At 66.6% G+C, this 115,343-nt stretch carries 108 protein-coding genes, 5 tRNA genes and 1 pseudogene (2 of these 114 cut by a window edge); 49 read left to right on the plus strand and 65 right to left on the minus strand.

What is annotated here, in order from left to right; translation table 11 throughout:
* The 3 genes from C8258_RS08355 to C8258_RS08365 form a co-directional block, all read left to right on the plus strand.
* A protein-coding gene (locus tag C8258_RS08355; protein ID WP_106954667.1) for an NAD(P)/FAD-dependent oxidoreductase crosses the window boundary here: on the plus strand, nt 1-45 show its final stretch. The gene continues 1,176 nt to the left of window position 1, outside the view; 45 of the gene's 1,221 nt are visible here — the last part of the coding sequence; its start codon lies off the left edge, out of view; the stop codon is at nt 43-45.
* A 97-nt stretch (nt 46-142) separates the two neighbouring features.
* Entirely contained in the window at nt 143-544 is a 402-nt protein-coding gene (locus C8258_RS08360) for a YciI family protein (RefSeq protein ID WP_199195629.1), read from the plus strand.
* Between the two features lie 11 nt (nt 545-555).
* Nucleotides 556-1,842, plus strand: coding sequence for an RNA polymerase sigma factor (locus C8258_RS08365; protein WP_106954668.1), 1,287 nt, complete (start codon nt 556-558; stop codon nt 1,840-1,842).
* 70 nt (nt 1,843-1,912) lie between these two features.
* On the opposite strand, the gene C8258_RS08370 is transcribed toward C8258_RS08365, so the two are convergent.
* Complete coding sequence (locus tag C8258_RS08370) at nt 1,913-2,737, minus strand: phosphoribosylaminoimidazolesuccinocarboxamide synthase (protein WP_106954669.1); 825 nt, start codon at nt 2,735-2,737, stop codon at nt 1,913-1,915.
* A gap of 222 nt (nt 2,738-2,959) precedes the next feature.
* On the opposite strand from C8258_RS08370, the gene pepN reads away from it, so the two are divergent.
* The gene (pepN, locus tag C8258_RS08375; RefSeq protein WP_106954885.1) at nt 2,960-5,554 is read left to right on the plus strand and encodes an aminopeptidase N; all 2,595 of its coding nucleotides are present in this window, start codon (nt 2,960-2,962) and stop codon (nt 5,552-5,554) included.
* A gap of 62 nt (nt 5,555-5,616) precedes the next feature.
* On the opposite strand, the gene C8258_RS08380 is transcribed toward pepN, so the two are convergent.
* On the minus strand, nt 5,617-6,060 hold the full coding sequence (locus tag C8258_RS08380) for an SgcJ/EcaC family oxidoreductase (protein ID WP_199195630.1): 444 nt from the start codon (nt 6,058-6,060) through the stop codon (nt 5,617-5,619).
* Between the two features lie 116 nt (nt 6,061-6,176).
* On the opposite strand from C8258_RS08380, the gene C8258_RS08385 reads away from it, so the two are divergent.
* Both C8258_RS08385 and C8258_RS08390 read left to right on the plus strand, forming a co-directional pair.
* Nucleotides 6,177-6,794 carry a ClpP family protease gene (locus C8258_RS08385; protein ID WP_106954670.1) on the plus strand — a complete coding sequence of 206 codons (618 nt, stop codon included), beginning with the start codon at nt 6,177-6,179 and terminating at the stop codon, nt 6,792-6,794.
* A 10-nt stretch (nt 6,795-6,804) separates the two neighbouring features.
* The gene (locus C8258_RS08390) at nt 6,805-7,395 is read left to right on the plus strand and encodes a ClpP family protease (RefSeq protein WP_106954671.1); all 591 of its coding nucleotides are present in this window, start codon (nt 6,805-6,807) and stop codon (nt 7,393-7,395) included.
* 86 nt (nt 7,396-7,481) lie between these two features.
* Here the strand turns inward: C8258_RS08390 and C8258_RS08395 are convergent, their stop codons facing one another.
* The 5 genes from C8258_RS08395 to C8258_RS08415 all read right to left on the minus strand — a co-directional run bounded on the left by C8258_RS08395 (nt 7,482) and on the right by C8258_RS08415 (nt 11,060).
* Complete coding sequence (locus C8258_RS08395; RefSeq protein WP_106954672.1) at nt 7,482-7,973, minus strand: helix-turn-helix domain-containing protein; 492 nt, start codon at nt 7,971-7,973, stop codon at nt 7,482-7,484.
* Between the two features lie 160 nt (nt 7,974-8,133).
* Nucleotides 8,134-8,580: a DUF5130 family protein gene (locus C8258_RS08400; protein ID WP_106954887.1), complete on the minus strand. Its 447-nt coding sequence runs from the start codon at nt 8,578-8,580 to the stop codon at nt 8,134-8,136.
* A 10-nt stretch (nt 8,581-8,590) separates the two neighbouring features.
* Nucleotides 8,591-8,869 carry a hypothetical protein gene (locus C8258_RS08405; protein WP_106954673.1) on the minus strand — a complete coding sequence of 93 codons (279 nt, stop codon included), beginning with the start codon at nt 8,867-8,869 and terminating at the stop codon, nt 8,591-8,593.
* A 51-nt stretch (nt 8,870-8,920) separates the two neighbouring features.
* Nucleotides 8,921-10,597, minus strand: coding sequence for a glycoside hydrolase family 13 protein (locus C8258_RS08410; RefSeq protein WP_106954674.1), 1,677 nt, complete (start codon nt 10,595-10,597; stop codon nt 8,921-8,923).
* A 58-nt stretch (nt 10,598-10,655) separates the two neighbouring features.
* The gene (locus C8258_RS08415) at nt 10,656-11,060 is read right to left on the minus strand and encodes a globin (protein ID WP_030512691.1); all 405 of its coding nucleotides are present in this window, start codon (nt 11,058-11,060) and stop codon (nt 10,656-10,658) included.
* A gap of 344 nt (nt 11,061-11,404) precedes the next feature.
* Here C8258_RS08415 and C8258_RS08420 point away from each other — a divergent pair, with 344 nt between their 5' ends.
* Complete coding sequence (locus C8258_RS08420) at nt 11,405-12,124, plus strand: HNH endonuclease (protein ID WP_199195631.1); 720 nt, start codon at nt 11,405-11,407, stop codon at nt 12,122-12,124.
* A gap of 117 nt (nt 12,125-12,241) precedes the next feature.
* Nucleotides 12,242-13,183 carry an NAD-dependent epimerase/dehydratase family protein gene (locus tag C8258_RS08425; protein ID WP_106954675.1) on the plus strand — a complete coding sequence of 314 codons (942 nt, stop codon included), beginning with the start codon at nt 12,242-12,244 and terminating at the stop codon, nt 13,181-13,183.
* Between the two features lie 15 nt (nt 13,184-13,198).
* Here C8258_RS08425 and C8258_RS08430 read toward each other — a convergent pair whose 3' ends face one another.
* The 7 genes from C8258_RS08430 to C8258_RS08460 form a co-directional block, all read right to left on the minus strand.
* A complete protein-coding gene (locus tag C8258_RS08430; RefSeq protein WP_106954676.1) occupies nt 13,199-13,852 on the minus strand; it encodes a hypothetical protein in 654 nt (217 codons plus the stop codon).
* A 32-nt stretch (nt 13,853-13,884) separates the two neighbouring features.
* Nucleotides 13,885-14,259 carry a thioesterase family protein gene (locus C8258_RS08435; protein WP_051042145.1) on the minus strand — a complete coding sequence of 125 codons (375 nt, stop codon included), beginning with the start codon at nt 14,257-14,259 and terminating at the stop codon, nt 13,885-13,887.
* Nucleotides 14,260-14,501: 242 nt separating this feature from the next.
* Nucleotides 14,502-19,403 carry an NAD-glutamate dehydrogenase gene (locus tag C8258_RS08440; protein WP_106954678.1) on the minus strand — a complete coding sequence of 1,634 codons (4,902 nt, stop codon included), beginning with the start codon at nt 19,401-19,403 and terminating at the stop codon, nt 14,502-14,504.
* Nucleotides 19,404-19,650: 247 nt separating this feature from the next.
* Nucleotides 19,651-21,327, minus strand: coding sequence for an energy-dependent translational throttle protein EttA (gene ettA, locus C8258_RS08445; RefSeq protein ID WP_036499326.1), 1,677 nt, complete (start codon nt 21,325-21,327; stop codon nt 19,651-19,653).
* A 75-nt stretch (nt 21,328-21,402) separates the two neighbouring features.
* Entirely contained in the window at nt 21,403-21,912 is a 510-nt protein-coding gene (locus tag C8258_RS08450; RefSeq protein WP_106954679.1) for a single-stranded DNA-binding protein, read from the minus strand.
* A gap of 160 nt (nt 21,913-22,072) precedes the next feature.
* A complete protein-coding gene (locus tag C8258_RS08455; protein WP_036499322.1) occupies nt 22,073-23,023 on the minus strand; it encodes a threonine/serine dehydratase in 951 nt (316 codons plus the stop codon).
* Nucleotides 23,020-25,056 (minus strand): cytochrome c oxidase assembly protein, encoded by a 2,037-nt coding sequence (locus C8258_RS08460; protein ID WP_106954680.1) that lies wholly within the window; start codon nt 25,054-25,056, stop codon nt 23,020-23,022. Before C8258_RS08460 ends, C8258_RS08455 begins: the two co-directional genes overlap by 4 nt.
* Before the next feature lie 181 nt (nt 25,057-25,237).
* Between C8258_RS08460 and C8258_RS08465 the strand changes: the two genes are divergently transcribed.
* A tRNA-Arg gene (locus C8258_RS08465) sits at nt 25,238-25,311 on the plus strand.
* A 316-nt stretch (nt 25,312-25,627) separates the two neighbouring features.
* Entirely contained in the window at nt 25,628-27,451 is a 1,824-nt protein-coding gene (locus C8258_RS08470) for a glycoside hydrolase family 15 protein (protein ID WP_106954681.1), read from the plus strand.
* A gap of 355 nt (nt 27,452-27,806) precedes the next feature.
* Here C8258_RS08470 and C8258_RS08480 read toward each other — a convergent pair whose 3' ends face one another.
* On the minus strand, nt 27,807-28,226 hold the full coding sequence (locus C8258_RS08480) for a PPOX class F420-dependent oxidoreductase (RefSeq protein WP_106954682.1): 420 nt from the start codon (nt 28,224-28,226) through the stop codon (nt 27,807-27,809).
* Nucleotides 28,227-28,275: 49 nt separating this feature from the next.
* Nucleotides 28,276-28,836 carry a DUF2165 domain-containing protein gene (locus C8258_RS08485; protein ID WP_106954683.1) on the minus strand — a complete coding sequence of 187 codons (561 nt, stop codon included), beginning with the start codon at nt 28,834-28,836 and terminating at the stop codon, nt 28,276-28,278.
* A gap of 240 nt (nt 28,837-29,076) precedes the next feature.
* Between C8258_RS08485 and C8258_RS08490 the strand changes: the two genes are divergently transcribed.
* The 6 genes from C8258_RS08490 to C8258_RS08515 all read left to right on the plus strand — a co-directional run bounded on the left by C8258_RS08490 (nt 29,077) and on the right by C8258_RS08515 (nt 34,035).
* Nucleotides 29,077-30,462, plus strand: a complete 1,386-nt coding sequence (locus tag C8258_RS08490; RefSeq protein WP_106954684.1) for an NAD(P)/FAD-dependent oxidoreductase — start codon at nt 29,077-29,079, stop codon at nt 30,460-30,462.
* A 57-nt stretch (nt 30,463-30,519) separates the two neighbouring features.
* Nucleotides 30,520-30,861, plus strand: coding sequence for an MmcQ/YjbR family DNA-binding protein (locus C8258_RS08495; protein WP_106954685.1), 342 nt, complete (start codon nt 30,520-30,522; stop codon nt 30,859-30,861).
* 38 nt (nt 30,862-30,899) lie between these two features.
* Nucleotides 30,900-31,343 (plus strand): nuclear transport factor 2 family protein, encoded by a 444-nt coding sequence (locus C8258_RS08500; protein ID WP_106954686.1) that lies wholly within the window; start codon nt 30,900-30,902, stop codon nt 31,341-31,343.
* Between the two features lie 111 nt (nt 31,344-31,454).
* On the plus strand, nt 31,455-32,669 hold the full coding sequence (locus tag C8258_RS08505; RefSeq protein ID WP_039778125.1) for a DUF445 domain-containing protein: 1,215 nt from the start codon (nt 31,455-31,457) through the stop codon (nt 32,667-32,669).
* 86 nt (nt 32,670-32,755) lie between these two features.
* Nucleotides 32,756-32,831: transfer RNA gene (locus C8258_RS08510), tRNA-Gly, on the plus strand.
* A gap of 283 nt (nt 32,832-33,114) precedes the next feature.
* Nucleotides 33,115-34,035: an aromatic prenyltransferase gene (locus tag C8258_RS08515; protein ID WP_106954687.1), complete on the plus strand. Its 921-nt coding sequence runs from the start codon at nt 33,115-33,117 to the stop codon at nt 34,033-34,035.
* A gap of 118 nt (nt 34,036-34,153) precedes the next feature.
* Here the strand turns inward: C8258_RS08515 and ectB are convergent, their stop codons facing one another.
* Nucleotides 34,154-35,407 carry a diaminobutyrate--2-oxoglutarate transaminase gene (gene ectB / locus C8258_RS08520; RefSeq protein ID WP_106954688.1) on the minus strand — a complete coding sequence of 418 codons (1,254 nt, stop codon included), beginning with the start codon at nt 35,405-35,407 and terminating at the stop codon, nt 34,154-34,156.
* Between the two features lie 208 nt (nt 35,408-35,615).
* Between ectB and C8258_RS08525 the strand changes: the two genes are divergently transcribed.
* Genes C8258_RS08525 through C8258_RS08535 form a run of 3 tightly spaced genes read left to right on the plus strand, consistent with a single transcriptional unit; the run spans nt 35,616 to nt 38,402 of the window.
* Nucleotides 35,616-36,422, plus strand: coding sequence for an ABC-2 family transporter protein (locus tag C8258_RS08525; RefSeq protein ID WP_233224955.1), 807 nt, complete (start codon nt 35,616-35,618; stop codon nt 36,420-36,422).
* Nucleotides 36,415-37,236 carry an ABC transporter permease gene (locus tag C8258_RS08530; protein ID WP_369974730.1) on the plus strand — a complete coding sequence of 274 codons (822 nt, stop codon included), beginning with the start codon at nt 36,415-36,417 and terminating at the stop codon, nt 37,234-37,236. The genes C8258_RS08525 and C8258_RS08530 overlap by 8 nt, the downstream gene beginning before the upstream one ends.
* Entirely contained in the window at nt 37,233-38,402 is a 1,170-nt protein-coding gene (locus C8258_RS08535; protein WP_233224956.1) for an ATP-binding cassette domain-containing protein, read from the plus strand. Before C8258_RS08530 ends, C8258_RS08535 begins: the two co-directional genes overlap by 4 nt.
* 157 nt (nt 38,403-38,559) lie before the next feature.
* On the opposite strand, the gene C8258_RS08540 is transcribed toward C8258_RS08535, so the two are convergent.
* Nucleotides 38,560-38,892: a hypothetical protein gene (locus C8258_RS08540; RefSeq protein ID WP_036499097.1), complete on the minus strand. Its 333-nt coding sequence runs from the start codon at nt 38,890-38,892 to the stop codon at nt 38,560-38,562.
* Nucleotides 38,893-39,250: 358 nt separating this feature from the next.
* Between C8258_RS08540 and C8258_RS08545 the strand changes: the two genes are divergently transcribed.
* Nucleotides 39,251-39,793 carry a DUF4254 domain-containing protein gene (locus C8258_RS08545; protein ID WP_106954689.1) on the plus strand — a complete coding sequence of 181 codons (543 nt, stop codon included), beginning with the start codon at nt 39,251-39,253 and terminating at the stop codon, nt 39,791-39,793.
* Between the two features lie 6 nt (nt 39,794-39,799).
* Here C8258_RS08545 and C8258_RS08550 read toward each other — a convergent pair whose 3' ends face one another.
* From C8258_RS08550 to C8258_RS08560, 3 genes are read right to left on the minus strand one after another with little or no spacing between them, the layout of a single operon-like run.
* Complete coding sequence (locus C8258_RS08550; protein ID WP_036499091.1) at nt 39,800-40,120, minus strand: hypothetical protein; 321 nt, start codon at nt 40,118-40,120, stop codon at nt 39,800-39,802.
* Nucleotides 40,121-41,275, minus strand: a complete 1,155-nt coding sequence (locus C8258_RS08555) for an acyl-CoA desaturase (protein WP_063066483.1) — start codon at nt 41,273-41,275, stop codon at nt 40,121-40,123. It lies immediately after the preceding gene.
* A 32-nt stretch (nt 41,276-41,307) separates the two neighbouring features.
* Nucleotides 41,308-42,417, minus strand: a complete 1,110-nt coding sequence (locus tag C8258_RS08560; RefSeq protein ID WP_106954690.1) for a ferredoxin reductase — start codon at nt 42,415-42,417, stop codon at nt 41,308-41,310.
* Nucleotides 42,418-42,586: 169 nt separating this feature from the next.
* Here C8258_RS08560 and C8258_RS08565 point away from each other — a divergent pair, with 169 nt between their 5' ends.
* Nucleotides 42,587-43,204, plus strand: coding sequence for a TetR family transcriptional regulator (locus C8258_RS08565; protein WP_083870643.1), 618 nt, complete (start codon nt 42,587-42,589; stop codon nt 43,202-43,204).
* Here C8258_RS08565 and C8258_RS08570 read toward each other — a convergent pair whose 3' ends face one another.
* Nucleotides 43,205-44,119, minus strand: a complete 915-nt coding sequence (locus C8258_RS08570) for a helix-turn-helix transcriptional regulator (RefSeq protein ID WP_106954691.1) — start codon at nt 44,117-44,119, stop codon at nt 43,205-43,207. It lies immediately after the preceding gene.
* Between the two features lie 102 nt (nt 44,120-44,221).
* On the opposite strand from C8258_RS08570, the gene C8258_RS08575 reads away from it, so the two are divergent.
* From C8258_RS08575 to lysA, 6 genes are all read left to right on the plus strand, one after another.
* Nucleotides 44,222-45,640, plus strand: a complete 1,419-nt coding sequence (locus C8258_RS08575; RefSeq protein ID WP_106954890.1) for an MFS transporter — start codon at nt 44,222-44,224, stop codon at nt 45,638-45,640.
* Between the two features lie 201 nt (nt 45,641-45,841).
* Nucleotides 45,842-46,444, plus strand: a complete 603-nt coding sequence (locus C8258_RS08580) for a PadR family transcriptional regulator (protein WP_106954692.1) — start codon at nt 45,842-45,844, stop codon at nt 46,442-46,444.
* Between the two features lie 4 nt (nt 46,445-46,448).
* Nucleotides 46,449-48,500 carry an NADPH-dependent 2,4-dienoyl-CoA reductase gene (locus C8258_RS08585; protein ID WP_106954693.1) on the plus strand — a complete coding sequence of 684 codons (2,052 nt, stop codon included), beginning with the start codon at nt 46,449-46,451 and terminating at the stop codon, nt 48,498-48,500.
* Nucleotides 48,500-49,102, plus strand: a complete 603-nt coding sequence (locus tag C8258_RS08590) for a VOC family protein (RefSeq protein WP_106954694.1) — start codon at nt 48,500-48,502, stop codon at nt 49,100-49,102. Before C8258_RS08585 ends, C8258_RS08590 begins: the two co-directional genes overlap by 1 nt.
* A gap of 11 nt (nt 49,103-49,113) precedes the next feature.
* Entirely contained in the window at nt 49,114-49,905 is a 792-nt protein-coding gene (gene cmrA, locus C8258_RS08595) for a mycolate reductase (RefSeq protein WP_106954695.1), read from the plus strand.
* A gap of 145 nt (nt 49,906-50,050) precedes the next feature.
* A complete protein-coding gene (gene lysA / locus C8258_RS08600) occupies nt 50,051-51,394 on the plus strand; it encodes a diaminopimelate decarboxylase (RefSeq protein ID WP_106954696.1) in 1,344 nt (447 codons plus the stop codon).
* Between the two features lie 50 nt (nt 51,395-51,444).
* Here lysA and C8258_RS08605 read toward each other — a convergent pair whose 3' ends face one another.
* On the minus strand, nt 51,445-53,169 hold the full coding sequence (locus C8258_RS08605; RefSeq protein ID WP_106954891.1) for a helicase HerA-like domain-containing protein: 1,725 nt from the start codon (nt 53,167-53,169) through the stop codon (nt 51,445-51,447).
* A gap of 170 nt (nt 53,170-53,339) precedes the next feature.
* Between C8258_RS08605 and orn the strand changes: the two genes are divergently transcribed.
* Together orn and C8258_RS08615 are read left to right on the plus strand one after the other, a co-directional pair.
* Nucleotides 53,340-53,978: an oligoribonuclease gene (gene orn, locus C8258_RS08610; protein WP_106954697.1), complete on the plus strand. Its 639-nt coding sequence runs from the start codon at nt 53,340-53,342 to the stop codon at nt 53,976-53,978.
* A gap of 54 nt (nt 53,979-54,032) precedes the next feature.
* Nucleotides 54,033-54,105, plus strand: a tRNA-His gene (locus tag C8258_RS08615).
* 90 nt (nt 54,106-54,195) lie between these two features.
* Here the strand turns inward: C8258_RS08615 and C8258_RS08620 are convergent.
* A complete protein-coding gene (locus tag C8258_RS08620; RefSeq protein WP_199195633.1) occupies nt 54,196-55,695 on the minus strand; it encodes an alpha/beta fold hydrolase in 1,500 nt (499 codons plus the stop codon).
* A 276-nt stretch (nt 55,696-55,971) separates the two neighbouring features.
* Entirely contained in the window at nt 55,972-57,156 is a 1,185-nt protein-coding gene (locus C8258_RS08625) for an Ig-like domain-containing protein (RefSeq protein ID WP_106954698.1), read from the minus strand.
* 349 nt (nt 57,157-57,505) lie between these two features.
* Here C8258_RS08625 and C8258_RS08630 point away from each other — a divergent pair.
* A tRNA-Lys gene (locus tag C8258_RS08630) sits at nt 57,506-57,578 on the plus strand.
* Nucleotides 57,579-58,203: 625 nt separating this feature from the next.
* Nucleotides 58,204-59,391 carry an NAD(P)/FAD-dependent oxidoreductase gene (locus C8258_RS08635; RefSeq protein ID WP_106954893.1) on the plus strand — a complete coding sequence of 396 codons (1,188 nt, stop codon included), beginning with the start codon at nt 58,204-58,206 and terminating at the stop codon, nt 59,389-59,391.
* A gap of 147 nt (nt 59,392-59,538) precedes the next feature.
* On the opposite strand, the gene C8258_RS08640 is transcribed toward C8258_RS08635, so the two are convergent.
* The 4 genes from C8258_RS08640 to C8258_RS08660 form a co-directional block, all read right to left on the minus strand.
* On the minus strand, nt 59,539-60,351 hold the full coding sequence (locus C8258_RS08640) for a class I SAM-dependent methyltransferase (RefSeq protein WP_106954699.1): 813 nt from the start codon (nt 60,349-60,351) through the stop codon (nt 59,539-59,541).
* 9 nt (nt 60,352-60,360) lie between these two features.
* Entirely contained in the window at nt 60,361-60,816 is a 456-nt protein-coding gene (locus C8258_RS08645) for a GbsR/MarR family transcriptional regulator (RefSeq protein WP_106954700.1), read from the minus strand.
* 37 nt (nt 60,817-60,853) lie between these two features.
* On the minus strand, nt 60,854-61,795 hold the full coding sequence (locus C8258_RS08650) for an alpha/beta hydrolase (RefSeq protein WP_106954894.1): 942 nt from the start codon (nt 61,793-61,795) through the stop codon (nt 60,854-60,856).
* A gap of 331 nt (nt 61,796-62,126) precedes the next feature.
* The gene (locus tag C8258_RS08660; protein WP_106954701.1) at nt 62,127-62,945 is read right to left on the minus strand and encodes an MBL fold metallo-hydrolase; all 819 of its coding nucleotides are present in this window, start codon (nt 62,943-62,945) and stop codon (nt 62,127-62,129) included.
* Nucleotides 62,946-63,044: 99 nt separating this feature from the next.
* Here C8258_RS08660 and C8258_RS08665 point away from each other — a divergent pair, with 99 nt between their 5' ends.
* The 4 genes from C8258_RS08665 to C8258_RS08680 are packed head-to-tail and all read left to right on the plus strand — an operon-like array spanning nt 63,045 to nt 65,536.
* Nucleotides 63,045-63,653 carry an XRE family transcriptional regulator gene (locus C8258_RS08665; protein ID WP_106954702.1) on the plus strand — a complete coding sequence of 203 codons (609 nt, stop codon included), beginning with the start codon at nt 63,045-63,047 and terminating at the stop codon, nt 63,651-63,653.
* Nucleotides 63,654-63,701: 48 nt separating this feature from the next.
* A complete protein-coding gene (locus C8258_RS08670) occupies nt 63,702-64,037 on the plus strand; it encodes a DUF6221 family protein (RefSeq protein WP_106954703.1) in 336 nt (111 codons plus the stop codon).
* A gap of 59 nt (nt 64,038-64,096) precedes the next feature.
* Entirely contained in the window at nt 64,097-64,435 is a 339-nt protein-coding gene (locus tag C8258_RS08675; RefSeq protein WP_106954704.1) for a hypothetical protein, read from the plus strand.
* A gap of 60 nt (nt 64,436-64,495) precedes the next feature.
* Nucleotides 64,496-65,536: a crotonase/enoyl-CoA hydratase family protein gene (locus tag C8258_RS08680; RefSeq protein WP_106954705.1), complete on the plus strand. Its 1,041-nt coding sequence runs from the start codon at nt 64,496-64,498 to the stop codon at nt 65,534-65,536.
* A gap of 16 nt (nt 65,537-65,552) precedes the next feature.
* On the opposite strand, the gene C8258_RS08685 is transcribed toward C8258_RS08680, so the two are convergent.
* Nucleotides 65,553-66,044 (minus strand): MarR family winged helix-turn-helix transcriptional regulator, encoded by a 492-nt coding sequence (locus C8258_RS08685; RefSeq protein WP_106954706.1) that lies wholly within the window; start codon nt 66,042-66,044, stop codon nt 65,553-65,555.
* A gap of 59 nt (nt 66,045-66,103) precedes the next feature.
* Here C8258_RS08685 and C8258_RS08690 point away from each other — a divergent pair, with 59 nt between their 5' ends.
* Together C8258_RS08690 and C8258_RS08695 are read left to right on the plus strand one after the other, a co-directional pair.
* Nucleotides 66,104-67,081, plus strand: coding sequence for a pirin family protein (locus C8258_RS08690; RefSeq protein WP_106954707.1), 978 nt, complete (start codon nt 66,104-66,106; stop codon nt 67,079-67,081).
* A gap of 128 nt (nt 67,082-67,209) precedes the next feature.
* Nucleotides 67,210-67,524, plus strand: a complete 315-nt coding sequence (locus tag C8258_RS08695) for an excalibur calcium-binding domain-containing protein (RefSeq protein ID WP_036498971.1) — start codon at nt 67,210-67,212, stop codon at nt 67,522-67,524.
* Between the two features lie 76 nt (nt 67,525-67,600).
* Here C8258_RS08695 and C8258_RS08700 read toward each other — a convergent pair whose 3' ends face one another.
* Complete coding sequence (locus C8258_RS08700) at nt 67,601-67,825, minus strand: DUF3618 domain-containing protein (protein ID WP_036498967.1); 225 nt, start codon at nt 67,823-67,825, stop codon at nt 67,601-67,603.
* Between the two features lie 100 nt (nt 67,826-67,925).
* Between C8258_RS08700 and bcp the strand changes: the two genes are divergently transcribed.
* On the plus strand, nt 67,926-68,399 hold the full coding sequence (bcp, locus tag C8258_RS08705) for a thioredoxin-dependent thiol peroxidase (RefSeq protein WP_106954708.1): 474 nt from the start codon (nt 67,926-67,928) through the stop codon (nt 68,397-68,399).
* A gap of 71 nt (nt 68,400-68,470) precedes the next feature.
* Here the strand turns inward: bcp and C8258_RS08710 are convergent, their stop codons facing one another.
* Nucleotides 68,471-69,748 (minus strand): hypothetical protein, encoded by a 1,278-nt coding sequence (locus C8258_RS08710; protein WP_146161183.1) that lies wholly within the window; start codon nt 69,746-69,748, stop codon nt 68,471-68,473.
* Nucleotides 69,749-70,076: 328 nt separating this feature from the next.
* On the opposite strand from C8258_RS08710, the gene C8258_RS08715 reads away from it, so the two are divergent.
* Complete coding sequence (locus C8258_RS08715; RefSeq protein ID WP_228533674.1) at nt 70,077-70,706, plus strand: TetR/AcrR family transcriptional regulator; 630 nt, start codon at nt 70,077-70,079, stop codon at nt 70,704-70,706.
* A gap of 144 nt (nt 70,707-70,850) precedes the next feature.
* Here C8258_RS08715 and C8258_RS08720 read toward each other — a convergent pair whose 3' ends face one another.
* Together C8258_RS08720 and C8258_RS08725 are read right to left on the minus strand one after the other, a co-directional pair.
* A complete protein-coding gene (locus C8258_RS08720) occupies nt 70,851-71,276 on the minus strand; it encodes a holo-ACP synthase (protein ID WP_030517926.1) in 426 nt (141 codons plus the stop codon).
* Nucleotides 71,277-71,362: 86 nt separating this feature from the next.
* A complete protein-coding gene (locus C8258_RS08725; protein WP_106954710.1) occupies nt 71,363-80,713 on the minus strand; it encodes a type I polyketide synthase in 9,351 nt (3,116 codons plus the stop codon).
* 383 nt (nt 80,714-81,096) lie between these two features.
* Here C8258_RS08725 and C8258_RS08730 point away from each other — a divergent pair.
* The 8 genes and pseudogenes from C8258_RS08730 to C8258_RS08770 all read left to right on the plus strand — a co-directional run bounded on the left by C8258_RS08730 (nt 81,097) and on the right by C8258_RS08770 (nt 86,340).
* Nucleotides 81,097-81,178, plus strand: a tRNA-Leu gene (locus C8258_RS08730).
* 132 nt (nt 81,179-81,310) lie between these two features.
* Nucleotides 81,311-81,508: pseudogene (locus tag C8258_RS08735) on the plus strand (ATP-binding protein); the annotation flags it as partial.
* 504 nt (nt 81,509-82,012) lie between these two features.
* Nucleotides 82,013-83,011 carry an alpha/beta fold hydrolase gene (locus C8258_RS08745; RefSeq protein ID WP_106954712.1) on the plus strand — a complete coding sequence of 333 codons (999 nt, stop codon included), beginning with the start codon at nt 82,013-82,015 and terminating at the stop codon, nt 83,009-83,011.
* A 135-nt stretch (nt 83,012-83,146) separates the two neighbouring features.
* Nucleotides 83,147-83,632, plus strand: coding sequence for a GNAT family N-acetyltransferase (locus tag C8258_RS08750; protein WP_158271232.1), 486 nt, complete (start codon nt 83,147-83,149; stop codon nt 83,630-83,632).
* Nucleotides 83,633-83,735: 103 nt separating this feature from the next.
* Nucleotides 83,736-83,975, plus strand: a complete 240-nt coding sequence (locus C8258_RS08755; RefSeq protein WP_106954714.1) for an amphi-Trp domain-containing protein — start codon at nt 83,736-83,738, stop codon at nt 83,973-83,975.
* 9 nt (nt 83,976-83,984) lie between these two features.
* Nucleotides 83,985-84,860: a slipin family protein gene (locus C8258_RS08760; protein ID WP_106954715.1), complete on the plus strand. Its 876-nt coding sequence runs from the start codon at nt 83,985-83,987 to the stop codon at nt 84,858-84,860.
* 117 nt (nt 84,861-84,977) lie between these two features.
* Entirely contained in the window at nt 84,978-85,400 is a 423-nt protein-coding gene (locus C8258_RS08765; RefSeq protein WP_063018014.1) for an Hsp20/alpha crystallin family protein, read from the plus strand.
* Between the two features lie 40 nt (nt 85,401-85,440).
* A complete protein-coding gene (locus C8258_RS08770) occupies nt 85,441-86,340 on the plus strand; it encodes a universal stress protein (RefSeq protein WP_106954716.1) in 900 nt (299 codons plus the stop codon).
* Nucleotides 86,341-86,361: 21 nt separating this feature from the next.
* Here C8258_RS08770 and C8258_RS08775 read toward each other — a convergent pair whose 3' ends face one another.
* Both C8258_RS08775 and C8258_RS08780 read right to left on the minus strand, forming a co-directional pair.
* On the minus strand, nt 86,362-88,164 hold the full coding sequence (locus tag C8258_RS08775; RefSeq protein ID WP_106954717.1) for an adenosylcobalamin-dependent ribonucleoside-diphosphate reductase: 1,803 nt from the start codon (nt 88,162-88,164) through the stop codon (nt 86,362-86,364).
* Between the two features lie 12 nt (nt 88,165-88,176).
* The gene (locus C8258_RS08780) at nt 88,177-88,596 is read right to left on the minus strand and encodes a CBS domain-containing protein (protein ID WP_064903845.1); all 420 of its coding nucleotides are present in this window, start codon (nt 88,594-88,596) and stop codon (nt 88,177-88,179) included.
* Between the two features lie 768 nt (nt 88,597-89,364).
* Here C8258_RS08780 and C8258_RS08785 point away from each other — a divergent pair.
* A complete protein-coding gene (locus tag C8258_RS08785) occupies nt 89,365-89,718 on the plus strand; it encodes a hypothetical protein (protein ID WP_146161184.1) in 354 nt (117 codons plus the stop codon).
* A 945-nt stretch (nt 89,719-90,663) separates the two neighbouring features.
* On the opposite strand, the gene C8258_RS08795 is transcribed toward C8258_RS08785, so the two are convergent.
* From C8258_RS08795 to C8258_RS08885, 22 genes are all read right to left on the minus strand, one after another.
* Complete coding sequence (locus C8258_RS08795) at nt 90,664-90,897, minus strand: hypothetical protein (protein ID WP_106954720.1); 234 nt, start codon at nt 90,895-90,897, stop codon at nt 90,664-90,666.
* A gap of 9 nt (nt 90,898-90,906) precedes the next feature.
* Nucleotides 90,907-91,629 (minus strand): N-acetylmuramoyl-L-alanine amidase, encoded by a 723-nt coding sequence (locus C8258_RS08800; RefSeq protein ID WP_233224957.1) that lies wholly within the window; start codon nt 91,627-91,629, stop codon nt 90,907-90,909.
* 50 nt (nt 91,630-91,679) lie between these two features.
* Nucleotides 91,680-92,138 (minus strand): hypothetical protein, encoded by a 459-nt coding sequence (locus tag C8258_RS08805; RefSeq protein ID WP_106954722.1) that lies wholly within the window; start codon nt 92,136-92,138, stop codon nt 91,680-91,682.
* A complete protein-coding gene (locus C8258_RS08810) occupies nt 92,138-93,442 on the minus strand; it encodes a hypothetical protein (protein WP_106954723.1) in 1,305 nt (434 codons plus the stop codon). Before C8258_RS08810 ends, C8258_RS08805 begins: the two co-directional genes overlap by 1 nt.
* Before the next feature lie 113 nt (nt 93,443-93,555).
* Nucleotides 93,556-93,888, minus strand: coding sequence for a hypothetical protein (locus C8258_RS08815; RefSeq protein ID WP_106954724.1), 333 nt, complete (start codon nt 93,886-93,888; stop codon nt 93,556-93,558).
* On the minus strand, nt 93,885-94,934 hold the full coding sequence (locus C8258_RS08820) for a hypothetical protein (protein WP_146161185.1): 1,050 nt from the start codon (nt 94,932-94,934) through the stop codon (nt 93,885-93,887). Before C8258_RS08820 ends, C8258_RS08815 begins: the two co-directional genes overlap by 4 nt.
* A 14-nt stretch (nt 94,935-94,948) precedes the next feature.
* On the minus strand, nt 94,949-96,025 hold the full coding sequence (locus tag C8258_RS08825; RefSeq protein WP_106954726.1) for a hypothetical protein: 1,077 nt from the start codon (nt 96,023-96,025) through the stop codon (nt 94,949-94,951).
* Nucleotides 96,026-96,035: 10 nt separating this feature from the next.
* Nucleotides 96,036-97,064, minus strand: a complete 1,029-nt coding sequence (locus tag C8258_RS08830; RefSeq protein ID WP_106954727.1) for a hypothetical protein — start codon at nt 97,062-97,064, stop codon at nt 96,036-96,038.
* Between the two features lie 20 nt (nt 97,065-97,084).
* Nucleotides 97,085-98,701, minus strand: coding sequence for a phage tail protein (locus tag C8258_RS08835; protein ID WP_199195634.1), 1,617 nt, complete (start codon nt 98,699-98,701; stop codon nt 97,085-97,087).
* A complete protein-coding gene (locus C8258_RS08840) occupies nt 98,701-99,594 on the minus strand; it encodes a phage tail protein (RefSeq protein WP_199195635.1) in 894 nt (297 codons plus the stop codon). The genes C8258_RS08835 and C8258_RS08840 overlap by 1 nt, the downstream gene beginning before the upstream one ends.
* Nucleotides 99,591-102,041 (minus strand): hypothetical protein, encoded by a 2,451-nt coding sequence (locus C8258_RS08845; RefSeq protein ID WP_106954728.1) that lies wholly within the window; start codon nt 102,039-102,041, stop codon nt 99,591-99,593. Before C8258_RS08845 ends, C8258_RS08840 begins: the two co-directional genes overlap by 4 nt.
* A 55-nt stretch (nt 102,042-102,096) precedes the next feature.
* The gene (locus tag C8258_RS08850) at nt 102,097-102,324 is read right to left on the minus strand and encodes a DUF5361 domain-containing protein (RefSeq protein ID WP_146161186.1); all 228 of its coding nucleotides are present in this window, start codon (nt 102,322-102,324) and stop codon (nt 102,097-102,099) included.
* Between the two features lie 149 nt (nt 102,325-102,473).
* Entirely contained in the window at nt 102,474-102,764 is a 291-nt protein-coding gene (locus C8258_RS08855; RefSeq protein WP_106954730.1) for a hypothetical protein, read from the minus strand.
* Nucleotides 102,765-102,972: 208 nt separating this feature from the next.
* Complete coding sequence (locus C8258_RS08860; protein ID WP_146161187.1) at nt 102,973-103,560, minus strand: hypothetical protein; 588 nt, start codon at nt 103,558-103,560, stop codon at nt 102,973-102,975.
* A 74-nt stretch (nt 103,561-103,634) separates the two neighbouring features.
* Nucleotides 103,635-104,072 carry a hypothetical protein gene (locus tag C8258_RS08865; protein WP_106954732.1) on the minus strand — a complete coding sequence of 146 codons (438 nt, stop codon included), beginning with the start codon at nt 104,070-104,072 and terminating at the stop codon, nt 103,635-103,637.
* A 59-nt stretch (nt 104,073-104,131) separates the two neighbouring features.
* Nucleotides 104,132-104,980, minus strand: coding sequence for an immunity 49 family protein (locus C8258_RS08870; protein WP_233224979.1), 849 nt, complete (start codon nt 104,978-104,980; stop codon nt 104,132-104,134).
* A gap of 289 nt (nt 104,981-105,269) precedes the next feature.
* The gene (locus C8258_RS32235; RefSeq protein WP_146161188.1) at nt 105,270-105,587 is read right to left on the minus strand and encodes a hypothetical protein; all 318 of its coding nucleotides are present in this window, start codon (nt 105,585-105,587) and stop codon (nt 105,270-105,272) included.
* Nucleotides 105,584-105,781, minus strand: coding sequence for a hypothetical protein (locus tag C8258_RS32240; protein WP_146161189.1), 198 nt, complete (start codon nt 105,779-105,781; stop codon nt 105,584-105,586). Before C8258_RS32240 ends, C8258_RS32235 begins: the two co-directional genes overlap by 4 nt.
* 118 nt (nt 105,782-105,899) lie before the next feature.
* Nucleotides 105,900-106,319, minus strand: a complete 420-nt coding sequence (locus C8258_RS08875; protein ID WP_233224958.1) for a hypothetical protein — start codon at nt 106,317-106,319, stop codon at nt 105,900-105,902.
* A 78-nt stretch (nt 106,320-106,397) separates the two neighbouring features.
* Complete coding sequence (locus C8258_RS32245; protein ID WP_146161190.1) at nt 106,398-109,298, minus strand: hypothetical protein; 2,901 nt, start codon at nt 109,296-109,298, stop codon at nt 106,398-106,400.
* Nucleotides 109,299-109,300: 2 nt separating this feature from the next.
* Entirely contained in the window at nt 109,301-109,915 is a 615-nt protein-coding gene (locus tag C8258_RS08880; RefSeq protein ID WP_106954734.1) for a hypothetical protein, read from the minus strand.
* A gap of 210 nt (nt 109,916-110,125) precedes the next feature.
* On the minus strand, nt 110,126-110,704 hold the full coding sequence (locus C8258_RS08885) for a hypothetical protein (protein ID WP_106954735.1): 579 nt from the start codon (nt 110,702-110,704) through the stop codon (nt 110,126-110,128).
* 283 nt (nt 110,705-110,987) lie between these two features.
* On the opposite strand from C8258_RS08885, the gene C8258_RS08890 reads away from it, so the two are divergent.
* On the plus strand, nt 110,988-111,251 hold the full coding sequence (locus tag C8258_RS08890) for a helix-turn-helix domain-containing protein (RefSeq protein ID WP_199195636.1): 264 nt from the start codon (nt 110,988-110,990) through the stop codon (nt 111,249-111,251).
* 10 nt (nt 111,252-111,261) lie between these two features.
* On the opposite strand, the gene C8258_RS08895 is transcribed toward C8258_RS08890, so the two are convergent.
* From C8258_RS08895 to C8258_RS08925, 7 genes are all read right to left on the minus strand, one after another.
* Complete coding sequence (locus tag C8258_RS08895) at nt 111,262-111,648, minus strand: hypothetical protein (protein ID WP_106954736.1); 387 nt, start codon at nt 111,646-111,648, stop codon at nt 111,262-111,264.
* Nucleotides 111,649-111,652: 4 nt separating this feature from the next.
* Nucleotides 111,653-111,898: a hypothetical protein gene (locus C8258_RS08900; protein ID WP_106954737.1), complete on the minus strand. Its 246-nt coding sequence runs from the start codon at nt 111,896-111,898 to the stop codon at nt 111,653-111,655.
* Nucleotides 111,895-112,725, minus strand: coding sequence for a glycoside hydrolase family 25 protein (locus C8258_RS08905; RefSeq protein WP_106954738.1), 831 nt, complete (start codon nt 112,723-112,725; stop codon nt 111,895-111,897). The genes C8258_RS08900 and C8258_RS08905 overlap by 4 nt, the downstream gene beginning before the upstream one ends.
* Nucleotides 112,726-112,874: 149 nt before the next feature.
* Nucleotides 112,875-113,648: a PE-PPE domain-containing protein gene (locus C8258_RS08910; RefSeq protein WP_106954739.1), complete on the minus strand. Its 774-nt coding sequence runs from the start codon at nt 113,646-113,648 to the stop codon at nt 112,875-112,877.
* 485 nt (nt 113,649-114,133) lie between these two features.
* Entirely contained in the window at nt 114,134-114,331 is a 198-nt protein-coding gene (locus tag C8258_RS08915) for a hypothetical protein (RefSeq protein WP_106954740.1), read from the minus strand.
* A gap of 160 nt (nt 114,332-114,491) precedes the next feature.
* Nucleotides 114,492-115,163: a hypothetical protein gene (locus C8258_RS08920; protein WP_146161191.1), complete on the minus strand. Its 672-nt coding sequence runs from the start codon at nt 115,161-115,163 to the stop codon at nt 114,492-114,494.
* Nucleotides 115,164-115,225: 62 nt separating this feature from the next.
* A protein-coding gene (locus C8258_RS08925) for a hypothetical protein (protein ID WP_106954742.1) crosses the window boundary here: on the minus strand, nt 115,226-115,343 show its 3' end. It continues 119 nt past the right edge of the window; only the last 118 of its 237 coding nucleotides appear in the window; its start codon lies off the right edge, out of view; its stop codon occupies nt 115,226-115,228.

Below are 115,343 nucleotides of genomic sequence, written 5' to 3' on the forward strand. Positions count from 1 at the left end.
CCGGTGAATCCGGACGCGCTCGCCGACACGTCCACAGATTTGTGATCACGATCACAGTCAAGGTAGGTCGAGAAGCCACGGCCGGCACCGACCCGATCGTGAGCGCGCCGCGATGGCGCGCCGGCGATCCGAGGAGATCATCGTGAAATACATGCTGCTCAAGACCTACCGCCCTGCCGCGCACTGCGAAACTCCGATCGGCGAGTGGCCGCCGGAGGACATCGCGGCCCATATCGAATTCCAGCGCGCGCTCGGCGCGGCACTGCGCGAATCGGGTGAGCTGGTCGACGCCCAGGGTCTGGCCTTCCCGGATCAGGCCCGCATCGTCAGCGCCGACGGGCGGTCCGCGCCGGTGGTCACCGACGGCCCGTTCCCGGAAACCAAGGAATTCCTGGCGGGCTACTGGATCGTCGATGTGGACAGCGCCGACCGGGCGCTGGAGATCGCTGCGCAGGCATCGGCCGCGCCGGGCCCGGGCGGCGCCCCGATCGGTGAATACATCGAGGTGCGCGCGGTGATGGAAGCGCCGGCGACCGAGGCCTGATCCGCCGCGCCATGCCCGGATCACAGGTGCCGGCCGTCCCGGTCGGACAGTCGTCTGAGCGCGACGAGCGGCGCGACGACTCCGCGCAGGAGGTCGCGCTGCTCCTGCGAGAGGTCGCGCCGGTCGTGCTGGGAATTCTGGTGCGCCGCTACGGCGATTTCGACGCGGCCGAGGACGCGGTGCAGGAGGCGATGCTCGCCGCGGTCACCCAATGGCCGGACAAGGGTTATCCGGACAATCCGCGGGCCTGGCTGCTCCAGGTCGCGCAGCGGCGACTGATCGACTCGGTGCGTTCGGAGATCGCACGCCGCTCCCGCGAGACGACAGCTGCCCTGCAGGACGTGCCGCCCGCCGATACCGATCCGGCCGCCGACGACACGTTGACGTTGCTGCTGCTGTGCTGCCATCCCGCGTTGTCGCCCGCGAGTGCGATCGCGGTGACGCTGCGCGCGGTGGGCGGTCTCACCACCGAGGAGATCGCCCGAGCCTTCCTGCTGCCGGAAACAACCATGGCGCAACGTATTTCACGGGCGAAGAAGCGGCTCGCCGCGCTGCCGCGCCCGTTCGCCGAGTCCGCGGTCGCCCCGGAGTACTGGAGCCGGCGGCTCGGGCCGGTACTGCACGTGCTCTACGTGATGTTCACCGAGGGGCACACCGCGACCGGCGGCTCCCGCTTGTACCGCACCGATCTGGCGGCGGAGGCGATTCGCCTGACCCGCAAGGTTCACCGGCTGCTTCCGGACGATCCGGAGGTCACGGGCCTGCTCGCGCTGATGCTGCTCACCGACGCCCGCCGCGCGGCACGCCTGGGGCCCAGTGGCGAATTGATTCCGCTGGCCGAACAGGACCGCACCCGCTGGGACCGCGACCGCGCCCGGGAGGGAATGCGGCTGGCGACGGCGGCGGTCGAGGCCGGACTCGACGGCCCCTACCGCGTCCAGGCCGCCATCGCCGCACTGCATACCCGGGCGCCGAGCGCCGCGGAGACGGACTGGGAGCGAATTCTCCTGCTGTACAACATCTTCGAGCGGCAGTCGGACAATCCGATGGTGAGTCTGAATCGCGCGGTGGCGGTGGCCATGGTGCACGGGCCCGCCGCCGGGCTGGAATCGGCGAACGCGCTGGCGGATCGCCTGCGTGGCAACCATCGACTCGACGCGGTGCGGGGACACCTGCACGAGATGGCGGGCGACCGTGCGGCGGCGATCGAGTCCTATACGGCGGCAGCACACCTGACCACGAGTACGCCCGAGCGCGACTACCTCATGCTGCGCGCGGCGAAGCTGCGCGCCTCGTAGCCGGGCGAGCCGGGGCCGCTGTCAGCGAAACCTTCTGCGGCGCAATTGCTTCGACCGTAACCGACCGCGCTCACGCCCAGGCGTTGCCCGTGATGCGCTGGTAGGCATCCATGTACTTCTCGCGGGTGACGGCCACGACATCGGCGGGGATCTCGGGGCCGGGCGGCTCCTTGTCCCAGCCGGTGGAGGTCGCCCAGTCGCGGACGAACTGCTTGTCGAACGAGCGCTGCGCCCGGCCCGGCTCCCATTCGTCGGCCGGCCAGAACCGCGACGAGTCGGAGGTCAGGACCTCGTCACCGAGGGTGAGAACATCACCGTCCCAGCCGAATTCGACCTTCGTATCGGCGATGATCACACCGCGCCCCGCGGCGTGCTCGGCGCCGCGGGTGTAGATCTGCAGGGTCAGGTCGCGCAACTTCTCGGCGACGCCGCGACCTTCTTGATTCACCACATCGTCGAACGTGATCGGCTCGTCGTGTCCCGCGGACGCCTTGGTGGTCGGGGTGAAGATCGGCTCGGGAAGTTTGTCTCCCTCCCGTAGCCCGGCGGGCAGCGTCACCCCCGAGACCGCGCCGGTCCGCCGGTACTCCTGCAGGCCGGAGCCGACCAGGTAGCCGCGGGCGATGCACTCCACCTGCACCATCTTCAGCGGTCGCACGCGCACCGCGCGCCCGGCGAATTCGTCCGGCACGTCGGTGGTCGAGAGCACGTGGTTGGGCACATCGGAGAAGTAGTCGAACCACCAGTTCGACAGCTGGGTGAGCAGCGCCCCCTTGTCCGGGATCGGCGTCGGCAGCACCACGTCGTAGACCGAGACCCGATCGGAGGCGACCAGAATCAGCGATTCCCCGTCCTCGTAGAGATCGCGCACCTTACCGGCGTGGATGTGCTTCACCGGCCCTCCTCGCTTCGCTGTCCGCCGCACACGAACGCCCAGCCTACCGAGCGCCCCGGCGGCACCGAACGCTCGGTGGCGCGGCGCGCGGCGTTTCGTCTCGCACGGGGTGCGGATGCACGGTCGGCCCAGCCGTGCGGGCGCGAACGTGGCATTCTGGGCACCGTCAGCGACTGCATCCGCAGCGTGGTCCACACGACCGGTCCGAGCGAAGGAGTCTCCTTGTCTGCACCGAACCTCACCCGCGAACAAGCCATCGCGCGGGCCGCGACGATCAGTGTGGAGAACTATCGCGTCGAACTCGACCTCACCGGGCAGCCGACCGGTCCCGCGGCCACCGCCGGCGAGACGTTCTTCTCGCGCTCCACCGTCACGTTCACCGCCACTCCGGGCGCGCAGACCTTCATCGATATCGTCGCCGCCGGTGTGCGTTCGGCCGTTCTCAACGGCACCGAACTCGACATTTCGGGCTACGACGAGTCCGAGGGTCTCACCCTGACCGAGCTGGCCGAGAACAACGTCCTGGTGGTCGAGGCCGACTGCGTGTACTCGCACACGGGCGAGGGTTTGCACCGCTTCGTCGATCCGACCGACGACAAGGTCTATCTGTACTCGCAGTTCGAAACCGCCGACGCCAAGCGGATGTTCGCCTGCTTCGACCAGCCCGACCTCAAGGCGACCTACGACATGACGGTCACCGCGCCCGCCGACTGGGAGGTGATCTCCAACGGCGCCGCGACCGCCACCCGCACGGTCGGCGAGGTGGTCGAGCACACCTTCGCCACGACGCCGCGGATGAGCACCTATCTGGTCGCGCTGATCGCCGGACCGTACGCCAAGTGGATCGATGTGTACACCGACGATCAGTCCACGATTCCGCTCGGTATCTACTGCCGCGCCTCGCTCGCCGAATTCATGGACGCGGACAGGCTTTTCACCGAAACCAAACAGGGCTTCGCGTTCTACCACCGCAACTTCGGCGTCCCGTACGTCTTCGGGAAGTACGACCAGCTGTTCGTTCCCGAGTTCAACGCCGGCGCCATGGAGAACGCCGGCGCGGTGACGTTCCTCGAGGATTATGTCTTCCGGTCCAAGGTCACCCGGGCCTCCTACGAGCGTCGCGCCGAGACCGTCCTGCACGAGATGGCGCACATGTGGTTCGGCGATCTCGTCACCATGAAGTGGTGGGACGATCTGTGGCTGAACGAATCCTTCGCCACCTTCGCCTCGGTCCTGTGCCAGGCCGAGGCCACCGAATACACCGGCGCCTGGACGACTTTCGCCAATGTGGAGAAGTCGTGGGCTTACCGGCAGGATCAGCTGCCCTCCACCCATCCCATCGCCGCCGACATCCCCGATCTCGCGGCCGTGGAGGTCAACTTCGACGGCATCACCTACGCCAAGGGCGCTTCGGTGCTCAAGCAGTTGGTGGCCTACGTCGGGCTGGAGCCGTTCCTGGCCGGGCTGCGGGACTACTTCGCCGCACACGCCTTCGGCAACGCCACCTTCGACGATCTGGTCGGTGCGCTCGAAAAGTCATCCGGGCGTGACCTTTCCGGCTGGGGTGCGCAGTGGCTCAAGACCACCGGCCTCAATACGCTGCGCCCTGACTTCGAGGTCGATGCCGACGGGAAGTTCACCCGGTTCGCGGTCGTGCAGGGCGGCGCCGAACCCGGCGCCGGCGAGTACCGCGTCCATCGCCTGGCCATCGGCGTCTACGACGACCGGGACGGAAAACTGGTGCGCACCAAGCGCGTCGAGCTCGATCTCGACGCCGCCGAGCGCACCGAGGTCGCCGAGCTCGTGGGTGTCGAGCGGGGCCGGCTCGTGCTGGTGAACGACGACGACCTGACCTACTGCTCGCTGCGCCTGGATCCGCAGTCGCTGGACACCGTGATCGCACGGATCGCCGATATCGCCGAATCCCTGCCTCGCACGCTGTGCTGGTCGGCGGCATGGGAGATGACCCGGCAGGCGGAGATGCGGGCCCGGGATTTCGTGGCGCTGGTGCAGCGCGGAATCGGCGCCGAAACCGAAATCGGTGTCGTACAACGGCTTCTGATGCAGGCGCAGACCGCCCTGGCGAGCTACGCCGACCCCGAGTGGGCCGATCAGACCGGATGGCCGGCCTTCGCCGATCGTCTCCTCGAACTGGCCCGGGCGGCCGAACCGGGTTCGGACCATCAGCTGGCCTTCGTCAACGCCCTCACCGGCGCGCGCCTGTCGCCGTGGCACAGTGAGGTGCTGGGCACCCTGCTGCTGGATTCCGACCCCGCCGCGGCCGCGTTGCCCGGCCTCGCGGTGGACACCGATCTGCGCTGGCGGATCGTGGGCGCGCTGGCGGCGGCCGGTCAGCTCGACGCCGAGAGCACCGAGACCCCGGTCATCGACGCCGAACTCGAGCGCGATCCCACCGCAGCCGGCCGGCGCCAGGCGGCCGCGGCCGCCACCGCCCGCCCACAGGCCGAGGTCAAGGAAAAGGCCTGGCGCACGGTGATGGACGACGACTCCGTCCCGAACATCACCGCCCGCGCGATCGTCGGCGGCTTCGCGCCGGTCGGGCAGGGTGAACTGCTCACACCGTATGTGCAGCGCTACTTCGACGAGATCGCCTCGGTGTGGGAGCGCCGCTCCAGCGAGGTCGCACAGACCGTCGTCGTCGGCCTCTACCCGCACTGGGCCATCAGCGAGGAGGCCGTGGCGGTGGCCGACAAGTTCCTCGCCGATGAACACCCGCCGGCCCTGCGCCGCTTGGTGATCGAGGGTAAGGCGGGAATCGAACGCTCGCTGCGTGCCCGCGCCGCCGACATCGCTTGAGTGTGCTTGCGGCGCCTACCGATCGGTGGGCGCCGCAACGCCGGACCGCGAAGCGACGCGGTTCACTGCCGAGGCACCGGTGTGTTGTGCCGCGCCGCGATCCACCAACGGCCGTCCTCCTTGGTCAGTACATACAGCGCGACCATCGCCGGGTCGACATCGATGGGCGCGCCATCGGCGGTCACCGCCCGTGCGGCCTTGTGCATGATGGCGACATCCGCCCGCAGGAACGTTATGCCGAGAAGCTCGTAGCGCACGTACTGGTCTTTCAGAAATCCCGCCAATCCGTCCCGGCTCGCGGCGAGCGTCGCGTCGCGGCCGTGCAGAAGCATGCCGGCCGCGTTGCCCAGCACCGCATTCCGGGCCACATCCCGCACCATCATTTCGGCGTCGTTGGTATTGAACGCGGTCTCGACATTCGCGATGAGTGCCTCGATCGCCAGCCGGTCCTCGGCATGGTCGACACTGTCGTCCTCGATTATCGGATTCTGGTCCGTCGTGTTCATGATGATCATCGTTGGACCTCGAGAGCAGTTGAGGTCAAGCAGTTCGCTGCTGTGGGCAGATCTGCTGACAGCAGCATGACGGGCTCGTGCCGTGTCCGCTGGGGCACGGTGGGCGTATGGCTCACGACGACAACAAGATTCCATTGTTCAGTTGGCGGTCGCGAGAGCAATTGCTCAGCCGCCGCATCCTCGTCCTCGACGGCGGCCTCGACGACGACAACGGCACGCTGCTCACGACTCAGTTGCTCACCCTCGCGGCCGAAGACCCCGACGCCGGCATTTCGCTGTGGATCCACTCCCCCGGCGGATCGGTGCCCTCGATGCTGGCGATCCGCGACGTGATGCGGCTGGTGCCCTGCGAGGTCTCCACGCTGGCACTCGGATTGGCTTGCAGCGCCGGGCAATTCCTGCTGTCTGCAGGCACCCGGGGCAAACGCTACGCCTTGCCGCACGCCCGCATCCTCATGCATCAGGGGTCGGCGGGCATCGGCGGCAGCGCGGGCGAGGTGGAGGTGCAGGCCGACGATCTGCGCCACACGGTGAACACCGTGCTCGGACTCATCGCCGAGGACACCGGGCAGCCGTTCGACCGGATCTACGAGGACTCGCTGCACGACCGCTGGTTCACCGCGACCGAGGCCCGGGAGTACGGCTTCATCGACCACATCGTCGACTCCTTCGACCAGGTCATCCCGCAACGCCAGCGCATCGGAATCTCGGCCGGGAAAGCATAGGGGCCACATCATGACCAGCTACACCATTCCCAACGTCATCGCGCAGCACCCGCGCGGCGAGCGGATCATGGACGTCTACTCGCACCTGCTCACCGAGCGGATCGTCTACCTCGGCACCCCGATCGATTCGGGGGTGGCGAATGCGCTGATCGCGCAGATGCTGCATCTGGACGCGGAGAGCGCGGGCCAGGAGATCAACCTCTACATCAACTGCGAGGGCGGCGATCTGTCGGCGATGCTCGCGATCTACGACACCATGCAGCACATCTCGTCGCCGGTGGCGACCACCTGTGTCGGCCAGGCCATCGCGGTCGGTGCGGTGCTGCTGGCCGGCGGCGCGGCGGGCCGGCGGGCGGTGCTGCCGCATGCGCGCGCCGTCCTGCATCAGCCGGCGACGCGCGGACAGGGCGCGATTCCCGATCTCATCATCCAGGCCGACGAACTCGTCCGGATGCGCGCCGAAATCGAGACGATCCTGTCCCGCCACACCGGTCAGGAAGTCGCCACCCTACGGCACGACACCGATCGCGACCGGGTGTTCACCGCGCAGGCAGCGGTGGAATACGGATTGGCCGACACCATCCTCGGCGCCCGCAGCTGAGCGGATCCGACAGCGCAGGAGAGCAATCCACAGCCGAGCAACAGATCGTGGCGTCGCAGGCGATCTCCGTCAGGCGCGGTGCGCGCTCAGGCGGCGCGGGCGAGCATGGTGGGACCGAACGGTGGACGGGCTGCCAGCGGGCGCACCGGGGCGAGGCGGGTGACGCGCAGCAGGTCGGCGGCGATCTCCGCGGTCAGTTCGCCCAAGGTGGTGCCGAGCGCTCCGGCGAGGGCGGCGATCATCTCGCTCGACGGTTCCTTGCGCCCGCGTTCGATCTCGGACAGGTACTGCGGTGAAATCCCGGCCCGGCCCGCCGTTTCGGTCAGCGTCTCGCCGTGGTCCCGGCGCAGTTCGCGCAACCGTTCTCCGAGTACCTCACGCCACAGCGGTTCCCGGGCGGCGCGGGATTCGCGAGGCCGATCGGGGCGCGACGGCACCGAACGCAGCACGTCTCGCTGGGGTCGGGTGCCGGGCTCGGCCGGCGTCGCCGGGACGGCCGGGCCATCCGCCCGGGTCGAGGGCGCAGACTCGTCCGCACGTCCGCCGGGGAGCGAATGCAGTTTCGGGTACTCGGCCATGTGGTGAGCCTACGGCTGCCGCCGGGCGGGGCGAGCTCACTTACGCTCACAGCGTATTTCGGGTCGTCCGTATACAGCCGCACCCCCTCCCGGCTGTTCCGGGAAGGGGTGCGTGGCCCTGATGCGAACCGGCGCGAGCGTGCCGATCAGTGCGGGCGAATCAGCTCGGGCGGCCGATCGCGGACGCCATCACGCGGACCGCGGAGACGAGTCCGTCGATGAGCTGTCCCTGCCGCAGCGACGCGAGCGCCGCGGTGACACCGAGCTGGCAGACCCGGTCGTTCACGCGGTCGGCGACGTCGCGACCGGAACGAACCTCGACCGCCTTGTCGTTGGGCGAGACGGCGATGAGCACCGAACGCGCCGCCTCGGGAGTCGACGGGAACACCGCGTCGGCGCCGGCGGCGGCATCCGCGCCCAGATCGCCGATGTAGATGTTGAACCGGACCTTGGTGGTGCGAGTCGCCTCGGTGAGGGTGTTGTCCATCAGCAGCCGCTCACGGTCGTTGAACGGCGCTTCCTTGAACACGTCACCGGCTTCGTGCACGCCGGATACCCGCCCGCTGGGGGTGATGGCGTACCCGTGCGGCAGGGTGGACGGGTCCACCACAGGCCAATTAGAAGTTGCCACTTGCCCGGCCTCCGATCAGATCTGCCCCGGCGGATTCGATGGCCGCATGGTGTCCATGCGACGACTCAGCGACACCGTGACCGAATGCGGTCACCTCATCGGTCGCGCTCCACAGCACCGGCTCCGCGGTCCACTTCTTCCCGAGGTCGTAGTGGACCGGCTTCTCGCCGGGCAGCGGTTTGCCGAGGAACGACAATCCGGCGATCACCGCGTAGATCACCAGCGGGATGCCGAGAAAGATCAGCACTGTTTCGAGAATGCTCACAGCTCAACGGTAGACGATCGTGGTTTGCCGGTCCGCGCCGAGCCGCCCGTGTCACACCAACCAGGCCGTCGAGTCCGGTGCGAGCAGGGCACCGTGCGGCGGCGCGCTCGCCAGCAGCATCGTGCCCGGGGGCAGCGCGATCGGAGCCGCGGAGGCGTTGAGCACACAGATCAGTCCACCCGGCCGGCGGAAGGCGAGACAGTCTTCCGGCGCGTCGAGCCAGTCGACCGTGTCGCCTTCGAATTCGGCTCGGGTACGGCGCACTCGGAGGGCGGCCCGATACAGCGAGAGCGTCGAGTCGGGCGATTCGCGTTGCGCCGCCACGGTCCGATCGGCCCATTCCGCCGGAATGGGCAGCCAGGAGTCGGGACCGGCGGTGAATCCGAAGGGCGGATCCGTCCCCTCCCACGGAATCGGCACCCGGCAGCCGTCACGTCCCCGTTCGGTGTGGCCGGAGCGTTCCCAGACCGGGTCCTGCAGCACCTCCTCGGGCAGGTCGTCGACATTGGGCAGCCCCAATTCGGCGCCGTTGTAGACGAAAGCCGCCCCCGGAAGCGCGAGTTCGAGCATGATCATCGCGCGTGCACGGGCGATGCCGGACGCGCCGCCGCCGTAGCGGGTCACCTCCCGCTCGATATCGTGATTGGACAGCGTCCACGTCGGGACGGCCCCGACGCGCGCCACCGATTCCAGCGAATTCTGCACTGCCGCACGAATTTTCACCGCGTCGAACGGTGTCTCGGCAAGCCGGAAGTTGAAGGCGAGGTGAAGCTCGTCCGGGCGCACGTACTCGCCGAATCGGACGTTGTCCTCGACCCACACCTCGCCGATGGACACCGCGTCCGGGTACTCGTCGACCACCTTGCGCAGCCGCCGGTGGATGTCGTGGACCCCCGGATTGTTGAAGCGCGGATCGGTGTCGTCGTGCACCAGCAACTTCGCGTCGGTGTCAGTGAGATGGGTCGCCGACGGGTCGGCCGGATGGGTGGCCGACGGGTCGGCGGAGAGTCCCACCGCTGCCACCACGACCGGATCCATATCGGGCAGTCCGGGCGGTTTGGCCATGCCGTGTGCCACATCGATGCGGAAACCGTCGACGCCACGATCGAGCCAGAACCGCATGGTCTGCTCGAAATCGGCGACGACCTCCGGATTGTCCCAGTTCAGATCCGGTTGTTCCGGTGCGAACAGATGCAGATACCACTGCCCCGGCGTCCCGTCGGGCTCGGCGATGCGCGTCCACGCCGGACCGCCGAAGATGCTGGGCCAGTTGTTGGGCGGTCGCGAGCCGTCGGACCCGCGACCGTCGCGGAAGAGGTAGCGCGCCCGCTCGGCGCTGCCGGGGGCGGCCGCCACCGCGGCCGCGAACCACGGATGGCGGTCGCTGGTGTGGTTGGGCACCAGATCCATCGTCACCCGGATGCCGCGCTCGTGGGCTGCGGCGATCAGCTCGTCCATCGTCGCGAGGTCGCCGAACAGTGGGTCGATGTTGCGCGGATCACTGACGTCGTATCCACCGTCGGCCATCGGTGAACGCATCACCGGACAGATCCACAGCGCGTCGACGCCCAGCAGTTCCAGATAGCCGAGCCGGTCGCGCACGCCGGCGAGATCACCGACACCGTCGCCGGAAGCATCGGCGAACGAGCGCGGATAGATCTGATAGAACACCGCCGAACGCCACCAGGGTGGCGCCGATTCCTCCGTATGCCCGGCGGCGTCCCCCACTGCGAGCTCAGCCTGTCCGCCGGCCGATGACGCTGTCACAGTCGTATCCCGGCCCGGCTCACATGGGGGAATTCATGAGTGAATTCGCGGCCATCTCCAAGTAGTCGAGCAACGCACGCCGATGTTCGTCGTCGAGAACGTCCGGCTCGATCTCGGCAATCGCGATGTGCATACAGCGCAACCACGCATCACGCTGGAGCGGTCCGATGCTGAACGGCATATGCCGCATGCGCAGCCGGGGATGTCCGCGTTCGTCGGAATAGGTGCGCGGGCCGCCCCAGTACTGTTCGAGGAACATGCGCAGCCGGCGCTCGGCCGGGCCGAGGTCCTGCTCCGGATACATCGGCCGCAGGATCTCGTCGGCGGCCACCTCCCGGTAGAACGCCGCGACGATCCGCCGGAACGTTTCCGCTCCGCCGACCGCCTCGTAGAACGATGTCGCCGTCTGTTCGCCGGAAGTCATCGACCCTCTCGATCTGCTCGCCTGCCGGTATCCGCCCACCATTGTGCCCGCACCGCCCGCCGACGGCCCACCCGTGCGGCCGCCGCCCGACGGTCACCGGCGGATCACGCGACGTTCAGACGACGGTCGCCGCGGGGACGGCCACACGGCAGATAATCGCCTCCGACACCGGTATCCGGGCAGCGGATACCGAGCCGCACCGCGTCGACCACCGGCGATCCGCGCACCCGGCCCGAATTTCGGCACCGAAATCACTGTGCACACGGGCACGTTCCGTGGTCAACTTGGTGACAGTGTCTGCCGATCAGCACACGAACCGACCTAGCAGAATTCGGGGTCCATCCATGAAGCAGCGGCACGGCGCCCGGTCACACGAGGCGAGAACGCACCGACAACTCCAGCCCGCCGATGTCCACAATCGTGGGTCGGGGGCTACTCCGCTGCATATCCTCTCCGCATATTCCTCTCCGGGACATCCGTCCGCGTCACCGGGACATTCGTCCCCGGGTGCGATCACGCACCGAAATACCGAATCCGCAGCTATCGCCTGGTCCAAGAGCCGGGTATTGCTTCTGAATGCCACCTACGAGCCACTGACCGCACTGCCCGCCCGGCGTGCCATCGTGCTACTGGTCTGCGACAAGGCCGATACCGTTCATCACAATCCCGAGGGCCCGGTCGTCCACTCCGCCGGCGCCTCGGTCGCGCTGCCGTCGGTGATCCGGCTGCGCAACTACGTGCGAGTCCCCTACCGCGCCCGGGTCCCCATGACTCGCGCGGCACTCATGCACCGGGATCGTTATCGCTGCGCGTACTGCGGCGGAAAGGCCGAAACCATCGACCATGTCATTCCACGCAGTCGCGGGGGCGCGCATTCCTGGGAGAACTGCGTAGCCTCCTGCGCTCCCTGTAATCACCGCAAGGCCGACAAACTCCTGAGCGAGTTGGGCTGGACGCTCATGCACCCCCTGGTCTCGCCGACCGGGCCGCATTGGCGATTGCTGTCGACCACCTCGGATCTGGATCCGGTGTGGTTGCAGTACCTGGGCGAGGGCGCTGCCTGACCCTGAAACAGCGCGCCGATCACAATCGTGAGCGCTGCTCTTGAAATATTCACGGCCGTGGGGCACACTCGTCCATGAGCACAAGAGCGGTGCTCTCGAAAGTGATTGGAGCCCACCATGTCGGATCTGCATGTCGTCACCGGAGCCGGACCCGTCGGCACCACGATCGCCGAACAACTCGCCGCCACCGGGGCGACGGTCCGCATCCTGACCCGGTCGGGCAGCGGTCCGGACCATCCGCTCGTCGAGCGGCGCTCGGTGGACGTCAACGATCGCCACCAGCTTGCCGCCGCGGTCGACGGCGCCGCCGCGATCTACCACTGCATCCACGCCTCGCAATACTCCGCGCGGACCTGGCGGGCGGAACTGCCCGGCGCCGAACAGATGATCCTGGACGTCGCGGGGCGCACCGGGGCAGTCGTCGTGTTTCCGGAGAGCCTGTACTCCTACGGCCCGGTCGACCGGCCGATGACCGAAAACATGCCCCGCACTGCCGATTTCGGCAAACCGGCGATCCGGGTGCACCTCCTGCGCGCTCGCGAGGCATCGCCGACGCCGACGGTCAGCGTGGCCGCCTCCGATTTCATCGGGCCGCATGTGCGCACCTCGCACGCCGGTGACCGGATGGTGCCGAATATTTTGGCCGGCAAGACCGTTCAGATCTTCGGCAAGGCCGATCTACCGCATTCGTTCACCTATATGCCCGATCTCGCCGCGGCCATGATCCGGGCAGCCGCGGACAGCACCCTGTGGAACACCTTCCTGCACGCCCCGACCGCCCCGGCGGTCACGATGCGCGAACTGGTGGCCGCCCTGGCCGATGCCGCTCGGATGCCGATGCCGAAAGTTGTTGCGCTGCCGGGCTGGACACTGCGCACGGCCGGCATCGTGAGCTCGATGATGCGGGAGCTGGCAGAGATGAACTACCAGTTCGAGCGGCCCTTCCGACTCGATTCCACCCACAGTGAGCGACTGCTCGGCCTGGCGCCGACACCGCTGCCGGAGATCGCGGCCGGCACCATCGCGTGGTGGAAAACAGCTGTGGTGGAAGGGAAGTGAACTACCGGGCGCCGATCACCCGGCCAGCAGCGGCCCACTGCGGCGACGAGCGACCGAGCCGTAACGCGCATCCAGCCGCAGCCAACTGCGAGTGGCCCGCACCCGCACGGTCTCAGCGGGCGCGATGCGGCGAGAGTCGGCTTCGCCGCCGGCGTGCGGAATGAAATCCATTGCGGTGAGCGCGAAGACGACGCGCATCGGTACCTCGACCCGCTCGTCGCCGCCGGTGACGGTCAGCACCGTCTGCTCCAGCAGCGAGGCCGGCGGACCGTGGCCGGCAGTGTGTTCGGCTGCCACCCGGGCACCGCGTTCGGCGAGTTCGACCAGGCTCCGGGCCGGAACATCGTCGATATGCGCGAAACCCACAGCAGGCGGCAAGGCGGTACGCCAGGCCGAATCCATCGAATACCCCACCTCGATGCGCCCGTCGGCGCCGGGCCGTTGGAGTCCGGACAACGCGGCATCACCGGCGACGGTGACGTCCACGACGTCCAGTTCGCCGACCACCGTGCGCGCGGCCAAGACCTCGAATCCGGTTGCCGCCCACGCGGTGACGTAGCGGTCGCCGCGGCGATGCAGCCGCACGACGGCAGCCGGATCCAGCCGGATCGCGTGGGTGAGGAAGGTCGCGAGGTTCTCCCGCTCGGCGGGATCGGATATGCGCAGCATCGAACCGATGTCGTCCCTAGGTGTCGTCGCCGCTATTCGGCCCGCCACAGGCTCAGATATTCGCGCTCCTCGTCGGTGAGCCGGCGCAGCCGCTGGGTGTCGATATCGAAGGCCGCGATCTGGGTGCTGGCGACCACGGCCGGCGGTGAATCCAGTGCCACGCCGTTCGCGCGGACCTCGTAGCCGATGGTGAAATCGACCGCGCGCAGCTGTTCGATCCACATCGCCACATCCAGCGGCGTGTCCTCGTGCCGGAGTTGGCCGCGGTAGCGAACGTGCAGGTCGGCCAGGACACAGCCGGTACGCAGCCCCGCAGTGGGCCGCTCCCCCTCGAACAGCCACGGAATACGCGCCTCCTCGAGCAACGTCACCATGCGGGCATGGTTGATGTGCTGGAAGACGTCCATATCCGACCACCGGACATCGACCTTCGCGTGGAAACGCTTGGGCAGGACGACGGTGCCTCCTGCCTTCAGGGCCCCGTTCACCGAGCCGACACTGGTCACGCTGTTCACCTCCGATCGGATTCCGCCCGCGCGCATTGTGCGGCGTGCCTGCGCGGGCGGACGAGCAAGCCGAAGCGGCGTGCGACTTCGGTGTCGGGACCGCTTCGGCTAACCAGTATGCAGGTTCGGGGCTCGACCGCCGTTCAGCGAGGCACCTCGGACTGCGCCCCCACACCGCTGACCATGCTGCGGACCTGCCGCGCCGCGACCGAGAGCGTCGCCAGATCGTGTGCTCCGGAGGCGAACAGTTCCGACAGCGCCGCCCGCGCGCGGCCGAGCCGGGACTGGTTCTTCGACTCCCAGTACGCGATCTTCTCCTCCGCGGTCTCCTCCGGATCACCCGCGGACAGCACGTCGAGGGTGAGCGACCGCAGCGACCCGTACATATCGTCGCGCAGGGCGAGCCGGGCCAAGGCGTGCCAGCGATCGCCGCGCTCCAGATGGCTCACGGCCTGCAGCAGCCAATCGATCTTGAGGTGCTCGTTGAGCGCGTAGTAGAGCGCGCCGACCTCTTCGCCACTGCGGTCGGTGATATCCGCGATATCGACGACGTCGAGCAGCGGGAACAGGTTGAGCAGACCGAAGACCTCGGTGGCCAGATCCTCCGGTACGCCACGCGAGACGATCTCGGCGGAGGCTTCGGTCAATGTGTCGAGGTGATGGCCGCGCAACCATCCCGGGACCTTCGGCGCGAGTTCGCGGACCGGACCGCTGTAGCGGTGGATTTCGGCGCCGACCGCGACCGGCTGCGGACGGTTGCTCAGCAACCAGCGCGACGCGCGGTCCAGGGTCCGCTTGGTTTCCAGCTCCAATTCGTCCTTCACCGCCGTCGGCACATCGGCGGCGCGAATGCGCTGCCACAGCGAATGCAGGTCGAAGATCTTGCTGGTGGCCGCGAAGGCGCGCACCACATCGGTTGCGCTGGCGCCGATTTCCTCGTTCAGCCGGTGCGCGTAGGTGATGCCACCGAGGTCGACCATCTCGTTCACCACCATCGTGGTGACGATCTCGCGGCGCAGCCGGTGACGTTTGATGGCACCGCCGAATCGCTGGCGCAACGCCGCCGGGAAGTATTTCGGTAGCCGCGCGGCGAAGTACGCGCTGTCGGGCAGATCGCTGTCGAGGAGATCGGCCTTCAGCGACAACTTCACGTGTGCCAGGAGATTCGCCAGTTCCGGCGAGGTGAGACCGGTCCCGGCCTCCGCGCGACGAGCGAGCTCCTTCGTCGAGGGCAGGGCTTCCAGTTCCCGATCCAGACCCCGCCGCTGTTCCAGATCCTCGATCACCCGCATATGCACGTTGAGCATGCGCGGCGCCTCCGTGCGCGACATCCCCATCAGGTAATTCTGGGAAACGTTGTCCCGCAACACCATGTCCGAAACGTCGTCGGTCATCGAGGACAGCAGCGGGTTGCGATCGCCGACCGGCAGTTCACCGGCGGAGACGACCCCGTCCAGCAGCACCTTGATATTGACCTCGTGGTCCGAGCAGTCGACGCCGGCGGAATTGTCGAGGGCGTCGGTATTGCATTTGCCACCGAGTTTGCAGAATTCGATCCGTCCCAATGCGGTGACGCCGAGGTTGCCGCCCTCGCCGATGACGCGCACGCGCAGATCACTCGCATTCACGCGCACGGCGTCATTGGACTTGTCGCCGACATCGCCGTTCGACTCGGTACTGGCCTTGATATACGTACCGATTCCGCCGTTCCACAGCAATTGCACCGGCGCCCGCAGAATGGCCCGGATCATGTCCGGCGGAGACAGTGATACGACATCCTCGTCGAGCCCCAGAGCGCGCCGGACCTGCGGGCTCACCGGCACGGCCTTCACAGTGCGATCCCAGACACCACCGCCTTCGCTGATCAGCGAGGTGTCGTAATCCGCCCACGACGACCGCGCCAACCCGAACAACCGCTTCCGCTCCGCGAACGACGACCCCGCCACCGGATCCGGATCGATGAAAATATGCCGATGATCGAACGCCGCCACCAACCGAATATGCTCCGACAACAACATCCCGTTACCGAACACATCCCCCGACATATCCCCCACACCCACCACCGTGAACTCCTCACGCTGGGTATCGACATTCATCTCCGCGAAATGCCGCTTGACACTCTCCCAGGCACCCTTCGCGGTAATCCCCATCGCCTTGTGGTCATACCCCGCCGAACCACCCGACGCGAACGCATCACCCAACCAGAAACCGTATTGTTTGGCGACGTCGTTGGCGATATCGGAGAAGGTCGCCGTTCCCTTGTCCGCCGCGACCACGAGATAGGTGTCGTCACCGTCGCGGCGCACCACCCGCGCCGGCGGAATCACCGCGCCACTGGCGTGATCGACATTGTCGGTCACATCCAGCAGACCGCTGATGAAGGTGCGATAGCACTCCACCCCTTCGCCCTGCAGCGCCTGGCGGTCGGTCGCCGGATCGCCACTGGGCGCGGGCGGACGCTTCACCACGAATCCGCCCTTCGCGCCCACGGGCACGATCACCGCGTTCTTCACCGCCTGCGCCTTCACCAGACCCAGAATCTCGGTCCGGAAATCCTCCAGGCGATCCGACCACCGCAGCCCACCGCGCGCCACCGGGCCGAAACGCAGGTGCACGCCTTCGACCCGCGGCGAATACACGAAGATCTCGAACTGCGGCCGCGGACGCGGTAGCTCCGAAATCGCGTGTGGCTCAACCTTCATCGACAGATAGTCACGCGGCCGGCCATCGGCGTCGACCACGTAGTAGTTGGTGCGCAGCGTGGCGGTGACGACACCGAGAATGGCTCGAAGAATACGGTCGGCGTCCAGGCTTACGACCTCGTTGATCCGTTTCCGCACCGCGGCTCGCAGCTCGTCCGCACGGTCCGAGGAGGCCGAATCGGGATCGAACATCGCCTCGAACAGTCCGACGAACAGCTGCGCGATATCCGGTGAGGCGAGCAGAACCCGAGCGATATTGGCCTGACTGTACGGAAAGTCCGCCTGCTGCAAGTACTTCGAGTAGGCGCGCAGAATCGATACCGACCGCCATTGCAGTCCGGCACGCAACACCAACTCGTTGAGCGGATCGCTTTCCGCCCTGCCGTGCCAGAGGGCGTCGAACGCCTCGGTGAAACGCTCGCGCAACCCGCGTTCCTGTGCATGGAGGACATCGAGCCGGTCGGCGGTTTCCACCAATTCGGCATCCATGTTGCGGTCCAACGACATTCGCAGCAGGTCAGGACGCGCCTGCAAGCCGAAATCGTAGATCCACGCCGTCCTGCCGTCGCCGAACTCGACCTCATAGGGCCGTTCGTCGACCACCTCCACACCCAGGCTCTGCAGCAATGGCAGCACCTGGCTCAGTGAGATACCGCCGCCGACGTACAGGGTGAATCGCCAGGACCCGGGCTCGGCACCCGACCTGCGATACAGATGCTGATCGATGGCCTCGCCCTCGAGGCGCTCCAGCCGAACGATGTCGGCCAGCGCCCGGGAGGGCTCGAAATCCTCCTTGTACCCGTCCGGCAGCGCGGCCGCATAGCGTTGCACGACAGCGGGATCCAGCACCGTGGACCGGGCCACCTCGTCACGCAGGTGATCGTCCCAGGTGCGGCTGGCCTCGGCGAGCAGATTCTGAATCCGCAACCGATTGGTTTCGGACGTATCCACCTGTGTCCCCGGTTCGGGGAGATGCACGGTGAAATACACACTGGCAAGCTCGTTTTCGGACACCCGCGCCGAATAGTCGATCGATTCACCGCCCAGTTCGCGCACCAGGATGTCCTGGATCTCGAGCCGGACCCGGGTGGTGTAGCGGTCGCGCGGCAGATACACCATGGCGGCCACGAAGCGACCGTAGGAGTCCTGGCGGAGGAACAACCGCACCTGTCGCCGAATCCCCACACTGAGCACGGCGCTGGCGGTGCGGCGCATCGTGTCGATATCGGAGGAGAACAGTTCGGTGCGGGGGAAGGACTGGATCACCTCGAGCATCGCCTGGCCCGAGAACGATTCCAGATCGAATCCGCACTGTTCGATCACGGTGCGGACTCGCCGCGCGATCACCGGGATGTCGAGGACGTTCTCGTGCAGAGCGGCGACGGTGAACACGCCGATGAACAGATGTTCACCGACGACCGTGCCCGAGGCGTCGGACTCAGCGACGCCGACGAAATACGGGTAGACCGAGCGGTGCACGGTCGCCGGCACCAGCCCCTGGGTGAGCATCAGCAGCGGGCGCCGGCCACCGTTGCCCGGAACCTGGAAGTCGGTACCGACGTTGGGTCGCAGTACACCGAGGCAACTGTCCGGCACGACAACGGATTTCGTCGCCGCGCCGGTCGCTGGGCGACGCTGGAAGCGGGCGTAGCCGAGGAGGGTGAAATGGCCGTCGGCCAGCCACTCCAGCAGATGCGCACAGTCGATCAGGTCGACGACCGGATACGGCGAGGTCCCCGCGTCCGCCGTGCGGATCAGCTCGTGGGCTAGGCGATCCTGCACCGCGCGCATCGCCTCGGTATCGCCGATGACCTGTCGCACGTCGGTGAGCACATCGGGCACCTCGGACTCGATGCGTTCCAGAACGTCCCGGCTCGTGGACGGGTGCAACTGCACGTGAATCCAGGATTCCCGCAAGCCGGTGACGCCGTTGCCGTCGACCTCGTGCGGTGCCGCGGAGTGCAACCGCCCCTCGTCGTCGCGCATCACCTCGAAGATCGGGTGGATCACTTCGCTGACGGTGACGCCGATGCGAGTCAGGGCGGACGCCACCGACTCGACGAGCAGACGCATATCGTCGGTGACCAGTTGCACCGCCGCCCCGATGCCGCTGCCGTCGTCCGGGTGGTAGACCCGCACGCGCGCCGTGCCCGCGGGCCGTTGCAAGCCCAGTTCGAGATGCCTTCGGAAGACCAGCGCCGAACTTCCGGTGATCGCACAGTCCACATCGCCGGCATCCACGTGACGGAAGTACGCCGACTCGAGCGTTGCGAGTTCTCCTCGCAGCGGCTCCGGCAGACTCTCCGCCCACGCGTTACTGGACAATTCGGACGAGACCGTCATTTTTTTCGCCAACTCCCTCGGATTCGGTTCCGCAACAAAGTGACGCCGGAGTCGAGAGTAGCTGGGCAGCCGAGGCGCCGGGGTGGATTCCTTCTAAACCCTCGGCGACGCTCAGCTACCTCGAACGGGCCGGTTGGTACGTCCGTGTTCGCAGCCTACGCCGAGACCGGGGTAGGCCGCGATGACGTTGCGCCCCACAATGATTGACGCACGTCCGGGTGGTCGGCCGACTGCGCGAGCCGGAAGGTCAGTCGCGAGTCAGCTTACGGTGAGTAACGCGATGCGGACGGGCCGCCTCCGGGCCCAGGCGCTCGACCTTGTTGGCCTCGTAGGCCTCGAAGTTGCCCTCGAACCAGAACCACTGGGCCGGATTCGAGTCGTCGCCTTCCCATGCCAGGATGTGGGTACAGGTGCGGTCGAGGAACCACCGGTCGTGGGAGATGACCACGGCGCAGCCGGGGAAGTTCTCCAGCGCGTTCTCCAGCGAGCCTAGGGTTTCCACATCGAGGTCGTTGGTGGGCTCGTCGAGCAGGATCAGGTTGCCGCCCTGCTTGAGGGTCAGCGCCAGGTTCAAGCGGTTGCGCTCACCACCGGACAGCACACCGGCCGGCTTCTGCTGGTCGGGGCCCTTGAAACCGAAGGCGGAAACGTATGCGCGCGAGGGCATTTCCTGATTGCCGACCTCGATGTAGTCGAGTCCGTCGGACACGACCTGCCAGACCGTCTTCTTCGGATCGATACCCGCGCGGTTCTGGTCGACGTAGCTCAGCTTCACGGTGTCGCCGACCTTGACCTCGCCGCTGTCGGGCTGCTCGAGTCCGACGATGGTCTTGAACAGCGTCGACTTACCGACACCGTTCGGGCCGATCACGCCGACGATGCCGTTGCGCGGCAGGGTGAAGGACAGATCCTTGATCAGCTGCCGGTCGCCGAAGCCCTTGTCCAGGTGCTCGACCTCGACGACCACGTTGCCCAGGCGCGGACCATGCGGAATCTGGATCTCCTCGAAGTCCAGCTTGCGCATCTTCTCCGCTTCGGCGGCCATCTCCTCGTAGCGACCGAGACGGGCCTTGTTCTTGGCCTGGCGGGCCTTGGCGCCCGAACGCACCCAGGCCAGCTCCTCCTTGAGCCGCTTCTGCAGCTTCTGATCCTTCTTGCCCTGCACCTCGAGCCGTTCGGCCTTCTTCTCCAGATAGGTGGAGTAGTTGCCCTCGTAGGGGTAGGCCCGGCCGCGGTCGAGCTCGAGGATCCAGCCGGCGACGTTGTCCAGGAAGTACCGGTCGTGCGTGACGGCGAGGACGGCGCCCTGGTACTGGGCCAGATGCTGCTCGAGCCAGTTGACGCTCTCGGCGTCGAGGTGGTTGGTGGGCTCGTCGAGCAGCAGCAGGTCCGGCTTGCTCAGCAACAGCTTGCACAGCGCCACCCGGCGGCGCTCACCACCGGAGAGGTTGCCGACCGGCTCGTCCGGCGGCGGGCAGCGCAGCGCGTCCATGGCCTGCTCGAGCTGGGAGTCGATATCCCACGCGTCGGCGTGGTCCAGGTCCTCCTGCAGCTTGCCCATTTCCTCCATGAGCTCGTCGGAGTAGTCGGTGGCCATGAGTTCGGCGATCTCGTTGAAGCGGTCCAGCTTCACCTTGATCTCGCCGAGGCCCTCCTCCACGTTGCCGCGGACGGTCTTCTCCTCGTTCAGCGGCGGCTCCTGCTGCAGGATGCCGACCGTCGCTCCGGGCGCCAGGAACGCGTCACCGTTGTTGGGCTGGTCCAGTCCGGCCATGATCTTCAGCACGCTCGATTTACCGGCGCCGTTCGGACCGACGACGCCGATTTTGGCGCCCGGAAGGAAGTTCAAGGTCACATCGTCGAGGACGACCTTGTCGCCATGCGCCTTGCGAACTTTCTTCATCTGGTAAATGAACTCAGCCATGTAGGAAAGCCTATCGGTGTCGGAACCAGTGGGTCGAAACGGAGGACCGCGCGAGCGGAGCAGAGGTAACGGTAGTCATCCAGCGTCGGCGGCCGCCGCGGAGACCGGATCGACGGTAGTCGATCCCGCGCCCGCCGCGGGGCCGGACTCGCCCGGCGGCGCCTCGGGCACCGCGCCGTCCCCTCCGGGGACAACGTGTAGGTCCGGGCCGGAGTTCCGCGTGCCGCCCCGCCGCATCACCGGAGCCGTGCAACGGCCCAGGTCGGGACCCAGCGCGGCGGCTCGCATCTCGAGATCGTGGCGTTGCACACCCTCCCTGGTCCGGTACTCGTTGGTGCGCAGCTGTCCGTAGGCGATGACCGGATCGCCGCGACGGATGGAGGCGTCTACCCCCTCCACCAGGCGGCGCCAGCAGGTCACCGTCAGGAACAAGGTGCCGCCGTCCACCCAGCCGCCGGTATCGCGATCGAAGCGGCGGGCATTGCTGGCCATCCGGAAGCTGACCACCTGCTCCCCACCGGGCAGACTCCGCCGTACCGGATATGTGACGACGGTGCCGATGACGGCGGTATTCGCCTCGTACATGGTTGTCCCCCTTCACGTTTCGACTGTCCCCGTCCGTGGCGCCCTCGGCTGCCGTGACTTGTTCAGCGTCGCCGATTTCGCCATTCGTCACCAGTGCCGAATGCGGATATGTGGACAACTCACGCAGGTGTGAACAGACACCGTTTCCGAACTCGCGTCGCTAGAGGTTGCTCACGTCCGTATTGGCGCCGCACAGCACGATCACCGGGCGCTCACCGGGTTCCGGGACATAGGCCCCGCTCTGCACGGCGGCCAGCGCCACCGCGCCCGCCGGCTCCACGACCAGACGGAATTCGCGCCACAGATATTCGCGCGCCATCGCGATCGCATCGTCGCCCACCAGGACCGAGCCGACGCCATAGCGGATCGCGGTGTCGAGTGCGATGTCACCGATCCTGGTGGCACCCAGCGCATCCGCCGCGATGCTGTCGACCGGCACATCGACCGGGCGCCCCGCCGACAGCGCCGCGTACAGCGTCGGCGCGCCCTTGGGTTCGACGCCGATCACCCGCGACCGTGGACCGAGCGCGATGGCGATACCGGCCATCAGTCCCCCGCCGCCGACCGCCATCAGCACCGGTGGCCGCCCGCGCACCTGGCGTTCGATCTCGAGTCCGACCACACCGGCCCCGGCGACCACCGCGGGCAGATCGTAGGCGTGCAGTTGCAGCGCGTTGCGCTCCGCGGTCACCGCGTCGGCGTGGCGTTTGGATTCGGCATAGGTCGTTCCGTGCCACAGCACTTCCGCGCCGTATCCCCACATCGCCGCGACCTTGGTGTGCGGTGCGGTTTCCGGGACGACGACGGTACAGGGGCGCCCGCGCAGCGCACAGGCCAGCGCCGCGGCGATACCGGCGTTGCCACCCGAGGCGATCACCACCGGACGGCCGTCGTCCGCCGACTGCAGCAACGCGTTCAGGCTGCCCCGCACCTTGAACGTGCCGCCATGCTGCAGATGTTCGAGCTTCAGAGTGACCTTGACCGGCCCCTCGGGACCGGCCACCTCGGTATGGAACACGGGCGTGACCCGCACGTCGTTACCCAGTCGCTCGCGCGCGGCCCGGATGTCGGCGCGAAAAAGGCGCGGAATCCGCGCGGGCGCCTCGGTCACGGTTTCACCTCGCGGTCGCGTTTCGCCAGTTCGGCGAACATGGCGTTGTGCGCGGCGAGGGCGGCGTCGTGATCGCGTTCGGCGGCCCGGTCGAAGCGTTTGGCCGTGCGGTTGTCGCTGCGCGACCACTGCACGAGCAGCGCCAGCATCACCAGGACCAGTGGAATTTCACCGCTGGCCCAGGCCAGGCCGCCGCCGGTGCGCTGATCGCCGAGCAGATCGGTGTTCCAGCTCAATCCGAGCCCGCGATAGAACCACTCGCCCATCACCGTTGTCATGCTCATCAGGGCGACGCCGAAGAACGCGTGGAACGGAAGCGATCCGAACACCATGCCGACCTTCGTGAGCGGCTGCACCTGGCGCGGTTTGGGGTCGATACCGAGAACGACCCAGTAGAACAGGTAGCCCGAGACCAGGAAGTGCAGATTCATCGCCAGGTGGGCGCCGTGCTCGCCGACCACCGCATCGAAGATGCCACCCAGGTACAGCGCGTAGAAGCCGAGGATGAACAGCGCCGCGGCGACGGCCGGCTGCGTCAGGAAACGGGAGACCGGATTGTGCACCGCGGCCAGCACCCATTCACGCGGTCCGGGCGGTGCGTCGCGACCTGCCGCGGGCAGGGCGCGCAGGGCCAGCAGCACCGGGCCGCCCAGTGCGAACAGCACCGGCGCCAGCATCGACAGCAGCATGTGCTGGGCCATGTGCACGCTGAACATGGCCGGGGCGTAGCGGCCCACACCGGAACTGGTGGCGATCAGCAGTACCGCACATCCGCACAACCACGCCACGGTCCGGCCGACCGGCCAGGCGTCGCCGCGTGCGCGCAGTCGCCGCACACCCACCAGATACAGCACCGCCAGCACAATGGCGAGCGTGCCGAACATGATGTCGAACCGCCAGTCGAACAGGATGCGGGCGGCGGTCGGCGGCCCGGCGAGGTTGTACCCGAGTTCGACCTCCGCGGGCGAGGGCACCCGTTTCAGATCCGGCGGCGGAGTGCGGCCCAGCCCGACGGCCAGGCCGATCGTGGCCGCGAAGATCAGCACCTCGACTCCGGCGTAACTGATCAGGGCCGAGCGGTCGCGGGGATTGTCGGCCAGCGCCGGAAGGGCGCGGCGGCGCTGCAGGAATCCGGCGACACCGAGCAGGCAGAGCGCGACGGTCTTCGCGATCACCAGCCGGCCGTAGGTGGTGGTGAACAGTTCGTCCCACGGCACCCGCACCCAGGCATTGAGCACGCCCGAGACCGCGACGACCGCGAACGCACAGGTGGCCACCAAGGAGAATCGCCGCGCGGCAAGACCGGTGTATTTTCCGCCGCGCATGGCGTAGGCGAGTACCGCGAACAGGCCGCCGACCCACACCGCCATGCCGACCAGATGCAGAATCAGGCTGTTCGTCGCGACGTCGTGGGCGCCACCCGACGACGAATGTCCGGTCAGCGCAACCGGAATCAGGCACAGCAGCGACCAGGCGAACAACACGGGCGTCCAGCCCCAGCGCAACGCCAGCCGGCAGCCGATGGCCAGCAGAATCGCCATGATCGCCGTGGCGCGCCAGGATCCCGCGACATCGACCTTGCCGATGGCATGCCAGACCTGATCGGGCCGCAACACCGAGCGCACGGGCTGGCCGGTGGTGTCCGAGAGCGTCAACGGCACCAGCAGCGCCGAGGTCACCGCCCAGGCCAGCGCCGCGATACCGGCACGACGAAGGGCCCGGTAACCGCCGACATCCAATAGGCCGTCACGTTGCGGCGGGCACAGGAACGCCGCGAAGAGCAGCGACCCGACCGCAATCGCGGCCGAAAAATCGGCCAGCGCCCGGACCGCGGGCAGGCCGTAGGTGGTCAGCGGGCCGGGGTCGGGAATGCCGAGCAGCGTCAGCGCCTGCGCCGCGGACAGACTGACCACGATCGGCGCGACCAGGGCCGTCAGACCGACAGCGACCACCGCCAGCACCGGGAACGCCGTCGCCTCCGGCCGCACGGCCTGGGGGTCGGAATCGGCGGGCGGGTCCTGCGGTGACGACATACTATTCAGCGTAGTTGGCGGCCCACCTCACAGCCTTCCGGCCCCGAATCGGCCCGCTCGCTGTGACGAGGCCGACAGTCGCACACGGTGTTGTCGATGACCAGCACGGATCTGGACGCTCGCTATAATCAACTCGCTGGACACGCTGCCTCAAACCGGGCATGGTGTTTGGTGCTGCCATGCCTCCGTAGCTCAGTTGGATAGAGCAAGGGCCTTCTAATCCCTAGGTCGCAGGTTCGATTCCTGCCGGGGGCGCTGTATCGGTCCAACCTGCACACATTCCGGGTTGGGCTGTGGTTACCCAATTGGTTCAACGCTCAAACACACAGAAATTTCGTCTCCGATTCGGCACCCGGGCCGCCGCGAGCAACTCGCCGCTGGGGGCCGTCGACACCCGATCTCAGCTCCCCGCCATCGCCTGCGCCAAGCTGCGAGCTTGCGTTAGCCAGTTGATCGACCGCTAGGCATTTCGGCCAGATATCGGCCGCTCAGTTCTGCTTTCCGAGCGGATGCCGGCTGATAGCCTTCCCTCTAGTTGTCGCCGGGCGTTCCATTCGTGGAAGGGGATGGCGTGCACGATCCCGATCCACCGTTCCGGCCGTTCCGCCGGAGCGACGGATATCTCCCGCTGGAGGACTACGGTCTGATCGGAGACGGCACGACGGCCGCGCTGGTCGGGGTGGACGGTTCGATCCCGTGGTTGTGCCTGCCGCGCTTCGATGCCCAACCGCTGTTCTGCGGGTTGCTCGACCATGCTCGCGGTGGCCATTTCACCGTCGCGCCGACCGATCCGCTGGAAGGCCGCCAGCGTTATCAGCCGGATACCGGCGTGCTGGAGACCGAATTGCGCAGCGCCACCGGTGTTCTCCGAGTGACCGATGCCATGGTGGTGCGGCCCGGCTCGGACCTCGGCGACGACGCGCCCGCCGATCGCTCGGAACTGGTTCGCTCCGCGGTCGTCGTGAGCGGGCACGTGCGAGTGTCGGTGGAGATCGCCCCACAGGGCGGTGCGCAGTTGCGGCCGGTACTCAGCGGACTGGAGATCCGGGTCGCCTCACAGCCGAACCTGCGGCTGCATCTGCGCGCCGACCGGCCGCTGGACGGCGTGCGCACCACCGTCGACCTGGCGCAGGGCGAGCGGCTGGAGCTGGTGCTGTCCTGGGGACGCTTCCACCGCCACCATCGCTTCGACGCGGCGGCGATGCTGCGCCACACGGCCGACGCATGGCGCTCCTGGATGCGGACGTGCACCTATGACGGTCCCGAACAGGCACTGGTCCGGCGCTCCGCGATCACCCTCAAACTCTGCGATCACTGGGTGAGCGGATCCGTCGTCGCGGCACCCACGTCGTCGCTGCCGGCGCCGATCGGCGGTGTCCGCAACTGGGACTACCGTTACGTGTGGATCCGCGACGCGTCGTATGCCGTCTACGCCCTGCGCCGCATCGGTTTCCGGAACGAGGCCGACGCCTTCCTGGGCTGGGTGCTCGACGCGTTCGAGCGGAGCGGCCAGCCGCGCATCATGTACGACATCGACGGTGATCCGGTTCCCGACGAATTGGTGGACACCGGCCTGGAAGGCTACCGCGCGAGCAGCCCGGTGCGCTGGGGCAACGGCGCCACCGATCAGCGCCAGCACGACGTCTACGGCGAAATCCTCGACTGCGCCGACCAATGGCTGCGCACGGGCGGTGAGCTGCAGCCGGTGCTGTGGTCGAACCTGTCCGATCTGGCCGAGGCGGCGGGTCGATCGTGGCAGGAGCCGGATCAGGGAATCTGGGAAGTACGCAGCGCGGGGCGGGTTTTCACCTATTCCGCGGCGCTGTGCCAGGTGGCACTGCAGCGCGCCGCGTCGATCGGGGAACGATTCGACCTGCCCGGTCCCATCGCGATGTGGCGCAGCACCGCGAACGAGATCCGCGAGGCGATTCTGAAGAACTCGTGGGACGAGCGGGCCCGGACACTCAGCGCCCATCTCGACGGGGGCGGCGAACTGGATGCGAGCCTGCTGGCGCTGCCGCTGCGCCGCGTCGTTCCCGCCGATCATCCACGCATGACCGCGACGACCGCGGCGGTGGCGGACAGGCTGGGTGCCGGCGGCGGTCTGCTGTATCGATACCTGCACGAGGAGTCACCGGACGGCCTGCCCGGCAACGAGGGCGCGTTCGTGCTGTGCAGTTTCTGGCTGGTCGACAACCTCACCGCCCAGGGCCGGCTCGAGGACGCCGAGCGGCTCTACAGTTCCCTGTGCGCCCGCGCGAGCACCGTGGGCCTGCTCGCCGAGCAGATCGACCCGTCGACCGGCGCGTTCATGGGCAATTTCCCGCAGGCGTTCAGTCATATCGGCATCATTTCCAGTGGAGTGAAGCTCGCGCGAGCGAAGGCGGGTGCCTGATCACGGGCCTGGTCGTCCAACGTCCCCTCGAACGCATGCGGCCCACCACATCCGTGATGTGGTGGGCCGGGGTGTGTCGTGATGGGTGGTCAGGCCGCGCTGCCGCTGGCCCCCAGCGCAGCCAACATGTCCACGAGCACAGTCAGAAAGTCCATTCGGGTTCGTACCTTTCGATTCAGCGGAGGGTGCCAGCATGCATGTCGAATGTTGCCGCAAGGTTATGCGCCGGTGAAGTCGAATCGGCCCCGGCCCTGGAAACCTCGCCGGACCCGCGGGAGGGAATGCGCGCCTGCATGGAAAAGCGCGCGCCGCAATGGATTCCCGAGGGGCTACCCACTTCCGGGGAACGTCGTCGTCAGGGCAGCATGCCGTAGGCGCGGGTGGGACGCAGGCGCGCGATCACGCGGCGGTCGGCGACCATCGCGCGGCGGTAGTCCGCCCAGTCCGGGTGCTCGCCGCTGAGCGCGCGGTAGTAGGCGATCAACTCCTCCACCGTGGCGTCGTCGGTGCTCGCGGCCACCGGGGTCAGTTCGACATCGGCCTCCAGGACGGCATAGGCCCAGAAATCGTCGCGCGTGACGTGCAGGGCCGCCCACGGCTCGCGGCGCAGATTGGCGTACTTGGCCCTGTCCGCGGTGATGGAGATCCGGACGATGCCGTCGGGCGCGACCCAGTGCGTGACGTTGGACAGCTGCGGGCGGCCGTTTCGGCGCACGGTGGTCAGGACGGACCGCGAGATCGTACGGGCGAAGTCGAGCGCGGTGTCGAGTTCCATACGGGCTGCAACTCGGGGCGGTCAGGCACTGTTCCCGAACGGCCGCAGTTCATTCCGAGGGCGGAGCTGCCCGCGCCGCCGAGTCGGGCAGATGAACCAGCACCAGTCCGATCCCGGCGATCAGAAAGTTCTGCAACGCCGCCGAGGAGGCGTTGACCTCCTTGTTCGCCCACATCCGGAACCACTCCCCGCCGACGGTCAAAAACGCCCCCGCGAACAGCAGCACCGCCATCGTCCAGCCGATACTGGACAACTTCGCCGCGGTGCCCGGCCGCGCCGGCACCCGGCGCGGCCGCCCGCTCAGCTCCCGCAGCCAGCAGGCCGCGGCGACCAGCAGCACGAGGGCGATCGAGAATTCCCAGATCACCACGAGGATGTAGACGACGAGCGCGATGTTGCCGTTGGTGATCGCACGCCAGTCGGTGCCCGGATTGTGGATCGTGGCTCGCATCGACAGCACGGCGGCCACACCCCGGCGATTGGTGACGGTATCGGTGCAGTTGGTGATCGCGACGAACAGATAGTAGAAGCCGGTGATCGTCGCCAGCGCCGCCACCGCCGTCCGCCGGCTACCGAGCACGTCGAGAATTCCCGCACCGCCGATTCGCATGCTGCTCACCTAAACGGTTCGGCGAAACCGCGTCAACCGCACCGGCTTCCCATCGACGACCATGTGCGAACGGGCTTTTCGCGAGATGCGGAGACTCGCCGTATCTCCTCCGAGACCACCCGGCGCAACGGAATGCCGTGATCCGCACCTGTCGATCCCCCACCGGCGGCGTCCCAGCTGTCACCATGGTCTGCGGGACGCCGCCGTCCCCACCGTGTCGAATCAGAGGAGCGTGATCGCATGCCCGCCGAAACCCCGGCGACCGAATCCGTGGATGCCGTCGTCATCGGCATGGGGCCCGGCGGGGAGGCCGTGGCGACCGAATTGGCGCGCGCCGGGCTCGCGGTGGTCGGCGTCGAAGGCCGGTTGCTGGGCGGCGAATGCCCCTACTACGCCTGCGTGCCGACCAAGATGATGGTGCGCGCCGCCGAGACCCTGGCCGAAGCGCGCCGGGTCGGCAAACTCGCGGGAAGTACCCAGGTGCATGCGGATTGGGCGCCGGTGGCGAAGCGGATCCGTGACGAGGCGACCGACGACTGGGACGACAAGGTCGCGGTCGAACGGTTCGAATCCGCCGGCGGCACCTTCGTGCGCGGCTGGGGGCGCATCACCGAGCCGGGCCAGGTCCGCGTCGATACCGCCGACGGACCGCGCGAGTTCCGCGCCCTGCGCGCGATCGTGCTGAACCCCGGCACCGCCCCGTCCGTTCCGCCGATCGAGGGCTTGGCCGACACCCCGTACTGGACCAATCGCGAGGCCGTGACCACCACCGAGGCGCCCGAATCCCTGATCGTGCTCGGCGGCGGACCGGTCGGCGCGGAATTCGCGCAGATCTTCTCCCGGTTCGGAGCCGAGGTGACGATGGTCGTACGCAGCCGGCTGCTCCCGCGCGCCGAGCCCGAGGCCGCCGAAATGCTGGCGAAAACCTTTGCCGAAGAGGGTATTTCGGTCCGCACCGGCGTCGAGGCCACCCGAATCGACCACGACGGCAGCTATTTCACGGTACGGCTGAGCAACGGCGATCCGATCCGCGCCCAGCGCCTGCTGGTCGCCGCCGGCCGCTACACCGACCTGTCCGCACTGGGCGTCGGCGCCATCGGCCTGGACGAGCAGGCGCACGGCATCCGGGTCGACGACCGGCTGCGCGCCGCCGAGGGAGTCTGGGCGATCGGGGACGTCACCGGGCACGGCGCCTTCACCCATATGTCGATGTATCAGGCACGCATCGCCGCCGCCGATATCCTCGGCTCCCCCGGCGAACCCGCGCAGTATCACGCGGTTCCCAATGTCACCTTCACCGAACCGGAGGTGGGCGCGGTCGGGATGACGGAGTCGCAGGCCCGCGAGGCAGGACTGAGCGTCTGGACCGGCCGGGCCGAGGTTCCGGATTCGACCCGAGGCTGGATCCACGGGCCCGGCAATGCCGGATTCGTCAAGCTGGTCGCCGACGCCGATCGCGGCATTCTGGTCGGCGCCACCTCGGTCGGCCCGGTCGGCGGCGAGGTGCTGAGCGCCTTGGCCGTCGCGGTGCACGCCCGGGTTCCGGTCACCACGCTGCGGGAAATGATCTACGCCTACCCCACCTTCCACCGCGCGATCGAGCCCGCCCTCGACGATCTCGGCTAGTGGGCCCATCTCGCCGATCCGGCCGCGAGGGCACGAATTCGGCCGCATAATCGGCCCATGGCCGATGCCGACGACGTCCGGCGGATTGCGCTGGGACTACCCGAGTCCACCGAAGCGCCGCATTTCGACATGCCGTCGTTCCGCGTCCGCAAGGCGATCTTCGCGACGTTGCCCGACCCCGCGCACGCCCACGTGATGGCGAGTGAAGCCGACATCCGGGAGGCGGTCGCGGAATATCCGGACTGCTGCGCGGAGAAGTGGTGGGGCAAGCGGCTGTCGGCGGTCCGCGTCGACCTCGGCGCCGCCGACACCGGCCTACTGAGCGAGTTGCTCACCGATGCCTGGCGATACAAGGCACCGCGCACGCTGGCGCGCGCCTTCGACGCGGCTTCCGAATAAGCCCGCATCGTCGCCGAGCCGCTACCACTGGAGGAAATATGCTGTCGCTGCAAGAGATTTCGGATCGGATCGAGATCGAGGATCTGATGGTCCGATACTCCCATGCCGTGGACACCCAGCAGTGGGATCTGCTCGACGACGTCTTCACCGCGGACGCGCACATCGACTATTCGGCCATGGGCGGCGCCACCGGTGGACTGCCCGAGATCAAGAAGTTCCTCGCCACGGTGATGCCGAACTTCCCCGCCTTCCAGCATCTGATCAGCAACTCCTCGATCACCGTCGACGGGGACACCGCCACCGGCCGCACCATGTGCCACAATCCGATGCTCCTCGGCGGAGCGGAGGGTCAGCAGAACCTCATGCTGTGCGGCCTGTGGTACCTGGACACCTTCGCGCGCGTCGACGGCGCGTGGCGGATCGCGCGGCGGGTCGAGGAGAAGAGCTACATGTTCCTGGCGGCCACCCCCGGCTCCCAGTAGGCGCTTCTCTAGAACCTGTTACTGTTCGCGCGTGCGGCTCGACACTTCTCCATCGTTCCGGCGCTGTTCGCCGAATCACCGCTGTGCAGCGATTTCCCACCGGGCGGATGCGTGATCGCCGATTTCACCGAGCACTGGCTGCTCTACTGCTCGATTCCGGTGATCGCCGCGTTCATCGGCTGGACCACCAAACTGGTCGCAGTCGAAATGCTCTGCCGCCCCTTGGAATTCCGCGGTATCCCGCCCTGGTTCGGCTGGCAGGGCGTGATCCCCAAGGCGGCGCCGCGGATGGCGACGATCGCGGTAGATCTGATGTTCTCGCGGCTGATCGATCCGCAGGAGATCCTCGGCCGCATCGACGTCGCCGAACTCACCACCACGCTGCGCGAGCCGCTCGACGACGCCGTCGCGCACACCGTCGACGAGCTCATGATGCGCTACGAACCGCGGCTGTGGGTGACCATGCCGCAGTTCGCCCGCGAGGCGATGATCCGCCGCGTCCAGCGCGACGTCCCCGACCTCATCGACGAGATCGTCACCGACCTGCGGACCAACCTCGACCAGATCATGGATCTGCGGTCCATCGCCATCGACACCCTGGTCAACGACAAGGCGCTGCTGGTGGAGATGGTGCGCCGGGTGGGCCATCACGAGTTGCGCTTCATCGTGCGCTCCGGCCTGTTGTTCGGCACCCTGCTGGGCTTCGTGCAGATGGTCACCTGGGCCTTCACCCACTCCTCCTGGCTGATGCCGCTGTTCGGCGGATTCACCGGCCTGGTCACCGACTGGCTGGCGCTGCAGATGATCTTCCGGCCCGTGCGGCCTTGGCGGATCTTCGGCCGCATCGGCTGGCAGGGGCTGTTCCACAAGCGCCGCGAACAGGTCTGCGTCGACTACGGCGATCTGATCGCCACCGAAATCCTCACCCCGGCCAAGATGCTCGAGGCGGTCCTCAACGGGGAGCGTTCGGACCGGCTGGCGTCGATCCTGGCGCGGCGGATGGACGAATTCATCGATACTCAGTCCGCACCCGCGCGACCGCTGGTGATGCTGGTCGCGGGCGACTCCATCACCCGGGTCAAACGCGAGATCGTCCCCGAGATGCTGGCCTATATCCGCAGTGCCGCAGCCGGATTCGAAGACCACGCGATGCGCACGCTGGATCTGCGCAACCTGGTGATCGAGAAGACCCGCCAGCTCACCGACGACGAATACGAAGGGTTGCTGCGCCCGGCGTTCAAACAGGACGAGTGGAAACTGGTCGCCATCGGCGGTGTGCTCGGATTCCTGGTGGGTGAATTGCAGGTCCACCTCCTGCTCAGCTGAAGCCTATCCGCAGGTCGCTGACCTGCGGATTCGCGGTTGCGCGCCGCTATCGGCTATTGTTTTCTCGCACCGCCGCGAGGCGGGATGCGGATGTAGCGCAGTTGGTAGCGCATCACCTTGCCAAGGTGAGGGTCGCGGGTTCGAATCCCGTCATCCGCTCCACGAAAGCACCGGATCGCCACGAAATATCGGCTCGGTAGCGTCGATCCTTCTCGCTCGGGCGCATTCGAGTCCGCTTCTCCGAGCGCTCCCCCTTCCTCATTCCGCACGGGCGATCGCACGTTCCGATCCGAGGGGCTCCCAGCAGCGGGCAGTCGGCCGAAGCCCGTCGGCCACATCGCTTCGTAAACTTCAGTGCGCGTTCCGCATTCGACTGCGCCGACCGTCCGGCCGTCGTCTCGGCGGCACCGCGCCGTTGTTCGTAGCACCCTCTCAGGAAGGACGCATGTCCACCACTACCGAATCCGCGCTGGACGATCTGTATGTGGCCATCGAGAAATCCGCACGGCTGGCGAACGTCCCCTGCACCCGAGACGCGGTATGGCCGGTCCTGACCGCATTCGGCACGATGCTCACCCGGTCGGTGATCTCTTTCCGAGTCGTCACCGAGGCCCGTCGTGCGGGAGACCTCGACTATCGCTTTCTCACGCTGCCGAAAGACATCGACCCCTACGACATCGCGCGCTCGAACGGACTGATCCCGCAGACCGATCATCCGATCGGATCCCTGCTGGACCAGGTCCGGAAACAATGCCCCGTCGACAGCTACGGCATCGACATCGGCGTCGCCGGCGGCTTCAAGAAGATCTGGCCGTTCTTTCCCGCGGACGACGTCCGGAACGTGGCGGAACTCGCCGCGCTCCCGTCCATGCCGGCCGGCCTCGCCGACCACGCCCGCATGTTCGCCGCGCACGGCTTGGCGGACAAGGTCGGCCTGCTCGGCATCGACTACCACGACAAGACGATGAACGTGTACTTCCCCGGACTGCCCGCCGAGCACTTCGCACCCGAGGCCGTCGCCGCACTCCATCGGGACGCCGGATTTCCGGAACCGAGCGCGCAATTCCTCGCCGTCACCGCGAAGGCATTCGACATCTACGCCACGTTCGGCTGGGAATCCTCTCGGATCGAGCGACTGTGCTTCCCGGTGATCACACCGGCTCCGGCCACGCTCCCGATTCCGATCGAGCCGCGCTTCCAGGAACTCGCCGACAAGGCCCCGTTCGCCACGAACGATCGCCGATTCACCTTTGCCGCCACCTCGTCGCCCGCCGGAGAATCCTACAAATTCAGCTGGTTCTACCAGTGGCAGACCAGAATCCTGGACAAGATGAAGACATCCGATTCGGAGCCGTCCGTTTCGTAGCCGTCCGTTTCCTAGCCATCTGCGGCGCACCCGAAGGTGCGGGACCGGGCCCCGCAGCGGAAACCCGGTCCCGCGGCCGGCCGCCGGGTGTGGGTCGGCAGCCGACGGTCCGATCCCCCTAGCCGCGCCTGCCGCAGACGATATCGACGGCGCGCGCGAGTATTTCGAGCCCGTGATCCAACTCGGAATCCGAAATCGTCAGCGGCGGAAGCAGTTTCACAACCTCGTCACAGGCGCCCGAGGTCTCCACGAGCAGCCCCTCCTCGAAGGCGACCCGGCTCACCTTGCCCGCCTCCGAGGCGTCGTCGAAGACCAGACCGTGCACCAAACCCCGCCCGCGCGTGGACAATCCGCCCACCGCATCCGCCACCCGCGCCAGCTCGGCACGTACCCGCTCGCCGCGGGCCAGCGTGGCGAGCTCGAGCCGGTCGTCGCGCCAGTACTCCTCCAGCGCCACCCGCGCGGTGACGAAGGCCGGGTTGTTGCCGCGGAAGGTGCCGTTGTGCTCACCCGGCGCCCACTGGTCCAGTTCGCGTTTCATCAACACCAGCGCCATCGGCAGGCCGTAGCCGCCGATGGACTTCGAGAGCGTGACGATATCCGGGGTGATGCCCGCGGTCTCGAAGGAGAAGAACGGCCCGGTCCGCCCGCAACCCATCTGCACATCGTCGACGATCAGCAGAATGCCGCGCGCCGCGACCATTTCCGCGAGCCGGCGCAACCACTCGGCGCGGGCGATGTTCACCCCGCCCTCGCCCTGCACCGTTTCCACGATCACGGCCGCCGGCTTGTCCACCCCGGAGGAGGTGTCGTCGAGCATCCGCTCGATCCACGCCAACTCGTCCGCACCGCCCAGGTAGCCGTCATAGGGCATCGGATGTACGTGTGGCAGCGGCACCCCGGCCCCCGCCCGTTTGGCGGCGTTACCGGTCACGGCCAGCGCGCCCAGCGTCATGCCGTGAAAGGCGTTGGTGAAGTTCACGACCGTGCTGCGCCCGGTGATCTTGCGGGCCAGCTTCAGCGCCGCCTCGACCGCGTTCGCCCCGGTCGGGCCCGGAAATTGGATCTTGTAGTCGAGTCCGCGCGGCACGAGGATCAGGTCGCGCAGCGCCTCGAGCAGGTCACGCTTGGCGACCGTCGACATGTCCAGGCCGTGGGTGAGCCCGTCGCGGGACAGATAGTCCAGCAGGGCCGCCTTCAGGATCGGGTTGTTGTGCCCGTAGTTGAGCGTGCCGGCTCCGGCGAAGAAATCGAGATAGTCGCGGCCCTGCTCGTCGCGGAGCCAGGCGCCGCGGGCGGTGTCGAAGACCGTCGGCCAGACCCGGCAGTATCCACGCACATCCGATTCCAGCGTTTCGAAAACGGTGGTCATAGGCGGTCCTCAGGGGCGGGAGCCACCGCGGCGACCCCAGTGTGAAACATGACTGTTTCTAACACTGCGATGGAGGCCGCGGCAAGGTTTTGCGCAAAGCGATCCGGCCATCGGGTGCGACGACCATACCGACCGCTCGGACTGCCCTGCTCCGGTTCTTCGAAATTCGCTCGCCGAGCGGGCGACCACGTCGTATTCTGGGCAACTTGTGCGCGCACTCTCGGGGGTTTATTCACGTCTGTTCGGCGCCGGATTCAGGCGTCAATGGAATTACCGGTCGGCCGTCTTCGCGGGCTTGGCCGCCAATGTCGTATTCGGCCTCATCCGCGCCGCGGTGATGATCGCGGCGGCGCGCTCCACGCCGGGCTTCGGCGGCTACACCGGTGCGTCGATCGGCGCCTACGTGTGGTTATCGCAGGCCATGCTGGGCGCCCTGCGAGTGATGGGGCCGCCGCACGATATCGCCGAGCGGGTGCGCACCGGCGATGTGGCGGTCGATCTGCAACGCCCCATCGATATCCAATTCTTCTATCTGGCAACCGATCTCGGCGGATCGTCGTGTACGCTGGCGCTACGCGGCCTGCCGTCGGTCGCCACCGGTCTGATCACGGCGCAGCTGGTGTTGCCCGGCACCTTCGCGCCGTATCTGCTCGGTGCCGTCAGTGTCGTTGCGGCCGTGACACTTTCGCTGTTGCTGTTGTTCTCGGTGAGCCTGCTGGGTTTCTGGCTGATCGAGACGCGCGGAATTCGGATGCTCTATCAGATCCTGTCCACGTTCTTCGCCGGCCTCTACGTACCCATCCATCTGTTTCCGGCACCGCTGGCCACCGCCGCGCGGCTGACCCCATTTCCCTGGCTGCTGCAGGGGCCGGTCGACGTGCTGTCCGGTCGGGCGACGGGTTCGGCGGCGTGGTCGGTCATCGGCATGCAGGTGTTGTGGATCGCCATCGCGATCGGCATCGGCCGGACGCTCATCGCGGCGGGCCGGCGCAAACTGGAGGTGCAGGGTGGCTGAGCTCGCACCGTACGGCAGCAGGCTCACACCCTATGTGGCCGTGTTGCGTTCGCGGATGCGCTCACAGCGCGCCTATCCGCTCTCCTTCGCCACCGACCTGTTCTCCTCCCTGCTGATCGGCGTGGTCGAATTCGCGGAGATGTGGCTGATCTACCACAACGTCACGGCGCTGGGCGGCCTGAACTCGACCCAGATGCTGCTGCTGTTCGGTCTGTCCAACCTCAGTTTCGCGCTCGCCCAGATCGCCGTCGGCCACACCGACACCCTCGCGACCTACATTCGGATGGGCACCCTCGACGCCTTCCACCTGCGCCCCCAGCCCCTGCTGCTCCAGCTGATCACCAGCGATGTATCGCTGCGGCGGCTGTCGCGGGCCACCGTCGCGGCGGTGGTCCTGACCGCCGGCCTGATCGGCAACGATATCGATTGGAGCCCAACGCATATCGTGCTGGCGGTGAGCAGCACACTGAGCGGGATCGCCATTTTCGCCGGACTGTTCGTCTGCGCCGCGGGCCTGCAATTCCACCTGGTGGACGGTTCGGAACTCACCAACAGCTTCACCTACGGCGGATCCTTCGCCGCCCAGCAGCCGAGTTCGGTGTTCTCCGGCCCGCTGCGGGCGCTGTTCGGGCTCGCGATACCGGTCTCGTTCGTCGCCTATCTGCCCACGATCGCCCTACTCGGCCTTCCCGGACCGGCGTGGCTGCCCGCCGGGCTGGCGTGGTTCGGACCGCTTGCGGCGCTGTGGGTTTGGATAATGGCGTTGGCGCTCTGGCGCATCGGGGTACGCCACTATCAGGGAGGGGGCGGATGAACACCGTCGAAGTATCGGAACTGACCAGGCAATTCGTGCTCCGGCGCAGCCGCCGGGGCCGCCGCGGGCACGTGCGCGAAATGCTCACCGCCGTCGACTCGATGAGCTTTCGCATCGAACCCGGTTCGGCGGTCGGCTATATCGGCGCCAACGGGGCCGGAAAATCCACCACGATCAAGATGCTCACCGGCATCCTCGTGCCGACCTCCGGCACCGTGCGCACCTGCGGGCTCGACCCGGTGCGCCGGCGGCGCGAACTGGCCGGGCGGATCGGCGTGGTGTTCGGCCAGCGGTCACAGCTGTGGTGGGACCTGCCGCTGCGCGAATCGTTCAGCATTCTGGCCGCCATCCATCGCCTGGAACCGGCCGCGGCGCGCCGCCGCACGGACGAACTCGTCCAACAGCTCGAGATGGGACACACCCTCGACACCCCGGTGCGTCAGCTCTCCCTCGGCCAGCGAATGCGCGCCGAAATCGCCGCGGCGCTCCTGCATCGTCCGGAGCTGCTGATTCTCGATGAGCCGACCATCGGCCTCGACGTCCTCTCCAAACAGCGGCTACGGGAATTCCTGCGCCGGGAACGGGCGGAAAGCGGCACCACGCTGCTGCTCACCACCCACGATATGGGCGATATCGAGCGCCTCTGCGAACGGGTGCTGGTGGTCGACCACGGCCGCCTCGCCTACGACGGCACGCTGCCGGGCCTGGCGCGCACCGTCGGCGCGCGCCGGGTCCTGGTGGTGGATCTGGCCCGGCCCAGCGACGATCTCACCGGCCTCGCGGGGGCGACACTGCTGGCCGCCGAGGCCGACGGCATGCGGCAGCGGCTGGCCTTCGATCCCGAAATCACCACCGCCGCACAGCTTCTCGCCGCCATCTCGAATCGGGTCGAGGTGCGCGACCTGTCCATCGAGGAACCCGATATCGAAGATGTGGTGCGCCGCATCTACTCCGCCGGAGACGGCACTGCCCCGGCGCCGGCGGGCGCCAGGGCAGTGGCCCGGGGCACGATCCCCGGGGGCGGGCCGGAATCAGCCGCCGAACGACCCGGTGAACAGGGTGTTCAGAACACCGCTGAGGGCGGCGCTGCCGGTGTCGAGGATGCCGCTCAGCGCGGCGCTACCGGTGTCGATGATGACCGGAATCATGCTTCTACCTCTCTGTAGGGGGCACAGGCCGTCGACCCCCGTGTCGGGCGATCGACCAGAACCCACCCTGCTGGCCGGAACTTAATCGCCGCTGGCCGGTAGCTGAGAGGGACGTAAGAGCCGCTGTGTGGAGTGTCTCCGTAACGAAAACCCGTGTGCTGCCGATGGGAAATCGTCACTGCCGCTTGTCGTCTGGGCGATTGCTGTCCGCCGAGTACAAGCTGATCTCACCGCCCTCGCCCAGAAATGCGTTGACCAGCATGATCCGCTCGGCCTGCATGGCATCGGCGTCCGGTGCGGCGGTGGTGATCGAAATCTGCGGGATGGCAGCCCAGTTCACGACATAGCGCTCCGGTGGACCGGCCGCGCCGGAGACGTGCGCCAGACGGAAGACCGAGACCGTGCGGCGCTCCATCAGATTTCGCACCACCTCGGCGATTCGCTCGGGATCTTCCAGAGCGAACAGAAAGCCGAAGGTCAGCTCCGGCGAAGAGATATAGGCGGGCACAAATCCTCAGGCTAGCCATCCGCAACCGGTCGCGCAGGCGCCGCGCCGCCGATGGTGGATCTTCGCGATCATGTGATCCACGCGTGATGCGTATAACGATTGTCCGGCACCTTGGGTGTTCGGCGCGTCAACCGTTGCATGCCAAGTCGGGACACGCTTTCCTGAATATGTCCCCGCATTCGGACACGTCTATCGCATCGTCGCGGATATCCCGGTTCGTACACCCGTGAGCAGTGCGACCGAACAGCCGGCGTCCGTTTCCGCGGGACTACGCCGGAGCCGAGGGGAGCCCCTCCCCGAAAACCTCCTCGGCCCTGGCGTAACCAGATTCCGACCGCTGAGACGAGGGTGGGAGACGATGGCGACCGCTTACGCCGGTGACAACGACGCGACCGGCGCACTTCCGTCGGTATCTGCGCTGCTGCGCGCATTCCGGTCCACAACACCGCCGCCCGGCGACCATCCGGTGCTCGAGGCGGCCCGGGACCTGGTCCGCTGCCACGAATTGCGCCGGCACGCCTCCCGGGAGGCGCAGGCGCCGAAGGCCTCGACCGCCCGCGTCGCCGGCGCCAGCCGATTGGTCGACCACATCGATCGCGACCGCGCCCGGCTGATCGAATGTATCGATGTCTGGGTGGCCGACAACATCGCGCACCGCGAGGGCGCCTCGCTGCACACCGAGACTCTCGGAGCGGTCATCGACCGGATGGCCGGGAAATGGGTCGCCGCCCATCATGCGCTCGGACTGCCCGCCTCGAACTATCCGGCGGACGAGCTCCCCGCCTCCACACCGGACGGCGAGGCACACCTGCACTGGGTGCGCCTCGCCGAACTGGCCGACGGCTACAAGGACCTGATCACCGATATCGCCGAGCACCGGCGCCGGCTGCCGGTGTTCTGATCCCGCTCAGCGTTTCGGATCGACGATTTCCACATCGGCGTCGATGAAGGGCTGGGCCGCATGCACATTCGGCTCCGGCTCGGGCTCGTCGACCAGCACGTCGGGATGGTCGCGCCCGGTGTTCACGTCGGCCGCCGCCTCCCGATCACGGTGTGCCGCAGCCGCGGCCTCCCGCATCTCGATGGCATCGGTGATCCAGTCACCGATTTCGCGCGTCACTTCCGAGACCGTGCCGGTAATGATCGTTGCGATATTGCCGACGTGTCGTGCCCCGGAGGATGTCAGCTCCTGGATCAGATCCTTGTTGCTCTCGAATTTTCCGATCATCTACCCGCCCACCTCGCTCGGCTCGACCTGCCGCTCTCGCATCACGATAACACCAGGCTGCGAGCCTTTCCCCACGATGGCCGGGGGAAGGGCGAGCTTGCAGATCTTGAGCCAGACGGAACCGACCTGCTTGCTGAACCGGCCGGTGTTGTAGGGCAGGCCGTACTTCTCGCACAGCGCGCGGACCTCGGGCGCGATCTCCGGATACCGGTTGGCCGGCAGATCCGGGAACAGGTGGTGTTCGATCTGGTGGGACAGGTTGCCCGACAGGATGTGGAACAGTTTGCTGCCGCTGATGTTGGCCGAGCCGAGCATCTGCCGCACGTACCACTCGCCGCGCGTCTCGTTCTCGGTCTCTTCTTCGGTGAACGTCTGTACGCCCGATGGGAAGTGTCCGCAGAAGATGATCGAGTACGCCCAGACGTTGCGCACCAGGTTGGCGGTCACGTTGCCGGCCAGGGTGGAGACGAACAGCGGGCCGCTCAGCAGCGGGAAGACGACGTAGTCCTTGAGCACCTGCCGGCCGGCCTTGCGGATCTGTCCCTTGGCCAGGCGCTTGATATCCGCCCACTTGCGGTTGCCCTTGACGATGTTGTCGGCCTCGAGGTCGTGCAGCATCACGCCCCATTCGAACAACAGCATCAGCGCCAGCGCGTACACCGGGTTGCCCAGATAGTACGGATTCCACTGCTGGCCCTCGTCGATGCGCAGCACGCCGTAGCCGATGTCGCGGTCACGGCCGTGGATGTTGGTGTAGGTGTGGTGCATGTAGTTGTGCGAATGCTTCCACTGATCGGCCGGGCACACCGTATCCCATTCGAACACACGGGAATTCAGGCCGGGTTCACGCATCCAGTCCCACTGGCCGTGCATGACGTTGTGGCCGATCTCCATATTGTCCAGAATCTTGGACAGACTCAGCGCCGCCACCCCGGCCAGCCAGAACGGCGGCAGGAAGCCCAGATACATGAGGCCGCGCCCGGCGACCTCGAAACCGCGCTGCGCCTTGATGATCGAATAGATGTATTCGCGATCGCGCTCCCCCAGATCGGCGGTGATGCGGTCGCGCAATGCGTCCAGCTCCCGGCCGATCTCGGCGACCTGTTCCGGCGACAGGACCAGCGGCCCGTTCTCGGTCTCGGTGAGTATGGTCATAGCTGTTCTCCCCTTTCAGATTTCGGTGCGGCTCAGATTTCGATGTCGACGTCGCCGACCGCGGCGCTGACGCACAGCTGGATCGGCTGGTCCGGGTCGCTGTCCAGTTCGCCACTGCGCAGGTTGCGGGTGCAGCCGGACCGCTTGACCGCCGTGCAGGAGAAGCAGATACCCATCCGGCACCCGAACTCCGGCGTCAAACCCGCCGATTCGGCCTGCTCGAGCAGGCTCGCACCGGTGTTCTCCGACTGCGTGCCGCTCACCGAGAAGGTGGTGACACCCTCGACGTCGGTGGTGTCGGCCGGCGCGGCGGTGAGGACGAATTCCTCACTGTGCAGGCGGTCGTCGAGATCCTCGGCCTGGTAGATGCGACGCACGGACTCCATCAGCGGCGGCGGGCCACAAACGTAGGTCTGCGCCGTCGCGAAGAACGGCGCGATGCGCGACAGTTCGTCGTAGTCGAGGAACTTCGCGCCGGGCACGACCGCACAGCTCCACGGCGCACCGTCCAGCCGCTCCGACCGGGCCAGTTCGGGATAACCCAGCACGACGTCGACGTTGTCGTGGCGCCGGGCGATATCCGCGAGCAGCTCCCGATGCGGCACCTCCTCGGGCGAGCGGGCGTAGTGCAGGAACACCACGTCGCCGCGGTACCCCTCGGCTACGAGCGTGGACAGCATCGACAGCACCGGCGTGATACCACTGCCCCCGCTGATCAGCACCACCTTGTCCGGTCGCTGCTCCGGCAGCCGGAACACCCCGGAGGCGGGCGCGAGGTCCACGACCATCCCCCGCTTCGCGTGCCGGTGCAGATACTGCGACACCAGCCCCTCCGGATGCGCCTTCACGGTCAATGTGAGGGTGCGGCGCGGTCCGGCCTCGGCATCGATCGGCGAGTAGCAGCGGGTGTGCTTCACTCCGTCGATCAGCACGCCGACCTGCACGAACTGACCGGCCTCGTGACCGGCCCACTGCCGGGTCGGACGGAGTGTGAGGGTCACCGAACCGGGCACCGACCGATCCACGCCGACGATCTCGGCCCGCATATCGCGCAGCGTCAGTGTCGGTCGCACCAACTCCAGATACCGGTCGAGCGGGTGCGGCGAGGTCAGTGTCTGGACCAGATCGAGCAGTCCCACCATGCGGTTCTCCCCAGCCTTCGTCGTTTGATCGGGTGCACCTTTTTCGGTGCACATCTGTACACTGAACTAGTGTGCCTGGCGGTACCGCAATAGTTCAACCTGCATCTGGTGTGACCGATGCAACATCTCCCCGAATGGACCAATCGTGAACGGATGTATGCTCAGCGAGATGAGCGAGCAGGCCGAAACCCGAGTCGAGCGCAAGGAGCGCACGCGGCGAGCGCTGCTGGACGGCACGCTGACCCTGGCTGCCGAGCGCGGATTCGCGGCGCTGAGCCTGCGTGAGATCGCCCGCTCGGCCGGGATCGTGCCCACCGCCTTCTATCGCCACTTCGATTCCCTCGACGAATTGGGAACCGCCCTGGTCGACGAGGGAGTGCGACAGTTGCGCCTGGCGTTGCGGCACTTGCGCCGCACCCCGGACGCGCGGCTGGCCGAAACGGTGCGATTCGTCTTCGCACAGATCGCCGGCCGCGAGGACCTCTACGGTTTCCTGATCCGCGAACGCCACGGTGGCGCACCGGCGCTACGTACCGCGATCGCGTCCGAAATGCAATTGATCACAAGGGAATTGGTGGTCGACATGTCGCGAATTCCCGCGCTGGACGCCTGGCCGACCGATGATCTGGAACTGGCCGCCGACCTGATCGTCTCCACCGTCGCCGACCACATCGCCGACTTCGTCGCCGCCCCGCTCCGCGACCGCCCTCTCGTCGTCGACCGCACCGTCGGCCAGGTCCGCATGATCGCCCTGGGCATGGCCGCCTGGAAACCGCATACCGTCTGATCAGTCCACGGCGTATCGGGCGTCGCTCGGGTGTGCCCGCTCGGCGTGGTCGCGATAGGCACGCGCACGCTGCTCCGGCGCCATGGCCAGCAGGCGATCCAACCGCTCGCGCTCCGCGACGCCGACCGGCACCCACACCTGGAACCAGGCCCCCGGCACCGTCGGCAGCGACAGGCTCGTCATCGACATGTCCAGGTCACCCACCGCGAGATTGCGGATGGTCCGCATCCGGCCGACCGGACGCGCCACGTCACCGCGTTTCCACAGTTGCGCGAAATGCGGACTCGCGCAGGACAATTCCTCGACGAAGCGGATCCAGTCCGCGTCGCCCAGGTATCCGACATAGGCGGCCCGCAGAAAACCGACCATCCGCGCCAGTTGTTCGGGCTGCCCGGGATACGGGTTACAGCACTGCGGGGTGAGAAATGCCGCGCGGATCACGTTCCTGTCACCCGCCACCAGAGTCGGGCACAGGGCGGCATACGCGTCGTTGTGCGCCAGGACGTCGAAACGTGCCGACACCAGCGCCGAGGGCAGCGGGCCGAGCTGATCCAGAATGACCTGCACATCATCCGGCATCGCCGCCTCGGCCGGCACCGCCGGAACCCCGGGCACATCCGCCAACCGGTACAGATGGGCACGCTCGGTGGAATCGAGCGACAGCGTGCGGGCGACCGCGTCGAGAACCTGCACGCTCACATTGATCCGCCGCCCCTGTTCGAGCCACGTGTACCAGGTGACCCCGACCCCGGCCAACTGCGCCACCTCCTCACGCCGCAGCCCAGGTGTGCGGCGGCGCGGGCCGACCGGCAGGCCGACCTCCGAGGGCCGGATCCGCGCACGCCGCGACTTCAGGAATTCGCCCAGCTCACGCCGCCGAGTCGCGCCGACGGCCCGATCCCCCGAAACAACCATGCCCCCATCGTCGCCGATGCCGAACCCGGTATCCAGGTGCTGCCGATACCCGTATCGGCAGGCTTCTGTCCGGCGGCGCGGAATCCCCGCACAGTGCTGGACATGACACGAACACTGCCCGGCGTCGCGACCGCGCCGACCGATCCACCCACGGGGCTGCGCTCGGCCCTGCTGCTCGCCGTTCTGCTGCTGGGCCAGTTCATGGCCGTACTGGACGGCTCGATCGTCAATGTCGCGGTTCCGACGATCCGCGACTCGTTGCACGCCGACGGTTCCGGGCTGCAACTCGTCGTCTCCGGTTACGTGATCAGTTATGCGGTATTACTGGTGACCGGTGCCCGCCTGGGCGACCGGCTGGGCCAGCGCCGGATCTTCCTGCTGGGATCCGCATTGTTCACCGTATCGTCGCTGGCCTGCGGGCTGGCGTGGAATCCGGTGTCGCTCATCGTCTTCCGCTCCGTCCAGGGCGCCGGGGCCGCTGCACTGGTGCCGCAGGTGGTGACACTGCTGCAGCGCAATTTCACCGGCAGGGCGCGTATTCGGGCCCTGTCGCTGTTCGCGGCGGTAGCCTCCGGCGCCACCATCGTCGGCCAGATCGCCGGCGGGCTGATCGTGGACTGCGATATCGCCGGAACCGGTTGGCGCGGTGTATTTCTGGTGAATGTTCCGATCGGCACGCTGTTGCTCGCGTTGACACTGCGTGTGGTGCCCGCGATCGCACCGATCCGCCCGCGCCGTCTGGACCCTGCCGGACTCGCGACCCTGACACCTGCCGTTCTGCTGCTGGTGCTACCGCTCGTCCTAGGCCACGAACAGCACTGGCCGGCGTGGACGTGGTACGCATTCCCCGGTGCCGCAGCGTGTTTCGCGTGCTTTGCCTGGGCGGAACGGCGCGTGCACCGTGGCGGCGGAGAGCCGTTGTTCGCACTGCGAGTCCTTCGGGCACCGGGGACGGTTCCGGCCGGTGTGACGCTGCTGCTGGTGATGGCGATGTTCAGCGGCTGGATGTTCGTCACCGCCATCTACCTCCAGACCACCCTCGGGTATTCGGCCCTGCACGCCGGACTCGTATTCCTGCCGTGTGGAGCGGTTTTCGCGCTCACGAGTATGACCTGGTCCCGGCTGCCGCAGCGGTGGCAGGGTTTTCTCGTGCCGGTCGGATTGGTCGTGGCCGGGACGGCGATCGGCGGGCTCGGCCGGCTCGTGGGCGACGGCCGCCGGATCGGTGCGGCCGAGGTGGCATTGCTGGGTGTTCTGGGCGCCGGTTTCGCCTTGGCCTACGGCCCGTCGATGACTCGCTCTCTGGCCAAGGTGCCACCCGAACTGGCCGCCGATGCCAGTGGCCTGCTCGTGACGTGCTCACAACTGGGCATGGTGACGGGTGTCGCGACATTCGGCTCGGTTTTTCTCGCGGCCTTCGGTACCACCGCCGCATCGGCAGCGCATGCGGTGGCGCTCACAGCCGTGGTGGAAGCCGTATGCGCCGTGGTGATCGCGGGGCCGGCAGTATTCGCCCGGTGATACGGCATTTCATACAGAAGGACGCCCCGCGGGCCTCGCGGCCGTGCGAGGCGCCCTTCCCGTATCCGAGATAGTGCAGAGCACCGCGGGTGATGATACAGAAAACGGCACGTGCTCACAGGGTTCTCGCAGTTCCGGCTCCCCTGGCCGGGAATATGCACCACGTTGCATAGTACAGCGGGTATCGGTTAACCTCACCGCATGGCCCTCGAACACGCGCTGCTGGTATCGCTGAGCGAGCGAGCCGGTTCGGGGTACGAACTGGCGCGCCGATTCGACAAATCGATCGGATTCTTCTGGAGCGCAACGCATCAGCAGATCTACCGGGTGCTCAAGCGCATGGAGGAACGCGGCTGGGTCACCGGTGAGGCGATCGCTCAGGACGGGCGTCCGGACAAGAAGGTCTACACCGTCAGCGATGCCGGACACGCCGAACTGGAGCGCTGGATCGCGGAGCCGACCGACGATATCGGCCCGCTGCGCAGCGAATTGGGCGTCAAGATCCGCGCCGCCGCACACGGCGATCCGGTAGCGCTGCGCGCCGAGGTCGAACGCCATCGCGACCAGCACGCCCAGCGGCTGGAGTTGTACCGCCTCATCGAGAAGAAGGATTTCCCCGCCCCGGACCGGCTCACCGGTACCGCTCTCTACCAGTATCTGGTGCTGCGGGGTGGGATCCGGGTCGAGGTGGGCTTCGTCGAATGGTGCGACGAGGTACTGGCCGGGCTGCGGGGTGTGCTGCGTTCGTCGTCACCCGATCCGGAAGCCTCAGCCCCGCAACCGGATTCCGTTTCCGAAAGGTGATCCCATGACCGCGAATTCCGATTCGCCGCATTCGTACCCCCACCTGTTCGAGCCGCTCGATCTGGGCCACACCACGCTGCGCAACCGCGTGGTCATGGGTTCGATGCACACCGGGCTGGAAGATCGCGCCTGGGATACCAACCGTCTCGCCGCCTATTTCGCCGAGCGCGCCCGCGGCGGCGTGGGCCTGATCATCACCGGCGGCTACGCACCCAACCGCGAGGGCTGGCTGCTGCCGCTGGGCGCCAAACTCACCAACAAGACCGAGGCCTACCGCCACCGCGCGATCACGAGGGCGGTGCACGCCGAGGGCGGCAAGATCGCCCTGCAGATCCTGCACGCCGGGCGCTATGCCTATGTGCCGTTCAGTGTTTCGGCCTCCTCGATCAAGGCGCCGATCAACCCGTTCCGCCCCCGCAAACTCTCCGACAGGGGCGTCGAGCGCACCATCGAGGACTACGTGCGCTGTGCGCGGCTGGCGAAGTTCGCCGGATACGACGGTGTCGAGATCATGGGCGGCGAGGGCTATCTGATCAACCAGTTCCTTGCGCCGCGCACCAACAAGCGCACCGATCGCTGGGGCGGGTCGGCGGAGAACCGGCGGCGTTTCCCGCTGGAGATCGTGCGCCGGATCCGGGCCGCGGTCGGCACGGACTTCGTCATCGTCTTCCGGCTGTCGATGGCCGAATTCGTCGAGCACGGTCAGACCGAGCCCGAAATCCTCGCCCTGGCAATCGAATTGGAAGCCGCAGGCGTCAGCATCATCAACACCGACATCGGCTGGCACGAGGCCCGGGTGCCGACGATCGTCACCTCGGTGCCGCGCGCCGCCTTCGTGGAATTCACGGCGAAAATCACCGCGCGCGTGAACATTCCGGTGTGCGCCTCGAACCGGATCAACATGCCCGAGACCGCCGAGGAGATCCTCACCCGGGGCGACGCCGATCTGGTGTCGCTGGCCCGCCCGCTGCTGGCCGACCCGGAGTGGGCCGCCAAGGCGCAGGCCGCCCGCGACGACGAGATCAACACCTGCATCGCCTGCAACCAGGCCTGTCTGGACCACGCCTTCGTTCACAAAACCGTGTCCTGCCTGCTGAATCCGCGGGCCGGCCACGAAACCGAACTGCGGCTGCTGCCCACCCGCCGGATGCAGCGCATCGCGGTCGTGGGCGCGGGACCGGCGGGCCTGTCGGCGGCGGTGAACCTGGCCGAGCGCGGCCACAAGGTGGATCTGTTCGAGGCCGACGACAAGATCGGCGGCCAGTTCGATATCGCGCGGCGGATTCCGGGCAAGGAAGAGTTCAACGAGACGATCCGGTATTTCACCCGCAAACTGGAACTCGCCGGGGTGCGAGTATTCCTCAACCGCCGGGTGAGCGCCGGCGAACTTATAGAAGGCAGCTACGACCACGTGGTGGTCGCCACCGGTGTGCGCCCGCGCATCCCGAACATCCCGGGTATCGACCATCCGAAGGTGCTCACCTACGCCGAACTCGTGCGCGAGGAGAAGCCGGTGGGCAAGAAGGTCGCGGTGATCGGCGCGGGCGGAATCGGTTACGACGTCAGCGAATTCCTCACCGTCGAGGGACATCCGGCGCTGAAGCTCGACGAGTGGAAGCAGGAGTGGGGCGTCACCGCCGACGATCCGGAGGCGCCGGGCCAGCTGACCGCCGCGCGTCCCTCGCCCGCTCCCCGCGATGTCGTCCTGCTGCAACGGAAGTCGACACCCTTCGGCAAGACCCTGGGTAAGACCACCGGCTGGGTACATCGCGCGGCGGTCAAGGCGAAGGGGGTGGAGCAGATCGGCGGCGTCAACTACGAACGCATCGACGATCGCGGACTGCACATCAGCTTCGGCGACAAGCGTGACCGGCCCACCGTTATCGACTGCGACACCGTGATCCTGTGTGCCGGACAGGAATCGGTGCGCGATCTGGTCGAGCCGCTCCAGCAGGCGGGGGTGCGCATCCATCTGATCGGCGGCGCCGACGTGGCCGCCGAACTCGATGCCAAGCGTGCCATCGATCAGGGCACCCGGCTGGCGGCGGCGCTGTAATGGCGATCCTCACCCGGCTCGGTCTGCCGGGCGACGAGAAGTCCTGGGCCGCATTGGGTTTCGCGGCAACGGACGCGATGATGCGAATCGGGCGGATCTCCTGCACGCTCGGAGTCGGCACCGGATGGGGTTTCGAGGGCATCGAGGCCGACGCGGCGACACTGGGTGTGCCGGAACTGCTGCACGACGTGGAGACCGACTCGACCCATCCCAACGGGGTGACGTTCGTCGACCACGTCGTCTACTGGGTGCCGGATCTCGACGAATCCGTCGCCGCGCTGAACGCCGTACTGGGAATCGGCCCGCGACGGCGCTTCCACCCACGCGGCCCGGAAGGCCCGGAAATGGCCTTCTACCGGGTCGGCGAGGCGTTCCTGGAGGTCGTTTCCGCCCCCACGAAGCAGCCCGCGCTGGTCGGCGTCGCTTTCGGCACTCCGGATCTCGATGCCACGGTGGCCGCGGTCCGTGCGGCCGGTGGCCCGGTCGGGGATCCGAAGCCGGCGGTGCAAGGCGGACGAATCGCCGGGGTATGGCACGGGCATATCGACTGGGGGGTCGCCTTCCTCGAGCCCAAGCCCCGCGGCGAGGCGAAGTCCGGCTAGGCTCGGCGACCGTGAGCTTGCCTGCACCCACCGCCGACAACCGTGCCGTCGTCACCGGAGCGTCCTCCGGAATCGGAACCGCTCTGGCCGAGGAGCTCGCCAAACGCGGCTATTCGGTCATCCTGGTCGCCCGGCGCGGCGATCTGCTCGCCGAGCTGGCACAGCGGCTGACCGACACCTACGGGGTGACCGCCGAGGTTCGCGCGGTGGACCTGTCCGATCGCGAGCAGCGCGCGCCGCTGGTGGCCGAGCTGGCCGGTCGTGAGATCGCCATCCTGTGCAACAACGCCGGTGTCGCCACCTTCGGCGCCGTCGCCGACCTGGACGCCGACGTCGAACGTTCGGTGATGGAACTGAACGCGGTCGCGGTCCACGATCTGACCCTGGCGGTACTGCCCGGCATGCTCGCCCGCGGCGGCGGCATCCTGATCACCGGTTCGGCGGCCGGGAACATGGCCATCCCCAACAACGCCACCTATGCCGCGACGAAGGCCTTCACCAACACCTTCTCCGAATCGCTGCGCGGCGAACTGACCGGCAGCGGCGTGCACGTCACGCTGCTGGCGCCGGGCCCGGTACGCACCGACAACCCCGATCAGGACGAGGTCGGCAGCAAGATCCCGGATTTCATCTGGGTGTCGGCCGCCTACACCGCGAAAATCTCCATCGACGCCTTGGCGCGCAACAAGATGCGCGTTGTTCCCGGCCTGATCAGCAAGGGTATGAGCGTCGCCGGCCAGTACGCGCCGCGGGCGCTCACCGCGCCGATCGTCGGCTCGTTCTACAAGAAGCTGGCGGGCTGATCAGCAGGGTGTCAGGGCGGCGTCAAGATCGCGGCGCCGCTGGTCAAGACGGCGTATCGAGACGGTTCCGGCGCCTGTCACCGGCGTAGTCCTGAGGGTGACCCCCGCAGTCGAGGAGAAAGCGGGGCACCACAGGAGACGCGCCGTGACGTTGCTCGAGATCTTCCCGTCCCTCCGTTCGGGGATGGCGTCCCCGCGACTGGACACCACCGTGTGGCCGTGCCGGACGCATTACGACGAACTGGGCCGCATCACCGTCGACGGGGTCGCCCTCGACGATGTCGCCGACCGCTACGGCACACCGACCTATGTGATCGGTGAGACCGAGATCCACACCCGCTGCCGGTCGTACCGCGCACACTTCCCGGATGCCGAAATCGTCTACGCCGCAAAGGCTCTGCTGACCCGCACGATCGCCGGGCTGGTCGCCGACGAGGGCCTCGGCATCGACGTGTGCTCGGCCGGCGAACTGGCGATCGCCCTGTCGGCCGGGGTGGATCCGCGGCGAATCATTCTGCACGGCAGCGGGAAACCGTTCGCCGAATTGGAATACGCGGTCGGCGCCGGTGTGGGGCGGATCGTGATCGACTCACTCACCGAGGTGAGCCTGCTGGGCACGGTCGTCACACGGCCGCAGCAAGTACTGCTCCGCCTCACGCCCGACATCGACGTGCACGGCCATCCCGCCGTGCGCACGGGGGTCGGCGATCAGAAATTCGGCTTCGCCCTGCACGACGAGACCACCGAGGAGGCGATCCGGACGATCGTCGACCATCCCCTGCTGGATCTGCGCGGCTTCCACTGCCACCTCGGCTCACAGATCCACGACCCCGACCATTACGGGGAAGCGGCGCGGCGGCTCGTCGCGCGAATGGCCGAGGTCCGGCACGACTACGGCGTATTGCTGACCCAGCTCGATCTGGGCGGCGGCCATGCGGTGGCCTACCGCGCCGGCGACGCGGAACTGAATCTGTCCGAACTGGCCGACATCATCGACGACGCCCTGGACGCGGCGTGCGCGCGAAATCGCTTCCCCCGTCCGGTGATCGCGATGGAACCGGGTCGCGGCATCGTCGCCCGTGCGGGCGTGACGATCTATCGGGTGACGGCGATCAAGCATGTTCCGGGCGGCCGGACGTTCGTGATCGTGGACGGCGGAATGAACGACAATCCGCGGGTCGCGCTCTACGGGACTCGCTACGACGCGGTGGTGGCGGGCCGGCACCCCACCGGGCCGACCGTCACCGCCACCGTGGCCGGACGCTACTGCGAGGCCGGTGACATCCTCGCCACCGATATCCGCTTACCCGCCGATCTGCGTGTCGGTGAGCTGCTGGCCGTGCCGTGCACCGGCGCCTACCACCACAGCCTGGCCTCGGCCTACAACGGTGTGGGGCGCCCGCCGATCGTCGCGGTCCGTGACGGCCGGATGCGGGAGCTGGTGCGGCGCGAGACCGTGGAGGATCTGCTGCTCCGCGATCGGGGCTGAGCGGCAACGAATCTCGGCGGGGGCGAGTACCATCCGGCGTCCGGAGCTGCTCAGCGTTTGCGAGTGCCGAAGAGGCTGCGGCTGATCTCGCGGCCCGCGGCCGAGGCCGCCGAACGCAGGAAACTCTTCACCGCCGGATTGCTCATGATCCGTTCCGCCGCCGAGACGTCCGGCTCCGGCGCCCGCCCGCCGGAGCCCTGCGGCACCGGCTGCGGTTCCGGTTCGGCCGCAACGACTTTCGCGGCCAGCATCTCGTAGGCGGATTCCCGGTCGACGGTGCGACCGTACTTCTCGAACAGCGGGCTCGACTGCGCGCGCGAGCGGATGCCGTCGTCGCCGATGGTGTTCATCAGCGACCGCGGCGGCCGCAACCGGGTCCACGCCACCGGCGTCGGCGCACCCTGTTCGGACAGCACCGTAACGATCGCCTCGCCGATACCCACTGTGGTGAGGGCGTTTTCGAGATCGTAGGCCGCGGTCTTCGGATAGGTGCGCACCGTTTTCGACAGCGCCTTCTGATCGTCCGGGGTGAACGCGCGCAGTGCGTGCTGGATCCGCGCACCCAATTGCGACAGCACCGCATTGGGCACGTCGGTGGGCAATTGCGTGCAGAAGAACACGCCGACGCCCTTCGAGCGGATCAGTTTCACCGTCTGCTCGACCTGCTCCAGGAACGCCTTGGACGCGTCGGCGAACAGCAGATGCGCCTCGTCGAAGATGAACACCAGCTTGGGTTTGTCGACATCGCCGACTTCGGGCAGGGTCTGGAACAGGTCGGCCAGCACCCACATGAGGAAGGTGGAGAACAGCACCGGCCGAGCCGCCTGCGATCCGAGTTCGAACAGCGTGATCACGCCCTGCCCGCCCGCGGTCCGCAACAGATCGGCGGGGTCGAGTTCCGGCTCACCGAAAAAGGTGTCGCCGCCGTCGGCCTCCAGATTGACCAGGGCACGCAGGATCACCCCGGCCGTCGCGGCCGACACCCCGCCGATCCCCTTCAGATCCTCCTTCCCCTCCGGACTGGTCAGGTGCTGGATCACCGAGCGCAGATCCTTCAGGTCCAGCAGTGCCAGCCCGCGGGTGTCGGCCCAGTGGAAGATCAGCCCGAGGGTGGATTCCTGAGTGTCGTTGAGCCCCAGCACTTTAGCGAGCAGAACCGGACCGAACGAGGTGATGGTCGCGCGAATCGGCACGCCGATTCCCTCGGTGCCGAGAGAGACGAATTCGGTCGGAAATCCGTGCGGCGCCCAGTCGGCGTCACCGGTCTGCGCGGCCCGGGCGGCGAGTTTGTCGTTCGATTCGCCGTGCTGCGCCAGCCCCGACAGATCGCCCTTCACATCGGCGAGCACCACCGGGACGCCTGCCGCGGACAACTGTTCGGCGATGCCCTGCAGGGTCTTGGTCTTACCGGTTCCGGTCGCGCCGGCGACGAGACCGTGGCGGTTCAGCGTCCGCATCGGAATCCGTACCCGCGCTGCCGGATCGATCTCCCCGCCGACGACGACCGCGCCCAGCTCCAGCGCCGCCCCCTCGAAGGCGTAACCCGCCGCGATCTGTTGTGCGACCGAATGCGTCTCGTCGGCAGCTGATTTCGCGTCGGCAATCGCTGCTGCCGGATCCGAATCGGCAGGTTTCGCATCGGTGGCCGGTTCGGCGGCCGCTTCGGCCTCGGCCGCCTCCGCCGCGGCCGCCGCCTCCGCCGCGACCCGCGCCGCTTCCTCGGCCGCCTTGCGCGCGGCCGCCGCCTTCGCCGCCTTGTCCTCGAAACTGGTCATCGCCGATCCTCCGTCGCCCTGCACACCGCTGCCGACACCACTGGAATCACGCATACACCTGGGCAAAACTGTAGCGGGAGGTTTGCCAGAAGGCGGCCGCAACGGGCCCGACGGCGCGCATCCGGTGCGGTCGGTCCGATTCGCACCGTCCGCGCACTAAGGTTGCCGGGGTGTCCGACAAATTGATGGTGTGGATGGATTGCGAGATGACCGGCCTGCGCCTGGACAGCGACAAGCTGATCGAGGTGGCCGCGCTCGTAACCGATAGCGATCTCAATATCCTCGGCGACGGCGTCGATATCGTCATCCACGCCGACGACGACGCGTTGGCGGCGATGCCGCCGGTGGTGCAGGAAATGCACGCCAAATCCGGGCTCACCGAGGAGGTGCGCCGCTCCACGGTCACCATGGAGCAGGCGCAGCAGCAGGTTCTCGACTACGTGCGCGAGTGGGTTCCCACCCCCGGCACCGTGCCGCTCGCCGGCAATTCCATCGCTACCGACCGCGGCTTCATCGCCCGCGACATGCCCGAACTCGACGCCCACCTGCACTACCGGATGATCGATGTGAGCTCCATCAAAGAACTGTGCCGGCGCTGGTATCCGCGCATCTACTTCGGCCAGCCGGAGAAGGGCCTGGCCCACCGCGCCCTCGCCGATATCGAGGAGTCCATCCGCGAGCTCCGGTACTACCGGCGGACCGCGTTCGTTGCCGCCCCCGGGCCCTCGACCACGGAGATCGCGGAGATCGCCGCGCAGGTCAGCGCCGGTTCCACCGGCCCCCAGCCACCCGCCACACCCGCCGATTAGGTTTCCCGGCGGTCTTCGCGCTACCATCTACCGCGCCGGTTGTTACCGGCAATGGTGACCGTAGTTCAGTTGGTAGAGCACCAGGTTGTGATCCTGGCTGTCGCGGGTTCGAGTCCCGTCGGTCACCCTGCAAGGGGCAGGTGCGGAAGAGATTCCGGACCTGCCCCTTCGTCATTGATCCGAGTCCTCGACCTGCCGTCCGGCCCGATCGGACGACTCATTCGATGAATGTGGTGGGTTGGCAGGTGCGGTCGTCTGCCGGGAAGTCCCCGTCCCGGAAGTAGTCGTTGGTCGTGTCGAGAATGCAGGTGCTCAGACCGGGACGCAGCACCATGTGGATCCTGGTCTCTGCCAAGGTGATCAAGCGAGATCCCGACATCTGTCGGTGCAGTGCCACAGAGTGCGCATGAGGCGTCCGGTTGTCGCCGGTCGCGGACAGGATCAGCGCGGGCACGGCATTGTCGACCACGGTGGGCGGTTCCACCGGCGGCGGCCAGAACGCACAGGGCTGGATGTTGTCGGCCAATGCGGCGAAGATCGGCTGACTCGGCCGGGCCGCCTGGATCGCATTCCAATACCAGGCGGGATCGGCGGGCATCGGCGCGTCCGCACACCAGATCTGCACCATGACCGAATCTTCGTCGTGCTCGTAGTACTCGATCTGCTGGTGCAGCTGCGGGGGCACCTCCGGTGCGCGTCCCTCCGCCGCGTCGGCGACCGCCCGCACCGATGCCGCCAGGGCATCGTTCAAGCGCGCGTCCCGCAACATCGTCCACAGCAGATTCGGCAGCACATGATCGTCGAAGCCGAAGCCCTCGACCACGATCGGCGACAGTGATGCCCGGTCGATCAGGGCCTCGACTCTCCGGCGCACCTCGGGCGCGGAGTCGCCGAGGTGATACTGCCGATCACGAACCGCCACCCAGGCGGCCCAGTCGTCGAAGGCCGCTTCCACGGCCGGTCCCCAGTCCTGTTGCAACCCGAGCCAATAGCGCTGTGGATCGATGGCACTGTCGAGCACCATGCGATCGGAGCGGGCGGGGAACAACTGCGAGTAGACCGCGCCCAGATACGTCCCGTAGGACACGCCGTAAAAGCTGATGCGGTCCTCACCCAGTGCCGCACGGATCACGTCCATATCGCGCGCGGTGTTGCGCGTGCTGAGCTGCCGCATCCAGTTCCGATCACCTCCCACCAGACACTCGGCGGCCAGCTGCGCCTGCAGGGCCGTTTCGGTGACGAATCCGGGTAACCCGACACCTGCCGAGCGGATCGGGGTCGCGACCGGCCATCCGCAGCGCTGGTGGCGCCCGGAGCGGGCGACGCCCCGCGGGTCGAAGCCGATCAGGTCGTAGCGGCTCAGCACATCCGGTTCGAGCACATCACCGACGAGGTCGAACGCATCCAGCCCCGGCGTACCCGGCCCGCCCGAGTTGGTCAGCAGCACACCGCGACGGTGTGCTGTGTCGCTCGCCGCAATCCGCGAGACCGCGATAAGGATGCTCGGCCCCTCCGGGTCGGCGTAATCGAGTGGCACCTCGACATCCGTGCAGACCGCGCCTTCCGCCACCAGGGCCGCATCCTCGCACGGACGCCAGTCGAGATGTTGCCGCAGAAAGCGCGCCGGCGGATCCATCGACTCAGCGACCGCGATACCGGAAGCAGAGGCCATTGTCACCGCGAGAACGGCAACGATCACCGAAGCGACGGACGTCACCGCGTACCGATCTCCCACACCCATGAGGACCTGACCCTTCAGCAAGTCGAGACCGAATCGCACCGGGAGCCACAGCCGACCACCCGGCGGAGCAGAGAACGCTCCGGAAGAGCCACGAACACAAGCGATTTCGGGACGCCACGGTGTTGCGCACCTCGGCCCCGTGTATCGCGGGAGTGGATCGGCGCAAGCAAGTGTAGCGTCGGATCACCGCAGGAGACCCGAACGACGAGCGGGCCTTCCGGATATCCGGAAGGCCCGCATCGTCACCAGCGGTCAGCGGTTGGTGTCGGCGTTGCCGGCCTTCCACTCCGCCCACGAGATGTTCCAGTCGCCGAGTCCGTCGACACCGGACAGGGTGTCACCGACGGTGTTCTTGACGATCGCGATATCGCCGCGCTTGGCGTTCTCGTAGACCCAGCGGGCATCTTCCGGGCTCAGGTTCAGACAGCCGTGGCTGGTATTCGAATAGCCCTGCTGGCCGACCGACCACGGCGCCGAATGCATGAAGATGCCGCTGTAGGACATCCGTGTCGCCCAGTCGACCGGTGTGCGATACCCGTTGGGGCCGGTGGCGGCGACACCGTAGGTCGACGAGTCCATGATCATGTGGTCGAACTGGTCGCCGATGATGTAGATGCCGTTCTGGGTGGGCGTGGAGTCCTTGCCCATCGAGGTCGGCATCGTTCGAATCACCTGGCCGTTGCGTTCGACGGTGACCATCTTGGTGTTGTCGTCGGCGGTGAAGACCATCGGATCACCGATGGTGAAGCTGGAATGGATATCGGAGTCACCGATCAGGCCGCCGCCCAGATCGCGGCCGTAGGTGTTCACGTCCACCGTGACCTTGGTTCCCGGAGCCCAGAAATGTTCGGGGCGCCAACGCACTTCGCGATTGTTCACCCAGTAGAACGCGCCCTCCACCGCCGGTGTCGTAGTGATCTTGATCGCATCCTGCGCGACGCGGCGATCCGGAATGTTCTCGTCGAACTGGATCGCGACCGGCTGACCGATTCCCACCACCTCGTTCTCCCCGGGCAGCAACCACGGATGCGTCTTGTTGCGCGGCGCGAGGGTGGTGAAACTGATGGCCGTCGAGGTGGTGCCACCGATCCCCACCGCCTCGGCCCGCAGCCGATACGTGCGGTTGAAGCCGAGCTGTTCGGTCAACTGCCATGAGGTCCCGTCGGGCGCGATCTGCCCCGCTACCGGAGTGCCATCCGGTGTGAGCAACGTGACAGCGGTCAATTTCCCGTTGTCCACCTTCACCGGAATCGGATCGGCCGGCGAAACCCCGACGGCGCCATCGGCGATCGGCGTCAGCACCTTCGGTGTGACCAGGTCGATGGCCGAATTCGCCTCGATCACCGATCCACTTCCCGTTGCCCCGGAATCACTGCATCCGGTCACCGCGAGGGCGAGCATCGACACCACGCCCAACCACCCCGCCACCACTTTCATCCGCCGCGAGCCTCGACGTCCGCCCATGTGCAACCCCGTTTCATGCCTCGTGCGCAACCGGGAAGCCCAGCCACGCTGCTCAACCCACCACGCATGCGGGGATCGGTCGAGACCACGCCCACCCATTCTGCCAGGTGGAAGGATCGCAACCGGGTGAACACGACGAGCCGGCCCCGCACACTCTTGCCCGATTCATCCCTTCCGGCCCGTCAACCGTTACCGCATTCACGCAAGATCACGATCCCCCCTCGAACAGCCTTTGAACAGCCGATTTCACTTTCCGCCTACCCAACTGTTATGGTTTCTCCCGCACCGGAACGGAGCCTGCAGGCCCGATCCGGAGGTCCAAGCGCCATTAGCTCAATTGGCAGAGCAGCTGACTCTTAATCAGCGGGTTCGGGGTTCGAGTCCCTGATGGCGCACTTACTTCCCAAGTCAGACCATTGATTCGAAACCTGCATCTCTGCATCGGCGTAGATTCACCGCGAATACGCCAAGAACTCAGCACCAGAGCCAGCAGGCCGTACCCTGCCCCACCTTCGGCACCGCCGCCAATCCGGCACGCCACTACACGGACGCGGAGCGGGCAGGTTCACCTCGTCAGGACCGGGCGCTTCGACGCTTCCGAAGCGTTTGATCGTTCACCAGCCACAACTCCTTCCAACGGTGATTGCTCCCATCGACACATCACGCGACCGAACCCCGTCGGCGCCCGCGCGATAGGTACTGGTGCTGTGACCGGTCGACCGGTGACACTCCGACGGCAATCCGGTCGGGCCCGGACTGTTACGGCTGGACATGACCGATACGCGTCCGGGAAACCTATGTGGGGCAATGGCTTTGCTGGAGTCGACCGCCGACGGCATCGCCGCCATGCGCTCACACGTCAACCCCGACAAGCCGGCGTTCGCCAATCGCCAGCGGGCCACCTATGCACCGGGGCCTCCCTGCCCGATTTGTGGTGATCCACATCACAGCATCCTCCTGTCAGCATTCGTGCGGCTGTCCGGTTCAAGTTCCGAACCCACCGAGACAGGAGGCAACACCATGAAGCACCGCATCGTCGTCCTCGGAGCCGGGTACGCCGGAGCTACCGCCGCCGGCCGCCTGGCCAAGCGACTGCGCCGCGACGACGTCCAGATCACCCTGGTCAACGCCGACCCCGACTTCGTCGAACGGGTGCGCATGCACCAGCTCGCCGCAGGGCAGGACCTGCCGGTTCGCCCACTGCGCAAGATGTTCGCCGGCACCGGGGTCGATGTGCGCATCGCACGGGTCGATTCGATCGACGTGGACCGCAAGACCGTCGAACTGGTCGGCGACCTGGACGCCGAGACTCTCGCGTACGACACGCTCGTCTACGCCTTGGGCAGCACCGTCGCCGATTTCGGCGTGCCTGGTGTTGTCGAGCACGCCCACCATGTGGCGAGCAAGCACGCGGCGCTGCGGCTGCGAGAACGGCTGAACCAACTGCGGGCGGGCGAGACCGTGCTGATCGTGGGAGGTGGCCTGACCGGTATCGAGGTCGCCACCGAGATCGCCGAGGCGCGTCCGGATCTGAAGGTCGCGATCGCCGCGCGCGGTGGCGTCGGCGACTGGCTCGACGAGAAGGCGCAGAGTCACCTGCGCCGCGCGTTCGAACGCTTCGGTATCACTGTTCATGCGCACGCCGACGTTACCGGGGTGACCGAAGATGGCGTGGCTACCCGATCGGGAGCGGAGATACGTGCGCACGTGACCGTCTGGACAGCGGGATTCGCCGTGCATCCGATCGCGGCCGCCAGCACGCTCGCTGTGTCCGCGTCCGGGCGGATCGTCGTCGACGCTACCCAGCGCTCGGTCTCGCATCCGGATGTCTACGCCGTCGGCGATGCCGCGCACGCCGTGGGAGTGGGTGGCGCGACGTTGCGCATGGGCTGCGCCACCGCTTCCCCGATGGCTTGGCTGGGTGCCGATGTCATTGCCGCCCGGCTGACCGGACGCACGATTCCCGATTCCCCCATCGGCTACAACAGCCAATGCATCAGCCTCGGTCGCCGTGATGCCATCGTGCAGAAGGTGACCAAGGAGGATCAGCCCACGTCCAAGGTCGACGTGGGCCGCAAGGCCGCCCGCATCAAGGAGCTGATCTGCTCGATCGCGGCCTGGTGCGTGAAGCACCCGACCCTGCTGGCGCCGAGCCGGCGTCGCCGGATCGTCGCGACGGGCACCCAGGCTCCGGTCGCGACCGTCTGAGCGTGTGCGGAACCGTCCCGGTCCGTCCAGCCCGTACGGGCTGGACGGACCGGGACGACAGACGGTGTCTCGGCGACCCGCTCACGTCTCCTGAAATCCGCACTGGTACAACGTCTCTCGACGAAGATCCGAGTACCGATGAAGTGGTCAGAACCGGTAGCGGAGTACGCGGGTGCCTTGCCGGGACAGAGCGGTGCTGTGGCTCATGAGCCGGGTGGCCGCGCGCAGGGGCTGGGGAAAGTCGACGACTTCCGGGGCACGAGTCAGTAGTTGTTCCTCTACCAAGGTCAAGCCGGCCTGCCAGGTCTCGGGCTCGCGGGGGTTGTCGAAGCCCTGGGCGGCGGTGATGCCGATGGCCTTGATCGTCGGGTGGTACTTCATCGACCAGGCGGCGAAGCGAGTGTAGCCGTTGATGGCGAGTTCTCCGGTGTCGAAGTGGGCGGTCAACTCCCGGGTCATCCGCTGGAAGGTGTCGCCGGGCAGGAACGGCAGCAGGCCCTCGGCGACGATCATGGCCGGCCGGTCGCGAGGCAGCGCGTCGGTCCACCCCGGTGCGGTCAGGTCGGCCCCGATGCGCAGGGACCGGTCAGGGAGGAACTGGGACCGCAACTCGACGATGTCGGGGAAGTCGACGTCGTACCAGTCGACGCCGGCGGGCGGGTCGCAGCGCAGGGCGCGTGTGTCGAGTCCGCAACCGAGATCCAGCACGACGGCGTCAGGATGGTCGGCGACGAACGTCCGGACCGCCGCGTCGAGGTGCTTGGCGCGCAGAGCGGTGCCACAGACGAGGCTGGGCTTCAACTCGAGCTTGCCGAAGTCGTAGTCGATCATCTCAGCGATGCCGACCGAGTGGGTGTCGCCCAGGATCGGGCAGGCAAGCTTGGTGTCCAGAGCCCTCGCGTAGAGGGTCAGCAGCGAGGTTTCCCGGAGCGGGTCCAGGTCCAGTCGCAGGCGTTGCACAAGAAGTCCTTACGGTGTAGGGGGATTGCGGGCGGCGACGTCGCGGAGCCAGATCAGCGACTGTTGGGCGGCGCGGATACGTTCGGTGTGCGCTCCACTGCCGCCGGCGAGTTTCATGCCTTCCTCGGCGATGTCGCCGAAGGCGCCGAGGCTGTCGAGCTTGCGCTGGATCACCTTGTGCCAGGCGTCGTCCTCAATGCGGTAGTAGGTCGTGCGGTCACCTGGCACGCGAACCTTGCGAACCAGACCGATGGCGGCGAGAAAACGCAGGTTCGAGGTCAGCGAAGCACGACTGGCCTGGATCATCTCGGCGATCTGGCCCGCGGAGCGCTCGGGCGGCTCGCAGATCATCAGCAGGCCGAGGATGCGCCCGGTAATCGGTGCGAGCGCCCATTCGTCCACACAGAACGTGGCCACCCGCTCGACCCACCGCAGCACCTCGTCCTTGTTGTCCTGTTCGGGCATCGCTCGCGCTCCTCCTCGGCTGACTTGCTCGGAGCCGTCACTGTGTCATAGCGGCAACCGCCTCACGGGTGGGCGTCGGAGTGACAGCGGCGAGCCGGGTCTGGCGCAGGTAGCGATCGAACCACTCCACAGCCAGCGCCATCGCCTCCTCGAGGCCCGGACCGGTGTAAAGACCGAGTACGTCGTAGGGCAGCACCTCCAAACGTTTCGGCTCGCCGGCATTGGCGAACGCGCTCTGCGCCTCCTCGAGCATGTGGTAGGGATCCCACCCGCCGTTGGCGATCATCAACAGCGGGGTCGGCGCCAGCCGGTGAATCAGATCCTCCGGCGCGAAGGTGAGCAGGTGCTCGGTGGAGTCGAGTGTCTTCTCGTTGCGGTAGCTGGGGAACATCTCCCTAGCCAGGTCCGGCGTGTCCCGCACGGTCTCCCCGTCGAGACTCAGATGCGGGACCCGCGCACTGGCTCCGCCCTCGTAGCGACGCTGCCAGTCCTCGTCCAGCCGATCCCGCAGCGCCTGCACCCCGGCCCGACCGACCAACCGCTCCAGATAGCGCCACCCGTTCCACACGCTGGGGCTCTGCACCACGACACACTTCACGCGCCGATCGAGCACCGCAGCCTGCACCGCGACCGAGCCACCGACACTGACGCCCCACAACCCGATCCGCGTCGTATCTACCTCCGACCGGCTCTGCAGATAGGAAATCGCGCTGCGGAAGTCCTCCACCTGCCGCTGCGGATAGTCCTGGCCCCGAGGTTCGCCCTCGCTGGCACCGACCGTGCGGTAGTCGATCGCCAACACCGCGAACCCGGCACGCACGAAATGCGCCGCGAACACGGCCAACGCCTCCTTGACCATCACCCCGCTGTGCCCCAGGACCAGACCGGGAACCGGGGCATCCGCCTCCGGCACATAGAGGTCTCCAGCACACGAGGTACCGAGACTGTCGAACTTCACCTGCTCTGGATGCGGAGTCATCGCCGCCACCTCTCCTTCGTAACGAAGCTAGTCATTTCAGTCTTGACTGAAATGACTAGCTAAGTCAACCCTGTTCCTGGCAGACCGGAGCCTCACCGAGTAGAGCGCGGAACTCCGCGTCACCGGCGTCGGTCAGTTCGAACAGGGTCCGGCCCGGCCCGGAGCTGCCGGCCTCGGGACCGATCGCGTGCAGCTCGAAGACCCCTGGCCTGGGATGCCGGTCAGGGGCCTTCTGTGTTTCCGACTCGGATGGCCGGCGAATTCCACTCGGCCGCAAAGAGTTCCGAATGCCCTTGCCACACCGGCCGCAGCCCGGAGCCGACGGGCTCGATCAGCCGATCGATGGTGCCAGGTATTCCAGCGCGTAACCGGCGCCGCCGGGGGTTACGCGGGCGATGCCGGGTGAGTCGAGGTGGGCGCCGGCGACGAAGTGGTGTGGGCGGGTCAGTTGTTCGAGGAGGGCCGCTCGCGCGGCGCGGGCCTGCGGTTGGTTGCCGTCGAGCTCCCAGGACACGGCCGGCCGATCGAATTGGAGCGTGGGAACGTGCACGGTGTCGCCCCAGACGAGCAGGTGGGCGGCGCCGCTGGTGACGTCGTAGACGGTGTGACCGGGGGTGTGTCCCGGGGTCGGGATCGCCGTGGTCCAGTCGTTGATCGCGACCCGCTCCGATACGGGGACGACCCGGTCACGGATCGGCTCCAGCCGACCCGTGAACACCGACGTGTCGCCCGCGCCGATCCACACGCGTTCGAGTTCGGCGAACGCCTCCGAACCGTCCGGTGCGATCAGGCCGCTCACGTGGTCTTCGTGGTTGTGCGTGATGGCCACATCGGTGATCTGCGCGCGATCGACTCCCGCTTCGTCGAGCGCGTCGTAGATCAACCCCATGGTGGGGTCGCGCCAGGCGTTGGACGCGCCGGTGTCGATGAGCACCGATCGCGTGCCGTCGGTGACGAAGAAGGCGTTCACCGACAGCCGCAAGTTGTCGCCGACCAGCGGCACGGCGGCCGGCAACTGCTCGAGCGCGCAGCCATCCTCGTCGCGGAGCCGGGTCGTCGGCATGTCGATGTAGCCGTCTCGTAACGAGATCACTTGCAGGTCACCGAATTCGAATGTGGCATGGTGCCGGCCACTCGAAACCAAACGCATCGAACCTCCAGGTAGCACAGTTCTTCGATAGAAGACAGCGTCTCCTATCGGAGAAACATACACTGTGGGCGGCGAGATACCCATCGATCGAGGAGCACGGTGGTCGAGCAAGACGGAAACGTGACCGGACCACACCACGATGACGGCCTGGCCGGCGCGTTCGGCGGAAACGTGCGGCGACGCCGCGAGGAGGCGGGCCTGACACTGGAGCAGTTGTCGACGCAGTCGTCGGTCAGCCGGGCGATGCTGTCCAAGGTCGAACGCGGCGAGAAGAGCCCGACCATCGGCGTCGCGTCCAGGATCGCCCACGCGCTCGACACGTCCCTCTCGGACCTGATCGGCGGGTCGGCTGCTGCCGCATCCGGCTCGGCCGTCGTCCTGCGCAAGAGCGATCGCCCCGTCTTCCGCGACCCGGAAACCGGCTTCGAACGGCATATGGTGTCCGCCGCCCCGGGCGCGGGAACCGGCGAGATGATCGTCCACCGCCTCCCCGCACAGGTCTCCACCGGCCTGCTGCCCGCGTATCCACCCGGCACCGAGAAACAACTCGTGGTGCTCGACGGCACCCTCACCGTCTTGATCGGCGGGATCAGCGAAACCCTGAACACGGGGGACTCCCTGTTCTTCCAGGCCGACACGGACCACGGCTTCGCCAACCGAACGAGCGCTGCCTGCGAATACATCATGGTGATCTCGCGCCGGCCCTGATCGGCCGCCGACCGGAACCGGTGACCGGCCTGGGGCGTCCAAACAATCGTGGGGAGCATTATCGAGTTCATCGATGCGCGGTTGCGCGAGGACGAACATGCGGCGCGGGCCGTCGACGGGGAACGGCGGGCGTGGCGGTTCGAGCGCGGTGATCGGAGCGTGCGGGCCGGCGCGCACGACGTGATCGTCGCCGGGAACGGGCCGGCGAATTCGCATATCGCGCGGCACGATCCGGAGCAGGTGCTGCGGGAGGTACTGGCCAAGCGGCTCATCGTCACGCTGGCACAGCTGCCGGACGGGAGCGGGCGAGAGGATCGGTTGTTACGGTGCGTTGCGCTGTGCTGGGCCGACCATGCCGACTATCGACCGGAGTGGATCCTCTAGTCCGGCGCGGCGGGGACGTGGTTAGGCTCGACGGCATCCGTTCGCGATCGGGAACCGATATGGCCGACTACGCACATACCGACCACGCCAGTAAGGGCCGCGCCGAGAAGGCGCGACGGCTCGCGGCCTATCTATGGCAGCGCGGGGTCTCCGGCGCCGAACTCGCGACCATCCCGGCGGCCACTCGCCGAAAACTCGCGCGCGCAGCCGACACCAATCCGCCGAGCACCGACGAGACCTGGACACTTGTCGCACAACTGCTCGACGAAAAGGATGCGTGGGCCACGCGTAACCCGAATCATCCTGCCGCACAACGCGATCACACGGACGAAAAGATTCTGTGGGTCAAGCCGCCGGTGACGCCCTGGCTCGCCGACGACGCAAACCCTTCCCCTTGAACCCTGCCGGACGGTGCGCCACCCTTGACAGCAAGAAGTGAACTGGAGTTCACTTCTTGGGTGACCGACGACGCGCACCACTCCGGCACCCGGCCCGCGGCCTGGCGCGAGGACCTGACCAGCGGCGAGGACTCCCTGTTCGCCGACCGGCCGGAACCGGAGCAGGGCCCGGCCTACCGCACCCTCACCTACGAGGTGACCGGCCGCATCGCCCGCATCACGTTCGACCGGCCCGAGCACGGCAATGCCATCACCGCCGATACCCCGATCGAACTCGCGCACGCGGTCGAACGCGCAGACCTCGATCCGCGCGTGCACGTGATGGTGGTCTCGGGGCGCGGCAAGGGATTCTGCGGCGGCTACGACCTCTCGATCTTCGCGGAGAACGGCCTGTCCCCCACCGTGTCGGCCCAGCCCACAACCGGAACCGTCCTCGATCCGGTGGTGCAGGCGCGCAACCACAACCCTTGGGGCACATGGGATCCCATGGTCGACTATCAGATGATGAGCCGGTTCAACCGCGGCTTCTCCAGCCTGCTGCACGCGAACAAGCCGACGGTCGCCAAACTGCACGGATTCGCCGTCGCGGGCGGCACCGATATCGCCCTGTTCTGCGATCAGATCATCTGCGCCGACGACACCAAGATCGGCTATCCCCCCACCCGGGTGTGGGGTATTCCGGCAGCGGGGATGTGGGCGCACCGGCTCGGCGACCAGCGCGCGAAGCGGTTGCTGTTCACCGGCGACTGCCTCAGCGGTAAACAGGCCGAAGAGTGGGGCCTGGCCGTGGAGTCCTGCCCCGCGGACGAGCTCGACGAACGCACCGAACAACTGCTGCAACGCATTTCGCGCATGCCGATCAATCAGCTGATCATGGCGAAACTCGCGCTCAACAGCTCACTACTGGCTCAGGGCGTCGCCAATTCCGGAATGGTCAGCACCGTCTTCGACGGTATCTCCCGGCACACCCGCGAAGGGTATGCCTTCCAATTGCGTTCGGCCACTACCGGTTTCCGGGAGGCGGTGCGGGAACGCGACGAACCGTTCGGCGATTGGAAGCGGACGCAGTTCGAACGACTGCACGGCACCGACGAGACGTGAGCGTCCGGGTCGGGCCTCACTCCGACGGATCGAGCCAGCCGACCTTCCCGGATTCATCCGCGTCGCTCTCGGCCCGCGCACTCACCTTGTCCGACAGGGACCGCACCGCCCGCGCCTCCACATCGCTCAACTGATCGACGAACAGCCGCCGCACCAATTCGACATGCCGGGGCGCGGCCTGTTCCAGTGCCCGGCGACCGGAATCGGTGAGACAGATCAGCCGGCCGCGCGCATCGTCGGCGGCCGGACTGCGCACCACCAGCCCCCGCTTGTCCATCCGCGCCAGATGCTTCGACAGCCGGCTCTTGTCCCAGCAGATCTGCGCGGCCAGGTCGCGGGCCCGCACGCTCCCCTCGCGCGCGTCGGACAGTGCCACCAGAATCTCGTAATCGGAGACCGAGAGTCCGTCGCGGGCGAGCCCGGCGGCCATCGCGGCGTCGAGCCGCTGACGCAGCCGGATGTACGCAGACCAGGTCTGTTGCTCCTGTTCGTCCAGCCACCGCACCATGGGAATGATCCTACCGAGTTATTGGTTGACATGGACACCAACCGGCCTAGGAGGACATCATGCCCGCGATCACCGTCGACGACATCCTGGTGCTGCCGCGACTGCCCCGCCCGGAGCAGACCATGCGACAGCGGCCGGTCCGGACCGTGACCACCGCCCACAAACAACTCGAGGGCGCCGGATTCGAGGTGCGCCGGCCGTTCCCGAGCCTCGATGTGCGCACCGCCGACCCGTTCATCCTGCTCGACCACATGGGCCCGGTCGCCTACGAGCCCTACCAGGCCAAAGGCGCCCCGTGGCATCCGCACCGCGGTTTCGAAACCGTCACCTACATGATCGACGGAACCATGGTTCACCACGATTCCAACGGCGGCGGCGGAACGATCGCCGAGGGCGACACCCAGTGGATGACCGCCGGCTCGGGCATCCTGCACGACGAACTTCCCGCCGAGGAACTGGTGATCTCCGGCGGCGTCTTCCACGGCGTGCAGCTGTGGGTCAACCTGCCGCGGTCGCTGAAGATGGCGGACCCGCGCTACCAGGATCTGCGCGCGAGCGAGCTGACACTGGTCACCTCCCACGACGGCGGCGCACTCGTCCGCATCATCGCCGGCAATGTCGGCAGATATGAAGGCCCCGGCTCGACCTACACGCCCATCGCCTACGCGCACGCCTCGATCAGTCCCGGCGCGCGGCTGGAAACCCCATGGCCGCAGGAGTTCACCGCGATGGCCTACGTGCTCGCCGGCAGCGGCACCGTCGGCGACGAGGGCCGCACCCTCACCGAGGGACAACTGGCGGTACTCGGCCACGGCGAGGTCCTCGCGCTGACCGCCGGCGACCGCCAGGAGGGACCCACCGGTCAATTCGAGGTATTACTGCTGGGCGGCGCGCCGATTCGCGAACCGGTCGTGCAATACGGCCCGTTCGTGATGAATTCCAAACAGGAAATCATCGACGCCGTAACCGATTTCGAGGCCGGACGAATGGGACGTATTCCGGCGGAACATATGACGGGCCGCCGCCTGGGTGAATAAGCGGCTCTCGGCCGTGCGGTTGACAACGGCGGTCGCCATCAGAACAGTAGACTCGGCGGTTCCGGCCCTGCCACCGCGGGGAGTGCGGCCGGTCCGCCGTATCAACCGCAGCTGACATCGAGGAATACATGAACGTTCGCAGGCTAATCGTGACCGGCGCGGGCTTGATCACCCTCGCCGCCCCGATCGTCTCCACCGCCCCGTCCGCCCTGGCCGACGGTTTCATCCCCACCGGTTCCGCCGGTACCGGATCCTCCGGTATCGACGACGCCATCGGCGCCACCGGCTCGGCAGGGCTGACGCAGACGGGTTCGGCGGGAGGCACGTTCAAGAACTGTGACGAGGCCCGGGCGGCGGGTCGCGCCCCGCTGTTCCGTGGTGAGCCCGGCTATTCGCCGCACCTGGATCCCGACGGCACCGGTATGGCCTGCCCGACCGTCTGATCCGCGCGGTAATCGCCGCAGACGACAAAGAACCCGGTGTGACACTGTCACACCGGGTTCCGTCGTTTCTGCGGCGTCAGCGGCGGAAGATCTTGATCAGCACCAGCACGCCGACCAGAGCACCCGCGCCGATCAGGCTGTACTTCACCTTCGGCTCGTTCACCTTCGCCACCACGGCCTTCTTGGTGTTGTCGGCGATCCGCTGCGGGTCCGCCCGCACCGCGAGCTCGTCGAGTGTGCCCGCGAGCCGGTTGCGCGCGGCTTCGATCTCCCGCTCGATGTGCTCGGTATCCCTCGCCACATTGTCTCCTGTTGTCGTTCCGGTAGGTCGCTGGCCGTCGAGTCTATCCGCCGCCGCCGATGTCGCGTCCGTTGTCACATCGGTGGGCTACCGTGCTGGCATGACCGATACCAAAAAACTCGGCCCCGGCGACCCCGCGCCGGATTTCACGCTTCCCGACGCCGACGGTAAGCCGGTGTCGCTGGCGGACTACCGCGGCCGCAAGGTGATCGTCTACTTCTACCCGGCCGCGAGTACGCCCGGCTGCACCAAGCAGGCGTGCGACTTCCGCGACAACCTGGCCGAATTGAACGAGGCCGGCCTCGACGTCCTCGGCATTTCGCCCGACAAACCCGCGAAACTGGCGAAATTCCGGGACAACGAGAAGCTGACCTTCCCGCTGCTGTCCGATCCCGAGCGCGACGTGCTCCAGGAATGGGGCGCCTACGGCGAGAAGACGATGTACGGAAAGCGCATCACCGGCGTCATCCGTTCCACCTTCCTCGTCGACGAGGAGGGCGTCATCCAGGTGGCGCAGTACAACGTGCGCGCGACCGGGCATGTGGCGAAGTTGCGCCGCGACCTGTCGGTGTAGCGCGGACCGGGACGGACGAGACGAGGGGCTCGGGCGATCGTCCCGGGCCCCTCGTCGGCTCTGCGCGGTCTTCAGTCGCGCTGCGGCATCATCGCGACCATCCACCTCAGCGTCAGCCGCCAGTGGTTGTCCCACCACTCGTTGAATTCGGCGGTACCGAGCTGCGGCGGCGCCGATTCGCCCGGAAACAGCAGCGAGCCGTTGGGCGCGCCGACAGGTTCGGTCGGTGCGGGAATCACCGACTTCGCCTGCGGCTCCGGTGAATCCGGTTGCGGCGCCTCCTTCGCCAGGCGCTTCGGCTCACTCGCCGGATCCGAACCGCGCACGCCCAGCCAGGACGATCCGTCCGGACCCCAGCCGGCGGAGCCCGGATCGGCGGTCGACGGATCCTGCGCGGCATGCCGCGGTCCCGACGACGGCCGGTCGGCCGGACCGTCGACCGGCAATTCCGGAATCGAATCCACCGCGGGCAGACCGGGTTCCGGGCGGGCGTGACGCGGACCCCGGCTCGGCTGCGCGTTGCGGGCGTCGGCGAGGCGGGTGGTGGCGTCCGAACGCGGATGGTCGGTGAGCTCGTGCACGGCACCGATGGTCAGCCCCCCGGCCAGCACGCTCGCCGCGGCGACCACCGCGACCGAATTGCGTGACACCCGTGCGCGATCCCCCGCGCCCGCGACGAAAGCCTCCGGCTGCACCACGAGCGCCGCACCGATCGCCGACCCGGCCGTCGCGACGGCACACGGGATCACCGGCGCGTTGAAGCCCGCCGACAACACCGCGGCGACTCCCGGACGCTCCGCGGCCGAACCGATCGCGACGACCGCGCTGGGCCGCACGCCCGCCGCATCCAGCTGATCCCACGCGGCCGCGATACCCAGCCGCACCGAATCCTCGGAGACGAAACCGGCGGCGGTCGCCGTGGCCGCGACCACCCGGTCGCGATGCGGTGAAATCAGCGAGAAGCCTTGATATCCCGGCATCAGCTCGCAGATCAGCAGATGGTCGAATTCGCTCGCCCAGGTCATCGCGCGGGCCAGCGCCAGATGCGCCGACTTGGCCGAGACCAGCGAGGCCTCGTACCACGGCCCGGACGCCAATCCGGTGACCACCGCCCGCCGGCCCGCCGCATCGCGGTAGGTGACCGCCGCCCCGGCGATCTCGTACTCCGCCTCGACCTCCGCGGCGAGTCCGTCCAGCAGCGATTCGATCAGTCCGGGCAGTCCGGCCGGTGCCGTGGCGCCGAGTTCGGCCACGTGGTGCGCGAGCACCCGGTCGGTCAGTTTTGCGCTTCCGTCGCGCAGGGCCACCGCGTCCACGCAGTCGCGGGCGATCGAAGCTCCGAGAGTCACCACAGGTCGAACCACCACAGATCAAGCCTTCCGTGTGCAGGAACCGCCCCGGAGAAGCTGCGCCGAGCAGCGGTTCAGCGCCGCAGCGGGAACGATCGACAATCGCCACGCCCCCGCTGATGTAGATCTACTCGATATGTGTTCGTCACCACATTCGGCGTGGATGGGTTATGAATCGGACCGAATCGCGGGTACGGAAGTCGGCACCGTGTGTCATCCGCGTGTCGCTACCGCTAGCCTGGTGTATGTGGTGGAAGCGCGCACGGCACCGAGGTCGAACCGGCGTCCTGATCCGGCGTTGGAGCTGCAGGACGACCCACAGGAGTTGATGCCGCGCCGGCGGCCCACCCAGGAACGCAGCAAGCGCAAATTCGATGCGCTGCTGCAATCGTCGCGCGAACTACTGGTCGAGGTCGGATTCGAATCGTTCACCTGCGAGGAGGTCGCCGCCCGCGCCGAGGTGCCGATCGGCACGCTGTATCAGTTCTTCGCCAACAAATACGTCATCGTCTGCGAATTGAATCGCCAAGACTTGGTAGCCGTTTCCCAGGAGCTCGCCGACTTCCACGGCGAAATTCCGTCGATGGACTGGCTGCGGCATATGAACAAGCTCGTCGACCACCTCGCCGAACTGTGGATGACCGATCCGTCGCGGCGCGAGGTGTGGCTGGCCATGCAGTCGACCCCGTCGACCCGCGCCACCGGCGCCATCCATGAGAAGGAATTCGCCGAGGCGGTCCAGCAGATGCTGCGGCCGCTGATGCCGCGCACCCCGCGCGGGCGCCGCTCGATGATGGCGCAGGTGCTGGTGCACGTGGTGTATTCGATGCTGAACTTCTCGGTACAGGACGGCCTCAGCCATGAGGCGGCCGTGGCCGAACTCAAGCGGCTCATGGTCGCGTACCTGTTGATCGCGGAGAAGGAATCGCGCACCGGACAACGCGATACGACGGCCTGAGCGCGCCCGACCCGCGCCTGTCGCCGACAGGACTTTCCGTCGCTCCGACGAAGGGCGGAACCGGCGACGTGTGAGCGAGACGTCGCCGGTTCCGGCCTTCGCAGGAGCGACGGGCCGACTCGGGCTACCGAAGCCCGTACCGCCTCAGGGATTTTCGATCAGATCGGCCAATTCGCCCGGATCCTCGAGAACGACCATCGCGGCGGCCGTATCGCCGTCATGCGTGATCGACAGGTGCACCCGCACCCGCGGCAGGAATTCCGCAGCCAGTCCGTGCAATTTGATGCTGGGCCGGCCCCAGGCGTCGTTCACCACTTCGATGAGCGGATACGGATTGTCACCGATCTGCGGGCGACGGGCGAACCGGGAGGTGGCCCATGCTTTGAGCACGGCCTCCTTCGCCGCCCACCGCGCCGCGAAGCTGCGGGCCGGATCGGTGCCCTTGCTCTGACAGTAACGCCGCTCACCCGCGGTGAAACTCTCCCGGAGCATGGTGGTTCCGGCCCGTTCGAGCTGTTCGGCGAAATCGGAGATGGTCACCAGATCCAGGCCGATACCGAGGATGGTCATGAATCCGCAGCCTACGGATTCGGCGAGCCATCATCGGTATCGGCGGATCGTTACCCGGGAGTTGTTACTTCCCGGGCCCGATCTCCCTACTTCTCGGCCTCCCGGTTACCGGCCAGTTCGCCTGTGCCGCAGGAGCCGTGGGCCAGATACAGCCCCTCGGCGCCCAGACGGGCCTCCGCCGAGAGCAGCACGTCGGCCTCGAGCTGACGAATCTGCTTGGCAGGAGTGCCGTCGCCACCGAGACGGCGGTCGGCGGGCCGCTCGTAGAGCGGTTCACCACCGCACATCGCCTCGACCAGCCGCTGACGGCCGGCAAGCCGGCGTTCCTCCGCGCGGCGCAGATAGTCGTCGCGACGCTGCGGATCGAGCGCCTCGACGAAGGCCTGCGGATGCACGACCGCCAGCAGGCCGGAGACGTGCCCGAACCCGAGCGAGGTCACCAGACCGGCCTTGAGCGCGAACCGATCTCCGAACCGCAGCGGCTGCCGCGGCCACACCAGATGCGGATACTCGGCCATCTTCTCGTCGACGCAGTCGAGGCTGCGGTTCGGCGGAATCACGCCCTGCTCCAGCACCTGGCACAGCCCGATCAGCTGGAACGCGGCCGCACCGCCCTTGGCATGACCGGTCAGCGACTTCTGCGAAATCACGAACATCGGTGCGCCTTCGGAACGCCCCAGCGCGCCGGCCAGCCGCTCGTGCAGCTCCGATTCGTTGGGATCGTTGGCGGCGGTGGAGGTGTCGTGCTTCGAGATCACCGCGATCTCGTCCGGGGTCACGCCGAGCTTGCGCAGGTCGGCGGCCAGCCGCGATTCCGCACCGCCGCGGCCCGCGCCGAGCGCGCCCAGGCCGGGGGCCGGGATCGAGGTGTGCACGCCGTCGGCGAAGGACTGCGCGAACGCGACCACGCCGAGAACCGGCAGACCGAACTCCGCGGCGATGTCACCGCGGGCCAGCAGAACCGTTCCGCCACCCTGGGATTCGACGAACCCACCCCGGCGGCGGTCGTTGGCCCGGGAGAAGTAGCGGTCGCTGATGCCCTTGGCGCTCATGGCCGCCGAATCCGCGGTCGCCGACATGTCGCCGAAGCCGACGATGCCCTCGATGCCGAGATCGTCGTAACCGCCGGCGACCACGACCTCCGCCTTGCCGAGACGGATCTTGTCGACACCCTCCTCGACCGAGACCGCCGCGGTCGCACACGCCGCGACCGGGTGGATCATGCCGCCGTAGCTGCCGACGTAGGACTGAACCACATGCGCCAGAGCGACGTTCGGCAACGCCTCCTGCAGGATGTCGTTGGCCCGCGGCTCACCGAGCAGGTTGTCGATGTAGAGCGAGCGCATCGAGGACATGCCGCCCATACCGGTGCCCTGAGTGTTGGTCACCATGGCCGGGTGCACCCAGCTCATCAGCTCGGCGGGGCTGAAGCCGCTGGACAGGAACGCGTCCACGGTGCAGACGATGTTCCACAGCGCCACGCGGTCCACCGAACTCGCCATATCCGGCGAGATGCCCCAGCGGGTCGGATCCCAGCCCTCGGGGATCTGGCCGCCGACGGTGCGCGACAGCTTCGCCTTGCGCGGCACCCGAATCTCGGTGCCCGCCTGGCGAATCACCTGCCAGTCGCTGGAATCGGCGACGGGGCTGATCACGGTGTGCTCGGGGTCGGCGGCGTAGAACGCGCGTGCCTCGGCCTCGCTGTTGACCACGAAGCTCAGATCCCGGTCGAGGAAGACCGAGGTGAGCAGCGGCGCGGCGTTGTCGATCATGGAACCGTCGTCGCCGTAGCGGCGGATGCCGCAGCGCTGCACCACGGCGTCGTGGTAACGCTCGGCCAGCTCCGATTCCTCGACGTAGTCGCCGCTCTCGACGTCGTACCAGCCCGGCTTCGGGTCGTTCTCCCAGGTGACCAGACCGGTGGTCCACGCCAGTTCCAGGACGCCGGCCGCGGACAGTTCGTCGGCGACCTCCATCTCGAAGCGCGTGCGCGCGGAACCGTAGGGTCCGAGCTCACCGGCGCCGATGATCACGACCATATCGGCGAGATCGGCGGTGACGGCGCCCCATTCGGGGGTCGGCAGCGCCGAGGTGAGCGTCGGCGGCACCGGGAGCGCCGGGACCGTCGCGCGCTCGTCGTCGGCGACCGCTTCCGGCTCGCGCTCCACATCGTCGGCCAGCGCGGACAGATCCAGCTTCGCTCCGGCCAGGCCACCGGTGAGGTCGATCTGCTGCGGGCCGGTGGCGGTGACGGCGCGAGCCCGCGACGTGCACCACTTGAGCAGCTCGTCGGCCATCTCCTGCGTGGACCAGGTGTGCACGCCGGCCTTCTCCACGGCCGCGACCAGCGGATCGTTATGACCCATCAGGCCGGTGCCGCGCACCCAGCCGATCATCGCGTGCACCATGGTGACCCGCTGCGCCCACGACTTCTCCACCCGCCACTTGGCGATCACCGCGTCCAGCGCGGCCTTCGACTCGCCGTAGGCGCCGTCGCCGCCGAACATGCCGCGGTTGGGCGAACCCGGAAGCACCACATGCAGTTTCGCGTCCACGTCGTGGTCGGCGCCGAGGGCGGACAGACCGCCGATCAGGCGCTCCACCGACCACAGCAGGACCCGCATCTCCATTTCGGCACGTGCACCGGCATCGGCCAGATCACCGGCCACCCGCGGGGCGGCGAACGGCAGCAGCAGCGTCGGGGTCATCGCGGGCTTCACGAGCACCTTCGCGCCACCGGCGTTGTCGGTCTGCTCGTTGCCGACCCAGTCGATCAGTGCGTCGATATCGGAGTAGGAGGCCATATTCGCCGGCACCACCCACAGCGCGGCTCCGGCACGAGCGTGGTCGCGGTAGAGCTGCTTGTAGAAGGCGAGGCGGTCGTCGTCGAGCTTGGACGTGGTGAGGATGACGGTCGCACCACCGGCGAGCAGCCGTCCCGCGATCGATGCCGCGATGGACCCCTTGCTCGCGCCCGTGATCACCGCGGTGTCGGAGGACCAGGCACCGTCGTCGGTGCTCAGGGCCGCCTCGGCGATCCGCTCATAGGTACGTGCCAGCACCGAACGCGCCTCGCCCATCGCGAGTTTGCGCCACCACTGCGCCTGTGCCGCAACGGCCTTACCGGCTCCGACGAAGCTGTCGACCGTGTCCTCGCCCGAACCACCCAGCCACAGGGTGGCCAGATCCTCGCGGGCGGTGGCCCAGCGGTCGTCGATCAGCACCGCCTTGCGCGCGTCGAAGGCCGGAGCCACCAAACGCGGCCAGTCCGAACCCAATTCGGCCGAAACCAGATCGACCAGCGATTCGTCGCTCGCCTCCGGCGCCGACACCTGGTCGGTGAGGCCCAGCTGCTCTAGCACCACCCGGGCGGCGGTCGCCAGCACACCGTCGCGACCGGTGATCTGCTCGGTGAATTCACCGAGGGCGGCCGCGTCGACCGCGGCGCCACCGCCACCACCGGCTGCCGGCAGCGCGACGCTGATTCCGCGACGCGCGGCCACGGCCTGCACCGCGGCGTCGATCGCGGCGTCCACCGAAGCGCCGTCGCTCAACGCACCGGAGACCAGTCCACCGAGATCCCCGCCGCGCACGCTGGCGCCCTCGCGGGTGCCCAGCGACACCTCGGCGGTGACGTGGTGGGCCCAGCCGTCGCCGAGCTGCCACACCTTCTTCACCCGATCGGCGATCGCCGCCGGGCGCTTACCCGAGGGTCCGAACACCTTGCGCAGGTGGTCGCCGATGGCGTCGGACAGCACCGAACCGAACGGCTTGTAGGTGCGGGCCAGCCGGTCGACGGTGGCCGACAGCGCGCCCATATCGGCATCGGCGGCACCGTCGATCGCGCCCAGCGACAGCTCGGAGCCGAGGTCGACCAGCAACTGGTTGCGTCGCGAGGACACTCCGTCGCACAGCGCCTCGATGGTGTCCACGGGACCGATCTGGTCCAGCCGCAGCTTGGTCCACAGCGCGATCAGCACGCGGGTGGCGTCGGCGGCGGTGAAGGTGATGTCGTCGGGGCGGGGACCACCGGAGGCCGCGACCGGAGCCGGCGCCGGGGCGGCCGCGGCAGCCGTCGCGGTCGGAACCGCCTCGGCCACAGTCTCTTCCGGCTCGTCCACCGGAGCCGGATCGGTATCGGTGGAGTACACCACGCCGGCCTCGCGCTCGATGTTGAGCACCTCGACCTTGGTGGCGGAGTACTGCGGCAACTTCAGGGTGTTGCTCGCCAGGTTCGCCACGGTCGGCGTCGCCGCCAGGCCGATCTCGACGAACCGCTCCACACCGAGGCCGCCGCGTCCGGCGTCGGAGAACAGCAGATCCTGGGTCTCGATCCAGCGCACCGGGCTGGCGAACTGCCAGGCCAGCAGCTCGATCAGCACCACCCGGCACAGTTCTTCCGGACGCGCGGACCACGACTCGAAGTCGTCGAGCACCGCACGCAGCGGCTCCGACGGCACGTAGTCGGCGATCTCGGCGATGAAGTCGCGCTCCAGTGAGAACGGCCGCGGCACCAGGTTCGGAATGTAGCGCCCGGCAAGGATTTCCGGATGCAGGTTCTCCGGCAGCAGCTCCTCGAGCTTGTGCCGGAACTCGGGCACCCCCTTGCGCAGCACCGTCGAGTGGAACGGCACGTCGATGCCCGGCACCAGCACGAAGGCGCGCTTGCCGCCGAATTCGGCACGGCGACGCTCGATTTCGGCTTCCAACTCCTCGAGGCCGGCGACCGTACCCGCGATCGCGTACTGCGAACCGCGCAGGTTCAGGTTCACCACCTCGAGGAATTCCCCGACGCGCTCACCGACACCGGCGACGAAGTTGATCACCTCGGCGTCGGGCAGCCCGATCTGCGACGGGCGGATGGCGGCCATCCGATAGTCGCTGCGGCCCTGCACATCCCGGGGTACCAGCTCGTGCATGGCCGAGCCGCGCTGGAAGACGACCTCGAGCACGGCTTCCAGCGGAAGCACACCGGCCACCGCGGCCAGCGCGTTGTACTCACCGACGGAGTGACCCGCCAGCATCGCGCCCTCGACGAACGCACCGGCCTCACGCAGTTCGGCGACCTGCGCCACACCGAGGGTGGCCATCGCGACCTGAGTGAACTGGGTCAGATGCAGAACACCCTGCGGGTGGCGGTATTCCACGCCGCGGGCCTTGAGATAGGTCGGGTTGTCGCGCACCACGGCGAGGATCGAGAAGCCCAGGGCTTCCCGGGTGTGCTTGTCGGCGCGATCCCACACCTGCTTGGCCGCCTTCGACCGCGACCGGGCGTCCAGTCCCATCCCCTTGGTCTGGATGCCCTGACCGGGGAAGGCGTAGACGGTCTTGGGGGCCGCGAGCCGGGCGGTCGCGGTCATCACCAGGTCACCGCCGGTCCGGCAGGACACCTCGACGATCTCGCAGCCGCGGTCGACGGCGATCCGCTCGACGCGCACATCGATCTGCGCGCCCGGCCGGACCATGCCGAGGAATCGGGTGGTCCAGGCGGTGACAGTGCGTGCGGGCAGCGGAGATTCGGGATCCACCGCCGAGACCGCGTGCTGGGCCGCGGCCGACAGCCACATGCCGTGCACGATCGGGCTGCCCAGGCCCGCGAGTTTCGCGGCGGCATTGCTCGTGTGGATCGGGTTGTGGTCGCCGGAGACCTCAGCGAAGGCAGCCATGGCCCGCGGCGCGGTGAGCGTGACGTCGCGACGGCGGCGACGCGGAGTTTCGGTCGCCTCCTCGGAGACCGTCCCGGCCGCACGCGGCGGATCCGTGAGTTCGCCGGCACCGTTGCGGCCGCGAATCGCGAAGCGCTCCACCAGCGTTGCGACGGTCGGGGTCTCCAGACCGTGATCGCGCATGACGCCGACGGTGACCCGCACCTCGACGACGCGGCCCAGGTCGGTGTCGATCACCGACGCGGATTCCGCGCGCACGCTGAGCACCGCCGGATCGCTGGGCAGCTCGCGCACCAGATCGACCTGGTGGTCCAGGTGCACCAGATCCAGCATGCCCTCAATGACGCTCACGGCCTGTCCGTCGGCGCCCTCGGCACGGCTCGCGCCGAGCACGGCGAAGACGGCCGGCCAGCAGGCGCCGACCAGCACGTCGGGAACCCGGCGGCCGATGGTGCTGAGGCCCTCCGGCAGACCCGAACCGGTCACACCGGCGTGGTCGGCGACCATATCGGGCGTCCACGCCAGATTCACGTGCGCGACATGAGTTCCGTTGGCGGACTTGATCTCCGGCAGCGCCTGCCCGGCGGCCACGGCCAGCAGGGCCGACATCGCGGTCTCGGCATCGGCTTCGGTCACCACCGGGGCGCCACCGTTGTAGACCGAGCCCGGCACGGTGATGCGGATCCGGACCTCGTTCGCGGGCGACAGCGGGACGGCCAGTTCGACGTAGGCGTTGTCGGCGTCCGGACCGGTCGCGGGAACCAGGGTGGCGCCGGTCGGGCGGTGCAGCGCGCCCTGGGTGTCGACGGTCCACTCGTGCAGATCGCCGAGCCGGTGCACCGGGTTGGTAGTGGTGCGCCCGGCCCACTGCACATCGGGCGCGGCCAGCACGATGTCGATGGCGCCCGAACCGATGTCGGCCCGGCGGCGGCCGTCGACGGCGGCGGGGGTGACGCCGCCGCGGATCAGCGTGTAGGCGGTGTCCTGTTCGAAACGATCGAGCAGTTCACCGACCGGCTCGTCGACGCGGGTGATGCCGGCGACCGACACGGTTCCGGGGATCACGCACACCTGGTCGGCGGTGTAGCGCGGGTCGTGGGCCTGCCACAGCGAGTCCGAGCGCCACCACCGGCGCACGTCGGCGTCGACGACCGGCACGAAGTTGACCGGCTTGCCCGGGGTCTTGCACAGCGAGACGAAGAACGGCACATCGGCCGGGTGCAGGACGGTCTCGGCGGCGGCCGGGTAGTGCTCCTTCAGCGTGCAGATCACGTGCACCGGCCGTTCGAAGACGCTGTCGTCGTCGAACAGGGTCGGGATGCGGCCGCGGTCGGCGGGGTTGAGGCGGCCCTCGACGCGGCGCACCATCTCGGCGAACCGATCCCGCCAGGTGATGTCGGCCCACACCGAGCGAGTGGCGTCGGCGATGGCGTCACCGAGATCGGTGCCGCAGTCGAAGCCGTCGCGACCGGCGCGCTGATGTTCGGGCAGCAGTGCGGCCAGCTCCACGTAGCGTTCCAGCCAGCGCAGATAGGTCATGGTCGCGACATCACCGAAGTAGGGCTTGGCAGTGCTGTCGAGCGCCTCGATGATCTCGTCGCGGCGCGCGGCCACGGCCTCGGCGTCGCCGGCGACCTCGTCGAGCAGGCGGCCGGTGCGCGAGGCGGAGTTGTCGATCTCGTGGATGTCGGCGCCCAATTGGCTACGGCCGGAAGCCATTCCGCCGGTAGCCGTCCCGGCGGCGACCCAGTCGGGGGTGCCGGGGGTGTCGACCAGCAGCTGCTTGACCTCGGGTGCGGTGGTGGCCTCCAGGGTGGCCATCGCCGCGGTGCCCACCAGCACGCCGTCCAGCGGCATCTTGGGGTAGCCGTGGGAGACCGACCATTCGCCGGTCAGATATTCGGTGGCCCGCTCCGGGGTGCCGATGCCTCCGCCGACGCAGATGACGACGTTGTCGCGGTTGCGCAATTCGGCGTAGGTCTCGAGCAGCAGGTCGTCGAGGTCCTCCCACGAGTGGTGGCCACCCGCGCGGCCGCCCTCGATGTGCATGATCACCGGGTAATCCGGCACCTCGTCGGCTATGCGCAGCACCGCGCGGATCTGCGCGACGGTGCCCGGCTTGAACGCGACGTGGGCGATACCGGCCTCGGTCAGCTCGGCGATAAGCGCCACGGCCTCGTCGAGTTCGGGGATGCCGGCGGTCACGACCACGCCGTCGAACGGGGCGCCGGCGGTGCGCGAGCGCTGCACCAGTCGCTTACCGCCCAGCTGCAACTTCCACAGGTACGGGTCGAGGAACAGCGAGTTGAACTGCACGGCCCGGCCGGGCTGCAGCAGGGTCTTCAGCTCGGCGACCCGATCGGCGAAGATCTGCTCGGTCACCTGACCGCCACCGGCCAGCTCGGCCCAGTGGCCCGCATTCGCCGCGGCGGCAACGATTTTCGCGTCGACCGTGGTCGGGGTCATACCGGCCAGCAGGATCGGCGACCGGCCGGTCAGGCGGGTGAACGAGGTTTCGACCACGATGCGGCCGTTGGGAAGCCGAATCGGCTTGGGCGCGAAGGCATCCCATGCCGGGGCGACCTGCGGGGCCGCGCCGGGAGTGAAGAGGCTGCGCTGTCCGGGCCGGGTGGCGACCGCGACGATGCCAACTCCCATGCCCTTGAGCGAACCCTGGGTCAGACGGCTCAGCAGATCGCCGGGGCCGATGTCCAGAATCCATTGGGCCCCACCGGAAACGGTGTCGTCGACGGCCTGTACCCAGTCCACCGGGTCGACCAGAATGCTGCGGGCGAGCTGCGCGGCGAGTTCGGTGTCGATCTCACACTGCGCGGCCCACGTCGACACCAGTTCGACGGTCTCGGCCAGCGCGGGGTGATGGAACGCGACCTCGACCTGGACGTCCTCGAAGACCGGGGCGAACACCGCGCCACCGCGCTTCTTGGCGTCGCGATCGCGGGTCTGTTCGGCGTTGATCTCGGCGCAGCGCTGCCGCACCCGCTCCAGTTGCGCCACGGTGCCGGACAGGACCGCGCGCCGGCGGCCGTTGCGAATCGACACCACCGCGGCGACATTCGGATCCACACCCTCCGACACCTCGGCCACGACCGCGCGCAGCTCGTCGGGGTCGACATTGGACACCGCGACCATCGGCGATTTGTCGCCGACCGGGATGAGGCCGCGCCGGCGCGCCACCAGTGTGGCTGCCGCACCGATCAACTGGGCCAGCGCGAGCAGTTCCGCGTCGCGCGCACCGTGGGCGGTCGCGGCCTCGGCGGCGAGCAGGCCCTGGGAATGGCCGACGATGCCGGTCGGCGCGTGCTCGGCCGGATCCAGCCCCTGCATCCGCAGCGCGCGCAGCGCGGCGACCTGGGCGAGGAACACACCCGGCATCGACACCGCGGCGGAGCGCAGCGCCTGCGCGGACGGCGCCGCCGACTCCTCCCCTTCCTCACCGTCGGCGAGCTCGTCCTCGAGCATCCACGCGATCGGGTCGAAGCCGACGGGCCGGACCACCAGCAGCTGCGCCGCCACCGGTTCCAGCCGCGCGTCCGCCTCGCGCACGAGCGCGGTCAACTCGGGCTCGAGTGCGCTGTCGCGTCCGATCTCCTCCAGCTCCCGCAGCCACTGCGCACCCTGCCCACCGAAGGCCAGCGCGTACTTCTCACCATCGAGCAGGCGATCCAGCAGCGACGACTTGATACCCGTATCCGAAACTCCCCCAACGACCTTCGCGTTCGTTCCGGTCCCGGTGCGTTCGTTGATCGTCAAGACGTATCGACTTCCTTCTCGTGGCGGCTCACCTCGCGGGGCCCGCTCTTGCGTGCACAGGCGTCCCTCACCCCTGAGGACCTGACGAAGCCCCAGGTTCGCACAAAATCATGAGGAAAGCCTCACGTTTCCCCGGCCCCCACTCCCCTACCGTCGAGTATTTCGGTACGTACGTACAAGAACGCCTCCAAACATGACCCTCCCTCATGTTTGAACCCCCAGGTGGCAGGGTTACTTGGAAGTCAGAAAGTTGAGGGTTCCTCATATTGGGAGTTGCGAAATCGTTATAATCCCAGTTCGTGTTACCCGTGGGTACACGACACCCCCGCACGGCTTCGCGATCCGCCCCCGGGCCGGTAGAGTTTGGACGGTCGTACCATCACGCGCGAGTGGCGGAATTGGCAGACGCGCTGGATTTAGGTTCCAGTGTCCTCGGACGTGGGGGTTCAAGTCCCCCCTCGCGCACCGCTCAACCACTCATTCAAGGCATTTTGCCGGAAGAGTGTGTCTGGAACACTCCTCGCACACAGATCTCCGGCGAATTAGCCTGGCGTGCGTGCCCCGGGGTTCGAGCCTCACTCGAACACCGGAGGCGAAATCAACGCCGCTTACGAGCGCCGTTCCATCGCGGTGACCAGCAACATCCATCCGCCCGGATTCGACACCATCATGCACAAGACCCTGGCCACCGCCGCCGTCGATCGGCTCCTGCATCACGCGCATCTCGTGCTGACAAAGGGGGCCAGGGCAGACGGACCCATGTTCGACAGGCATCGGTCACCACCGGACAGGTGAGGCCGCGTCGTCGGACCCCGCGGTGATGGGGAGAAGAGAAGAAGGTCCCTGTGTTCGGTCGACCCGTGCCCCTACGGAAGCGGCAGCGGCGGGGATGAGAATCAGCAGGTCACTTCGATCGTGAACGGAAGGGCATCGAGATGCCTCGCTGGAGCGATTTCCTGGAGCGGTTCCGAGCCGCCGCGGCGCCCGGCGCCGCAACGCCGCGTGGAGTGCCGGCGGATCACGCGCGAGGCGCCGCCGAAGAGCTACAGCCGCTGCTGACGCTCCTCGACCCGGCCGAAGACGAGGCGCGCCGGATCCGCCGGCGTGCGCAGGCACACGCCACCCGACTGCGCTGGGATGGTGACCGCCGAGACCCTTCCACTCGGACAGCGCTCTCGACGAATCCGGATCCGACGCGACCGTTTCCCGTCCGAGTTGTGCCGAATCACCGTGATGACGTGTGACCGGAAAACGCGGGCACGAACAGCGAGACCGCCGAGACGACATCAGGAGGTTCCGATGCCCCACTGGCCGGCCCCGCGGCAACCCGACCGTCCCAACCGGGATGCTGTCACCCCGGCGGTGCCCGATGTGCCCGTCGATCGAATCGCCGAATCCCCAGCCGAAGCGACGCCGCCAACTGGGACACAGCAACGACACCACGACCACCGATCTGCGCGGCTGCGATCACGATCGGTTCTCGTCGAGGGCCGTATCGCCCGTTACTCGGCCGGCGGCCGCGGGCCCCACGTGCTCTTCCTGCACGGCTGGGGATTGGGAAGATACGCCTACACCCGGCCGCTCGAGGAACTCATTCGCATGGGAGTGCACGTCTTCGCCCCCGCACTTCCCGGCTTCGGAGGCACCGCCGGGTTGCCGCTCGAGCATCGATCGCTCGCCGGCTACGCGCGGTGGGTGGGAGCCTTCATCGAGGCGATCGACCTACCGCTGCCGGTCACCGTGGTCGGGCATTCGTTCGGCGGCGGCGTCGCGATTCAGGCCGCTCACGATGTACCCGAGCTCGCCGAGCGGCTCGTGCTCGTGAACTCCATCGGCGGCTCGGCATGGACCGACGGTCGTGGGGTGGCACGCGCCCTTCGTGAACGTCCGCTGTGGGATTGGGGCCTGCACTTGCCGGCGGACTTGCTGCCCGGTCGCCAACTGACCAGGGTCCTGCCGGTGATCATGCGTGATGCGGTGCCCAACGTCCTGCGCAACCCGACAGCGGTGTGGGAAGTCGCCCACCTGGCCCGCACCGCCAACCTCACCTCCGAACTCACCACGCTCGCCGAGCGCCGGCTGCCGGTCTTCGTGGTGTGGAGCAAGCGAGACACGGTGATCCCCGAATCCACGTCCATGTCGCTGCGGACCGCCCTGGGCGACCCCCGCACGATCACCGTGCCCGGCGGGCACAGCTGGCTCATCGACGACCCGCACGCCTTCGGAGAACTCATCACCAACGTCGTCCACGAACCCGGTTCCGGCTTCGAGCCAGACACCCGGCCGACTGCCCAGTAACGATCGATGCCGATCGCTACCCAATCATTCGTGCCCGCGCCAAGCACCGGCTTGCCGCCCCGCACCGCCGCGACGGGGGCAGGCCGTCACGACCAGCTGGCGGATTCGTCCACCGCGGGAGGAGCAGATTTCCTCATGACCGTAGAAACGACTCTGGATCTCGACGATGTCGCCTTTCGCCGGCTCGGCCCCGGCGATGCGAGCGCTGTTCGCGACCTCCACGCGGCGCTCGACGAACACGACAGCTACTACCGGTTCTTCGGGCCGCGGCCGAAACATCTGGAACATCTGGCCGCGGCGACAGCGAGCAACGATCCGGGGCACGGCGCGGTGGGCGCGTTTCTCGGACCTCGGCTCATCGGTGTCGCGAACTACATCGTCTCCCCCGGCACACACTGCGCTGAGGTGGCCATGGTCGTAGCGCATGAAGATCAGCAGTCGGGCATCGGCACCGCCCTGCTCACGCGCCTCGCCGACGACGGCCGCCGCCGCGGGATCGACAGATTCGTCGCCGATGTCATGGCGACGAATTCCACCATGATGCAGTTGCTGAAGGATATCGACATCCCGATGTCGGCCGACTACGACAACGAAATCGTGCACGTCGTTCTTCAACTCTGAGGTGCGACACCGCATCGCCCGTGCGGCCGAGTGACCAAGGCCATGACCATTCGGGGTAGTGCTCCCCTGGCGATGAACCGACGGCGCGCGTGCACTGATCACCATGGCACACACGCTGTACGAGAATCACTGCACTCTGACCCGCGGCGAGCTGGCCGCCGAATTGCGCCACATCGCCGATCGGCTCGACGCCGGCACCGATCTGACCTACGGGATCGGCAACTCGGAAATCACCGTCCCGGTCCCGCGACAGGTGCATCGCGAGCTGGAGATCGACAGCGCCGTCGACGGCGATCTCAGCCTCGATTTCGCCTTCCACTGGGCGCCGACACGCAGGAAGTGAGACCGGCCCATGAGTACTGCCACCATCACCGTGATCATCGTCGCCGTCGTCGTACTCGTCGCGATCGTCGCGGCGCTGTCGATCCGGGTGGTGAACCAGTATCAGCGCGGCGTGCTGTTCCGGCTCGGCCGGCTCATCGCCGTGCGCGAACCGGGTCTGCGGTTCATCATTCCGGTGGTCGACCGGCTGCGCCTGGTCTCCATGCGCATCGTGACACTGCCGATCCAGTCGCAGGGCATCATCACCCGCGACAACGTCAGTGTCGACATCTCGGCTGTCGCCTACTTCCGGGTGATCGACGCCGCGAAATCGGTGATCGTCATCGAGAACGTCGCCGCGGCGATCGATCAGATCGCACAGACCACCCTGCGCAAGGTGGTGGGTCAGCACACCCTCGACCAAGCGCTCGCCGAGACCGACGTGATCAATGCCGACATCCGCCAGATTCTCGACGCGACGACGGTGGAGTGGGGCGTCGAGGTCACCCTGGTCGAACTGAAAGACATCCAACTGCCCGACGGCATGCAGCGGGCGATGGCCCGCCAGGCCGAAGCCGAACGCGAGAAGCGCGCGAAAATCATTGCCGCCGAGGGTGAATCGCTGGCCGCCGCCTCACTGGGCGAGGCTTCCGACACCATGGTCGCGCACCCGCTCGCACTGCAGCTGCGCAACTTGCAAACCCTGATCGAACTGGGCGTGGACAAGAACACCACCGTCGTGTTCCCGGCACCGCTGATGAGTGCGATCGGCGACATCAGCAGCTTCTTCGCCCGCGAAGCCGGTGCGGCCGAAGCACTTCACCCACTCACCCACCACGGCCGGCTCAACGGCGCGCCGAGCGAGCGCACACGCGCCGGCAGCACGGGCGCCGAACAGGACCGATAACGCGGCGAGGACTTCCGTCACTCTGGGGCGAAGACTCGCTGCCCTAGGAGTGCGCGGCCTGCCACGCTGAGATCGAGGGATAGGAACAGGTACCCACCACACAGCCGAGGAGTGATCATGAACCTGCTTCCCGCCCACCGCCCCGGATCGCTGCTACCCGACTTCACCGATTGGTGGAATGCGTTCACTCCCGGCCTGGCGCCGATGTTCGGCAGTCATCTCCTGCGGGTGGAGGAGTCCGTCGACGACGGCCACTACGTGGTGCGTACCGAGATTCCCGGCATCGACCCGGCCAAGGACGTCGAAGTGTCCGTGCATGGCGGGTTGCTCACCATCAAGGCCGAGCGCAGCGAATCCCACGAGGAGAAGGGACGCTCGGAGTTCAGCTACGGCTCCTTCGAACGCACCGTCTCGCTTCCCGAGGGAGCGCAGGACGAGGGCATCGACGCGACATATGCCAAGGGCATCCTCACGGTCACCGTTCCGATGGGCGAGCCGAAGGAGAAGGTGACGAAGGTCGACGTGAAATCCGGCGACTGACCGGGCACCGGCCACCGACTCCCGGAAGGGACATCGACTCATGAGCGAGGAAACGCGCGGGGCGCGATCACCTGCTCCGATCGTGGTGGCGACCGATGGGTCCGCCGTGTCGCAGCAGGCCGTCGCGTGGGCCGCGGCCGATGCGGCACTGCACGGATGTCCGCTGCACGTGGTCGCCTCCGTGGCGTTTCAAGGGGCGTACGGACCGGTGCCGTATGTGACGGCGGAGGCCGTCGAGCAGATGCAGGACGACGGTGAGCGCGTCGCCGACGAGGCGGTGCGCATCGCCCGAGCAGCGGTCGCACCCGATGCGCTGACGATCGGCCGGGAGGTGACCTTCGATCCGATCATTCCCTGCCTGATCATGCGATCGCGGACCGCGCGGACCCTCGTGGTGGGCAGCCGGGGGCGCGGTGCCTTTCACCGGGCTTTCCTCGGTTCGGTGAGTTCGGCGATGGTTCACTACGCCCACTGTCCGGTGGCTGTGGTGCGGACGTCGTCGAGCCTCGACCCGATCTCCGCCCGCCGGCCCGTTCTGGTCGGCACCGACGGCAGTGACAACAGTGTGCCGGCGGTGGCGATCGCGTTCGAAGAGGCCGGACTGCGCGGTGTCGGGGTCACCGCGCTGCGGTGCTGGAACGACTCGACCGGTGGCGAACTGTCCACCGGTGCGTGGGAACAGGCACGCGAGAAGGAATTCGCTCTGTTGACGGAAAGCCTTGCCGCACATCGGGATCGCCATCCCGAGGTCGCGGTGCACAGCATCGCCGTCCCCGAAAAGCCCGCCCGCGCCCTGCTCACCGAGGCAGAGCACGCACAGTTGGTGGTCGTCGGCAGTCACGGTCGCGGCGGATTCGCCGGAATGCTGCTCGGCTCCACCAGCCGGGCGGTGGTGCAGGCGGCCGAATGCCCGGTCATCGTCGCACGCCCGCGGGCCTAGACGGTCGAACTCCTCCGGGCATCACGCGCTGTGCTCCGGAACCGCGGTGCCTCCGGCGTAGGCACCGCGCACGACGACGGCCGCGTCGTTGCTCGTCGTGTCGGTGCTCGCTTCCGGATACCGCAGCACCTGATCCGGTCTGCTGCCCGAGCGATACACCGTGACACCCTTGTTTCCCGCCCGCCAGGCGCGCGTGAAGACTGCTTCGACATCGGCGACGGACGAGTCGGGCGCGATGTTGACGGTCTTGGCGACCGCCGCGTCGGTGTGGCGCTGCACCGCGGTCTGCATCCGCACATGCCAGATCGGCGCGATCTGGTGCGCCGTACGGAACAGGCGACGGAGATCGGCGGGAAGGTTCGCGCCCGCGATACCCGTCGCGGCGACCTCGGCCGCCACCGCCTCCGACCACACTCCGCGTTCGATGGCGGCCTGCTCGAAAAGCGGTTCCACACAATCGAATTGCCAGCCGATGAGATGGCGTGTGTATGCCAGGGCGAACAGCGGCTCGATCCCCGCGCTCACCCCGGCGATGAGGGATATGGTTCCGGTCGGCGCGATGGACGTGACCTGCGCGTTGCGCACCGGCGGCGCGTTCTGCCGGGCCGGGATGCTCCGTGCGAACAGCGGGAACGCCCCGCGCTCGGCGGCGAGTTCCCGGGACGCGGTCCGCGCCCACCGCGCGATCCGCGACATCAAGCGATCGGTGAAACCCACCGCTTCCGCGCTGTCGTACGGAAGGCCCAGTGCGGCAAGGGTTTCCGCCAGCCCCATGATGCCGAGGCCGATTTTCCGGGTGGCGCGTGCGGCGGCCCCGAGTTCGGGCACGGGATATTCCGCGACGTCGATGACATCGTCGAGAAAGCGCACACCCTCGCGCACGACACGTGCGAGGCGTTGCTCGTCGATGTGGTCGCCGTCGAGGAGCCGGGGCAGGCAGATCGATCCGAGATTGCAGGATTCGTACGGTAGGAGCGGAACCTCGCCGCACGGGTTGGTGGCCTCCAGCGGCCCCAGGTCGGGAAGCGGATCGGCCCGGGCGACGGCATCCAGGAACAGGACACCCGGCTCTCCGGTGCGCCAGGCCTGTTCGGCGATGTCGGCCAGCAGACCACGCGCGGACACCTCCTGGACGGTCGCGCCGGTGTGAGGGTCGATCAGGCGGTGACCGCGGTCCTCGGCGGCCGCGCGCATGAACTCGTCGGTCACCGCCACCGACAGGTTGAACGTCGAGAGCACGGTCGTGTCGGTCTTCGCGTGCACGAACTCCCGGATATCCGGGTGACGGACGTGCAGCACCGCCATATTGGCGGCCCGGCGCCGCCCACCCAGACGGATCACCCGGGCCGCCGCATCGAACAGCTGGATGAACGAGACCGGACCGCTCGCCGACCCTCCGGTCGATATGCGCGAGCCGCGGGGGCGCAGATGCGAGAACGCGAATCCCGTTCCGGCGCCCTCGCGATGCAGGAGTGCGGCGGTGCGCAGCGTGGTGAAGATGGAGTCGAGCGAATCCTCCAGTGGCAGAACGAAGCAGCCGGAGAGCACACCGTCACCGGTGCCGGCATTCATCAAGGTCGGCGAATTCGGAAGAAACTCACGGCTGCGCAGCAGTGCCGCGAACCGCTGCGCCCAGTATTCGCTGCTGCCGGCCCGGTAGGCGTCCTCCGCACCGGCGACGAACCGGGCGACCCGATCCATCATCCGGCCCGGCGACTCGCAGATCCTGCCCTCGGCATCGCGCCGCAGGTACCGTTCGGCGACCGTCGCCAGGGCCGCCGGTGACAATCCGAGGTCGTCGACGACGCCGGTGTCTTCAGGCATGGCGTACTGCTGTCAGGTGCCCGCGTAGACGCCTTCGACGAATTTCGCGATCTCGTCGTCGCTGAGGTGGCGTGCGATATCCGCTTCGCTGATCATGCCGACCAGCCGCTTGTTCTCGATGACCGGCAGCCGCTTGATCCGGCGCTCTTCCAGTTCGTGCAGAACGTCGTGAACATCCGTATCGGCGTCCACCCATCGTGGCGTCCCTTCACACAGCGAAGCGCAGGTCGCCGTCGCCGGATCACCGCCGGTCGCAAGGCATTTCACCACGATGTCGCGGTCGGTGATGATTCCGCACAGCCGCTCGTTCTCATCGCTGACCGGTAGAACTCCGACGTCGAGCCGGCGCATGAGCCGGGCAGCGTGCTCGACGGTATCGGTCCGTGACACCCACGCGGCACCCTCGTGCATGATCTGCTTGGCTGTGGTCATCGTTTTCTCCCTTCGAGTATCGGCAGTTCTCCACCCTCCACCGATGCACGGAGGGCCGGAAGAGAACAAAGTCCCGATGAGCACACGGGGCGGGATCGACGACAATGCCCGCCGGTGTCACGACACGACGGGCATTGTGGTTATTTGGTTATGCCTGTTCGAGGACGGGCCTGCGTCGATCATGCACCACCGAGAATCCGACGTTTCACGTCTCGTGGTGGCTCGGCCCGAATCTGCTGACCGAACCACCGTCTCGAGCAAACACCGAGCGTGCCCGGCACCGTCAAGGATTCCATCGAGAGCACCGGGCGGGAAGTGCCGAAAGTCCCACGAACCGCTCTCTGCCGGCGTGCACCGTCCCTGGCGGCCGGCCGGTTCAGGGCAACGGAGCGGTCCAGGTATGCGGGTGCCCAGCCCGCGGGAGCGGGCTGTCAGTCGGACACGTTCTCGTCGAACCAGTACTGGGCGGCCAGGTCGGCATCGATCAGCGCCTTACATACCCGTTCTGCGCCGGCGGGTGCCGTCGGCCAGCACCTTGAAAACCGCGTCCATATCAAGTCGGATCGCACACCACAATCATGCAAGCATGTACTGCATACACCAACGGGTAGCGCTTCCGAACTGCAAGTGGGCCATCCGCTGAGCTGCGGTTATCGGTGGCGAGGGATGTCGAAACCGTTCTACGCTACGGGTAGCGCACCGGTATGGAACAGAGGCGCTTCGGCGTAAACCAGGGTGGCATGGCTGTGGGCGAGGGAGGTGGCCGCCATGGGCGGCGGGCCGTCTGAGAACGACGGGCGCGAGCGCGCGGTCGTGGGCAGTGCCGCAGCGCGTGACGCGTTGTCGCAGATGCAGCTGCACACGGTTCTGTCCGAGCTGCGTGACCGGGTCGAGGACGTCATCAGTGCCCGCGACCAGCCCGACAACCTGGTCGAGGCAATGCTTGCCGTGACCGCCGACCTGCTCGGCAGCTGTGACACCTCGCCCTGTTCATCGGCGACCTACTCTCACCGGCTGCCACAGCCACGCCTCCGCTCCGCCCGCACACGCACCCGAAACTGCTCGACCCCCGTGGCGGGCACCAGCAAACCATCTGCAGGTGTCGCTATCCCGTGCACGTGACACCCGATGGAGCGACCTGAGGTTCCCCCGCTGATCCGGAGAGTGAGAGCGCCGCCTTCGCGGGTCGAAACAACCTGCCACCGATTACGTCTCAGCCCTGCAGACCGCACAGCCATTCCCAGGCAAGCAGTCAGCTCCCGGAAGCAGGTCCTGGACATCACGGTCGAGCGCCGCGGCGACGAGTACCAACTCGTCCACCCGGAACGACCCGGGCCGCGCTATCCGGCCGGCAAGCGCAGCACCCGTCATCACGAGGCGTTCCCCCAGGTCCACGTCACTCATCCCCGCCTCCTTCGTGGCCTGCCTGACCCGCGCCCCGACACACCTGTCCATCCAGTCCACAAGACCGCCTTCCGCCCCTCGCCCATCGCCACCACCGGCCCCGCAATCGCGGCCAGTGGCAGCGTTTTTGAGCTATCGTTCGAACATTGTTTCTATTACCCGAGCCGAGCGGATGAGAGATCAACCTGTTAATCGACAACCACTTCGGCGACCACAGCGGCAATGCGGCAGGACGCCCTGCTGACCCGTAGGAAACTCGCCAAGCTGGCCAACATCTCGGTCTCACTTCCCGAGAAGATCGAACTCGGCACCCGCTCCACGGCGCTCCACCCTCTGCAGGTGCTGTTCAACCAATTGCACCTCGTCGATGTACCGCAAACACGACTTCAGCCAGCTTCTATGTATTGCCCACATTCACCATCGTGGCAGCCAACGCCGTCCACCGCGCATCCTTTCCCGGAGCCGAAACGGACACCGCGGCAGCACGTAAGTCGGGTCTAGCGAAGTCACGCCGATCAGCCCTCCTGCAGGCGTCCCGTGCTCCTGGACGGGCTCTGGATCAGCGCGCGAGTGAGCGCCTAATCCGGATTCAGGAATGACGAATCCCCGCTCCGCAAAGCGGAACGGGGATCCAGAACATTGATCACTGAACTGGTGAGCGCGTCACACCGACTTCGTTGTCCGCGTATCAGCCTGGGCGGAGGTCTTCATCCGCCGGCCGAGGTTGACGCGCTGCACCAGCCTGGCGGTGTCCTCCTGGTTCAGGTTGTTGAAGTTGTAGACGTTCTGTCGGCGGCTCGAAGGCTTGAATTCGGTCGGGCTGACGCTTCCCGGTGTCCACATGGCCAGCGGTCGCGTGGACGCCGAGAACGGGGTCTGCGATGTCGAATTCGACATCGGGGCCTCCTAATGCTCGAAATGTGCCAGGCGGGCGTAGATGTCGGCGAGGGCGTCGACGACGGTGCGGTTGTTCAGCTGGGGCCAGCCGGCGTACTGGCCACTGTCGCGCTGGGCCCGGCCGCACAGCTGTTCGCGGATGTCTTTGACGTCGCTGCTGATCGGGCCGCAGAGCGCGGTGATGAATTCTTTGATCTCGGCGACTTCTGCTGCGCTCATCGGCGCGTCCTCTCCATCGATGAAAGCCTGGACATCGCGGCGGAATTCGTCCATGTCGATGCCGGCGGGGTCGATTTTTCCTTCGCTGCTGTACTCGCGGTGGGCTACGCAGTCGGCGGCGGTGCGGTCGATGCGGCGCAGGATGGCGGCGCAGCCGCGTTTGTAGGCGTCGAGCTGAGCTGGGGTCCAATCGATTCCGTCACCACGGGAGACCGCTTCGATGCCGATCACGTGGTAGTTGGCGTTGTTGGTAGGCCAGCCGGGCCAAGAGCCACGGCCGGCGTGCCAGCAAACACCTGCGGCGATCACGCGATAGGTGCCGTCGCGTTCCAGAACCAGTTGGGCCAGTGGGCCGTCCAGGTCGGGCCGTCCGTATTGGACCGTGCGCCAATCGTCCGGTCCACCGCCTGCGGTGTGGTGGCAGAGCACGCCGCGCAGATCGGCGAAGTCGCCGTGACCGCGGTCGCGCCAGCCCTCGTGCTCGATCACGTGCAGGCCGGCGTCGCGGAGCACGTCCGCGAGCCAGATCGGGTCTGCTGTCCATGTCATGCGGTGGTCCTCCGTTACACGAGGTCGAAGGTGACGTAGGTTCCGGAACCGCCCTTCAACGTCGCGGTCACACCCCAGACGCTGGTGGTCGTGTTGGTGACGGCCAGCCACAGACGATCACCGGCCTGCACGGTGATCGCAGTATCCGTGAGGGCGACGAACGTCGCGCCGCTCGCGAAATCCGCCCCTTTGATCTCGGTGCTGTTCTGCATGAGCGACACATGGAACCCGCCGCCGCCTGCGGTTGGGCTCCAGGCCGCGGCCAGAGTCACCTTGCAGCGCGCGATGCCCGCGCCCGAGCTTCCGATGAGGATCTCATCGGCGGCGGAGATGACGGTGTCCGGATACCCGCTGCGTGCGACCCATCCGGACACCTTCAGGTTGGCGGTGTCCTTGCCGACGGGAAGATCACCGGATTTGTCCATGCCCATCGGTGCCAGCACCGCACCGGGGGCGACCACGACGAAGACCATCAGACCGTCACTCCTTTGAGGCTCACCTGCAGGCCCTTACCCGCCGGGCTGTCGGCGGTGGTGATATTGACGGTGAGGCGATCACCCGGAGCGAACGTCCACGGGCCGCCGGCTGTGATGACGGTGTCGGTGTTGTGGGCGGCGGCCGCGATGGTCGCCGAACTGCCTGCGACAGGGTTGTTTCCGCTGCCATTGGTTTTGCGCAATTCCACGACGAGGTTGCCGGTGCCGGCGGTCTCACCGCGGTAAGTGATCGAACTGATGCTGATCGAGCGCTCGATGCGAAGCCCTTCCGGCATCACATTTCCGGTGCCCGCAGCGCGAGTTCCCGTGTGGGATTTGAACGCGATGTCGTAGACCTGGCCGGCCGCGGTGGGCGGACGCGGATCGCTGAGCCGGGTGTCGGTGGCCGACACCGCCCCGAGCGCGGTGCGGGCGGCCGCCGCGTCGGTGGCGGTGAGCAGCGAGCGTCCCACCGCGCTCGCGTCCGAGAGTTGTGCGGTGGTGTGCGTGTGCGCGGTAGGTGTCCGAGCGTCGGTGAGCCGCGGATCATCGCCCGCGACAGCGGTTGTCGAGGTCGAGCCGATGGTCGGCGGGAAGGTCGCCGGCTTGCCGGTCACGCCGGCCCAGTCGGTCGCACCGGCCGGGCCTCGGATCACGATGCCCTGTCCGTTGGGAGTCCAGCCACCGGCCGTCGCGCGGTAGACATACAACAGCCCGTCGGCCTTGACGACGTACTGCGCACCGTCTTTCGGCGTCGCAGGCAGCGCAGCATAGGTGGCCGCCTGGCCGTCGATCTGGATACCCGCACCGCGCTCGCCGCGCACCACGGCGTTGCCGGGGCTGGCGGGCACCGGCGAGACGAGCGTCAGGTCGACCAGGCCTGATGCGCCGGTGTCGGGATCGGCGGGGTCCGGGCCGGCAACGTACTCGGGAACAGTGAAGCTGAACGGCTCCAGGGCAACCGATTCGCCCTCGTACTGGAGCGCGAACGAGACCCGCCAGGTCCATTGGTTCGGATTGGTGTCGGCGTTCGGCGCGACCAACCGGATGCCGCGCTGACCCCGCCAGGTGAGATAACCGAATTCGTCCAGTTCGCACACGTAGTGGTTGGGCAGCTGGACATAGGTGGCCGGCGCGGGTTGCGCGGCGGCGACCAGTACCTTCGGGGCGTCCGCCGTGAAGGTGACGGTACCGGTGAGGGGCGGGAACTCGGGGAGATCGCCGATATCGGGGCCATCGGCGATATTGGCGAGGAAGCGCCCGACGACCTTGCCGTATTTCAGTGGGGCCAGATCAGCCATCGATCAATGCCTTTCGGACAGCGGGCAGCCGCAAGAGGGCATGCCGGAGAGCGAGAGCGGCTCCGCTGCGGAGCCGTGCTGGATGTCAGCGCGTCTGAGCGCCGTGTGTGGATCTACTCGGCCGGAGCCGTGCCGCCCTCAGGCGGTTGCGCAGGCTGTTTGTAGACCCAGAGCAGCCTGTCGTTCTTCAGGTAGGCGACGGCGCCGGGCAGCCCGGAGACACCACGCACGGTGTTGCCCGGATCCGCGCCGGGCGCCAACGGGAGAGAATCCGTCCGGAGCTTGCGGAGTTCGTCCGCGGCAGTGGTCGTCTCGCCGGGGTGACTCCAGAAGGTAACGAACCTGCCGAATTCCGTACTGGTCCAAATCAGTTCGCTGTCCTTCGGCACCAGAATGTCCGTCCACTCCGATCCGACGTCGACCTGGAGCCGGAAGATGGTCGTCATGACACCTGCCCCGCGTAGACGATCAGCTGTGCGCCGGTGTTGTCGACGGAGAACGACTGGCTGCCCTTGGTGCGCTTGGCGATCACGTAGAGAGTGACGGTTTGATTAGGCTGCACCACACCGAAATTCGCCGTCGGCGAGAGCGGGAAATCGAATCTCGGGCCGATCAAGACCCAATCCCAGTTGCTCATATCGTAGCCGTAGCCGTAGCCGACGAGCTCGCCGGTCGGGCTACCGATCCGTACTTCGACATCGGTGCGGGTGCCGTAACCGCTGCCGTTCGACGACAGCACACGGACCGAACCGCGCACCTGCGGGCGCCAGGCCGTCGGCTGCCCCGGAATGGTGATAGCGGCGAGCACCTTCTGCTCGTTGAGGTTCGAGCCGCCGCTGAACTGACTCTTGCCGATCGCCCACGGCCCGCCGAGCTTCGGGTTGGGGGCCGGGACGAACTTGCCGAGGGCCGCGTTCCACTCGAGAACGTAGTCCTGGGCAACCGGATGATCGGCGTCGATGAGCACATCCGCCGCGTCCTGGATGCGACCGGCCGCGCCCGGGTCACCGGTGTCGCCCTGGACGCCCCGGGGGAAGGTGACCTCGAGATTCTGGCCCGGTGTGGTTCCGGTAATCCGCGCCGAGGCAGAGGACCCGGGTGCGCCGGCAATGGCGGTGCCGGTCAGCGCGTTCGCCGGGCCGGCCTTGCCCGCTCGGCCGAACGCGTCGGCGAATGCGATGAAATCGAGGCCGGTCCAGTAGTAGACGGCGTTCTCCGACACCACTCGCCAAGCACTGCGCGCATCGGCGGTGGTCAGGTTCAGTGCCTTCAACGCCGCGACATCGGCGACGTCGCCGCGCCATTGCCAGGGCCAGGCCGGATCGCCCTCGGGTCCCTGCCCGCCGGCCGGCCCTTCGCGCAGCTCGATGAGCGCCTCGCGATCGACCAGTTCCAGCGGATTCACCGTGTACGGCAGACCGACCGAGTCGGAGACCCCGCGCATGGTGATCATGATGTTCTCGTCGTAAACGGTCTGCTGTTCGTCGGTCATACTGTTCTCCACGCTCACGAGGCCGTCACCGGCCTCGCCCAGCACACGATGTGCGAGTCGTCTTGGCGGTAGGAATAGTTGGAGGTGCCCCGGTTCCGCCGCAGCACCACATACAACGTGATCGCCCGGCCGGCCTGCACGACGCCGACCGCGCTGTCGGGAGTCATGGTCCGAGTGCCGTAGTAGGGCTGGAAAGAGCAGAAGCCGTCGGTGCCGAACGGGAATCCGGCGCCGAGCGCGACGATTTGCCCGGACGCGGAGTCGATGCGAACCTCGGCGTCGATTCGGGTGTTGAAGTTGCCGATCGTTTCGTCGGTGAACACCAGGGTGCCGCCCGCTATCACCGGCCGCCAATCGACGTCCTGAGCGGGGATATTCAACTGCGCCACGGTATTCGGCGAGGTTGCGACCTTGCTCTGCGAGGCCGCGAAGCCGGGGCCGCCGTCCCATGCCAGCGCGCGATTGATCGACCACGGGCCGCGCAGCCCAGGATTGGGGCGGGGCGTCCACAGCTGAGTGGTCGTATTCCACACCGGGACCGCGCCGTCGACATGCGGTCCGTTGGCGTAGTCGGGCGCCTGCCGGATCGGGCCCGGGCCGCCCGGGGCTCCCTTGATTCCCTTGACTCCCTGCGGGACGGTCAGATTCAGTACGAGGTTCGGGCGGGTTCCTGTCACGGTCACCACCAGATCGGAGCCCGCGGGACCGGTCGCGACCGTGCCGATCGTGACATTGCACGGTGCGCCGACCGGTCCGGCCCCACCGAAGGCGTCGGTGAAGGAGTCGAAACTCGTTCCGTTCCAGTACATCAGGGTGTTCGTGGCGAGTACGCGCCACGCCTTGCCCGCATGAGCGGTGTTCAGCTTCGACGACAGCGCCGTCAACGCGGCCTGATCGGCGATATCGCCCTCCCAGCGGAACGTGGCGCCCGGCTCACCCTGCGGTCCCACCGGACCGGGGGTGCCGGTCATCAGTTCCAGAGAACCGTCGCGCGGGGTTCCGTGCAGCGCCTGCACGACCTCCGCGGCTGCGACACCCTCGTCGATCCCACGAATGAGCGTGGACTCGAAATATTCTCCTACGGTTGACATGTCACCTCATTCAGATGGGCTGGGCGTGGACAACGAGCGACGCTTGGGTGCGCGAGAAGCCGATCTTCCCGCTGCCGTCTCCCGCACGGTTCAGGCTGACCACGAAGGTGGCGGGCTGCCCGGCGGGCAGGGTCGCGAAGGTCGAACTGGGCGACAGCGTCGGCACCGAATCCTCGTCGCGATAGGCGGTGATCAATGGCAGGTAGAGGTACCCGCCGCCGCACGGACGTGTGGCGGCCACGATCAGGCCGTCGGCACTTCCCAACCGAACGGTCGCGTCCACCGGGGAGCTCGCACCGTACAGGTAGACATGTCCCTGCACCGCGGGCCGCCATGCGAACGACTGAGCGGGCACGGTGAACGTACCGACGGTCAACTGCGACGCGTCGACCTCCTGATCCGCCACGAAGTCCTCCTGGAACCAGGACCAGGGGCCGACGCCCATCGGCGGCTGGAGCGGCCGGAACTTCTGCGTGGGACGGTGATACGCGAACACGTAGTTCGAGCCCGGGCTGGTCGACGGGTCGTAATCCGGCGAGGCGGCGATCTTGCCCGAAGCGCCCGCAGGTCCCTCGGGCCCGGCGAAGCCGGCCGGCGCGGTGACCTTCACCTGCTGGTTCGCACCCTTACCGATGAAGTCGAGAGCCGGCACAGTCAGATCGGGTTGGTGCAGGGTAGGGGCGACATCGAGTGTATTCGCGTCGGCCAGCGGTCCCTGCGGACCCACCGCGTGCGGCGAGTGCACCCACTGGGCACCGTCCCACACGTCCATGCCGTCGTCGTCCAGTCGATGCCACCACTTGCCCCGGTCGTCCGCGCCGAGTCCGCCTGGGCGCGCCGCGGCGGTGGGGATCTCCCCCATCTTTCGAAAGGTGCTGCGCGGACGGCCTTTCGGTCCCGCGGCACCGGCCGGACCGGGGGGCAGCGCCAAGCCGGCCACGTCGTCGGCGACCTCCAGCTTCGCGTCCAGTATCGGCAGGCCGTCGACGTCCGGCTGCCGGGCAATAGTGATTCGGGCGGGAAAACTGATGTCCGCCATGGTGTTTCCTCCCAGCGAGGTTAGAAGATGAGCAGGTCCAGATCCGCGCCGACATCGGTTGACAAGTCTTTGATGGCGGCCGCGAAGCGACCGAGCCGCTGCCATGCCTTGACGACCGAGTCCTCCTCGTCGGAGCCGTCGCCGACGGTGATCTGCCAGACGGCCGGAGTCTGCCGATCGTCGGTGAAGGTCAGTTCGGTCACGTAGTCGGTGAACACGGCCTGGCCGACGGCGAAGCCGATCTGATCGCCGAGTCCGAAGTCCCTGCCCAGCAGGTAGGGCGCGTTGTCCTCGATGGTCACCTTGTGGCTGGTGTACCCGCGTGTGAGGTGCAGACCCTGGCGGGCGGCGACCAGGCCGTCGAGGTTGAAGGCCTTGTCACTGCCGGTGATGTACAACTCGCGGAACGCGTACGGCCCTGCCTTGCGGGCACGTTCCATGTCCCGGTACACCATCCAGGCCAGGAAGACGTCATTGAGCTGACCGCGATACAGCCAGCCCAGACCGATCAGCGACAGCAGGCCCTTGATGACCACCTCGATACCGGCGTTCACCCATCCAGGGGAACGACCGCCGATGATGACGTCGGTCGCCGTCGGCTTGTGCAGCGCCACTTCGGAGGCGCCGATACCCGAGTACTCCCCTTCGAAGTACCAGACCCACGGGAAATTCCGGGTTGTGCCGAACTTGCCCTGCTGCCCGTAGACGGTTTCGTAGTCGGTGGTGGAGTCGAGGTTCGGGTAGCGCATCGGCGTCGTGCCATCATCGGCGAATTCCTCGAACCAGGACTGGATTCCATCCAGCAGCGTGCCGGTGTTGCCGGTCACGCCGGACTTGTCGACCGTGTCGATCACGACGGTCGGCTTCTCGAGGTAGAAGTACTGCGGCGCCGGCTGCTCGTCCTCTTCGGGCAGGAAGAACCGTGCGGTCAGCATGACACCGGAATCCTCCAGCATCGGCTGGAACAGCTTGTCCGCCATATCGAATCGCGCGGAGGCAGCACTCCAACGACTGGTGTCGTGCAGCGGGTCGACCGGAACCACGGCGATAGGGAAGAGAGTATTGCCCGCATTCCACTTCGGGGTGTCCGGTCCGTCCGCGGGGGCCCATCCCGGCGCCTGCAACCGCATCAGGTTCATCGACAGATAGGTCGTCACCAGCGTCCGGACCGGGCCGAACAGGATGTGATGACGCGGGAACTGCGCCAGCACCGGCGCGAACGGCGACGCCCAGCAGCAGATGGTGGCGATGTGGTTCCAGGCGTGAATGGCCTCGATATCGACGGTTTCGACGCCGTTCTCGTCCCGGACGATCGACGCCTTGGTGATGTACCCGTCCCACCGGAAACCCTTGGTGTTCACCGTGATCGGGATGGTGGCGTCTTCACCGTCCGGGTTGTTGAACAGGTGGTCGAAGTGCACCATGTCGCGCGGACAGATCATCTTCAACCCGCCGGCGGAGTTACGCGGATAGGTGAACTGCAGGGAAAGGTAGCTGTGCTCCTCCCCTACTTCTTCCATGAACTTGTTCCAATAGCGAACCAGCACATCGGGATTGCGCGCCTGCTCCTGGTCCGCCCGGAACTGCTCGTCCATCCGCCGTGATTCGTCGTACGGATCCCAGTTGCCCGCGGTCATCAGAACGGCCTCGAGGATCGGGGGGTGACCGAGGCGATGATGCCGGAGGCGGTGGTTCCGCCCTCGACCTTCACGGTGATCTCGGTGGAGCTCCAGGGATCCATCGACTGCATCCAGCGACGGCCGCTGAGCTGCGCCCACACATTGACCGGCTTCGCGCCCGAGCTGTCGTAAACGGTTGCAGTCCGGTGCCGCGGATGGGTGTCGATCCGTAGCGTCTGGGTGGCCGTCAGCAGCGGCGTCTGCACCATCCGAGTCAGATCGCCCGCAACCGGATCCAGAATCTGCCAGCGTCCCGGGCCGTTCATCGTGTAACGCGGCCACGCCGGCTGATCCGCGGCATTGCGCAGCCGCACGGCACCCTGACCGATGCCGGAGGAATTGGTCCACACCGAGTTCTCGTCGAAGTGCCGTTCCAGCGGATCCATCGCGGTGGCGGACATCTTGTAGACCGCCATGGCATTTCGCGCCGGATCCACATCGCCGACAGGCTCCGGCGCGGCATCGAGCTGCGCCTGCTGGAACCGCCAGCCTTGGTGACGGGTGTAGTAGCCGACCGTGACCGGCTTGTCTGTCGACCAACCGCGGAACCAGGCGTCATGCACAGCGTGGAAGTCCCGAACCGGGTCGGCGCCACTATCTTTCGCGGACACCGAGATGACGGCCAGGAAGTCCCACTCCTTCTTCGAACGGACAGATCGAACAAAGGTGGCGCCGTCCTGACGCGCGCCCTCCGAGATCAGCAGTTGCACCGGCGCGAACATGAATCCGTTCTGCTGGGACAAGCGCACGCCCTCCCGGCCGGAGTTCACTCCGGACAGGTGCCACACTCGTCCGTTGACATCCCACACGACCACCTTCGTGCCGTGGGTTTCCAAAAGTTGGTGGCTCATCGCCCGAAACCTCCTCCGCGTTGCTGCGCCACAGCCCGGCGCCGACGGACCCGCTCGACCGCGATCGATGCGCTCTTCGGGTCCATGCCGTTGAAGTTGTAGATATCGCCGCGGACGGTGTGACCGCCCGGGCCTTCGGCCAGATCGGTGAGACCGAAACCGGTTCCGACCAGCTCTTTGATCGTGTTGCCCACCCATTCGATGGGGCGAGCGATTTCCTCGGCGATACCGCCGCCGATCATCGAGCCCAGGAACTGGCCGATGACGGGGGCCAGCGGCGCGGCAGGGCCGAGGAACGGCGCGGCCAGGGTGCCGAGGAAGTTGCCGGCCAGGCTGCCCAGGGTCGAGCCTGCACCGGAGATCGCTCCGGTCAGGCCACCGAGCAAACCGTGCTGTTGCAGGCCCTGGATGCCTGATTCGAACGCCGCGACACCGGCCTGCTGTTCATTGGTTATCTGATTCGCGGACGACATGCCCGAACTGCCATTGGGGGTCCACTCGATACCTGTGGCCTGGCTGATCCAGCGACCGATGGTGTCGGTCCACGTGTGGTTCGGGTCGGCGTCGCTGTATGCCTGTCCGAGCGGCGCAGTCAATTGCGCCGCCAGATCGGCGAGGTTCCTGGGAGCATCGCTGCCGAGGATCGGCGTAAGCAAGGTGCCCAGGTCGGTGCCGACCTTCTGAGAGGCGAGGTTGACCAGATCCGCGAAATTGCCTTCGTTGGGGTTGTACTGGTGAATGTCGTCCTGCAGGGTTTGGGCGTCACCGTTGGCGGTCTTGCCGGTCAGCACATCGAGCCAATTCAGGCCCTTCGGGGTCCGTACCATCCGCTGCGGCGCGCCGTTATCGGGGACGAAGTTCCCCAGCTTGAAACCATCGGGCACCGCGTCCTTCGGCACCGAGTACTTCGACTCCGGCATGAAAAGCGCCCAGCCCGCCGACGTACCGAGTTCCGGGTTGGCCGAGACGTACTCCCAACGGCTGCCGTCCGCGTTGGTCTTTCCGATGATGTTGCCGCTGCCGGCGTTCGAGGCTGCCGGGCCGGCAGTCTCCACGATGGTGCCGCCGCCGGGATTACCGCCGGTCGGTTCCGGCGCTGTACCGCCTCCCGTCGAGTCGGTTCCTGCCCCGCCGGGTTCGGCACCGCCACCAGAGCCTGTCGCCGAACTCGCCTGTCCGCCGCCGACTCCGGCCTGCACGGTCAGCGAGGTACTCAGCTGAGCGCCGAACTGTGAGCCGATCAACCGGCCCAGTTGTTCGCCGATCACGGGTGCGAGTTCGCCAGAGGGGCCAAGCGCGGGTTGGATTGCGGCACCGAGCATCTCGCCCAGGCGGCTACCCGCGGCGGTCGCTGCACCGGTGATTCCGGAGCCCAGCGCCGCGGCGAGGGAACCCAGCTCACCGGCCGCGCCTATCGGCGAATTCGGTTGTGCGGTACCGAGGAACCCAAGCGTGGCGGAGGGGGTGGCCTGAATCGAGGCCGTCATCGGAACGGCCGAGCCTGTGCCGGTCCGACCCGCATCGTTGCGAACCGACGCCGATGTCGCAGATCCGGGACGGGCCGCGAACAGGCCGCCCGGGCCGAACATGGGCGCCAGGGCGGAGCCCAATGCGGCGCCGGCCCAGGAAGCCGCGTCCACTGCCGCACTTCCCAAGCCGCCCAACGTGTCCGCGATGACGCCCTGACCGAGCAGGTCTCGCCATTGGTTCGGATTGCTGGGCGCGGTGGTGCGACTAGCGTCCGCTCCGGCGAGGCTGGGCAGCATGCCCGCCAGGAAGTCCGCGGAGGGGACCCAGCCGGAATTGATCGCGTCGAGCAGCGAAAGCGCGCGTGCGGCTGCGTCAGCATTGACCACATACTCACCGCGTGAGGCCGCCAAGTGAACCAGATCGGAGGACGAGCCACCGGGTCCGGAAACCAGGCCACCGTCTGCGACGGTATCGCCGGGCTTGTAGACCAGACCGCCGCGTGCACGCCGCACCGGATTCTGTTCGAAGGCCGAATCGCTCTGGTCCTCAGAGTCTTCCGGCCTACGCTGTCCGCCTCGCTTGGCAGGGTTGAGTAGCGTGGTCTTGGCGCTGAACTTGACGATCCGCGTTTCGGTCTCGTCGCTCTTCGAGGTATCGCGAAGCAGGTTCAGCGCCTGCGACGCGACCCGGTCGGCGAAGAAGTTCGGCACATGGCCGAGCACCTCCTCGAAGGCATGGGCCAGCGCGGCGAACGGGCCGGACCGGCCCACGAGGGAGTTCGGTGCGCCGGATCCGTTGTCAGAGACCAGAATCGGATCCTGGTCGGGAAGCGTGACGAGGGAAGTCCCGGGTGTCGGACCTCCCTCCCAGAGGGCGCCGCTGGGCAGCGTGATCCGCTTCCCCGGTGCCGGCTGCCCGCCGGTCGTCATCGCGAGAATGTCCGGCAGTGTCATCGCCGGTGGGCGTTGCTTGTCCACAATTCACATCCACTTTCTGGGCCGATTGCGCCCGAGCTCGCCCACCGGCGAGGAATCACTCACTCCAGCCGAGGAATTCGTTGATCCGGTCGACGCCCATCGCCGTTCCCACACGTTCGCGGCCGGACTCGAGGCCGGGCCGGGAGATCGGCTCGGGGCGGTTGCGCCCGTGGCGGGCGTCGTCGCTCTTGGACCACACCAGCCAGCGCAGGCAGTCGGCCATCTCCGCGAGCAGATATTGGTCAAGCCGCCAGCGGTGGGCTTCGGGGTGCATGGTGCGCATCAATGCCGAGTCGGGCGGCAGAAATTTGACTATGGCCTTCAGGTCGCACCAGCTCAGCGCTTCATCGCCGAGCCGGCGCAACCGCAGGCCGAGGGCAATCAGGTCGTATTCGATTGCCTCGGAATGCTCTTCGAGAAGGGCATCGAGGCTCAGGATTCCCCCAGGCTGATACCCGAGTGCGCGCGCCAGGCATCCAACATCTCGTGGTAGGCGTCCGGATCCATATCGTCCAGGGCCGCAAGCGCTTCGGGCGAAACCGCCAACTCCAGCAGGGTGTACATGGCGTCCACATCGCCCAGGCGGCGGATCCGGCGGACCAGACCCGGCTTGAGGTAGGTCAGCGACGGCAGCTCGATGTCGATGCCGTCGACCTGGTAGTGGAAGTTGTCCTTCACCTTCGTCGGAGTGGTGATCGCGATAGGGGCTTTCGGGGAAGTCATTGGTACGCAAACCCTTCGTCTAGTCGTTGTTGTGGTTAGTGCAGTTGGAAGGCCCAACGGCGGCGGCGGGCCTGCGCATAGGTTGTGGAATGACCGCCGCCGTTGGGGGCTTTGCAGGACGGCTCGAGGCCGTCAGAGGGCAGGGTTCAGCCCCGAGCTACTCGGGGCTGAACCCTGTCGTGGTGTTCGACGGTGAATACCGTCGGGATCAGGCGGCCTTGATGCCGTCGTCCAGGTAGCGGTACGCCTTCACACCGGCGTCGTCCTTGAAGGCCTCGACGGTGACGGTGAAGCCGGCCAGGGCGTTCGACACGAACTTCTTCTCGGTGACCGAGGTGATCTTGGCGTTCGGCAGCACGATGCGCAGCTTCTTGTCCTCGGTGACCATGTCGAAGATCCACGAGCGACGCGGCAGCGGCGTACCGGTCTCCTTGACCTGGTACAACGCACCGGAAGTGGAGGTAGCCGCGGTCGGAACGACATTGCCCGCGCCGAAGACCTCGCTCAGCACGTCCTTGTCCCACACCGCGTACAGGGTCAGACCGAAACGCACCGAGTGCTCGGTCTGCAGCTGCGCGATGATATCGGCGTTCCAGTCCTTAACGGACTCGATCTTGCGCTCACCCATCGATTCGATGCCGTCCTCGGACACATAACCCAGAGCCTTGAACGCAGGATCGATAGTGCCGGCCGCACCGGTCGGCAGCGCGGTAGCCAGCGGAGCCACCAGAACACCGCCGGTAACAGCGATGTTCGGGGTGCCGGCGCCAATGTACTTGCTGGAAGGCAGAGCCATTTTAGTTATCTCCCTTGGGATTTGCGCAGGCCCTAGGGATTGGATATTCAGTTGTGACTGCCACGAACACGCAGTCAGGCGAGAACAGTGCCCCGCACAATCAAGTCGGTGACAATCGTGTACCGCGGAGCGGCAGTCACCGGATCGGTATCGTTCTCTTCGCCGGCATCCTCAACGTAATCGCACCACACAGTGCCGATACGCCCAGGAGCAGCGGCGTTCACAACGCCGCGCACCAGCGCAGCCAGGCCCGCCGCATTCCCAGCGTCATCGAAACACTCGAACACGACCCGAGGCCGATCCAGAACCAGTTGAGCGCCACGGCGCCCCTCCCGATCCTCAACGTCAACGCGAGCCTTGCGATCATTACGACTGACCCGCACCATTCGTGCAGGCCGCGACTCAGGAACCTTCGTGACCACCACCGCACTGTCGGAGACAGCTGCGAGCTTAGCGGTCAAGAAGGTGACGAGAGCCTTCTCGATATCAGCAAAAACTATCTGCTCAACCAAGGCAGGGATCCGTTCAATAGAAGCTCATAGGATAATTGAAACATCTACGCTTCAAGAAGCTAGAATCGAAATCCTTCCAGCCAGTCACCTTTTAACATATGTCTGGGGATGTAATCCGATTCGACCTCAACCGCAACTTCCATGTCATATCCGATGCACGCCATAGCGAGCGGAGCCAGAGCAATTGCTCCCGTAGCATCGTCGAAGCGATCGATATCCGAGGTCCAGTAGACCTTATGCAGTTCTAGCGCATCTTTCAACGCTTCGTTGAAAAGACTTACGTCTTTGAAGATCAAAGAATAGAAGAGATGCACGGGTGGATATAGAATAGTTTGAAGATAACCTGCCGAAACGAAATGAACCGCATCAGCATATGACGCCTCCATTGCACTCTGAACACGCGACGCCAAGCCGTCACCTCGAAGCCAAAAAGTTTGCAGAACATCTACCCATAGATAGATGAACTCATCTTCCCGGCTAGTCGCTCTAAGCCTATCGACCGGAATTTCGCATAGCTTCGTCATTCTAACTTGATCTCGGCAGATGACCGCGAGATAGAAGGTATTTAGCCAATTCGAAGCACTGGCGAATGTCCGCGCGCCGATCATGGGCAGCGTTCTATTCTCATCTAGAATGAATAACTTAACCGCATCAACATTATCGCCGGTCACTTCAAAAATTGCCGAGCCCACCTGCAAAGCTATCGCAGCCGACTCGCACGTTGCAAAATATTCCGCATCTCGATCCGCCCAGAAGCTCAAATACATCGCCCGGAGGGCGGCATCGAACACCGCGCCGATAGAATTCGGCACATCTTCGATGGAACTTACACGCATAGCAAGGTCGGACCGGGCTTCCTGAGCCCGCATTTCATCCGTCTTGGCCGGATGTCCATGATGAGCGACCATGACGGTCACGGAGTACCACCTTTACTGAGGTCGAAGTTCCGTACAATGAAGCCATCATATCGGCCGGTCCCATCCCGTCAGCATCGATGAAAATCGAGCTCCCGCCTCGAATCTCGACGCATCTATTCTTAGTCTCTCTGAATGCCTTGTACACCGCACGTGCAACTCGAGCTGCGTCTCCGCCGCTCTTCAACATTGCTAGGAGAATACTGAAATAGTACTGCCGAGTGCACGGAGCGGGGAGCACCTTTCACAGTGTCTCCGGTCGAGCGACCCGCTGTCCGAGAACTCACAGATTGCCGGACTTCCCACGACGTACGTCGAATTCTGTTCCAGAAACAGCGTCGTAGGATTTATCTCCCGCAATAATATCCGGATCGGGCGAGGCTGCACGCAGTCTTTTCCGCGCCTCTTTGAATTTCTCTTTGTATTTTTCAAGCTCCTCAGGAGTGGGTGGCTCGACTCCAGCCTCCTGGGGAGTGGAGAATATTATACCGGCGATCTTTTTACTCATATTCCTCACCAGATCAGTATCGTTCTCTTCGCCGACTTCCTCGACATGGTCGCACCAGACGGTGCCGATGTAGCCAGGCGCGGCAGTGTTCACGATCCCCGCACCTTGGCCGCCAATTCCGCGGCACCACCGGCATCATCGGTACATTCGAACGCCACCCGAGGCCGATCCAGGATCAGGTGAGCACCACGGCGCCCCTCCCGATCCTCCACATCCAGCCGCGCCTTACGATCATTGCGGGCAACCCGCACCATCCGTGCGGGCCGCGGATCGGGGACTCTGACCATGACCTGGACGGCATCAGAAACCGCCAATAGTCTCAGTTTCAGAAATCGTCAGAGCCGTCTCGATATAGGCCAAAGCTACCCGTTCAGGCATCAGTAAACTACCTTTCTCCCAGTCCTATCACTCCGGCGCTCGATCCTCCCTGAACAGAACTCCCGTAATCGAGCTCGCATATTCTTCTCGACAAGTCCTCGGCAGAGGAACCTCTGTGAGTTTTCCGTCGTAAATCATCCAGAGACCGAAGCAGTCATCGCCCTCATCATGAATGAGCACCTGAACCGTTTCTGGGCGCGGCCACGGCAACGATTCAAGATACGCCAGCAGCCCGCCCCAATTATTTCTATAGAACTGATTTATCCACATGTAGCATTCATCGGATCCGAACTCAAATCCCGCACCCGAGAATATCGCATCGTCGATCTCGATAAAAGGTTGCGGCCATGCACGGGAAGGATCGGATGTCGTAAGCGGAGCCATCACATCCTCAGCTCGCCGTGCCAGTACGATAACTTCAGCAAACCTACTCATCACCAATTCCAATCAGTCGTCTCCGCACCGTACTCGGCATATAGCCAATAATCTTAACACTAACTACATCCACAGTATAGAATGACCTCGTCAACGTGAACCGGTCTTATCGAATCCAGATTTCGGGTCAATCACCCTTACATTGGGGTTATCAGCGAAGTGCGCGAAGACGGCCGCAGCCTGCTCCTCGGAGAATGCAACGAAAACTACGGCCTGTGCTTGATACTTATTCGAGAAAGACATCTTGTTGTTGATCGTTCTCACGGTTTCAGACAGAGCAGTTCGCCCAGCAGCACCCGTAGCATCAACGGAGAGAACTTCGACGATTTTATTGTCTTTCCATGTCACCCTTACCATGTCGGCAGTCGTGCCGGTAACCGTGTGTGCGATTACACCCTTTGGCACACCTTCCGGCTTGTCCGGAAACGAAAGACTCCCATCTTCGAGTCGCACATTTGGATCGGCTTGGAAGTAGAACCTAGAGCCAGATCCACCTCCCCCGTGATGGTATTCTCCGGCTTGCTTCAGCTGATCATTCAGGAAAGGAAGAGCTCTTTCTGCATCAGTATTATCCCCCTTCGAACCAACCCTGTGTGGAACACCATTATCGTCGACAAAATAGCGGTCACCGTGAGAATTCCACTCTTTCAGCGGTCTCTTCAAAAGCTCACTTGAGGTCTCAACCCGTGTGACAGGCTTTCCTCTCGGCGTACGATACGTAGGGTACGTACTCGACGCCTGACCCGTCGGTCCGGATTTATCTCCGCCACGATCAGCATGGCTACTCGACGAATGCGATGAAGAAGCGCCTTGGTTTCGCTGTTCGAACAAGCTGTGTTCCAGCCAACTTCTTTGACTGGAGTAGTTGATATTCCGAGTCGGGATTCCTGCGATAGCTGTTTGTGGATCTCCAAGCGGCGGGCCGCCGGATTTCCATTCATTCCATCGTGCTTCTATCCAGCTATCAACTTTGATAATTCCCGTTATCTTCGCCTCAAAAGCTGGAGGCTGTTTATCAAACGTTTGGACAATCGGAGGTCTTCGGAGTCCGCCGGTCGGCGGCTGCACACGAAGTATATGAGAAGACGTCTGCGTGTCGACCAGTGCGGATCGACCCGGAATGGCGCGAATTCCTTTTGTCGGTGTCGCCCAGCTGGCAATACCAAGGGCAGCGGTGGCGAGTACTGCGCCGGGGTCGTCACGCAAGCCGGTCCAGTCCGTCCCGATGAGAAGTTTTGATTCCTCATTCAGAGCGGTGAGATAGCTCGGAATGCTCCTGGTGATTGCGTCGCCCAGACTCTGTCCGCCTGCGCGGTATACGGCAAGCTCTTTCAGTGCAGTAAGGTTGTGGAAGAGAACTGCCTGTTGGAAGCTATCGGCACCTTGCGAGAAGCTGTCTAGGATTTCCTTCTTGGTTGCGAGGTGGGGGCTATAGCCCATGACCGTGCCGGCCATGTTGATCACGTCATTGAGACCAACCATGCCGCTGAATCCTTCGGCCATCCCACCGAGGGTCTTTACCGTCGTAAGGGCGAACTCCTGGCTCATCCATTCGTTGAACGAGCGGTTTCCTTGGCGGTTATAGCGTTTGACCTCGGCTCCGAATTTGTTGTACTCGACTGTTTCATAGCCGTCGCCGTAGTACAGACGCATGCCTCCGCCGGGAAGGTAAGAAAGTATGCCCCTTCGACTTCGGTTTCCGCTCTCATCTTTGAACGTATAGTCGAGCTTTCCGTCTTTTCCAGGCTTCCCCTGAATGAGCAGTGCACCAGTACGTTCCAGTGATCCGATTACTTTGCCGTCGGGGCCGAACGTGAGGGAATTCACCAATCGACCGGACGAGTCGAACGTCTCGTTCTTCTCGTTCGGCCCATCCTTGTATACGAAACTCCACCCTCCGGTCAAAGGATTCTGGTATCGTCGGGCGCGATTCCCGTTATCGTCCTTGTAAAGTTCCCAGCGACGGTCCTCTTGATCACGCCACCAACCGCGGCCTTCGATATCGACCTGGCCCGCCTGGATGCTCCCCAGACCACCGTCGGGCTTTACGATCGTGCGATCGAACCAGGTATTTCCGAACTTGTCCTGAAGCTGATTGTCGTAGAGGCCCTTGTCGTTTCGGACGCCGATGCTGACTCCGACATGGTTGCCGTTTTCGTCGTACGCAGGCTGGTATGTATTGCTGTAATCAGCATTGGTTCCGGATTCACGGCTCGGTGCGCCCGACGTCGACTGTCCTGGGTCGAACGATTGGATGTAGGCGTCCGTGTCTGCTGTTTGCTTGTCGACGTAAGACCCGGCGCCGGTGGAATCGTTGTTCCAACGCTGGTAACCACCGAGACCGTTGGCGACCACACGTGAGCGGGTGATGGTTCCGTCTGCGTTGTAGATCACCTGGTCGACGGTTTGGGTTCCGTTGCCGACGGGGATCGTGTTTACGCGGCGAATTCCGTTGGGATTGCCGGGGGTTGGGGGTAGGAACTCTTCCCAGGTGTCGCCTTCCTTGTGCCCCGTGACGTCTGGCAACCCGAAGACATGTTCATCGACACCCGCCGGTACGACACTGACGGTCTCCGGCCCTTGTTGCGTGGAGTCCGGTTGCGCCGCCTGCGGTTGGTCTGATTGGCCCGCCGGCTGCTGCGAACTCGGTTGCGGCTGCTGGGCCGGTTGCGGGTTCGCGGGGGCCGGTTTGGCCGGTTCGGGTTGTGGTCGAGGGATGTCCGCGGGATTGAGGCCGGGGGCCATCTCGCCGGTCTCCGGGTCCTTATGCATCGGGACGATGGGTGTCGGTCCCAAATCACCGCCGGGCGCATATGGGTCCTGGAACCGAACGCTGATGGGTTGAAGGCCTGGAAGGAACTGTGCGCCAGCGGAAGCGACCAGATCTTGGCCACCAACTATTCGCGCGAACTGTTGTGCGGCGTCAGCGCTCGATCTGACCGAGAGATTATGAACCTCACCAGTGGCGGCCTTGGGCGGGGTGATCGGCATGATCACTCCTCACGGTTGCGCCGCGCTTGATCGATGCGGGCGCGGAGCTGGTCGACGAGGGCGGCGTAGGCGTCGGGTTTGGTGGGGGCTTCGGCGGTCAGGCCGCGGGGGTGGGTGGCGGACCAGAGGCCCTCGTCGGTTTTGGTGACCTGGATGTCTTCTAGGTTGTAGAAGTCTTCGGGGTCGGAGGCGGGCCAGTTGCCAGCGGCGTCCTTGGTGATGTGGATGCCGGTGTCGAAGACGCCGGGCTGGCCACCGGGGGTGGGGGTCCAGCGGATTTCCTCGAGTTCGGGATGCACTCGGACGCCGCGCTTTACGAGGTATTCGGCTACTCGGACGGCCTGTTTGATGCTGGTAACCGTGGGTTCAGCGAGCTTGCGGCCTACCCCGGACTGCCATTCGGGTAGGTGGATGACCGACAGTTCCTCGGCGAGGGCACGGACTTCCGGGGAGAGTTCCTCGGTGTCGCGGTGCTCGGAGAGCTTGCCGGAGAGGGACTGCTGGATGAGGGCGAGGAATTCGGGGGTGACCAGCTGGCCGGCATCGGTTTTCACGTACTCGGAAGGCGGCTGGTGGTTGCCGAAGTGGATGGATTCGAGAACTTCCTTGTCGGGCATCGGATTCGGGGACCTTCCGGACGAGGGCATGGCGAAACACCGCGCCCTGGCTGGGCTCGGGTTCAAGGGATGGGTGGGTCCCGTCCCCGGAGAGGGGAGGACGGGGACGGGACCCGTTGCGCCCCATTCGGCGTGACAACCTGCGTCTGCTACCGCAGACCACCTGCGGGAGACGGGTGCGCCGGAATGGGGCGAGTGTGAGAGGCCGGATCAGGCCTGGGTGGAAACGATTTCGTCGGTGTAATGGACGTACCGCCACGAGCCGTATGGGTGAATCAAGCCGAGGTCGACGGCACCGACGGGCAGCTCCCGATCGGGGCTGACCGAGGAAACGGTGATGTGGTGAATCTCGCTGACATTCGTCGTGTTGTAGCGAACGAAGAGCTGGACAATGCCGAAGTCATCGACCTGCCGCAGCTTGTCGATCGCGACAAAGCCTGGGACGTAGAACTCGAGGTTGAAAGGCCGGCCTGTGAAGACCATCGTCTTCTCGTTGTGCCAGTTCGTCGGTGCGGGCGAGGCATAGTAGAAGATGTATGCCCATCCGCCGATGGTATGGACCTTGCCGAGGGAGATGGAGGGAGGCGTCTGGCCGACGATCGGCGGCCCGTCCGAACGACTGCCCACGGTCACCTGTGCGACCTGGCCGAGCTGCGTATCGTCATAGACCACCGAAAACTCAGCGCTACCGTATTCGTCGGTCAGGCGCAGCTCGTCGATGCGAACGAACCCGGGGATATAGAACTGCGTGCCATAGCTATTGGCGGTCAGGATCGTCGTCTTTTCCATTGTTCTTCTCTCGCTTCTCGATCGAACGGAAAGTTGGGTGCCCCTGCGCTGCGACCGCAGCCAGCGACCGTGGGACCACCTCACGGGAGGCGCGGGAGCGCAGGGGCGGGCATGCGGCGAGCTCGACCCGCTGTCAGGAACCGATGAAAGGTTTCCGGGGGCTGGCCGCATGGGTCTTGAAAGATCGCTTGCTCGAAAGTTCCTGGTAGAGAGTGTGATTCAAGCAACGTTGACAAGTTGTGCTGTTTGCCGGGAAGGCCGCGTGGTCTTCACAATGTTCCGTATGGAACTGCGTGAACTCCACGACGACATCAACCGCGCGGTGGGTGACGAGTTGCGGGCCGCTCGCGCGCGCCGCAATCTGACCCGGCCACAGCTGGCCGAGGCGTCGGGGGTCGCGATCAGTACGATTCAGCGCTTCGAGAACGGTGAACGCTCACCGGACATGCATCAGCTGTTCGCGCTGTGCAATGCAGTCGACATCTCGCCGCTCGAGATCATGGATCGAGCGGTACGGATCGTCAAAGGCTCACTGTCACAGGACTGAACCTCGGACATCAAGTGATCGCCCCGTTCATCTCGACCTCGTCCATCAGCTCCCTGGACATGTGCAGTTCCGGGATGCGGCCGTGCTGAGCGGCCTCTATAACGCCTCGCAGCACCGCGAGCGCCTCCCGGAAAAGCCCTGTGACCCTCGTCAATTCACGGATCGAAGCTTCCTGCGCCGCCTCGACCGCATCGAGACGGCCGGTGACATCGCGCAATTCCTGCGACACCCGTCCGAGCGTCTCGAGCGCGATGTCGTTCACGTTCTTGGCCGCCGCGACCTCATACCGCAGGCTGGTCATCGGCTGCATGCGACGAGCACGCAGCCACGAGAAGAAGGCCGAAGTACCGGTTCCACCGAGGAACGTCGCCACGGCGAGTAGCAGCGTCTCGAACAAGCGATCACCCGGCCTCGGGTGCGACGATCTCGTCGATGGCGGATACGAGAGCCGGTTCGTTCTTGACGATCCAGACATTGGCGCTGCGCAGCGCCTCCATCACCACCAGCAAAGCGGCGCCCACACCGGCGTATTCGGCCGGCGCGAACTGGAACAGGGCCGCCGACACCGCCAGCACATTGATGATTCCGCCGATGGCGGAGACCACCGCTTTCGCATTGCGCGACACGAACGCGCCCGGAGCGCTCATGATGTGGACTTCGGAGCCGAGACTAGATCGTGCTGCAGCTTCGCCACCGCGTCGACCAGAGTCATGTTCTGCCCCTGCGCATTGCGACCGAGTTGCGGCCAGCCTTGACCGTCCGGGCCGCGGAGCTGGCCCCAGATTTCCTGGACCTTCTCGTACAGGTCAGCCTGCTGGGCATCTGTGAGCGCCATGAGGACTCCTTGAGTAGTAGATGGTGCCAACCCGAGCAGAGCGCGGAGTTGGTCGAGGGTGCCGAGGAAGGCGTTGGCGTCGACTCGATGCCCGGCGACCACGGCCGCGTCGGTGAACTGGAGGATGTCGACGTTCTTGCCGCCGAAGCCGGTCCAGAACGGGGAATCGTCGCCCGGATACAGCACCGAGGCGGGAGCCGAACCGGAGACGTAGCTCGACTGGATCAACCCGGGCACGTTCGACACGTCCGGGCAGCCGATCCGTTGCCAGTACCAACGGGGCAGGTAGGAGAGGTTGATCTGTCGACCGCGCGCATTCACCGCGTTCACGAACGCCCAAAAGGTCGACAGGTCACCGGAATTCGTCTCGACGTCGACCATGGTCGCCGCGTCGCCGAGATGGGCGACATACAGATCGGCCTGGGCTTCGACGTCGGCGTCGCCCCTGAGGTAGTGGTAGCCCGCCACCAGTAATCCGTTGGCGTGGGCGGCAGTTCGATACGCCGGCCACGTGTAGTCGACGAAGCCGTCGCCCTCGGTGACCTTGGCGAAGACGAATTGAAACCCTTCACGGGCGACCCGCGCCAAGTCGATGTCCGGACCGTTGTTATTGGAGATGTCGATCCCGAAGATGGTCATGGAACTCTCCTCGTGTTGTGTGCCGCCGGAATTCGAGTCACCGACCTGGCGAGGGCAAGGGGCTGGTTACAGTCCGAACAGCGGCAGGACCAGCGGAATCAGGTCGCCGATCAGCTTGATGAGATCTTCGGCAATGGTGATCACTTCGTTCACCCCCTCTCCGGATAGCGGTTGAGGATCGCGGCCAGTCGATCGCAGAAGCCGCCGGTGATGTAGGCGGTAGTGTGCTGACCGCCGTTCAGATAGCCCTCCATCAGCGCGGCGGCCTGCGACCACAGGTCCCAGATCCGGATCGGATGCGACCACGAGCCGAACTGCATCGCCTGCCAACGATTTCGACGAATACGGTCGGCCAGGTCGCGGGTCCAGCCGCCCATATCGGCGAAACTGAAGGCGGATACCGTGTCGGCAAGGGTGCGAAGCGGCGAATCCGGAGGACATGAGGTGATTCCATCCGCGGGGTTCGCGACCTCCCAGGTGGGAAACTCGTCGGGCCAAGGCCGGCGCTGACCATTGATGCCGAAGCCGACGGGGTTCGGATCGATCGAATCTCCCCGCATACGCAGCGGGTTGGCCAGATTCGCCGCCCAGGCCAGTTCGCAGTCGGCGTACTCGCCGCGAGCCTTTGCCTCGAGGAAGCGGGTAACCACCTCCGCACCGAGGCTGTAGCCGAGGAGTCCGACCCTGTTCGGGGTGGCGTGGATTGCCCGCACCAGGGCGGTGATGCCCTGGTCGATGGATTGCTGTTCACTACAGCCTCCGACACCGTGCCGCGGATTGGCGGGGCCGATGGCTGCGGGGTAGTCGATGTCGGGGCCGATTTCGTAGATCGCCGGGTCGAGCTGCCGGGTCACCGCGGCGAGCATGTTCGCCGGGGATCCGAGTGGTTCTCCGGTGCCACGACAGGTCAGGACGGTGATCATGCGGAATCGCCTTTCGGTCCGGTGGATAGCGGACGGCCCCACCCGCGGATGAAGGCTGCGGGTGGGGCCGTCGAGGACTGGGTCCCGCCCTCGAGTCCAAGGGATTCGAGGGCGGGACCGTGGCACCCCTGTGCTGCTGCGGCGTCTGCGACCGCGGACCACCTGCGGGAGACGGGCGCACGAGGGGTGAGCATGCGGCGGGCTCTGATCCCGCGTCATACCTGAGAAGGGGTTTCGGGGGCCGGCCACATGGGTCTCGGGAAAGCGCCGGTGGGTGACTTCGTCATCGATATCTGTTGCAGTACAACGACTCTCGCACCGGCTCGGATTCTCAGAAGTGGAAACCGTTGGTGGAGTGATGATTCCCGTGAGTTCGGAAGGAAGGCACAACTGTGGCGCTGCAAATAGCTTCACTTAAGCGGCGCGCAATGTCAACACCCAAGATCAAATCTCTTGAAAAGAGCTGGTAGAGGCCACTTCAGAGATCAAGTGCGGCGACCGGAGTCCGGCACCAGGCGCCCGGCGGCGGCCAGCGAATCGAACGCCGCCGACTTCCGTGGACACCTGCCGGCCGGACATTCACGGTGCAGACGCATGATCTCGTGGGCGCTGTCCACAGACAGTGGCGTACTGGGTGCCGTGTGCGCGGCCATCTCGATCAGCGCGAGCAATGAGTAGTTCATGACGGACCTCCTGATCAGGGAATGCGGGTACGACAAAGGCCGCCGGACCGAGAGTGGAGCTGCGGTCGGCGGCCTTGGAAACGTGACTTCGGCTTCGAGACAAAGGGTCACAGATCTGTGTGGACTTGCGGCGGCACCATCCAGGAAGGAGCCACGGCTATCAGGAGGCGAGTTCGTCCACGATGCGAAGCCGCGACTGGTGTGCAACGACGCGGGTTTCGGCCGATTTCCGACGACGCATCGGATACGCCAGGTGCGCGTCCAGTACCTCACCAAGGATGAACTGCTCCGGCCAATCCGGCGCCCAAGGACCCGGCACCGGGGTCACCCGGCCGGCATCACGCAGCGTCTGGATGCGACGGATTGTCACCGAGCGGAACGGCTCACCCAATTCCTTTGCGAGCGCGACGATTCCCGACACGTTGAGGCGAGCCCGCCGAGCCTTTTCGAGCGCCGTGGCGTCGACCGTGATCTGTTGCGACGGTGGGCATACCACTCGTTCGGCTGCCTCGACGGCCGCGCGAATGTCGGTCGGCGCCGCGTCCACGCCTTCGGTCATGGCGAGCGCGATGAGGTTGGCACGGAGCCAGCCCGCCAAACCGGCCGTCGAAGTCCGGCCGTCGTATTCGATGGCGCGTTGCTCACAAACGAGCCGGACCCACGCAACCAAGGTCGCGTGCAAGTGGTCGCGCACCTTTGCCGCGCCCACACTGAAGGGCAGCGGCTGATCGCTGGATCGGGAACTCACGCGGGTGTTGGCCGAACCCAGACGCGCTTGTCCGTTTACCGCATCCTCCAGATCCTCCGCCAGACCCGGCACCCCATCGAGCAATGTGGCGAGATCACGGAGGGCACCCTCGTCCAGATACAGATGAGTCGAGGAATCCTGACACATCAGGCCACCTCACTCTGGGCGGCAGTGATTCCCGGGATGAAATCAACTGGATCCCGGTCGAGCGCACAGGCGATCAGTACCAACTCGCTGACCGTCAACCGCGCGTTCGTGATGAGT

This window comes from Nocardia sp. MDA0666, from assembly GCF_003023875.1.
GTDB classification, from domain to species: domain Bacteria; phylum Actinomycetota; class Actinomycetes; order Mycobacteriales; family Mycobacteriaceae; genus Nocardia; species Nocardia aobensis.

Bases quoted from the DNA above. Each gene is read 5' to 3' on its own strand.
- C8258_RS08365 (WP_106954668.1), top strand. From the start codon at position 556: ATGCCCGGATCACAGGTGCCGGCCGTCCCGGTCGGACAGTCGTCTGAG.
- C8258_RS08380 (WP_199195630.1), bottom strand. From the start codon at position 6,060: ATGAACACGACGGACCAGAATCCGATAATCGAGGACGACAGTGTCGAC.
- C8258_RS08385 (WP_106954670.1), top strand. From the start codon at position 6,177: ATGGCTCACGACGACAACAAGATTCCATTGTTCAGTTGGCGGTCGCGA.
- C8258_RS08390 (WP_106954671.1), top strand. From the start codon at position 6,805: ATGACCAGCTACACCATTCCCAACGTCATCGCGCAGCACCCGCGCGGC.
- C8258_RS08395 (WP_106954672.1), bottom strand. From the start codon at position 7,973: ATGGCCGAGTACCCGAAACTGCATTCGCTCCCCGGCGGACGTGCGGAC.
- C8258_RS08415 (WP_030512691.1), bottom strand. From the start codon at position 11,060: ATGACTTCCGGCGAACAGACGGCGACATCGTTCTACGAGGCGGTCGGC.
- C8258_RS08420 (WP_199195631.1), top strand. From the start codon at position 11,405: ATGAAGCAGCGGCACGGCGCCCGGTCACACGAGGCGAGAACGCACCGA.
- C8258_RS08425 (WP_106954675.1), top strand. From the start codon at position 12,242: ATGTCGGATCTGCATGTCGTCACCGGAGCCGGACCCGTCGGCACCACG.
- C8258_RS08430 (WP_106954676.1), bottom strand. From the start codon at position 13,852: ATGCTGCGCATATCCGATCCCGCCGAGCGGGAGAACCTCGCGACCTTC.
- C8258_RS08435 (WP_051042145.1), bottom strand. From the start codon at position 14,259: ATGGACGTCTTCCAGCACATCAACCATGCCCGCATGGTGACGTTGCTC.
- C8258_RS08440 (WP_106954678.1), bottom strand. From the start codon at position 19,403: ATGACGGTCTCGTCCGAATTGTCCAGTAACGCGTGGGCGGAGAGTCTG.
- ettA (WP_036499326.1), bottom strand. From the start codon at position 21,327: ATGGCTGAGTTCATTTACCAGATGAAGAAAGTTCGCAAGGCGCATGGC.
- C8258_RS08450 (WP_106954679.1), bottom strand. From the start codon at position 21,912: ATGTACGAGGCGAATACCGCCGTCATCGGCACCGTCGTCACATATCCG.
- C8258_RS08460 (WP_106954680.1), bottom strand. From the start codon at position 25,056: ATGTCGTCACCGCAGGACCCGCCCGCCGATTCCGACCCCCAGGCCGTG.
- C8258_RS08480 (WP_106954682.1), bottom strand. From the start codon at position 28,226: ATGGAACTCGACACCGCGCTCGACTTCGCCCGTACGATCTCGCGGTCC.
- C8258_RS08485 (WP_106954683.1), bottom strand. From the start codon at position 28,836: ATGCGAATCGGCGGTGCGGGAATTCTCGACGTGCTCGGTAGCCGGCGG.
- C8258_RS08490 (WP_106954684.1), top strand. From the start codon at position 29,077: ATGCCCGCCGAAACCCCGGCGACCGAATCCGTGGATGCCGTCGTCATC.
- C8258_RS08495 (WP_106954685.1), top strand. From the start codon at position 30,520: ATGGCCGATGCCGACGACGTCCGGCGGATTGCGCTGGGACTACCCGAG.
- C8258_RS08500 (WP_106954686.1), top strand. From the start codon at position 30,900: ATGCTGTCGCTGCAAGAGATTTCGGATCGGATCGAGATCGAGGATCTG.
- C8258_RS08515 (WP_106954687.1), top strand. From the start codon at position 33,115: ATGTCCACCACTACCGAATCCGCGCTGGACGATCTGTATGTGGCCATC.
- ectB (WP_106954688.1), bottom strand. From the start codon at position 35,407: ATGACCACCGTTTTCGAAACGCTGGAATCGGATGTGCGTGGATACTGC.
- C8258_RS08535 (WP_233224956.1), top strand. From the start codon at position 37,233: ATGAACACCGTCGAAGTATCGGAACTGACCAGGCAATTCGTGCTCCGG.
- C8258_RS08545 (WP_106954689.1), top strand. From the start codon at position 39,251: ATGGCGACCGCTTACGCCGGTGACAACGACGCGACCGGCGCACTTCCG.
- C8258_RS08550 (WP_036499091.1), bottom strand. From the start codon at position 40,120: ATGATCGGAAAATTCGAGAGCAACAAGGATCTGATCCAGGAGCTGACA.
- C8258_RS08555 (WP_063066483.1), bottom strand. From the start codon at position 41,275: ATGACCATACTCACCGAGACCGAGAACGGGCCGCTGGTCCTGTCGCCG.
- C8258_RS08560 (WP_106954690.1), bottom strand. From the start codon at position 42,417: ATGGTGGGACTGCTCGATCTGGTCCAGACACTGACCTCGCCGCACCCG.
- C8258_RS08565 (WP_083870643.1), top strand. From the start codon at position 42,587: ATGAGCGAGCAGGCCGAAACCCGAGTCGAGCGCAAGGAGCGCACGCGG.
- C8258_RS08570 (WP_106954691.1), bottom strand. From the start codon at position 44,119: ATGGTTGTTTCGGGGGATCGGGCCGTCGGCGCGACTCGGCGGCGTGAG.
- C8258_RS08575 (WP_106954890.1), top strand. From the start codon at position 44,222: ATGACACGAACACTGCCCGGCGTCGCGACCGCGCCGACCGATCCACCC.
- C8258_RS08580 (WP_106954692.1), top strand. From the start codon at position 45,842: ATGGCCCTCGAACACGCGCTGCTGGTATCGCTGAGCGAGCGAGCCGGT.
- C8258_RS08585 (WP_106954693.1), top strand. From the start codon at position 46,449: ATGACCGCGAATTCCGATTCGCCGCATTCGTACCCCCACCTGTTCGAG.
- C8258_RS08590 (WP_106954694.1), top strand. From the start codon at position 48,500: ATGGCGATCCTCACCCGGCTCGGTCTGCCGGGCGACGAGAAGTCCTGG.
- C8258_RS08605 (WP_106954891.1), bottom strand. From the start codon at position 53,169: ATGACCAGTTTCGAGGACAAGGCGGCGAAGGCGGCGGCCGCGCGCAAG.
- C8258_RS08625 (WP_106954698.1), bottom strand. From the start codon at position 57,156: ATGAAAGTGGTGGCGGGGTGGTTGGGCGTGGTGTCGATGCTCGCCCTC.
- C8258_RS08635 (WP_106954893.1), top strand. From the start codon at position 58,204: ATGAAGCACCGCATCGTCGTCCTCGGAGCCGGGTACGCCGGAGCTACC.
- C8258_RS08645 (WP_106954700.1), bottom strand. From the start codon at position 60,816: ATGCCCGAACAGGACAACAAGGACGAGGTGCTGCGGTGGGTCGAGCGG.
- C8258_RS08650 (WP_106954894.1), bottom strand. From the start codon at position 61,795: ATGACTCCGCATCCAGAGCAGGTGAAGTTCGACAGTCTCGGTACCTCG.
- C8258_RS08660 (WP_106954701.1), bottom strand. From the start codon at position 62,945: ATGCGTTTGGTTTCGAGTGGCCGGCACCATGCCACATTCGAATTCGGT.
- C8258_RS08675 (WP_106954704.1), top strand. From the start codon at position 64,097: ATGGCCGACTACGCACATACCGACCACGCCAGTAAGGGCCGCGCCGAG.
- C8258_RS08685 (WP_106954706.1), bottom strand. From the start codon at position 66,044: ATGGTGCGGTGGCTGGACGAACAGGAGCAACAGACCTGGTCTGCGTAC.
- C8258_RS08690 (WP_106954707.1), top strand. From the start codon at position 66,104: ATGCCCGCGATCACCGTCGACGACATCCTGGTGCTGCCGCGACTGCCC.
- C8258_RS08695 (WP_036498971.1), top strand. From the start codon at position 67,210: ATGAACGTTCGCAGGCTAATCGTGACCGGCGCGGGCTTGATCACCCTC.
- bcp (WP_106954708.1), top strand. From the start codon at position 67,926: ATGACCGATACCAAAAAACTCGGCCCCGGCGACCCCGCGCCGGATTTC.
- C8258_RS08715 (WP_228533674.1), top strand. From the start codon at position 70,077: ATGCCGCGCCGGCGGCCCACCCAGGAACGCAGCAAGCGCAAATTCGAT.
- C8258_RS08720 (WP_030517926.1), bottom strand. From the start codon at position 71,276: ATGACCATCCTCGGTATCGGCCTGGATCTGGTGACCATCTCCGATTTC.
- C8258_RS08745 (WP_106954712.1), top strand. From the start codon at position 82,013: ATGCCCCACTGGCCGGCCCCGCGGCAACCCGACCGTCCCAACCGGGAT.
- C8258_RS08750 (WP_158271232.1), top strand. From the start codon at position 83,147: ATGACCGTAGAAACGACTCTGGATCTCGACGATGTCGCCTTTCGCCGG.
- C8258_RS08755 (WP_106954714.1), top strand. From the start codon at position 83,736: ATGGCACACACGCTGTACGAGAATCACTGCACTCTGACCCGCGGCGAG.
- C8258_RS08760 (WP_106954715.1), top strand. From the start codon at position 83,985: ATGAGTACTGCCACCATCACCGTGATCATCGTCGCCGTCGTCGTACTC.
- C8258_RS08765 (WP_063018014.1), top strand. From the start codon at position 84,978: ATGAACCTGCTTCCCGCCCACCGCCCCGGATCGCTGCTACCCGACTTC.
- C8258_RS08770 (WP_106954716.1), top strand. From the start codon at position 85,441: ATGAGCGAGGAAACGCGCGGGGCGCGATCACCTGCTCCGATCGTGGTG.
- C8258_RS08775 (WP_106954717.1), bottom strand. From the start codon at position 88,164: ATGCCTGAAGACACCGGCGTCGTCGACGACCTCGGATTGTCACCGGCG.
- C8258_RS08780 (WP_064903845.1), bottom strand. From the start codon at position 88,596: ATGACCACAGCCAAGCAGATCATGCACGAGGGTGCCGCGTGGGTGTCA.
- C8258_RS08785 (WP_146161184.1), top strand. From the start codon at position 89,365: ATGGGCGGCGGGCCGTCTGAGAACGACGGGCGCGAGCGCGCGGTCGTG.
- C8258_RS08795 (WP_106954720.1), bottom strand. From the start codon at position 90,897: ATGTCGAATTCGACATCGCAGACCCCGTTCTCGGCGTCCACGCGACCG.
- C8258_RS08805 (WP_106954722.1), bottom strand. From the start codon at position 92,138: ATGGTCTTCGTCGTGGTCGCCCCCGGTGCGGTGCTGGCACCGATGGGC.
- C8258_RS08810 (WP_106954723.1), bottom strand. From the start codon at position 93,442: ATGGCTGATCTGGCCCCACTGAAATACGGCAAGGTCGTCGGGCGCTTC.
- C8258_RS08815 (WP_106954724.1), bottom strand. From the start codon at position 93,888: ATGACGACCATCTTCCGGCTCCAGGTCGACGTCGGATCGGAGTGGACG.
- C8258_RS08820 (WP_146161185.1), bottom strand. From the start codon at position 94,934: ATGACCGACGAACAGCAGACCGTTTACGACGAGAACATCATGATCACC.
- C8258_RS08825 (WP_106954726.1), bottom strand. From the start codon at position 96,025: ATGTCAACCGTAGGAGAATATTTCGAGTCCACGCTCATTCGTGGGATC.
- C8258_RS08830 (WP_106954727.1), bottom strand. From the start codon at position 97,064: ATGGCGGACATCAGTTTTCCCGCCCGAATCACTATTGCCCGGCAGCCG.
- C8258_RS08835 (WP_199195634.1), bottom strand. From the start codon at position 98,701: ATGACCGCGGGCAACTGGGATCCGTACGACGAATCACGGCGGATGGAC.
- C8258_RS08840 (WP_199195635.1), bottom strand. From the start codon at position 99,594: ATGAGCCACCAACTTTTGGAAACCCACGGCACGAAGGTGGTCGTGTGG.
- C8258_RS08850 (WP_146161186.1), bottom strand. From the start codon at position 102,324: ATGCGCACCATGCACCCCGAAGCCCACCGCTGGCGGCTTGACCAATAT.
- C8258_RS08855 (WP_106954730.1), bottom strand. From the start codon at position 102,764: ATGACTTCCCCGAAAGCCCCTATCGCGATCACCACTCCGACGAAGGTG.
- C8258_RS08860 (WP_146161187.1), bottom strand. From the start codon at position 103,560: ATGGCTCTGCCTTCCAGCAAGTACATTGGCGCCGGCACCCCGAACATC.
- C8258_RS08870 (WP_233224979.1), bottom strand. From the start codon at position 104,980: ATGGTCGCTCATCATGGACATCCGGCCAAGACGGATGAAATGCGGGCT.
- C8258_RS32240 (WP_146161189.1), bottom strand. From the start codon at position 105,781: ATGGTCAGAGTCCCCGATCCGCGGCCCGCACGGATGGTGCGGGTTGCC.
- C8258_RS32245 (WP_146161190.1), bottom strand. From the start codon at position 109,298: ATGCCGATCACCCCGCCCAAGGCCGCCACTGGTGAGGTTCATAATCTC.
- C8258_RS08880 (WP_106954734.1), bottom strand. From the start codon at position 109,915: ATGCCCGACAAGGAAGTTCTCGAATCCATCCACTTCGGCAACCACCAG.
- C8258_RS08885 (WP_106954735.1), bottom strand. From the start codon at position 110,704: ATGGAAAAGACGACGATCCTGACCGCCAATAGCTATGGCACGCAGTTC.
- C8258_RS08890 (WP_199195636.1), top strand. From the start codon at position 110,988: ATGGAACTGCGTGAACTCCACGACGACATCAACCGCGCGGTGGGTGAC.
- C8258_RS08900 (WP_106954737.1), bottom strand. From the start codon at position 111,898: ATGAGCGCTCCGGGCGCGTTCGTGTCGCGCAATGCGAAAGCGGTGGTC.
- C8258_RS08905 (WP_106954738.1), bottom strand. From the start codon at position 112,725: ATGACCATCTTCGGGATCGACATCTCCAATAACAACGGTCCGGACATC.
- C8258_RS08910 (WP_106954739.1), bottom strand. From the start codon at position 113,648: ATGATCACCGTCCTGACCTGTCGTGGCACCGGAGAACCACTCGGATCC.
- C8258_RS08915 (WP_106954740.1), bottom strand. From the start codon at position 114,331: ATGAACTACTCATTGCTCGCGCTGATCGAGATGGCCGCGCACACGGCA.